Source organism: Micromonospora sp. NPDC048907 (genome assembly GCF_055586885.1).
On sequence record NZ_JBVJHI010000006.1, the window covers coordinates 111,902 to 225,376 of the forward strand.

The 113,475-nt window shown below is 74.2% G+C and carries 106 protein-coding genes, 3 tRNA genes and 1 pseudogene (2 of these 110 only partly in view); 78 read left to right on the top strand and 32 right to left on the bottom strand.

Annotated features, from left to right (window positions below):
* Positions 1–942: the end of a glycoside hydrolase family 2 protein gene (locus ACZ6PY_RS21995; RefSeq protein ID WP_466074785.1), read on the top strand. 1,515 nt of this gene lie to the left of the window's left edge; 942 of the gene's 2,457 nt are visible here — the last part of the coding sequence; its start codon lies beyond the left edge, outside the window; the stop codon is at positions 940–942.
* A 173-nt stretch (positions 943–1,115) separates the two neighbouring features.
* Here ACZ6PY_RS21995 and ilvD read toward each other — a convergent pair whose 3' ends face one another.
* Positions 1,116–2,963, bottom strand: coding sequence for a dihydroxy-acid dehydratase (ilvD, locus tag ACZ6PY_RS22000; RefSeq protein ID WP_466074786.1), 1,848 nt, complete (start codon positions 2,961–2,963; stop codon positions 1,116–1,118).
* Between the two features lie 111 nt (positions 2,964–3,074).
* On the opposite strand from ilvD, the gene ACZ6PY_RS22005 reads away from it, so the two are divergent.
* The 5 genes from ACZ6PY_RS22005 (at position 3,075) to serA (ending at position 11,304) form a co-directional block, all read left to right on the top strand.
* The gene (locus tag ACZ6PY_RS22005) at positions 3,075–5,525 is read left to right on the top strand and encodes a putative bifunctional diguanylate cyclase/phosphodiesterase (RefSeq protein ID WP_466074787.1); all 2,451 of its coding nucleotides are present in this window, start codon (positions 3,075–3,077) and stop codon (positions 5,523–5,525) included.
* Between the two features lie 179 nt (positions 5,526–5,704).
* Positions 5,705–7,633, top strand: coding sequence for an acetolactate synthase large subunit (locus ACZ6PY_RS22010; protein ID WP_466074788.1), 1,929 nt, complete (start codon positions 5,705–5,707; stop codon positions 7,631–7,633).
* Positions 7,634–7,754: 121 nt separating this feature from the next.
* Positions 7,755–8,270 carry an acetolactate synthase small subunit gene (gene ilvN, locus ACZ6PY_RS22015; protein WP_046563652.1) on the top strand — a complete coding sequence of 172 codons (516 nt, stop codon included), beginning with the start codon at positions 7,755–7,757 and terminating at the stop codon, positions 8,268–8,270.
* Positions 8,271–8,328: 58 nt separating this feature from the next.
* Positions 8,329–9,342 carry a ketol-acid reductoisomerase gene (gene ilvC, locus ACZ6PY_RS22020; protein WP_262281494.1) on the top strand — a complete coding sequence of 338 codons (1,014 nt, stop codon included), beginning with the start codon at positions 8,329–8,331 and terminating at the stop codon, positions 9,340–9,342.
* A 363-nt stretch (positions 9,343–9,705) separates the two neighbouring features.
* Positions 9,706–11,304, top strand: a complete 1,599-nt coding sequence (serA, locus tag ACZ6PY_RS22025; RefSeq protein ID WP_466074789.1) for a phosphoglycerate dehydrogenase — start codon at positions 9,706–9,708, stop codon at positions 11,302–11,304.
* 59 nt (positions 11,305–11,363) lie between these two features.
* Here serA and ACZ6PY_RS22030 read toward each other — a convergent pair whose 3' ends face one another.
* Positions 11,364–11,720 carry a hypothetical protein gene (locus ACZ6PY_RS22030; protein ID WP_466074790.1) on the bottom strand — a complete coding sequence of 119 codons (357 nt, stop codon included), beginning with the start codon at positions 11,718–11,720 and terminating at the stop codon, positions 11,364–11,366.
* Positions 11,721–12,051: 331 nt separating this feature from the next.
* Entirely contained in the window at positions 12,052–12,927 is an 876-nt protein-coding gene (locus ACZ6PY_RS22035; RefSeq protein ID WP_466074791.1) for an FAD:protein FMN transferase, read from the bottom strand.
* A gap of 224 nt (positions 12,928–13,151) precedes the next feature.
* On the opposite strand from ACZ6PY_RS22035, the gene ACZ6PY_RS22040 reads away from it, so the two are divergent.
* Together ACZ6PY_RS22040 and ACZ6PY_RS22045 are read left to right on the top strand one after the other, a co-directional pair.
* Positions 13,152–14,183, top strand: a complete 1,032-nt coding sequence (locus tag ACZ6PY_RS22040) for a 3-isopropylmalate dehydrogenase (protein WP_466074792.1) — start codon at positions 13,152–13,154, stop codon at positions 14,181–14,183.
* Between the two features lie 205 nt (positions 14,184–14,388).
* Positions 14,389–15,486, top strand: a complete 1,098-nt coding sequence (locus ACZ6PY_RS22045; RefSeq protein WP_262281488.1) for a branched-chain amino acid aminotransferase — start codon at positions 14,389–14,391, stop codon at positions 15,484–15,486.
* 81 nt (positions 15,487–15,567) lie between these two features.
* Here the strand turns inward: ACZ6PY_RS22045 and ACZ6PY_RS22050 are convergent, their stop codons facing one another.
* From ACZ6PY_RS22050 to ACZ6PY_RS22065, 4 genes are all read right to left on the bottom strand, one after another.
* Positions 15,568–16,296: a tyrosine-protein phosphatase gene (locus tag ACZ6PY_RS22050; RefSeq protein ID WP_466074793.1), complete on the bottom strand. Its 729-nt coding sequence runs from the start codon at positions 16,294–16,296 to the stop codon at positions 15,568–15,570.
* Between the two features lie 67 nt (positions 16,297–16,363).
* Complete coding sequence (locus ACZ6PY_RS22055; protein WP_313722641.1) at positions 16,364–16,822, bottom strand: PRC-barrel domain-containing protein; 459 nt, start codon at positions 16,820–16,822, stop codon at positions 16,364–16,366.
* Between the two features lie 89 nt (positions 16,823–16,911).
* On the bottom strand, positions 16,912–17,442 hold the full coding sequence (gene ahpD / locus ACZ6PY_RS22060; RefSeq protein ID WP_466074794.1) for an alkylhydroperoxidase, AhpD family: 531 nt from the start codon (positions 17,440–17,442) through the stop codon (positions 16,912–16,914).
* 2 nt (positions 17,443–17,444) lie between these two features.
* Positions 17,445–18,005 (bottom strand): peroxiredoxin, encoded by a 561-nt coding sequence (locus tag ACZ6PY_RS22065; protein WP_154225098.1) that lies wholly within the window; start codon positions 18,003–18,005, stop codon positions 17,445–17,447.
* Between the two features lie 309 nt (positions 18,006–18,314).
* Between ACZ6PY_RS22065 and cimA the strand changes: the two genes are divergently transcribed.
* The gene (cimA, locus tag ACZ6PY_RS22070; RefSeq protein WP_466074795.1) at positions 18,315–19,895 is read left to right on the top strand and encodes a citramalate synthase; all 1,581 of its coding nucleotides are present in this window, start codon (positions 18,315–18,317) and stop codon (positions 19,893–19,895) included.
* 3 nt (positions 19,896–19,898) lie between these two features.
* On the opposite strand, the gene ACZ6PY_RS22075 is transcribed toward cimA, so the two are convergent.
* Positions 19,899–20,891: an endonuclease/exonuclease/phosphatase family protein gene (locus ACZ6PY_RS22075; protein WP_466074796.1), complete on the bottom strand. Its 993-nt coding sequence runs from the start codon at positions 20,889–20,891 to the stop codon at positions 19,899–19,901.
* Between the two features lie 336 nt (positions 20,892–21,227).
* Between ACZ6PY_RS22075 and ACZ6PY_RS22080 the strand changes: the two genes are divergently transcribed.
* The 7 genes from ACZ6PY_RS22080 (at position 21,228) to arfB (ending at position 26,712) form a co-directional block, all read left to right on the top strand.
* On the top strand, positions 21,228–21,767 hold the full coding sequence (locus tag ACZ6PY_RS22080; RefSeq protein ID WP_466074797.1) for a hypothetical protein: 540 nt from the start codon (positions 21,228–21,230) through the stop codon (positions 21,765–21,767).
* A 194-nt stretch (positions 21,768–21,961) separates the two neighbouring features.
* Entirely contained in the window at positions 21,962–23,011 is a 1,050-nt protein-coding gene (locus ACZ6PY_RS22085) for an AAA family ATPase (RefSeq protein ID WP_466074798.1), read from the top strand.
* A complete protein-coding gene (locus tag ACZ6PY_RS22090) occupies positions 23,008–23,994 on the top strand; it encodes a DUF58 domain-containing protein (protein ID WP_466074799.1) in 987 nt (328 codons plus the stop codon). The genes ACZ6PY_RS22085 and ACZ6PY_RS22090 overlap by 4 nt, the downstream gene beginning before the upstream one ends.
* A complete protein-coding gene (locus ACZ6PY_RS22095) occupies positions 23,991–24,950 on the top strand; it encodes a VWA domain-containing protein (protein ID WP_262281478.1) in 960 nt (319 codons plus the stop codon). Before ACZ6PY_RS22090 ends, ACZ6PY_RS22095 begins: the two co-directional genes overlap by 4 nt.
* A 44-nt stretch (positions 24,951–24,994) precedes the next feature.
* Positions 24,995–25,855 (top strand): S1C family serine protease, encoded by an 861-nt coding sequence (locus tag ACZ6PY_RS22100; RefSeq protein WP_466074800.1) that lies wholly within the window; start codon positions 24,995–24,997, stop codon positions 25,853–25,855.
* A 113-nt stretch (positions 25,856–25,968) separates the two neighbouring features.
* Positions 25,969–26,277, top strand: a complete 309-nt coding sequence (locus ACZ6PY_RS22105) for a hypothetical protein (RefSeq protein WP_466074801.1) — start codon at positions 25,969–25,971, stop codon at positions 26,275–26,277.
* Positions 26,278–26,286: 9 nt separating this feature from the next.
* Positions 26,287–26,712, top strand: a complete 426-nt coding sequence (arfB, locus tag ACZ6PY_RS22110) for an alternative ribosome rescue aminoacyl-tRNA hydrolase ArfB (RefSeq protein ID WP_466074802.1) — start codon at positions 26,287–26,289, stop codon at positions 26,710–26,712.
* A gap of 12 nt (positions 26,713–26,724) precedes the next feature.
* On the opposite strand, the gene ACZ6PY_RS22115 is transcribed toward arfB, so the two are convergent.
* On the bottom strand, positions 26,725–29,154 hold the full coding sequence (locus ACZ6PY_RS22115; protein WP_466074803.1) for a low temperature requirement protein A: 2,430 nt from the start codon (positions 29,152–29,154) through the stop codon (positions 26,725–26,727).
* Between the two features lie 118 nt (positions 29,155–29,272).
* Here ACZ6PY_RS22115 and ACZ6PY_RS22120 point away from each other — a divergent pair, with 118 nt between their 5' ends.
* Positions 29,273–29,848, top strand: coding sequence for a GNAT family N-acetyltransferase (locus tag ACZ6PY_RS22120; protein WP_466074804.1), 576 nt, complete (start codon positions 29,273–29,275; stop codon positions 29,846–29,848).
* A gap of 61 nt (positions 29,849–29,909) precedes the next feature.
* Here the strand turns inward: ACZ6PY_RS22120 and ACZ6PY_RS22125 are convergent, their stop codons facing one another.
* Positions 29,910–30,284: a hypothetical protein gene (locus ACZ6PY_RS22125; protein WP_466074805.1), complete on the bottom strand. Its 375-nt coding sequence runs from the start codon at positions 30,282–30,284 to the stop codon at positions 29,910–29,912.
* Between the two features lie 99 nt (positions 30,285–30,383).
* Between ACZ6PY_RS22125 and sigJ the strand changes: the two genes are divergently transcribed.
* The gene (gene sigJ / locus ACZ6PY_RS22130; protein ID WP_466074806.1) at positions 30,384–31,304 is read left to right on the top strand and encodes an RNA polymerase sigma factor SigJ; all 921 of its coding nucleotides are present in this window, start codon (positions 30,384–30,386) and stop codon (positions 31,302–31,304) included.
* Here sigJ and ACZ6PY_RS22135 read toward each other — a convergent pair.
* Together ACZ6PY_RS22135 and ACZ6PY_RS22140 are read right to left on the bottom strand one after the other, a co-directional pair.
* Positions 31,301–32,200, bottom strand: coding sequence for a 3-methyladenine DNA glycosylase (locus ACZ6PY_RS22135; RefSeq protein WP_466074807.1), 900 nt, complete (start codon positions 32,198–32,200; stop codon positions 31,301–31,303). The two genes, sigJ and ACZ6PY_RS22135, sit on opposite strands and share 4 nt — an antisense overlap.
* Before the next feature lie 146 nt (positions 32,201–32,346).
* A complete protein-coding gene (locus ACZ6PY_RS22140; protein WP_466074808.1) occupies positions 32,347–33,699 on the bottom strand; it encodes a hypothetical protein in 1,353 nt (450 codons plus the stop codon).
* Between the two features lie 169 nt (positions 33,700–33,868).
* Here ACZ6PY_RS22140 and ACZ6PY_RS22145 point away from each other — a divergent pair, with 169 nt between their 5' ends.
* From ACZ6PY_RS22145 to ACZ6PY_RS22160, 4 genes are all read left to right on the top strand, one after another.
* Positions 33,869–34,672: a fumarylacetoacetate hydrolase family protein gene (locus tag ACZ6PY_RS22145; RefSeq protein ID WP_091268833.1), complete on the top strand. Its 804-nt coding sequence runs from the start codon at positions 33,869–33,871 to the stop codon at positions 34,670–34,672.
* Positions 34,673–34,778: 106 nt separating this feature from the next.
* A tRNA-Gln gene (locus ACZ6PY_RS22150) sits at positions 34,779–34,850 on the top strand.
* 135 nt (positions 34,851–34,985) lie between these two features.
* Positions 34,986–35,058 (top strand) — tRNA-Glu (locus tag ACZ6PY_RS22155).
* Between the two features lie 154 nt (positions 35,059–35,212).
* A tRNA-Glu gene (locus ACZ6PY_RS22160) sits at positions 35,213–35,285 on the top strand.
* A 141-nt stretch (positions 35,286–35,426) separates the two neighbouring features.
* Here ACZ6PY_RS22160 and ACZ6PY_RS22165 read toward each other — a convergent pair.
* Complete coding sequence (locus ACZ6PY_RS22165) at positions 35,427–36,113, bottom strand: IclR family transcriptional regulator (protein ID WP_013284529.1); 687 nt, start codon at positions 36,111–36,113, stop codon at positions 35,427–35,429.
* 49 nt (positions 36,114–36,162) lie between these two features.
* Between ACZ6PY_RS22165 and leuC the strand changes: the two genes are divergently transcribed.
* The 4 genes from leuC (at position 36,163) to ACZ6PY_RS22185 (ending at position 41,230) form a co-directional block, all read left to right on the top strand.
* Complete coding sequence (leuC, locus tag ACZ6PY_RS22170; protein WP_466074809.1) at positions 36,163–37,605, top strand: 3-isopropylmalate dehydratase large subunit; 1,443 nt, start codon at positions 36,163–36,165, stop codon at positions 37,603–37,605.
* A gap of 15 nt (positions 37,606–37,620) precedes the next feature.
* Positions 37,621–38,208: a 3-isopropylmalate dehydratase small subunit gene (gene leuD, locus ACZ6PY_RS22175; RefSeq protein ID WP_466074810.1), complete on the top strand. Its 588-nt coding sequence runs from the start codon at positions 37,621–37,623 to the stop codon at positions 38,206–38,208.
* A gap of 160 nt (positions 38,209–38,368) precedes the next feature.
* On the top strand, positions 38,369–38,998 hold the full coding sequence (locus ACZ6PY_RS22180) for an HU family DNA-binding protein (protein WP_466075207.1): 630 nt from the start codon (positions 38,369–38,371) through the stop codon (positions 38,996–38,998).
* 132 nt (positions 38,999–39,130) lie between these two features.
* Entirely contained in the window at positions 39,131–41,230 is a 2,100-nt protein-coding gene (locus ACZ6PY_RS22185; protein WP_466074811.1) for an endonuclease/exonuclease/phosphatase family protein, read from the top strand.
* A 56-nt stretch (positions 41,231–41,286) separates the two neighbouring features.
* On the opposite strand, the gene ACZ6PY_RS22190 is transcribed toward ACZ6PY_RS22185, so the two are convergent.
* The 3 genes and pseudogenes from ACZ6PY_RS22190 to cofC all read right to left on the bottom strand — a co-directional run.
* Positions 41,287–42,168, bottom strand: a complete 882-nt coding sequence (locus ACZ6PY_RS22190; RefSeq protein ID WP_466074812.1) for an NUDIX hydrolase — start codon at positions 42,166–42,168, stop codon at positions 41,287–41,289.
* Between the two features lie 40 nt (positions 42,169–42,208).
* The gene (locus ACZ6PY_RS22195) at positions 42,209–44,497 is read right to left on the bottom strand and encodes an RNA degradosome polyphosphate kinase (RefSeq protein WP_466074813.1); all 2,289 of its coding nucleotides are present in this window, start codon (positions 44,495–44,497) and stop codon (positions 42,209–42,211) included.
* A 255-nt stretch (positions 44,498–44,752) separates the two neighbouring features.
* Positions 44,753–45,394: pseudogene (gene cofC, locus ACZ6PY_RS22200) on the bottom strand (2-phospho-L-lactate guanylyltransferase); the annotation flags it as partial.
* A 109-nt stretch (positions 45,395–45,503) separates the two neighbouring features.
* Here cofC and ACZ6PY_RS22205 point away from each other — a divergent pair.
* From ACZ6PY_RS22205 to ACZ6PY_RS22225, 5 genes are all read left to right on the top strand, one after another.
* Positions 45,504–46,229 carry a lysophospholipid acyltransferase family protein gene (locus ACZ6PY_RS22205; protein ID WP_466074814.1) on the top strand — a complete coding sequence of 242 codons (726 nt, stop codon included), beginning with the start codon at positions 45,504–45,506 and terminating at the stop codon, positions 46,227–46,229.
* A complete protein-coding gene (locus ACZ6PY_RS22210; RefSeq protein ID WP_466074815.1) occupies positions 46,226–47,242 on the top strand; it encodes an NAD(P)H-dependent glycerol-3-phosphate dehydrogenase in 1,017 nt (338 codons plus the stop codon). The genes ACZ6PY_RS22205 and ACZ6PY_RS22210 overlap by 4 nt, the downstream gene beginning before the upstream one ends.
* A 7-nt stretch (positions 47,243–47,249) precedes the next feature.
* Positions 47,250–48,359, top strand: coding sequence for a cystathionine gamma-lyase (locus ACZ6PY_RS22215; RefSeq protein ID WP_466074816.1), 1,110 nt, complete (start codon positions 47,250–47,252; stop codon positions 48,357–48,359).
* Between the two features lie 172 nt (positions 48,360–48,531).
* Positions 48,532–49,323, top strand: a complete 792-nt coding sequence (locus tag ACZ6PY_RS22220) for a putative protein N(5)-glutamine methyltransferase (RefSeq protein WP_466074817.1) — start codon at positions 48,532–48,534, stop codon at positions 49,321–49,323.
* A 112-nt stretch (positions 49,324–49,435) separates the two neighbouring features.
* Complete coding sequence (locus ACZ6PY_RS22225) at positions 49,436–50,488, top strand: ROK family protein (RefSeq protein WP_466074818.1); 1,053 nt, start codon at positions 49,436–49,438, stop codon at positions 50,486–50,488.
* A 52-nt stretch (positions 50,489–50,540) separates the two neighbouring features.
* Here the strand turns inward: ACZ6PY_RS22225 and ACZ6PY_RS22230 are convergent, their stop codons facing one another.
* The gene (locus ACZ6PY_RS22230) at positions 50,541–50,741 is read right to left on the bottom strand and encodes a DUF397 domain-containing protein (RefSeq protein ID WP_262281458.1); all 201 of its coding nucleotides are present in this window, start codon (positions 50,739–50,741) and stop codon (positions 50,541–50,543) included.
* A 5-nt stretch (positions 50,742–50,746) separates the two neighbouring features.
* Positions 50,747–51,592 (bottom strand): helix-turn-helix domain-containing protein, encoded by an 846-nt coding sequence (locus ACZ6PY_RS22235; RefSeq protein ID WP_313722614.1) that lies wholly within the window; start codon positions 51,590–51,592, stop codon positions 50,747–50,749.
* A 273-nt stretch (positions 51,593–51,865) separates the two neighbouring features.
* On the opposite strand from ACZ6PY_RS22235, the gene ACZ6PY_RS22240 reads away from it, so the two are divergent.
* Positions 51,866–52,087: a hypothetical protein gene (locus ACZ6PY_RS22240; protein ID WP_466074819.1), complete on the top strand. Its 222-nt coding sequence runs from the start codon at positions 51,866–51,868 to the stop codon at positions 52,085–52,087.
* 263 nt (positions 52,088–52,350) lie between these two features.
* Complete coding sequence (locus tag ACZ6PY_RS22245; protein WP_466074820.1) at positions 52,351–53,445, top strand: D-alanine--D-alanine ligase family protein; 1,095 nt, start codon at positions 52,351–52,353, stop codon at positions 53,443–53,445.
* A 31-nt stretch (positions 53,446–53,476) separates the two neighbouring features.
* Here ACZ6PY_RS22245 and ACZ6PY_RS22250 read toward each other — a convergent pair whose 3' ends face one another.
* On the bottom strand, positions 53,477–54,091 hold the full coding sequence (locus tag ACZ6PY_RS22250; RefSeq protein WP_466074821.1) for a DUF3515 family protein: 615 nt from the start codon (positions 54,089–54,091) through the stop codon (positions 53,477–53,479).
* Positions 54,092–54,325 carry an Lrp/AsnC ligand binding domain-containing protein gene (locus tag ACZ6PY_RS22255; RefSeq protein WP_013284547.1) on the bottom strand — a complete coding sequence of 78 codons (234 nt, stop codon included), beginning with the start codon at positions 54,323–54,325 and terminating at the stop codon, positions 54,092–54,094.
* 162 nt (positions 54,326–54,487) lie between these two features.
* Here ACZ6PY_RS22255 and ACZ6PY_RS22260 point away from each other — a divergent pair, with 162 nt between their 5' ends.
* Together ACZ6PY_RS22260 and ACZ6PY_RS22265 are read left to right on the top strand one after the other, a co-directional pair.
* Complete coding sequence (locus tag ACZ6PY_RS22260; RefSeq protein WP_466074822.1) at positions 54,488–55,435, top strand: thiamine-phosphate kinase; 948 nt, start codon at positions 54,488–54,490, stop codon at positions 55,433–55,435.
* Between the two features lie 63 nt (positions 55,436–55,498).
* On the top strand, positions 55,499–55,966 hold the full coding sequence (locus ACZ6PY_RS22265; protein ID WP_466074823.1) for a GNAT family N-acetyltransferase: 468 nt from the start codon (positions 55,499–55,501) through the stop codon (positions 55,964–55,966).
* 3 nt (positions 55,967–55,969) lie between these two features.
* On the opposite strand, the gene ACZ6PY_RS22270 is transcribed toward ACZ6PY_RS22265, so the two are convergent.
* Both ACZ6PY_RS22270 and rpmB read right to left on the bottom strand, forming a co-directional pair.
* Positions 55,970–57,226 carry an ATP-grasp domain-containing protein gene (locus ACZ6PY_RS22270; protein WP_466074824.1) on the bottom strand — a complete coding sequence of 419 codons (1,257 nt, stop codon included), beginning with the start codon at positions 57,224–57,226 and terminating at the stop codon, positions 55,970–55,972.
* A gap of 186 nt (positions 57,227–57,412) precedes the next feature.
* Positions 57,413–57,604, bottom strand: coding sequence for a 50S ribosomal protein L28 (gene rpmB, locus ACZ6PY_RS22275; protein WP_013284551.1), 192 nt, complete (start codon positions 57,602–57,604; stop codon positions 57,413–57,415).
* A gap of 235 nt (positions 57,605–57,839) precedes the next feature.
* On the opposite strand from rpmB, the gene ACZ6PY_RS22280 reads away from it, so the two are divergent.
* From ACZ6PY_RS22280 to ACZ6PY_RS22290, 3 genes are read left to right on the top strand one after another with little or no spacing between them, the layout of a single operon-like run.
* On the top strand, positions 57,840–59,450 hold the full coding sequence (locus ACZ6PY_RS22280; protein WP_466074825.1) for a DAK2 domain-containing protein: 1,611 nt from the start codon (positions 57,840–57,842) through the stop codon (positions 59,448–59,450).
* Positions 59,447–61,648, top strand: a complete 2,202-nt coding sequence (recG, locus tag ACZ6PY_RS22285; RefSeq protein ID WP_466074826.1) for an ATP-dependent DNA helicase RecG — start codon at positions 59,447–59,449, stop codon at positions 61,646–61,648. Before ACZ6PY_RS22280 ends, recG begins: the two co-directional genes overlap by 4 nt.
* 35 nt (positions 61,649–61,683) lie before the next feature.
* On the top strand, positions 61,684–62,610 hold the full coding sequence (locus tag ACZ6PY_RS22290) for a serine hydrolase domain-containing protein (RefSeq protein WP_466074827.1): 927 nt from the start codon (positions 61,684–61,686) through the stop codon (positions 62,608–62,610).
* A 57-nt stretch (positions 62,611–62,667) separates the two neighbouring features.
* Here the strand turns inward: ACZ6PY_RS22290 and ACZ6PY_RS22295 are convergent, their stop codons facing one another.
* Positions 62,668–63,588 carry a cell wall anchor protein gene (locus ACZ6PY_RS22295; RefSeq protein WP_466074828.1) on the bottom strand — a complete coding sequence of 307 codons (921 nt, stop codon included), beginning with the start codon at positions 63,586–63,588 and terminating at the stop codon, positions 62,668–62,670.
* A gap of 248 nt (positions 63,589–63,836) precedes the next feature.
* Between ACZ6PY_RS22295 and rsmD the strand changes: the two genes are divergently transcribed.
* The 14 genes from rsmD (at position 63,837) to ACZ6PY_RS22365 (ending at position 76,925) form a co-directional block, all read left to right on the top strand.
* Positions 63,837–64,400 (top strand): 16S rRNA (guanine(966)-N(2))-methyltransferase RsmD, encoded by a 564-nt coding sequence (rsmD, locus tag ACZ6PY_RS22300; RefSeq protein WP_466074829.1) that lies wholly within the window; start codon positions 63,837–63,839, stop codon positions 64,398–64,400.
* The gene (gene coaD, locus ACZ6PY_RS22305) at positions 64,397–64,873 is read left to right on the top strand and encodes a pantetheine-phosphate adenylyltransferase (RefSeq protein ID WP_466074830.1); all 477 of its coding nucleotides are present in this window, start codon (positions 64,397–64,399) and stop codon (positions 64,871–64,873) included. The genes rsmD and coaD overlap by 4 nt, the downstream gene beginning before the upstream one ends.
* Positions 64,874–65,021: 148 nt before the next feature.
* The gene (locus ACZ6PY_RS22310) at positions 65,022–65,519 is read left to right on the top strand and encodes an SPFH domain-containing protein (protein ID WP_091269033.1); all 498 of its coding nucleotides are present in this window, start codon (positions 65,022–65,024) and stop codon (positions 65,517–65,519) included.
* Between the two features lie 127 nt (positions 65,520–65,646).
* Complete coding sequence (locus ACZ6PY_RS22315) at positions 65,647–66,210, top strand: YceD family protein (RefSeq protein WP_262281445.1); 564 nt, start codon at positions 65,647–65,649, stop codon at positions 66,208–66,210.
* Between the two features lie 5 nt (positions 66,211–66,215).
* On the top strand, positions 66,216–66,389 hold the full coding sequence (gene rpmF / locus ACZ6PY_RS22320) for a 50S ribosomal protein L32 (protein WP_091096818.1): 174 nt from the start codon (positions 66,216–66,218) through the stop codon (positions 66,387–66,389).
* Between the two features lie 127 nt (positions 66,390–66,516).
* Positions 66,517–67,476 (top strand): phosphate acyltransferase PlsX, encoded by a 960-nt coding sequence (locus ACZ6PY_RS22325; RefSeq protein ID WP_466075209.1) that lies wholly within the window; start codon positions 66,517–66,519, stop codon positions 67,474–67,476.
* Positions 67,473–68,261 carry a ribonuclease III gene (gene rnc, locus ACZ6PY_RS22330; RefSeq protein WP_313722600.1) on the top strand — a complete coding sequence of 263 codons (789 nt, stop codon included), beginning with the start codon at positions 67,473–67,475 and terminating at the stop codon, positions 68,259–68,261. Before ACZ6PY_RS22325 ends, rnc begins: the two co-directional genes overlap by 4 nt.
* Positions 68,254–69,111 (top strand): bifunctional DNA-formamidopyrimidine glycosylase/DNA-(apurinic or apyrimidinic site) lyase, encoded by an 858-nt coding sequence (mutM, locus tag ACZ6PY_RS22335; protein ID WP_466074831.1) that lies wholly within the window; start codon positions 68,254–68,256, stop codon positions 69,109–69,111. The genes rnc and mutM overlap by 8 nt, the downstream gene beginning before the upstream one ends.
* A gap of 235 nt (positions 69,112–69,346) precedes the next feature.
* On the top strand, positions 69,347–71,566 hold the full coding sequence (locus ACZ6PY_RS22340; RefSeq protein WP_466074832.1) for an MMPL family transporter: 2,220 nt from the start codon (positions 69,347–69,349) through the stop codon (positions 71,564–71,566).
* 174 nt (positions 71,567–71,740) lie between these two features.
* Positions 71,741–73,246 (top strand): MFS transporter, encoded by a 1,506-nt coding sequence (locus ACZ6PY_RS22345; RefSeq protein ID WP_466074833.1) that lies wholly within the window; start codon positions 71,741–71,743, stop codon positions 73,244–73,246.
* A gap of 184 nt (positions 73,247–73,430) precedes the next feature.
* Positions 73,431–74,156 carry an ABC transporter ATP-binding protein gene (locus tag ACZ6PY_RS22350; RefSeq protein WP_466074834.1) on the top strand — a complete coding sequence of 242 codons (726 nt, stop codon included), beginning with the start codon at positions 73,431–73,433 and terminating at the stop codon, positions 74,154–74,156.
* The gene (locus ACZ6PY_RS22355; protein WP_466074835.1) at positions 74,153–74,923 is read left to right on the top strand and encodes an ABC transporter permease subunit; all 771 of its coding nucleotides are present in this window, start codon (positions 74,153–74,155) and stop codon (positions 74,921–74,923) included. Before ACZ6PY_RS22350 ends, ACZ6PY_RS22355 begins: the two co-directional genes overlap by 4 nt.
* A gap of 17 nt (positions 74,924–74,940) precedes the next feature.
* Positions 74,941–76,266 carry a sensor histidine kinase gene (locus ACZ6PY_RS22360; RefSeq protein WP_466074836.1) on the top strand — a complete coding sequence of 442 codons (1,326 nt, stop codon included), beginning with the start codon at positions 74,941–74,943 and terminating at the stop codon, positions 76,264–76,266.
* A 14-nt stretch (positions 76,267–76,280) separates the two neighbouring features.
* On the top strand, positions 76,281–76,925 hold the full coding sequence (locus tag ACZ6PY_RS22365; RefSeq protein WP_466075211.1) for a response regulator: 645 nt from the start codon (positions 76,281–76,283) through the stop codon (positions 76,923–76,925).
* A 120-nt stretch (positions 76,926–77,045) separates the two neighbouring features.
* Here the strand turns inward: ACZ6PY_RS22365 and ACZ6PY_RS22370 are convergent, their stop codons facing one another.
* Both ACZ6PY_RS22370 and ACZ6PY_RS22375 read right to left on the bottom strand, forming a co-directional pair.
* Positions 77,046–77,939, bottom strand: coding sequence for an endo alpha-1,4 polygalactosaminidase (locus tag ACZ6PY_RS22370; RefSeq protein WP_466074837.1), 894 nt, complete (start codon positions 77,937–77,939; stop codon positions 77,046–77,048).
* 122 nt (positions 77,940–78,061) lie between these two features.
* On the bottom strand, positions 78,062–79,327 hold the full coding sequence (locus ACZ6PY_RS22375) for a CAP domain-containing protein (protein ID WP_466074838.1): 1,266 nt from the start codon (positions 79,325–79,327) through the stop codon (positions 78,062–78,064).
* A 373-nt stretch (positions 79,328–79,700) separates the two neighbouring features.
* Between ACZ6PY_RS22375 and ACZ6PY_RS22380 the strand changes: the two genes are divergently transcribed.
* The 3 genes from ACZ6PY_RS22380 to ACZ6PY_RS22390 all read left to right on the top strand — a co-directional run bounded on the left by ACZ6PY_RS22380 (position 79,701) and on the right by ACZ6PY_RS22390 (position 84,415).
* The gene (locus ACZ6PY_RS22380) at positions 79,701–79,895 is read left to right on the top strand and encodes a hypothetical protein (RefSeq protein ID WP_007456482.1); all 195 of its coding nucleotides are present in this window, start codon (positions 79,701–79,703) and stop codon (positions 79,893–79,895) included.
* Positions 79,896–80,198: 303 nt separating this feature from the next.
* A complete protein-coding gene (gene smc, locus ACZ6PY_RS22385; RefSeq protein WP_466074839.1) occupies positions 80,199–83,798 on the top strand; it encodes a chromosome segregation protein SMC in 3,600 nt (1,199 codons plus the stop codon).
* A complete protein-coding gene (locus ACZ6PY_RS22390) occupies positions 83,795–84,415 on the top strand; it encodes an HAD-IA family hydrolase (RefSeq protein ID WP_466074840.1) in 621 nt (206 codons plus the stop codon). Before smc ends, ACZ6PY_RS22390 begins: the two co-directional genes overlap by 4 nt.
* A gap of 63 nt (positions 84,416–84,478) precedes the next feature.
* Here the strand turns inward: ACZ6PY_RS22390 and ACZ6PY_RS22395 are convergent, their stop codons facing one another.
* The 5 genes from ACZ6PY_RS22395 to ACZ6PY_RS22415 form a co-directional block, all read right to left on the bottom strand.
* Positions 84,479–85,009: a DinB family protein gene (locus ACZ6PY_RS22395; RefSeq protein ID WP_466074841.1), complete on the bottom strand. Its 531-nt coding sequence runs from the start codon at positions 85,007–85,009 to the stop codon at positions 84,479–84,481.
* 42 nt (positions 85,010–85,051) lie between these two features.
* A complete protein-coding gene (locus tag ACZ6PY_RS22400) occupies positions 85,052–85,540 on the bottom strand; it encodes a universal stress protein (RefSeq protein ID WP_466074842.1) in 489 nt (162 codons plus the stop codon).
* A 4-nt stretch (positions 85,541–85,544) separates the two neighbouring features.
* Positions 85,545–87,170, bottom strand: a complete 1,626-nt coding sequence (locus tag ACZ6PY_RS22405; protein ID WP_466074843.1) for an MDR family MFS transporter — start codon at positions 87,168–87,170, stop codon at positions 85,545–85,547.
* A gap of 112 nt (positions 87,171–87,282) precedes the next feature.
* Positions 87,283–87,708, bottom strand: coding sequence for a MarR family winged helix-turn-helix transcriptional regulator (locus ACZ6PY_RS22410; protein ID WP_262281429.1), 426 nt, complete (start codon positions 87,706–87,708; stop codon positions 87,283–87,285).
* Between the two features lie 13 nt (positions 87,709–87,721).
* Complete coding sequence (locus tag ACZ6PY_RS22415) at positions 87,722–89,434, bottom strand: alkaline phosphatase D family protein (protein ID WP_466074844.1); 1,713 nt, start codon at positions 89,432–89,434, stop codon at positions 87,722–87,724.
* A 146-nt stretch (positions 89,435–89,580) separates the two neighbouring features.
* Between ACZ6PY_RS22415 and ftsY the strand changes: the two genes are divergently transcribed.
* From ftsY to ACZ6PY_RS22470, 11 genes are all read left to right on the top strand, one after another.
* Positions 89,581–90,774, top strand: coding sequence for a signal recognition particle-docking protein FtsY (gene ftsY / locus ACZ6PY_RS22420; RefSeq protein WP_466074845.1), 1,194 nt, complete (start codon positions 89,581–89,583; stop codon positions 90,772–90,774).
* Between the two features lie 7 nt (positions 90,775–90,781).
* Entirely contained in the window at positions 90,782–91,645 is an 864-nt protein-coding gene (locus ACZ6PY_RS22425) for a phosphotransferase (RefSeq protein WP_466074846.1), read from the top strand.
* Positions 91,646–91,845: 200 nt separating this feature from the next.
* Complete coding sequence (locus ACZ6PY_RS22430; RefSeq protein WP_466074847.1) at positions 91,846–93,258, top strand: ammonium transporter; 1,413 nt, start codon at positions 91,846–91,848, stop codon at positions 93,256–93,258.
* 25 nt (positions 93,259–93,283) lie between these two features.
* A complete protein-coding gene (locus tag ACZ6PY_RS22435) occupies positions 93,284–93,622 on the top strand; it encodes a P-II family nitrogen regulator (RefSeq protein ID WP_013284578.1) in 339 nt (112 codons plus the stop codon).
* A 17-nt stretch (positions 93,623–93,639) separates the two neighbouring features.
* Positions 93,640–95,949: a [protein-PII] uridylyltransferase gene (locus ACZ6PY_RS22440; RefSeq protein WP_466074848.1), complete on the top strand. Its 2,310-nt coding sequence runs from the start codon at positions 93,640–93,642 to the stop codon at positions 95,947–95,949.
* A 94-nt stretch (positions 95,950–96,043) separates the two neighbouring features.
* The gene (locus ACZ6PY_RS22445) at positions 96,044–96,946 is read left to right on the top strand and encodes an ABC transporter ATP-binding protein (RefSeq protein WP_466074849.1); all 903 of its coding nucleotides are present in this window, start codon (positions 96,044–96,046) and stop codon (positions 96,944–96,946) included.
* A complete protein-coding gene (locus ACZ6PY_RS22450; protein ID WP_466074850.1) occupies positions 96,936–97,757 on the top strand; it encodes an ABC transporter permease in 822 nt (273 codons plus the stop codon). Before ACZ6PY_RS22445 ends, ACZ6PY_RS22450 begins: the two co-directional genes overlap by 11 nt.
* Positions 97,758–97,777: 20 nt before the next feature.
* Positions 97,778–98,902 carry a sensor histidine kinase gene (locus tag ACZ6PY_RS22455; RefSeq protein ID WP_466074851.1) on the top strand — a complete coding sequence of 375 codons (1,125 nt, stop codon included), beginning with the start codon at positions 97,778–97,780 and terminating at the stop codon, positions 98,900–98,902.
* Positions 98,899–99,555 (top strand): response regulator transcription factor, encoded by a 657-nt coding sequence (locus ACZ6PY_RS22460; protein ID WP_466074852.1) that lies wholly within the window; start codon positions 98,899–98,901, stop codon positions 99,553–99,555. Before ACZ6PY_RS22455 ends, ACZ6PY_RS22460 begins: the two co-directional genes overlap by 4 nt.
* Before the next feature lie 957 nt (positions 99,556–100,512).
* Positions 100,513–102,066, top strand: coding sequence for a signal recognition particle protein (gene ffh, locus ACZ6PY_RS22465; RefSeq protein WP_466074853.1), 1,554 nt, complete (start codon positions 100,513–100,515; stop codon positions 102,064–102,066).
* A gap of 104 nt (positions 102,067–102,170) precedes the next feature.
* Positions 102,171–103,259 (top strand): amidohydrolase family protein, encoded by a 1,089-nt coding sequence (locus ACZ6PY_RS22470; RefSeq protein ID WP_466074854.1) that lies wholly within the window; start codon positions 102,171–102,173, stop codon positions 103,257–103,259.
* A 32-nt stretch (positions 103,260–103,291) separates the two neighbouring features.
* Here ACZ6PY_RS22470 and ACZ6PY_RS22475 read toward each other — a convergent pair whose 3' ends face one another.
* Positions 103,292–103,864, bottom strand: a complete 573-nt coding sequence (locus ACZ6PY_RS22475; RefSeq protein ID WP_466075213.1) for a TetR/AcrR family transcriptional regulator — start codon at positions 103,862–103,864, stop codon at positions 103,292–103,294.
* 218 nt (positions 103,865–104,082) lie between these two features.
* Here ACZ6PY_RS22475 and proS point away from each other — a divergent pair, with 218 nt between their 5' ends.
* From proS to ACZ6PY_RS22535, 12 genes are all read left to right on the top strand, one after another.
* A complete protein-coding gene (gene proS / locus ACZ6PY_RS22480) occupies positions 104,083–105,489 on the top strand; it encodes a proline--tRNA ligase (protein ID WP_466074855.1) in 1,407 nt (468 codons plus the stop codon).
* Between the two features lie 49 nt (positions 105,490–105,538).
* The gene (locus ACZ6PY_RS22485) at positions 105,539–106,159 is read left to right on the top strand and encodes a ribonuclease FAU-1 family protein (RefSeq protein ID WP_466075215.1); all 621 of its coding nucleotides are present in this window, start codon (positions 105,539–105,541) and stop codon (positions 106,157–106,159) included.
* 242 nt (positions 106,160–106,401) lie between these two features.
* Entirely contained in the window at positions 106,402–106,860 is a 459-nt protein-coding gene (rpsP, locus tag ACZ6PY_RS22490) for a 30S ribosomal protein S16 (protein ID WP_091268710.1), read from the top strand.
* A complete protein-coding gene (locus ACZ6PY_RS22495; protein WP_030500803.1) occupies positions 106,835–107,095 on the top strand; it encodes an RNA-binding protein in 261 nt (86 codons plus the stop codon). The genes rpsP and ACZ6PY_RS22495 overlap by 26 nt, the downstream gene beginning before the upstream one ends.
* Positions 107,095–107,637 carry a ribosome maturation factor RimM gene (gene rimM, locus ACZ6PY_RS22500; RefSeq protein WP_466074856.1) on the top strand — a complete coding sequence of 181 codons (543 nt, stop codon included), beginning with the start codon at positions 107,095–107,097 and terminating at the stop codon, positions 107,635–107,637. The genes ACZ6PY_RS22495 and rimM overlap by 1 nt, the downstream gene beginning before the upstream one ends.
* 16 nt (positions 107,638–107,653) lie before the next feature.
* Positions 107,654–108,442 carry a tRNA (guanosine(37)-N1)-methyltransferase TrmD gene (gene trmD / locus ACZ6PY_RS22505; RefSeq protein WP_466074857.1) on the top strand — a complete coding sequence of 263 codons (789 nt, stop codon included), beginning with the start codon at positions 107,654–107,656 and terminating at the stop codon, positions 108,440–108,442.
* A gap of 143 nt (positions 108,443–108,585) precedes the next feature.
* Positions 108,586–108,945, top strand: coding sequence for a 50S ribosomal protein L19 (gene rplS, locus ACZ6PY_RS22510; RefSeq protein ID WP_262281412.1), 360 nt, complete (start codon positions 108,586–108,588; stop codon positions 108,943–108,945).
* Positions 108,946–109,138: 193 nt separating this feature from the next.
* A complete protein-coding gene (gene lepB, locus ACZ6PY_RS22515; RefSeq protein WP_466074858.1) occupies positions 109,139–110,017 on the top strand; it encodes a signal peptidase I in 879 nt (292 codons plus the stop codon).
* Positions 110,014–110,646, top strand: a complete 633-nt coding sequence (gene lepB, locus ACZ6PY_RS22520) for a signal peptidase I (protein ID WP_466074859.1) — start codon at positions 110,014–110,016, stop codon at positions 110,644–110,646. The genes lepB (ACZ6PY_RS22515) and lepB (ACZ6PY_RS22520) overlap by 4 nt, the downstream gene beginning before the upstream one ends.
* Before the next feature lie 87 nt (positions 110,647–110,733).
* Complete coding sequence (locus ACZ6PY_RS22525; RefSeq protein WP_466074860.1) at positions 110,734–111,201, top strand: NUDIX hydrolase; 468 nt, start codon at positions 110,734–110,736, stop codon at positions 111,199–111,201.
* Positions 111,195–112,055 (top strand): ribonuclease HII, encoded by an 861-nt coding sequence (locus ACZ6PY_RS22530; protein WP_433286024.1) that lies wholly within the window; start codon positions 111,195–111,197, stop codon positions 112,053–112,055. The genes ACZ6PY_RS22525 and ACZ6PY_RS22530 overlap by 7 nt, the downstream gene beginning before the upstream one ends.
* The gene (locus ACZ6PY_RS22535; RefSeq protein WP_007075222.1) at positions 112,052–112,375 is read left to right on the top strand and encodes a DUF2469 domain-containing protein; all 324 of its coding nucleotides are present in this window, start codon (positions 112,052–112,054) and stop codon (positions 112,373–112,375) included. Before ACZ6PY_RS22530 ends, ACZ6PY_RS22535 begins: the two co-directional genes overlap by 4 nt.
* 57 nt (positions 112,376–112,432) lie before the next feature.
* Here the strand turns inward: ACZ6PY_RS22535 and ACZ6PY_RS22540 are convergent, their stop codons facing one another.
* Positions 112,433–113,475, bottom strand: partial view of a sulfite oxidase gene (locus tag ACZ6PY_RS22540; RefSeq protein WP_466074861.1) — the 3' portion only. 64 nt of this gene lie beyond the right edge of the window; the window shows 1,043 of its 1,107 coding nt (coding positions 65–1,107); its start codon lies off the right edge, out of view; its stop codon occupies positions 112,433–112,435.

Genomic DNA, 113,475 nt, shown 5'->3' on the forward strand with positions numbered 1-113,475 from the left:
CCCCGCTTCGTCGCCGAGTTCGGCTACCAGGCGCCCCCCGCGTACGCGACGCTGCGCCGGGCCCTCTCCGACGAGCCGCTCGCCCCCGACTCGCCCGGCATGGCGCACCACCAGAAGGCCGCCGACGGGGACCGGAAACTCCGGCGCGGCCTCGACGCCCACCTGCCCGCGCCCGCCGACTTCGACGACTGGCACTACCTCACCCAGCTCAACCAGGCCCGGGCCATCCAGCTCGGCGTCGAGCACTTCCGCTCGCACCGGCCCGTCTGCATGGGCGCCATCGTGTGGCAGCTCAACGACTGCTGGCCGGTGACCTCCTGGTCGGCCGTCGACGGCGACGGCCGGCGCAAACCCCTCTGGTACGCGCTCCGCCGCGCCTACGCCGACCGGCTGCTCACCGTGCAGCCGCGGGACGGCGGACTCGCGCTGGTGGCCGTGAACGAGACCGGCGAGGCGTGGCACGCCGCGGCCACCGTCACCCGGCTCACCCTCACCGGGGAGCCGAGGGCGAAGACCTCGGTCGACCTCGACGTCCCCGCGTACTCCTCGGTGGTGCTGCCGCTGCCCGCGGAGCTGGCACGGCCGGACGAGGCCCGGCGGGAGCTGCTGGTCGCGGAGGCGGGGGAGACTGCCGAGCGGGCGCTGTGGTTCTTCGCCACCGACCGGGAGGTCGAGTGGCCGGCGGCGGAGCTGTCCGCGACGGTTGAGCCGGCGGGCGACGCCCAGCGGGTCCGGGTCACCGCGCGGACGGTGCTGCGCGACCTGACGCTCTACCCGGACCGGCTGCACCCGTCGGGGCAGGTCGACCGGGCCCTGGTCACCCTGCTGCCGGGGGAGTCGACCACCTTCACCGTGCGCGCGGACGCCCCGCTCGACCCGGCGGCGCTGACGGCGCGCCCGGTCCTCCGCTGCGTCAACGACCTGATCCGGCCCGCGAGGTGAGGTGACGGCGTCACCTCACCTCGCGGATCCTGACGGGTTCCCGCTCGACTCGAACGGGCACCCGCCAGGATTCCCGGTGCGAGGGCGGCGGGCTAACCCGGCAGGCCCTGGGCCAGCTCCCGACCCATGTCGCCGTCGGTGTGGGCCAGCCCGTCGGCGAGTGCCTCGGGCGGTTACTCCGGGACCCGGCGGTACGCGCCGTCGCTGGCGGAGGTGGCCATCGAGGCGTACGCGCGCAGCGCCGCCGACACCGGCCGGACCCGGTCGGCCGGGGTGTACGGGCGGTCGCGCTTCTCCTCCGCCACCCGGCGGGCCTGGAGCACGTCGTCGGGCACGTCGAGCCGGATCGACCGGGCCGGGATGTCGATGACGATCTCGTCGCCCTCGCGGACCAGCGCGATGAGCCCGCCCGAGGCCGCCTCCGGGGAGACGTGCCCGATGGACAGGCCGGAGGTGCCGCCGGAGAACCGGCCGTCGGTGAGCAGCGCGCAGGAGCGGCCCAGGCCGCGGCCCTTGAGGAACGAGGTGGGGTAGAGCATCTCCTGCATGCCGGGGCCACCCTTCGGGCCCTCGTAGCGGATCACCACCACGTCCCCGGCCACGACCTCCTTGGCCAGGATCGCCGTGACCGCGTCGTCCTGCGACTCGTAGACCTTGGCCGGCCCGCGGAAGGTCAGGCACTCCTCGGGCACGCCGGCGGTCTTCACGACGCAGCCGTCCGGCGCCAGGTTGCCGTGCAGGATGGCCAGCCCGCCGTCGGCGCTGTACGCGTGCTCCCGGTCGCGGATGCAGCCGCCGGCCGCATCGGTGTCCAGGGTGGACCAGCGGTTGGTGGTGGAGAACGGCTCGGTCGTGCGCACCCCGCCCGGCGCGGCGTGGAACAGCTCCACCGCCTCCGGGACGGCCGAGCCGCCCCGGACGTCCCAGTCGGCGAGCCACGTCTCCAGCGAGGGGGAGTGCACGGCGTGCACGTCACGGTGGAGCAGGCCGGCGCGGTCCAGCTCGCCGAGGATGGCCGGGATGCCGCCGGCCCGGTGCACGTCCTCCATGTGGTACTGCGGCGAGTTCGGCGCGACCTTGGCCAGGCAGGGCACCCGCCGGGAGATGGCGTCGATGTCGGCCACCCCGAAGTCCAGCTCCGCCTCGCGGGCGGCGGCCAGCAGGTGCAGCACCGTGTTGGTCGAGCCGCCCATGGCCACGTCGAGCGCGACCGCGTTCTCGAAGGCGGCCCGGTTGGCGATCGACCGGGGCAGCACGGAGGCGTCGTCGCCGTCGTACCAGCGCTTGGCGATCTCCACGGCGGTGCGGCCGGCCTCGACGAAGAGCGACCGGCGGGCCGCGTGGGTGGCCAGCGTCGAGCCGTTGCCGGGCAGCGCCAGGCCGATGGCCTCGGTCAGGCAGTTCATCGAGTTGGCGGTGAACATGCCGGAGCAGGAGCCGCAGGTCGGGCAGGCGGAGCGCTCGATCTCGCCGAGCTGGTCGTCGGTGACGGCCTCGTTGGAGGAGGCGATCATGGCGTCGATCAGGTCGATCTTGGAGTGGACGACGCCCTCGATGGCCACCGTCTTGCCGGCCTCCATCGGGCCGCCGGACACGAAGACGGTCGGGATGTTGAGCCGCAGCGCGGCCAGCAGCATGCCCGGGGTGATCTTGTCGCAGTTGGAGATGCACACCAGGGCGTCGGCGCAGTGCGCGTTGACCATGTATTCCACCGCGTCGGCGATCAGCTCCCGGCTGGGCAGCGAGTAGAGCATGCCGCCGTGGCCCATGGCGATGCCGTCGTCCACCGCGATGGTGTTGAACTCCCGGCCCACGCCACCGGCCTCGGCCACCGCGTCGGCCACCAGGCCGCCGAGGTCCTTGAGGTGGACGTGGCCGGGGACGAACTGGGTGAAACTGTTGGCGATGGCGACGATCGGCTTGCCGAAGTCGTCGTCGGTCATCCCGGTGGCCCGCCAGAGGGCCCGGGCACCGGCCATCGTCCGACCGTGGGTGGAGGTCCTCGACCGCAGCTCAGGCATGCCTACCAGTCTGACACCGCCGCGGCGGCGGCCCCCGGGCACACGCGCCGTGTCCCAACAGTTGCACACCCGGTTCCCCACAAGGGGCGCGGATCCGGCACAGTTGAGGTCGTGCAGTCGTCCCCGGGCATGGTCATCGTCGCGGTGCTGAGCGGCCTCGCCGCGGCCGGCGCCGCCGCCCTGCTCGCCGTGTCGGCGCGCCGCCGGGGCGGCCCCCACCGCGGGGCCCACGTGCTGCTCGCGGCCGCCGCCGGGGTCGCCCTGCTCAGCCTGCTCCTCGGGCTGGCCGGCACCCTCGCGGCCGGCGACCACTGGGCGCACCGGCAGGGGCAGCGCACCGGCTGGGCCACCGTCGTCTCGCTCGGCACCACGCTCGCCGGGCTCGGCCTCGGCGTCGCCCTGCTCCGGCTGCCCGGCACGGCCGCGGCCCGGGCGGCCACCGCCCGGCTGCTGCTCGACGGCGTGATCATGGCGGGCGCGCTCTGGTTCGTCGGCTGGGCGCTGTTCAGCCCGCCGACCCGGCTGCTCGGGGACGCGACCCCCGTCGCCTGCCTGCCCATCCTGCTGGCCACGGTCAGCGCGGCCTTCACCGCCGGGCTGACCCTGATCATGGTCCTGCGGGCCGCCCCGCCGCGCGGCCGGCTGGTCCTGCTCGGCGCCGGCGCGACCGGGGTGACCTGCGGCGGCCTGGGCCTGTCGGCCGGGCTCTGCCAGGCCGGCCCGGCCCTGGCGTTCGCCGGTGCCGCGGTGATCGCCGCCGGCCTGCTGGCCACCGCCCTGGCCGCGCACCGGGTCGACCTGCCGCGGGTCGACGTCGACCTGATCCGCCGCGACGGCGAGTACGCCTTCGTGCCGATGTTCGCGATGGCCGCCTCCGCCATGTACCACCTGGTGCAGGGCGGCCGGTTCGACGTGTACGGCATCGCGGCGGGCAGCGTCGAGGGCTTCGCCCTGGTGGCCCGCCAGTACCTGGCCCTCAACGACGTCCGCGGCTACGCCGGCCGGCTGGCCGAGCGGGAGGCGCACTTCCGCGAGCTGGCGCACACCGACCCGCTCACCGGCCTGGCCAACCGGCGCGGCCTGCTGCGGGCGCTGCACCGCTGCGCCGAGGCCGGCGTCCCGTGCGTGCTGCTCGGGCTCGACCTGGACGGCTTCAAGAACGTCAACGACATGCGCGGCCACGACGTCGGCGACGCGGTGCTGGCCGAGGTGGGCCGGCGGCTGCGCGGCAACCTGCGCCCGGGCGACCTGGCGGCCCGGCTCGGCGGCGACGAGTTCGCGGTGCTCATGCACGGCACGACCGAGCCCGGGCCGGTCGCCGAGCGGCTGCTCGGGGTGCTCGGCCGCCCCTACGAGGAGGCGGACGGGCCGGTCTTCCTCTCGGTCAGCATCGGGGTGGCCGGCGCCAGCGGGGAGACCGACGTCGAGCTGCTGCTGCGCAACGCCGACCTGGCGCTGCGCTACGCCAAGCAGCGCGGCAAGAACCGGATCGAGCGCTACGACGCCACCTACGACCAGCTGCTGCGCCGGCGCACCATGCTGGAGCACGAGCTGCGCGGCGCCATCGAGCGCGACGAGCTGCGGCTGGCCTTCCAGCCGGTGGCCTCGCTGCCCTCGGTCCGCCCGGTCGGCGCCGAGGCGCTGCTCCGCTGGCACCACCCCGAGCTGGGCAACGTCCGGCCCGACGAGTTCATCCCGCTCGCCGAGGAGTGCGGGATGATCTCCAAGCTCGGCGCGTGGGTGCTGCACCAGGCCTGCTACCAGCTCTCCCGCTGGCTGGCCGACGGGCACGACGTCTGGGTGTCGGTGAACGTCTCGCCCCGGGAGCTGCACGCCCCGGAATACGTGGTCCAGGTCGCCGACGCGCTGCGCGCCCACCACGTGCCGCCGCAGCGGCTGGTGCTGGAGGTCACCGAGCATGCCGTCGCCACCGACCTGGACGAGTTGATCCGGCGGCTCACGGCGTTGCGCCTGACCGGGGTGCGGATCGCGCTGGACGACTTCGGCGCCGGCTACTCCTCGCTGGGGCAGCTGCGCCGGCTCCCGATCGACATCCTCAAGATCGATCACAGTCTGGTCGCCGAGCACGAGCCGGTCCGGCCGGTGGGCCGGGACGGCCCGGCGTTCGCCCCGATGGTCGACATCGTCATGCGCCTCGGCCACCAGCTCGGCCTGGAGGTGATCGCCGAGGGCGTCACCACCCCCGCCGAGCTGGCCGCCGTGGTCGCCGCCGGCTGCCGCTTCGGGCAGGGCGCGGCCTTCGGCTGGGGCGTGCCCGCCGAGCACCTGGAGGCGATGCTGGAGGCGGCCACCTCGCCCGGCAGCCGCCCCGCCTCGGCGCCGCCCGCCGCGCCGGCCCCGCCGCCCCGGATCGGGCCGTCCCCGCTGCTGCCGCGGCTCCGGTCGAATCCTCCCGCCCAGGTGCCCGCGCCGCGTACCTCGAATGAGGGATCTTCGCAGGTCGCCCCGGCCGTGGAGGGCGCTCCGGGGGCCGACACGCCCACGTCCGTGAACCAAAATGTGGGATCAGTTGACTCATCGCGTGAGATGCGTCAGGCTTGACCGCATGTCGTCGAACCGGTCGCTGCGAGTACTTACCTGAGCGCACTCTCCCGTTGAGAGTGCGCTGGCCCCGTGCATCTGCACGTGGGCCGTTTTTGTTGCCGTCGGAGCATCGCCGGGACGCCCGCGTCCCACCCTGAGAAGCGCATCACCCACTCCAGCCGAAGGCCTGAACCGCCATGACGAGACCCACGCCAGAGACCCTCGCCCACTCCGTCCGGCGCGCCCGCCCGGCCACCGAGCCGGCCGTCGACGCCGACCACGCCCCCGCCCCCCGCCCCGGTGCCACCCCGGCCACCCCGGCCGTAGCGGGACGGGGCGCCACGGCCGGCGCGGACGGACGCACCGTGGCCGACCGCCAGCCCGCGCAGCTCTCCGGCGCCGGCTCGCTGGTGCGGTCGCTCGAGGCGCTCGGCGTCGACGTCGTCTTCGGCATCCCGGGCGGCGCGATCCTGCCCGCGTACGACCCGCTCTACGACTCGACCGTCCGGCACATCCTGGTCCGGCACGAGCAGGGCGCCGGGCACGCCGCCACGGGCTACGCCCAGGCCACCGGCAAGGTCGGCGTCTGCATCGCTACCTCGGGCCCGGGCGCGACCAACCTGGTCACGCCGATCGCCGACGCGTACATGGACTCGGTGGCGATGGTGGCGATCACCGGCCAGGTCGCCCGCCCGTCGATCGGCACGGACGCCTTCCAGGAGGCGGACATCCAGGGCATCACGCTGCCGATCACCAAGCACAACTTCCTGGTGCAGACGGCCGACGAGATCCCGCAGGTGCTCGCCGAGGCGTTCCACCTGGCCTCGACCGGCCGGCCCGGCCCGGTCCTGGTCGACATCCCCAAGGACGTCCTCCAGGCGCCGACCACCTTCGCCTGGCCGCCCACCCTGGACCTGCCCGGCTACCGGCCCACGCTGCACCCGCACGGCAAGCAGATCCGTGAGGCGGCCCGGCTGATGACCAGCGCCCGCCGCCCGGTGCTCTACGTCGGCGGCGGCGTGCTCAAGGCCGGCGCCACCGAGGGGCTGCGCCGGCTGGCCGAGCTGACCGGCATCCCGGTGGTCACCACCCTCATGGCGCTGGGCGCGTTCCCCGACTCGCACCGGCAGCACCTGGGCATGCCCGGCATGCACGGCACGGTCGCCGCCGTCTACGGCCTCCAGAAGTCCGACCTCATCGTGGCGCTGGGCGCCCGCTTCGACGACCGGGTCACCGGCAGGCTGGACTCGTTCGCCCCGGACGCCACGGTGGTGCACGCCGACATCGACCCGGCCGAGATCGGCAAGAACCGGCACGCCGACGTCCCGATCGTGGGCGACGCCCGGCACGTCATCGACGAGCTGATCGCGGCCGTCACCGCCGAGCAGGCGGCCCGGCCGGCCGCCGACCTCGCCGACTGGTGGCACCAGCTGGACGACCTGCGCGGGCGCTACCCGCTGGGTTACGAGGAGCCGGCCGACGGCACGCTCTCCCCGCAGTACGTGATCAAGCGGCTGGGCGAGATCGCCGGCCCGGACGCCGTCTACGTGGCGGGCGTCGGCCAGCACCAGATGTGGGCCAGCCAGTTCATCTCGTACGAGAAGCCGTACACCTGGCTCAACTCCGGCGGCCTCGGCACCATGGGCTACGCCGTCCCGGCGGCGATGGGCGCCAAGGTCGGCAAGCCGGACACCACGGTGTGGGCGGTCGACGGCGACGGCTGCTTCCAGATGACCAACCAGGAGCTGGCCACCTGCGCCCTGGAGGGCATCCCGATCAAGGTCGCCGTCATCAACAACGGCAACCTGGGCATGGTCCGGCAGTGGCAGACCCTGTTCTACGGGGAGCGCTACTCCAACACCGAGCTGGGCACCCACAAGCACCGCATCCCGGACTTCGTGAAGCTCGCCGAGGCGCTCGGCTGCGTCGGCCTGCGCTGCGAGAACGCCGCCGACGTGGACAAGACCATCGAGGCGGCCATGGCGATCACCGACGCGCCGGTGGTCATCGACTTCGTGGTCGGCAAGGACGCCATGGTGTGGCCGATGGTCGCCGCCGGCACCAGCAACGACGAGATCATGTTCGCCCGGGGCGTCCGCCCCGCCTTCGACGAGGACGAGCTGTAGTCATGACCGAATGCACCGAGCGCAGCGAGGGCCGTGAGGGCATGACGAGGAAGGCGCCGGTCATGACCGAATGCACCGAGCGCAGCGAGGGCCGTGAGGGCATGACGAGGAAGGCGCCGTAATGACGATGCACACGCTGTCCGTGCTGGTGGAGAACAAGCCGGGTGTCCTGGCGCGGGTCTCCGGGCTGTTCTCGCGGCGCGGGTTCAACATCGACAGCCTCGCGGTGGGTGAGACCGAGAACCCCGACGTCTCCCGCATCACCATCGTGGTCAACGCCGAGTCCTCGCCGCTGGAGCAGGTCACCAAGCAGCTCAACAAGCTGGTCAACGTCCTCAAGATCGTGGAGTTGGACCCGCAGGTGTCGGTGGCCCGGGAACTGCTGCTGGTCAAGGTCCGCGCGGACCGCAACGCCCGCGGCCAGGTGCTGGAGACGGTCGCCCTGTTCCGCGCCCGGGTGGTCGACGTCGCGCCGGACACGCTGACCATCGAGGCCACCGGCACCCCCGACAAGCTCGACGCGCTCCTGCGTGACCTGGAGCCGTTCGGCATCAAGGAGATGGTCCAGTCCGGCACGGTGGCCATCGGCCGGGGCTCCCGCTCGATCACCGCCGGCCCGGCGCTGCGCGCCGCCTGATTCGCACCCACCAGATTTTCGACGGGCCGACGGGCACCGCCGTAGGAAAGGGAAGTCAATGAGCGTTGAGGTGTACTACGACGACGACGCCGACCTGGGCCTGATCCAGGGCCGCACGGTCGCCGTGATCGGCTACGGCAGCCAGGGCCACGCCCACGCGCTGTCGCTGCGCGACTCCGGCGTCGACGTGGTGATCGGCCTGCCCGCCGGGTCGAAGAGCCGGCCGAAGGCCGAGGAGCAGGGCCTGCGGGTGCTCACCCCGGCCGAGGCGGCGGCCGAGGCCGACGTGATCATGATCCTGGCGCCGGACACCGCCCAGCGCGGCCTGTACGCCGACTCGATCGCCCCCAACCTCGCCCCCGGCAAGGCGATCTTCTTCGGCCACGGCTTCAACATCCGGTACGGCCTCATCAAGCCCCCGGCCGACGTGGACGTGGCGATGGTCGCCCCGAAGGGCCCCGGCCACCTGGTCCGCCGCCAGTACGTGGACGGCAAGGGCGTGCCCTGCCTGGTCGCCGTCGAGCAGGACGCCAGCGGCAACGCCTTCGGCCTGGCCCTGGCCTACGCCAAGGCGATCGGCGGCACCCGGGCCGGCGCGATCCGCACCACCTTCACCGAGGAGACCGAGACCGACCTCTTCGGCGAGCAGGCGGTGCTGTGCGGCGGCGCGGCGGCGCTCGTGCAGACCGGCTTCGAGGTGCTCACCGAGGCCGGCTACGCCCCCGAGGTGGCCTACTTCGAGTGCCTGCACGAGCTGAAGCTCATCGTCGACCTCATGTACGAGGGCGGCATCGCCCGGATGCGCTACAGCATCTCGGACACCGCCGAGTACGGCGACCTCTCCCGCGGCCCGCGGGTCATCGACTCCCGGGTCAAGGAGGAGATGCGCAAGATCCTCGGCGAGATCCAGTCCGGCGAGTTCGCCCGCGAGTGGGTGGCCGAGGACGAGGCCGGCCGGCCGAACTTCGCCAAGTGGCGGGCCGAGGGCGCGGCGCACCCGATCGAGGAGACCGGGCAGAAGCTGCGCGCCATGATGAGCTGGGTCGACCGGCCCATCACCGAGACCGCCTGAGTCGCACCAGGCAGCTCCGACGCGGCCCGCGGCCCGACGCTCTCCCCGGCGTCGGGCGGCGGGCCGCCGTCATGGGCGCGCCACCCCGAGTGGTCCGTTCACCTGGTGGGACCGGGTGACCAACGCCTCGGCCGGCCACGCGCCGACCCGGCCGGCGGGTGAACGGGGGGTGACGGGCGTGCGACAGACCTGTGTGAGGGCGCTCACCCCGCGGTCCGGGACCCGGAGGGCGGGCCGCCCCCTACCATCCTTGGTGAGGTGCTCCAGCCGGCACCCGACGGCCATGGCACGGATCGGCGCAGGGCGCAGCGCGGCGTCCCGACGCCCCAGGCCGACCACAAAACCGAGCGTCTACGAGGACCGATGAATCCTGTCGTACTGATCGCCGAAGAACTCGCTCCCGCCGCCATCGAGGTGCTCGCGCACGACTTCGACGTGCGTCACGTGGACGGCACCGACCGCCCGGCCCTGCTCTCCGCGCTCGCCGAGGCCGACGCGGTGATCGTACGCAGCGCCACCCAGATCGACGCCGAGGCGATCGCGGCGGCCCCGCGGCTCAAGGTGGTCGCCCGGGCCGGCGTCGGGCTGGACAACGTCGAGGTCCCGGCCGCCACCGCGCGGGGCGTCATGGTCGTCAACGCGCCCACCTCCAACATCGTGTCCGCCGCCGAGCAGGCGGTGGCGCTGCTGCTCGCCGTGGCCCGCAACACCGCGAGCGCCAGCGCCGCGCTGAAGGCCGGGGAGTGGAAGCGGTCCAAGTACACGGGCGTGGAGCTGCAGGGCAAGACGGTCGGCGTGGTGGGCCTCGGTCGCATCGGCGTGCTGTTCGCGCAGCGCATCGCGGCCTTCGGCACCCGCCTGATCGCGTACGACCCGTACATCCAGCCGGCCCGTGCCGCGCAGCTCGGCGTCCGGCTGGTCGGCCTGGAGGAGCTGCTCCGGGAGAGCGACTTCATCTCGATCCACCTGCCGAAGACCCCGGAGACGGTGGGCCTCATCGGCGAGAAGGAACTGGCGATCGTCAAGCCGGGCGTCCGGATCGTCAACGCCGCTCGCGGTGGCCTGGTCGACGAGCAGGCGCTCGCGAACGCGATCGCCGAGGGCCGGGTCGCCGGCGCCGGCGTCGACGTCTACGCCAAGGAGCCGTGCACCTCGTCGCCGCTGTTCGCCTTCGACAACGTGGTGGCCACCCCGCACCTGGGCGCCTCCACCCACGAGGCGCAGGACAAGGCCGGCCTGGCCGTGGCGAAGAGCGTCAAGCTGGCCCTGCAGGGCGAGTTCGTGCCGGACGCCGTGAACGTGCAGGCCGGCGGCGTGGTCGCCGAGGACGTGCGGCCGCTGCTGCCGCTGGCCGAGAAGCTGGGCCGGGCCTTCACCGCCCTGGCCGGCGGGGTGGCCGCCAGCGTCACCGTCGACGTTCGCGGCGAGGTCGTCGCCAACGACGTGTCGGTGCTCAAGCTCGCCGCCACCAAGGGGCTGTTCAGCTCGGTGGTGGAGGAGCAGGTCACCTACGTCAACGCCCCGCACCTGGCCGCCGAGCGGGGCGTCGAGGTCACCCTCGCCACGCAGGCCGAGACCGTCGACCACCCCAACCTGGTCACGGTCCGCGGCGCGCTGCCGGACGGCCGGACGGTCAGCGTCTCCGGCACGGTCACCCACACCGGCGCGCGGGACGTCCTCAAACTGACCGAGGTGGACGGTTTCGACGTGGAGATCGGCGCGGAGGGCATCCTGGTCTTCCTGCGCTACGTCGACCGGCCCGGCGTGGTCGGCACCGTCGGCACGCTGCTCGGCGAGGCCGGCGTGAACATCGCCGCCATGCAGGTGGCCCGCCGGGAGGCCGGCGGCGAGACGCTCATGACGCTCACCGTCGACCAGGCCCTCGGCGCGGACCTGCTCACCTCGGCGGCCGACTCGATCGGCGCGGTCGCGGCCAGCGCGGCCGACCTGCGCGACGAGTAGTCCGGCCACGACGGATCGGGGGCCCGGCCGGACGGCCGGGCCCCTCGTCGTGCCGGGGGTCAGGTCTGGACGCGGGCCGGCGGCGGGTAGACCGAGCCGTCCTGGGCGTCGAAGAGCATCAGGTCGTGCTCGCCGGCCAGCCGCTCGATGTCCAGCAGCACCTCGTCCGCGCAGGTGGGGTAGAGGTTCATCTCCACGTGGTCGCCGGCCGCGTGTAGCGGGGCGACCTCCCACGGCGTGCCCGGGCCGGCCGGACGGTCGGGGTAGCTGGCCGTGATGGCCCGGTAGAAGGCGACCACCCGCGGATCGGGGTACTGCTCGCCGTGCCGCCCCTCGCGGCACCGCTGCACCGCCGCCCGCACCTCGTCAGGCGTGGCCCCGGCCGGCAGGGCCCACACGCTCAAGTCGAAACTCACGGCGGACAGCGTGCCATCCCGGGTGCGCGCCGTCACCCCTGCCCCGCCGCAGGTTGGCTCGCCGATTACCGACAGGACATCCGATGGTCCCCTGTGGAGACTCTTGCGTCGAGTTGCGTCGATTCGCTAGCGTACCCGTGCGGTCACTGGCTGAGTCGATACTCCGGCCCGTCTTCGGGTGGCGCGGTCGGCCGTCCGACCCACCGGCCCGCACCCCTCGATTGCGCGAGCCACGCGCACTCGTCGCTGACCGGCCCCCACAGTCGTTGCCGAGACCGTGGGGGCCGATCGCGGTCCGCGCCCCGGATGCGAAGGCGGGGCGGCGCCGCGGTCAGCGCCGGCGGTGGGCGAAGATCGCCCGGTAGTCCGAGCCGTTGCGGAACCAGGCCAGGCCGGCCGGGCCGGCGGCGTACAGGGCGGTGGCGTAGGCGTCGGCCACCGCGAGATCCGGACCCACCACTGTGGCGGCGACCAACTGGTCGGCCGGCTCGCCGGTGTGCGGGTCCACCACGTGCCCCCGCCGCCCGGTCACGCCGGAGGTGCCCACCGCTCCGGCGGTCATCTCCAGCACCAGCGGCGCCCGGTTCCCGTCGGTCGGGTGGTGCACGGCGACGCGCCACGGACCGCCGTGCGCGGCGTGGCCCCGGACGGTCAGGTCGGCGCCGGCGAGCACGGCGTAGTCGTGGACGCCCGCGGCGCGCAGCCGGGCGGCGGCGCGCTCCACCGCCCAGCCGCCGAGCAGGCCGCCCGGGTCGAAGCCGCCCGGCACCGCCCAGGCGTCGAACCACCCGTCGGTAGCCGCCCGCATCGCGGCGCAGCGGTCCACCAGGTCGGCCAGCGGCGGGTACGACTCGGGGCCGATCTCGCCCCGGCGCAGCTTCGACACCAGGCTGTCCGGCTGGTTCGGCCCGTAGGTGAGGTCGATGGCGCGCAGCTCGGCGACCGCGTCCCGGAGCGCCTCGCCGATGCCCCGGCGGCCCAGCCACTCGGGCGCGTTGAGCAGCAGCGAGTATTCGGCGGTGGAGGTGCGGACGGTGTGCCGGACGCTGATGCGGTCGTCGGCCGTGCCGCCGGCCCGCTCCAGCCGGTGGCTGCGGGCGCCGAGGCGCAGGTCGGGGCGGCGGTGGCGGAAGGCCGACTGGTCGATCCACCGGGTGCGGGGCTGCTCGTCCGTCCAGCGGCCCCGCCGCTGCTCCTCGATCCGCATGACACTGCTCCCTCGCTGACCACGCCGCAGCGCCGCGGCGCAAGCCGGTCCCGGGCCCCCGTCGACCCTGTCCCCACCGACCCTAGGCAGTGGAGATGACCGGACCATGAATGCCACCTGGGAGACTCCTGTGCATCCGGGTATCCCGAATACTGGAAGGCTCGTACCGGGAACCGGGACGGCGACGTACGGTTGCGCCAGAGCGACGAGGTGAGGAGCGCCAGGTGGCACGCATCGCGGTGGTGGCCGGGGACGGCATCGGACCCGAGGTGGTCGAGCAGGCCCGTAAGGTCATCGACGCGGTGCTTCCCGGGGTCGAGGCGACGGAGTACGACCTCGGCGCGGCCCGCTACCACCGCACCGGCGAGGTGCTGCCCGACTCGGTCCTCGACGAGCTGGCCGGGCACGACGCCATCCTGCTCGGCGCCGTCGGCGACCCGACCGTGCCGCCGGGCGTGTTGGAGCGGGGCCTGCTGCTCAAGCTCCGCTTCGCCTTCGACCAGTACGTCAACCTCCGCCCCTCCCGCCTCTGGCCCGGCGTCGCCGGCCCGCTGGCCGCGGTGAAGCCCGGCGAGGTCGACCTGGTGGTGGTCCGCGAGGGCACCGAGGGGCTCTACGCGGGGGCCGGCGGCTCGCTGCACCGGGACACTCCGGCCGAGGTGGCCACCGAGGAGAGCTTGAACACCCGGCACGGCGTCGAGCGGGTGATCCGCGACGCGTTCGCCCGGGCCGGCCGCCGGGAGCGGCGCAAGGTCACCCTCGTGCACAAGACCAACGTGCTCACCCACGCCGGCTCGCTGTGGGCCCGCGCCTTCGCGGCCGTCGCCGCCGAGCACCCCGACGTGACCACCGAGTACCAGCACGTCGACGCCGCCGCGATGTTCCTGGTGACCAACCCGTCGCGCTACGACGTGGTGGTCACCGACAACCTCTTCGGCGACATCCTCACCGACATCGCCGCCGCCGTGACCGGCGGCATCGGGCTGGCGGCCAGCGGCTGCATCAACCCCGAGGGGCGGTACCCGTCGATGTTCGAGCCCGTGCACGGCTCCGCGCCGGACATCGCCGGCCGGGGGGTCGCCGACCCGGTGGCCGCCGTGCTCTCGGCCGCGCTCCTGCTCGACCAGCTCGGCCACGCCGACGCCGCCGCGCGGGTCACCGCCGCGGTCGCCACCGAGCTGGCCGGTCGTACGCCCGGCGCGCCGCTGCGCACCGAGGAGGTCGGCGACCGCCTCGCCGGCTACGCCGTAGCCTGACCGGGCCGTCACCTCGGCCCGGATCCGGGCCGCCAGACCCGTACCCGGGCCCGCTCCCGTCCCGGCCCGGCGGGCCGCCCGTCCGGCGGTGCCGGATGTGCCGGGGCGGAGCTATCCGCTGAACGACCGTTCGGGGTAAGTTTCTGGCACCAGTGACGTCGGCGTGCGATCCCGCATGCCGTGGACCCGCAGGGAGGTCAGCGCGATGAGCGGTGGTGACAAGCTCGATTTCGAGATCCGTCCGAATCCCGCGCCGGTATCCGCCGCCGACCGGGCCGCCCTGCTGGCGAACCCGGGCTTCGGCCGGGTGTTCACCGACCACATGGTGACCATCCGGTACGCCGAGGGCAAGGGCTGGTACGACGCCCGGGTGGAGGCGCGCGCGCCGATCCCCATGGACCCCGCCGCGGCGGTCCTGCACTACGCGCAGGAGATCTTCGAGGGGCTGAAGGCGTACCGGACCGGGGACGGGTCGGTCACCATGTTCCGCCCGGAGGCCAACGCGGCCCGCTTCATCGACTCGGCGCACCGGCTGGCCATGCCCGAGCTGCCGGCGGAGACGTTCGTCGAGTCGCTGCGCCGGCTGGTCGAGATCGACCAGGACTGGATCCCGGAGCACGAGGACGCCAGCCTCTACCTGCGCCCGTTCATGTTCGCCAGCGAGGTCTTCCTCGGCGTCCGCCCGGCCAACGAATACCTCTACTGCGTGATCGCCTCGCCCGCCGGGGCGTACTTCGCCGGCGGGGTCAAGCCGGTCACGGTCTGGGTCTCGCCGGACTACACCCGGGCGGCGCCCGGCGGCACCGGCGCGGCGAAGTGCGGCGGCAACTACGCCGCCTCGCTCGCCGCGCAGGCCGAGGCCATCGAGGCCGGCTGCGACCAGGTGGTCTTCCTGGACGCGGTGGAGCGGCGTTTCGTCGACGAGCTGGGCGGCATGAACGTCTTCTTCGTCTACGACGACGACACCCTGGTCACCCCGCCGCTGACCGGCACCATCCTGCCGGGCATCACCCGCGACGCGATCCTCACACTGGCCGCCGAGTCGGGGCACCGGGTCCAGGAGCGGCCGGTCAGCTTCGCCGACTGGCAGGCCGACGCGGCCAGCGGGCGGCTGCGCGAGGTGTTCGCCTGCGGCACCGCCGCCGTGATCACCCCGATCGGCGGAGTGCGCTTCCCGGACGGCGAGTTCCTGATCGGCGGCGGCGAGCCGGGCCGCTCCACCATGGCGCTGCGCCAGAAGCTGGTGGACATCCAGCGCGGTCGCGCCGAGGACCGGCACGGCTGGGTCTCCCGCGTCCTCTGACCCTCCATTGGCGCGTCCCGCACGGCCGGCCCGTCCTCGACGGCGCCGGCCGTGCGCGCTTTCCCCCCCCCCCCCCCCGGGTCAGTCCAGGAGGTGGGCGCGGAGGGCCTTGACCTGCTCGTCGGTCACGCCGGCGTGGCGGAGGTAGCCCTCGACGGAGCCGTAGCCCTCGCGCAGCTCGGTGAGGAAGAGCATCATCGCCTCGGCGGGGGAGGCCAGGAACGGCGGCGGTGGCTCCACGGCGTCCGGCAGGGTGGCCCGGACCCAGGCGCTGAACCGCTCGGACGCGGCGGTGCTGAGCGCGTAGTCGGCGGCGACGTCGTCGTCGGGGACGCCGAGCACGGCCAGGGTGAGCCCGCAGACGATGCCGGTGCGGTCCTTGCCGGCGACGCAGTGCACCACCACCGGCGCGTTGGCGCTGTCGGCGATCAGGCCGACCGCCTCGGCCAGCCCCGCGGTGCCGGTGCGGGCCAGGTCGGCGTACCGGTCGGCGAGGTAACGGGCCAGGTCGCTGCCCGGCTCGTACTCCCGCTCGGCCCAGTCCTGGTGCTCGGGGTGGATGTGCCGGTAGGCCAGCCCGTCGTAGGCGGGCACCCGGCCGTCGCGGGCCACCTCGGTGGGGCGGCGCAGGTCGATGACGGTGCGGATGCCGAGCGCGGTGAACGCCGCCCGGTCGGTCTCGTCGATGCGGTGCAGGGAGTCGGAGCGGTAGAGCCGGCGGTGCCGGACGGTGCGCCCGTCGGAAGTGCGGTAGCCGCCGACGTCGCGGAAGTTGAAGAGCGCGGGGAAGGGGGTCTCCAGGGCGTCCACCCCTGACACGGTAGCGGCCGGCGGGGCCACGATGTGCCCCACCGGCCGCTGGTTGCAGGTGTCTCCGTTACCGGGCGGTGCCCGGCGGGATCGACGAGTAGGTGTCGTCGTAGTAACCGCCGAGCTTGTCCCGGTAGGCCGGGTCCGTGTCGGTGGCCTCGTCGTACTCGGGCGCGGCCTTGATCTGGTCCTTGCTCCGGTCGACGTAGACCTTCCGCTCGTCGTGGTCGACGTGGTTGACGGTGCCGGCCGGCAGCATGACCTTCTTGCCGAAGATCCACGGGCCGGTGTCCACCACGAGGAAACTGGAGTTCACCTCGTGGCTGGCCCGGTCCACCTTGCCGATGCCGCCGTCACTCGCCTCCACCTTGTAGCCGACCAGGTCGACTCCGGTCACCCCGGCGTCGTCCCGGTAGCTCCACGGATCGAACCGCCCGGCGGGCGCGCCGCCCGCGAAGGCGCCCTGACCACCCTGGGTCAGCGGATCCGGCGTCCCGTGGGTCGTTCGAGGGTCGAGCCGCTCCATGGCGTCAACACTCCCTTTCTCGACTTCTGGGGGATGTGCCTGTCGGATCCCGTCCTACCCGGTTGCGGAGATCGATACACCGGACCGGCTCAGGCCAGTGCGGCCTCCGCGTCCAGGGCCACCGCGGCGGCGTGCACCACGGACGCGATGCGCAGCCCCTCGTGGACCTGGTCGCGGCTGAACCCGGCGGCCCGCAGGGTCTTCTCGTGCGACTCCAGGCAGACGCCGCAGCCGGTGATCGCCGAGACGGCGAGGCACCAGAGCTCGAAGTCGGCCTTCTCCACCCCGGGCCGGGCGATGATCTGCATCCGCAGCCGGGCCGGCAGCGAGGCGTACTGCTCGTCGCCGATGAGGTGCTTGGCCCGGTAGTAGACGTTGTTCATCGCCATGATGGTGGCCGCGCCCTTGGCCGCCTCGACCGCCTCCGGGGTGAGGTGCCCGGCCGCCTCGGCGGCGATCTCCCGCAGCACCACCGGGTTACGGGCCGCCACCGCGCAGGCCAGGGCGGTGCCCCAGGCCTGCTCCGGCTTCAGCGTCGAGGTGGCGATGGTGGAGCCGAGGTTGAGCTTGATGTCCCTGGCGTACTCGGGCAGGGCCGCCTTGACCGCGTCCAGACCCATGCTCAGGCCCCGGCCCCGGCGAGCAGCGCGTTGGCGTCCAGGGTGGCGCCGCCCTTGTTCCAGTTGCACGGGCAGAGCTCGTCGGTCTGCAGGGCGTCGAGCACCCGCAGCACCTCGGAGACGTTCCGGCCGACCGAGCCGGCGGTCACCATGGCGAACTGGATCTCGTTGTCCGGGTCGACGATGAAGGTGGCCCGCTGGGCGACGCCGTCCTCGCCGAGCACGCCGCAGTCGGCGGTCAGCTCGCGCTTGATGTCGCTGAGCATCGGGAAGGGCAGGTCCCGCAGGTCCGGGTGGTCCTTGCGCCAGGCGTAGTGCACGAACTCGTTGTCCACGGAGACGCCGAGAACCTGGGCGTCCCGGTCGGCGAACTCGCCGTTGAGGCGGCCGAACTCGGCGATCTCCGTCGGGCAGATGAAGGTGAAGTCCTTCGGCCAGAAGAAGACGACGCGCCACTTGCCCTCGTAGGTCTTGTGGTTGATCGTCTCGAACGCCTTGTCGGCGTCGAGCGAGACGCACGCGGTGAGTTCGTACTCGGGGAAGTGGTCACCGACAGTGAGCACGGGTCCTCCTTGACGGCGGCCTGGCGACGACGCCAGGCCGGTAACTGGATCTGTTCCAGATACTTCCGCAGGCCCGTCGCGGCCGGATCCTGGGCAGGGCGGCGTGTTAAGTCGATCGCGGGCCCGTCCCGCGATGTGGGTTTCTCCTCCCACAAACCGGATCGGAGTGGCAGAGTACGGACCGTGACCAGCTCCGTCCTGATTATTGGCAGCTAGCGCGCCGGCCTTCCCCCTCGCCGAGCGCGCAGACCTCCCGCATCCGCGGGGGGTCTTTTTGTTGCTCCCCGCCGGTTCGAGAAGAGGACTCCCATGACCTTCCAGGTGTACGACACGACGCTGCGCGACGGCGCCCAGCGCGAGGGGCTCACCTACTCGGTGGTCGACAAGCTGGCGGTGGCACGCCTGCTCGACGACCTCGGGGTCGGCTTCATCGAGGGTGGCTGGCCGGGCGCCGTGCCCAAGGACACCGAGTTCTTCCGCCGCGCCCGCACCGAGCTGGAGCTGCGGCACGCGATCCTGGTCGCGTTCGGGGCCACCCGGAAGGCGGGCGTCGCGGTCGAGGACGACCCGCAGGTACGCGGGCTGCTCGACGCGGCGACCCCGGCCGTGGCGCTGGTGGCCAAGGCGGACCTGCGGCACGTCGTGCGGGCCCTGCGTACCACCGCCGAGGAGAACCTCGCCATGATCCGTGACACGGTCGCGTACCTGGTGGCGCAGGGCCGGCGGGTCTTCGTCGACGGGGAGCACTTCTACGACGGCTACCGCTACGACCCGGCGTACACGGCCGCGGTGGCGGAGACCGCGCTCGCCGCCGGCGCCGAGCGGTTCGTCCTCTGCGACACCAACGGCGGGATGCTGCCCTCCCAGGTCACCGCCGCGATCACCGACCTGACCGCACGGACCGGGATCGCCCCTGCACGGCTCGGCATGCACGCCCAGAACGACACCGCCTGCGCCGTGGCCAACACGATCGCGGCGGTCGAGGCCGGCGTCCGCCACGTCCAGGGCACCGCGAACGGGTACGGCGAGCGTCCCGGCAACGCCGACCTGTTCGCGATCGTGGCCAACCTCCAACTCAAGCTCGGCATGCCCGTCCTACCGGAGGGCTGCCTGGAACAGATGGTGCGGGTCTCGCACGCCATCGCCGAGATCGCCAACATCGCTCCCGACACCCACCAGGCCTACGTCGGGGCCGCCGCCTTCGCCCACAAGGCGGGGCTGCACGCGAGCGCGATCAAGGTCGACCCGTTGCTCTACAACCACGTGGATCCCTCGGTGGTGGGCAACGACATGCGGATCCTGGTGACCGAGATGGCCGGCCGGGCCAGCGTCGAGCTCAAGAGCCGTGAGCTGGGCCTGGACCTGGCCGGCCATCCGGACACGCTGTCCAAGGTGACCAGCCGGATCAAGGAGCTGGAGGCCGGCGGGTGGTCGTTCGAGGCCGCCGACGCCTCGTTCGAGCTGCTCGTCCGCTCCGAGCTGCCCGACGCCGCGCCGGCCCGGCCCTTCGCTCTGGAGTCCTACCGGGTGCTGGTCGAGCACCGCGAGGACGGCGCGGTGGTCTCCGAGGCCACCGTGAAGATCCGGGTCCGCGGCGAGCGCGTGATCGCCACCGCCGAGGGGAACGGCCCGGTCAACGCCCTGGACGAGGCGCTGCGGGTGGCGCTCGCCCGGCACTACCCGGAGCTGCGCGAGTTCGAGCTGGCCGACTACAAGGTCCGCATCCTGGAGGGCAGCCACGGCACCGGCGCGGTGACCCGGGTGCTCGTGGAGACCGCCGGGGCCGGCCGCGACTGGACCACGGTCGGCGTCCACCCCAACGTGGTCGAGGCGAGCTGGCACGCCCTGGTCGACGCCCTCACCTACGGCCTGGACCGGGCCCGGGTCTGACGCTCACCCGGCGGGCAGCCGCAGCTCGGCCAGCACGGCCCGGTGGTCGCTGCCGGGCACGCCGTGCACGCCTACCGCGCGGACCTCGATGCGCCTGTCGACCAGCACGTGGTCGATGGTGACCGGCGGGATCGGGTCACCGTCGTAGGGGCCCCAGGTGCCGGAGAGTCCGGCGCCGGCCGCGGCGGCGGCGTCCACGTAGCCGGTGTCGATGAGGTCGCGCAGCGGCGCGTGGTCGAGGGTGGCGTTGAAGTCGCCGGCCAGGATGCTCAACCCGCCGCGCGGGGTGGCCGGCGGTTGGGCCCGCAGGTCGGTCCACCAGTTCGGCACCCACCCGACCACGGACGGGGCGGCCGGGTGGGCCGACTCGACCCGCAGCGGGGGCGCGCCCGGCACCGCCACCGTCCCGTACGCCTGGCTGAAGAGGGAGCCCTGGTTGCGCCGGTAGCCGGTCCCGCTGAGCGGGTGGCGTGCGTACAGCCCGGATCCGGTGGTGCCGACCTCCGGGTTCAGCACCCGGTGGGGCAACAGGGTGGCCAGGCCGAGCCGGTCCAGCTCGGCGGCGGCCGCCGGGGTGAACTCCTGCACGGCCAGCACGTCCACCCGGTGCGTGCGGACCAGCTCGACCAGCCGGGCCGGGTCGGCGCCGCCCTTGCGCAGGTTGGCGGTGAGGAGCCGGAGCACCGGACCGTCCGCCGTGGGCCGGTCGTCGCGGACGGCCCGCGGCGCCACGGCGGCGACCAGCGCCAGCGCGGCGAGGGCCGCCACCACCGCGGGTGCGCGGCGCCGCAGGGCGAGCGCCAGCACCACCGGGGCGAGCGCGGCGGCGGCGACGTACGGCGTGAAGGCGACGGCCTGCACCAGGGGCCCCCGTTCCAGCCCGGCCAGCCGGAGCGCCGCCCAGGCAACCACGGGCGCGACCGCCAGCCAGCAGGCGATCGTGGCGAACCGCGCCGCCCGGCTGCCGGCCCGTCCGGGCCCACTCGTCGTGATCATGGCCGTCACGCTACCCGCCGCCGCGACCGAGCATTGTCGTGAATGGTCCGGCGTTCACCTCTCACAATTATCGGAAGCATTTTTCAGGTGCTGCGGAGTAAATGTGAGCTATTGACCGCCCGCATTTTCCGGTGCTAGGTTCCACCTGGTCGAGACGTCGCGACTCTCCGTAGTAAACGCAGCTCAGCGCCAGGTGTAGCTCCACACTGACGGTGCGATCCGACGTGGACCCCCGATGGTCCGCAATTGCTCTGCGCCTGGCTCCCGTGCCGCATTCATCCGTCCCGCAGAACGCGGGCCGGCCGTATCACCACGGTCACAAAAGGGAGATCTGTCATGGCCACATTCCTCAAGCGCAAGGCGTCGGTGGTCGCCCTCGCCGCGCTGTCCCTCACCCTGGCCGGCGGCGGTATCGCGGCCGCCGCCCACCCGGCGGCGAAGGCACCGGCCGAGGTCGGGCAGCCCGGCGCGCGCCAGGCCGGCCAGCAGCCGCCGGTGACCGCCGCCGAGAGCCGGTCCGCGAAGGCCGCGATGCGGAACACCCTCGCCGCGCCCACACCCGGCCTGGTCGCCTGGGCGGTCGTCAGCAGCAACGGAACCCTGCTCCAGCACTCGCCCAACGTCGTGAGCGCCAGCAGGTTCTCCCCGTCGCTGCCCGGACAGTTCGCCGGCCAGTACCAGGTGACGCTCGACTACGCCGTCAACCTCAAGGGGCTGCACGCCACGATCGGCAGCAACGACGCGGCGAACGTCCCGCCCGCGGGCGAGGTCTCGGTGGCGCCCCGCTACCTGATCCCGAACGCGGTCTTCGTCCAGACGCGCAGCTCCAGCGGCGGGTACGCGGATCGGCCGTTCCACCTGCTCATCGCCAACTGACCCCCGCCGGCAGCCGGCCCCCGCCCCCGGGCGGGGGCCGCTGTCGTGGCCGCCCGACCGCGTCTGCCCCCTTCCCGTCCCGCTCGCACCGTTGCCGACCGGCCGGGGGAGTCGTCCCGGTCCGGCCCCGGAAGGGCCGCCCAGGTGCCGATAATCCGACGTTTGTCCGTACGCCGGCACGGGAAGCAAGCACCGTGACGGACATCTCGGACACCCTGGCCAGCGTGCCCAGCCCGGTCGATGCCGACGCGAGCGGCGTCGAGCTGGAACAGACCCTCTTCGAGGTCAAACGCGTGATCGTCGGGCAGGATCGGCTCGTCGACCGCCTGCTCACCGCCCTGATCGCCGACGGCCACTGCCTGCTGGAGGGGGTGCCGGGGGTGGCGAAGACCCTCGCGGCACAGACCCTCGCCACCGTGGTCGGCGGCACCTTCTCCCGGATCCAGTTCACCCCCGACCTGGTCCCCTCCGACATCGTGGGCACCCGCATCTACCGGGCCTCCACCGAGTCGTTCGACGTGGAGCTGGGGCCGATCATGGCGAACCTGGTGCTCGCCGACGAGATCAACCGCGCCCCGGCGAAGGTGCAGTCGGCGCTGCTCGAGGCGATGGCCGAGCGGCAGGTCTCCATCGGCGGCCGGAGCTGGCCGGTCCCCGACCCGTTCCTGGTGCTGGCGACCCAGAACCCGATCGAGTCGGAGGGCGTCTACCAGCTCCCCGAGGCGCAGCGCGACCGATTCCTCATGAAGGTCGTCGTCGACTACCCGAGCGACGCCGACGAGCTGGCCATCCTCTACCGGATGAGCACCGAGCGGCCGACCGCCCGCCCGGTCCTCGACCCCGTCCGGCTGCGCGCGCTCCAGCGCCGGGCCGCCGACATCTTCGTCCACCACGCCCTCGCCGAGTACGTGGTCCGGCTCATCCTCGCCACCCGCGACCCGGGGCGGTTCGGGCTGCCCGAGATCGCGCCGCTGCTGGCGTACGGTGCGAGCCCACGGGCCACCCTCGGCCTGGTCGCCGCGGCGAGGGCCCAGGCGCTGATCCACGGCCGCGACCACGTGCTCCCGGAGGACGTCCGGGACCTCGCGGTGGACGTGCTGGCCCACCGGCTGGTGCTCTCCTTCGACGCGGTGGCCGACGGGGTCTCCGCCGAGTCACTGGTCCGCCGGCTGGTCGAGGCGGTGCCCCCACCCCGGGTGGTCACCGGGCACCCGGAGGCGGCGGCCGACCTGGCGGCGGCATGAGACGCCGGGACGCGCCCACCATGCCCGACCCCGGACTGGCCGACCTGGCTCCCGACCAGCGGCTGCGCCGGCTGGAACTGACCGTCACCCGGCGGCTCGACGGGCTGCTGCACGGCCAGTACCGCGGCCTGCTGCCCGGGCCGGGCAGCGAGGCGGCCGGCAGCCGGGAGTACCGCCCCGGCGAGGACGAGGTCCGCCGGATGGACTGGGCGGTGACCGCGCGGACCACCGTCCCCCACGTACGCGTGGTCGACGCCGACCGTGAGCTGACCACCTGGCTGCTGGTCGACGCGAGCCCCAGCATGGAGTACGGCACGGCCACACTGGACAAGCGGGAGCTGGCGGTGGCCGCCGTGGCGGCGGTCGGCTTCCTCACCGCCGGCGTCGGCAACCGCCTCGGCGGCCAGGTGCTCACCCCGGACGGCATCCGCCGGTTCCCGGCCCGCGGCGGGCGTACCCATCTGCTCGGGCTGCTCCGCGCCCTGCTCGGGGCGCCGCGCACGGACGGGCACCCGGAGACGCCGGCCCTGCACGACGGGCTCGACGGGCTCCAGCGGATGGCCACCCGGCGCGGCCTCGTGGTGGTCGTCTCCGACTTCCTCGACGGGCTGCCCGACGACCCGGACGCCGCCCCGGCCTGGGAGACCGTGCTGCGCCGGCTGGCCGTCCGGCACCAGGTGCTGGCGGTCGAGGTGACCGACCCGCGGGAGCTGGAACTGCCCGACGTCGGGCTGGTCACCCTGGTCGACCCGGAGACCGGCCGCCGCCGCGAGGTGTGGACCGGTGACCCGGGCCTGCGCGAGCGGTACGCCCGGGCCGCCGCCGCCCAGCGCGATCAGGTGCGGGACGCGTTGCGCCGGTCCGGCGCGACGCACCTGGCGCTGCGCACCGACCGGGACTGGAGCGCGGACATCGTCCGGCACGTGCAGGCCCAGCGCCGGCTCGCGGCCGCGCCCGCCGCGCCCCGGGGAGGTGTGGCGTGACCTGGCAGTCGCCCGCCCGCCTCTGGCTCCTGCTGGGCGTCGCCGCGCTGGTCGTCGGCTACCTGGCCATGCAGCGCCGGCAGAGCCGGTACGCGGTGCGTTTCACCAACCTGCGGCTGCTGGACCGGGTGGCCCCGCAGCGGCCGGCCTGGCGCCGGCACGTCCCGGCCGGGCTCTTCCTCGCCATGCTCGCGCTGCTGGTGGTCGGCTTCGCCCGGCCCAACGCCGAGGTGCGGGTGCCCCGGGAACGGGCCACCGTGATGGTGGCGGTGGACGTCTCCACCTCGATGCTGGCCGGCGACGTCGATCCGGACCGGCTGACCGCCGCCAAGGAGGCCGCCCGCCGGTTCGTCGACGGGCTGCCGGACGAGTTCAACGTGGGACTCGTCGCGTTCGCCGGCAGCGCGGCGGTGGTGGTGCCGCCGAGCACCGACCGGGACGCCCTGGACGAGGGGGTCGAGCGGCTCGCCGAGGGGATCACCGGGGTGCAGGGCACCGCCATCGGGGAGGCCATCAGCACCTCGCTGGGCGCGGTCAAGAGCCTGGACGCCAAGGCAGCCAAGGACCCGCCACCGGCGCGGATCATCATCCTCTCCGACGGGGCGAACACGTCCGGCATGGATCCGCTGGAGGCGGCCGGCCAGGCCGTGGCGGCCAAGGTGCCGGTGCACACCATCTCGTTCGGCACGCCGACCGGCTCCGTCGACCGGGGTGGGCGGGCGATCCAGGTGCCGGTCGACGGGCAGACCCTCAAGGCGGTCGCCGAGGAGACCGGGGGCGGCTTCCACGAGGCGTCCACCAGCGCCGAGCTGCGCGCCGTCTACGAGGACATCGGCACGTCGGTGGGTTACCGCAACGAACGGCAGGACATCTCGGCCCGCTTCATCGGCCTCGGGCTGGTCTTCGCCATGGGGGCCGCCGCCGGATCGCTGCGGTGGTTCTCCCGACTGCCCTGACCGCGCAAGGACCGGACGACGCACGACACGTGAGGAGCCCAGGTATGGCAGTGCAGACCGGACTCGGCGAACCGCGGGGCCCGTGGTTCGTCTCGCCGGAGCTGGACCCGGACGGCCGCGAGCGCTGGGACGTACCCGGTTCCGAGCGGGAGGCCGCGCGGCGCGGCTGGCGTCGCCGGCTGCTGAGCGCGGCGGCCGTGGTGGCCCTCTCCACCGTCTCCGGGGCGGCGGCCGGCACCTGGGCCGCCGACCGGGACGCGCCCGGCCCGTCGGCGGCCTCGGCCGCGCCGGTGCCGGCGGAGCTGGTCACCGCCGCCGAGAAGACGGTCCCCGGGGTGGTCTCGGTGATGGTCGGCGGGTCGTCCGGCGCGTCGGCCAGCGGCTCCGGCTTCGCCATCGACAACGAGCAGCACATCGTGACCAACGACCACATCCTGTCCCGGGGCGGGTCCGGGCCGGTGACGGTGGAGACCTCCGACGGGCGCCGCTTCACCGCGGAGGTGGTGGGACGGGAGCCGGGCAGCGACCTGGCGGTGCTGCGGGTCCCGGCGTCGGCCCGGCTGGCGGCGCTGCCGCTGGCCAAGCCGAACTCGACGCGGGTGGGGGAGCCGGTGCTCGCCGTGGGCTCCCCGCTGGGCCTGGCCGGCACCGTCACCGCCGGTATCGTCAGCGCGCTCAACCGGCAGGTCCGCATCGGCAACGGCCGGCACACCGCCGTGCAGACCGACGCCTCCATCAACCCGGGCAACTCCGGTGGGCCGCTGGTCAACGCCCGCGGCGAGGTGGTCGGGGTGAACACGGCGATCGCCACCATCGACGGCAACGGCTCGATCGGCATCGGGTTCGCCATCCCGATCGACCAGGTCCAGCAGACCGCCGACACCATCATCGGCCGCGGCGGCTGACCGGCCCGGCGGCCCCTGACCTGCGCCGTCGTGCCGGACCGGGAAGTGTCGGATATCCGGCCTGGGACCATCGGGCCATGGAAATATTACGCTGAGTATGGATACTGGCGTGGGTGGAGCAAGCTGTCATCGCGGCCCTCCTCCTGGTGGGCCTGGTCATCGGCGCCGGTGTCGGCGCGTCGTACGCCCGAGCGCAGCGGGGTTGGAAGGACTATCAGACGATCCGGACCAGCGTCCCGGGCGCCCGGCGCACCGCCTGGACGGCGATCCGGGGGGTGGTCACCAAGGTCGGGGTGATCGCCCTGCTGCTGGTCGGGGCGGCGGCGTACGCGGCGGCCGGTTCGGACCACGAGCGGGCCGGCCCGGCCCCCACCCCGACCCCGACCGTGACCGCCACCCCGAGCCACCGCGCCGGGCGCTAGCCTCGGGGCGTGGACGACGGACTGCGGGTGACCGACCGGCTCGTGGTGCCCGACGCCGAGCTGCGGGAACGCTTCTCCCGCTCGTCCGGCCCGGGTGGTCAGGGCGTCAACACGACCGACTCGCGGGTGGAGCTGAGCTTCGACCTGGCCGGCTCGCCGAGCGTGCCCGAGTCGCTGCGCGCCCGCGCCCTGGACCGGCTCGCCGGCCGGCTGGTCGACGGGGTGCTCACCGTGGCGGCCAGCGAGCACCGGGCGCAACTGGCCAACCGGGAGGCGGCCCGCGAACGGATGGCCGCCCTGCTGCGCGAGGCGGTGGCGCCGCCGCCGAAGCCGCGCCGTCCCACCCGCCCCTCCCGGGCGGCCAAGGAGCGCCGGCTCGCCGACAAGAAGCGGCAGTCCCAGCGCAAGCGCGACCGCCGCGTGGACGGCGACTGACGGACCCGCGGGTCAGCGTGACGGCACCGGCCCGGTGGCGGCCCGCTCGTGGTCGCGGAGCACCTCGAACGCGGTGAGGGCCAGGCAGACCGCGGCCAGCAGGGCCAGCGCGAGCAGCGCCGACAGCCCGGCCGTCAGCGGCAGCAGCGCCGCCACCACCAGGGCCTGCACCAGCCGCGCCGGACGCCAGCGCCCGGTCGTCCGCCACCGGAACGCCTGGACGCCCGACAGGTAGAGCAGCACCCCGCCGAAGAGCGCGGCGTGCGCCAGCGGATACGGCGGCGGACCGAGCTCGAAGAAGCCCCGGCTGCCCAGCACCGACATGGTCTTGCGCAGGCCCAGCGAGACCAGCACGATCCCCGCCACCATCGGCAGGTGCAGCCACGTGTACGCGTCGCGGGCCAGCCGGGTCCGGGTGCACAGGTCGGCGCCGGCCAGCGCCCGTTCCCCCTCGGCGCTGTCCCAGCCGAAGTAGCCCCACCACAGCGCGGCGAGCAGGGCGGTGCCGAGGAACACCGCCACGACGATCCGGGCCGAGACCGGCGTGTACACCACGGCGCTGCCCATCGAGATCACCGCCTCCCCGAGCCCGATGATGATGATGAGGCTGTGCCGGTCGGCCCAGTGCTCCGCCGAGCGCACGCTGAGGTGGCGCAGGCCCACCCGGGCGTTCCCGGCCAGGTCCACCGCGATGGCGAGCACCCACAGCCCGACCCGCGGCGGGGAGAACTGGCGGACGTCGCCGACCGGCAGCGGCAGCAGCGCGGCGACCAGCATGAGCCCCAGCGAGACGAGGGTCGGTGCGGCGGCCCGCAGCGGCGGCGTCCGCCACGCCGGGTCCTGCCGCGCCACCAGCCCGAACGAGCCGAGGTGCAGCAGCCGGATGGCCGCGTAGCAGGCGACGAAGAGCAGCGGCCCGGGCAGGCCGCCCCGCGAGTCGTCGATCGCCTGCGGGCTGGCCAGCGTGATCAGCGCGGTGAGCGCCACCACGAGCACCATGACGAGGCGGACCACCGGACTCTCCGCGCGGACCTCGGCCGACAGCCAGGCGTACGCGCACCAGGCCTGCCAGAGCACGGTCAGCACCAGCAGCCCGCGCGCCAGGCCGGACCACGTCGGGTCGTCGGCCATCAGCGCGGCCAGCTGGAGGAAGGCGTAGACGAAGACCAGGTCGAAGAAGAGCTCCTTCGGGGTGACCCCGGCGTGCTGCTGGGCCGGGCCGATCATCGCGTGCAGCCGGCGGTGCCGGCGCCGGAACACGGTCACGTCGGCCAGCGCGGTCGCGCCCACCGCCGCGGCCAGCAGGGCCAGCTCGGCCAGCGCCGGCAGGTGCGGGGCGACGGGCGCCAGCCCGGCCACCAGCAGGATGCCGAGCACCGGGGACCGGCCGAGGATGCGCAGTGTCCGCACCTCGAACAGCACCAGTCCCAGCAGGTAGAGCACCACCCCGCCGTGGAGCACCAGCAGCGTGAGGATCGGGGTCGCCTCGTGGTGGTCTGCGCGCAGCTCGCCAAGCACCTTCTTCAGGCCGAGCGCCACCAGGATCAGCCCGGTCATCATCGGCAGGTGCAGGAAGCTGTACGCGTCCCGGCCGAGCAGTGCGCGCCGCGCGCCGGCGGCCCGCTCCATCGCCTGCTCGGCCGCGAACCGGGCCACGTCGAAGTACGTCCACCACAGCGCGCCGGCCAGCGCGACGCCGAGCAGCGTCCCGACCAGCACCTCCAGGGTCAGCGGCTGGGTGGCCGCCACCCCCTGGCTCAGCCCCACCGAGATGATCGTCTCCCCGAACCCGATCAGGATGATCAGCGCGTGCCGCTCCGCCCAGTACGGGATCGAGCTGATCCGCCACAGGTTCGCCCCGAGCAGTATCGCCCCGCCGTACTCCGCGACGATCGCGCAGCCCACCAACCCGAAGCGGAGCCACTCCCGGCCCACCTCGCCGGGCACGTGACCCGGGACCAGCGCGGCGGCGAGCAGGAACAGCCCGCCGGCCAACGGCGGCGGCCACGCCCGCAGCGGCAGCCGGCGGGGCGCCGCCTCCCCGCCGGCGGCCAGTGCGGCGGCGGCGAGCGTGGCGGCGCGCACGACCAGGTAGCCGAGGGCGAACACCACCGGACCGGAGAGCCCGCCGGGCCGGTCGTGGAACGCCTCGCGCACCGTCAGGCTCATCACGAACAGGGTGGCGCTGAGCCCGAACATCAGCACCGGCATGAGCCCGCGGTCCAGCCGGACGGCGCTGCCCAGCCAGGCGAACGGCGCCCAGCACCACCACAGCAGCACGAGCAGCAGCAGGCCGCGCGGCAGCCCGGCCGGGTTGAGCTGCTCGGCGGTCACCCCGGTGACGTTGAGGAACGCGAAGACGAAGATCAGGTCGAGGAAGAGTTCCAGCCGGCTGACGCCGCCCGCGTCGCCGGCCAGCTGGATCCGACCGGCGCCGCCCACCACCTCACTGTGCCAACCGGGCCGGGGCCGGAGGGGGGATCCGTCCAATCAGCCACCGGCCGGCCGCGATCCGAAAACGGTTTGAGGACCGGCCGTGCCGTCGCCCAGAATCCGCCGGGTGCCGAACGATTTCTCCGTCAAGCCCACCCTCACCGGCGACCGCGCCCTGCTGCGCCCCTTCGTCGACGACGACCTCGCGGCCTTCGAGGCGATCCTGGCCGACCCCGAGGTGGCCCGGCTCACCGGCAGCCCGCCCGGTGAGGGGATGGAACCGGCCCGGCTGCGGGCCTGGTACGGCACCCGCAACAGCCAGCCGGACCGGCTGGACCTGGCCGTGGTGGACCGGGCGACCGGGGCCTGCGTGGGCGAGGTCGTCCTGAACGAGTGGGACCGGGACAACCGCAGCTGCAACTTCCGCACCCTGATCGGTCCCGCCGGACGGGACCGGGGGTTGGGCACCGAGGCGGTCCGGCTCATCGTCGGCTACGGCTTCGAGCAGCTCGGCCTGCACCGGATCGGCCTGGAGGTGTTCGCCTTCAACCCCCGCGCCCGCCGGGTCTACGAGAAGGTCGGGTTCGTGGCCGAGGGCACGCTGCGGCAGGTCCTCCGCGACGGCGACGGCTGGGTGGACGCCACCGTGATGTCGATCCTCGCCCCGGAGTGGGCCGCGCACCGGGGTCACCCGGCGGGCTGAGTCCGCGTGTGCCGGCGGGCTCCGGCCCGGCCTGCCGTACCCCGCCGGGCGGGGTCGGGCCTCAGCGCCGGGCCAGCGCCAGCACGCTCAGGCCGAACATCAGGACACCCAGGGGGAGGTGGACCGACGGTACGTGGGCGATGCCGAGCACGACCTGCACCGAGGCGAGGACGAGGAATCCCGAGGCGTGCCAGATCGGCCGGGGGGAGCCGCCGCCCGGCTTCCACGCCAGCACCGCCGCGAGCACGTACAGCATGGACGCCGCGTACATCACCCGGGCTCCGACACTGTGCAGGGTCTCGCCGTAGGACGAGGTGAGCAGCAGCCCGGCGGAGACCGCCTGGAGGAAGATGGTCAGGGTCTGCAGGGCGATCGCGGTCTGCAGGAACGAGGAGCTGCGCCCGGCGTTCGCCGTCGCCGTCACCTGGGTGGCCATGTCACGGTCCCCTTTTCCGCCCTCGGGCAGTAGATCGTTAGGGTTTCACCAGCCCGACGACGCGGGCCGGCGAAAGGTAAGGCGGGGGCGGCCGGAACCATGGGAAGTGTGGGGACCCGCACCGAGGAGATAGCCGGCGAGCGACGCCAACTGATCAATGTCGCCTACCGGTTGCTCGGTTCGGTGACCGAGGCCGAGGACGCCGTACAGGACGCCTACGCCCGCTGGTACGGGCTGCCACCGAGCCGGCAGGAGGAGATCCGGTCTCCCGGCGCCTGGCTGATGACGGTGACCAGCCGCATCTGCCTGGACCTGCTCGGCTCGGCGCGGGCCCGCCGTGAGCGCTATGTCGGCGCGTGGCTGCCCGAGCCGCTGCCCGACCGCGCCGAGTGGAACCACCCCGGCGGCGCCGACCCCAGCAGCCCGGCCGACCCCGCCGACCAGATCGTCCAGGACGAGTCGGTGGCCATGGCGTTCCTCGTCGTCCTGGAGTCGACGACGCCCGCCGAGCGGGTGGCGTTCGTCCTGCACGACGTCTTCCGGTACCCGTTCGCCGAGATCGCCGACGTGCTGGGCCGGACCCCCGCGGCCTGCAAGCAGCTGGCGGCGTCCGCCCGGAAGCGGGTGGGCGTGGCGCGCGCTCCGGTGCCGGCGAGCGGCCAGGCCGACGTGGTGCGGCACGTCCGGAAGGCCTGGGAGGCCAGGGACATCGCGGCCCTCGTCGGTCTGCTCAACCCGGCGGCCGTGATGACCGCCGACGGTGGCGGCCTGGCCGGCACCGCCCCGCACCCGGTCGAGGGCGGCGCGCACATCGCCCGGTACATGGCCGCCATCGCCGACCTGGCGCCGGGACTCGAACTCCTGGAGCGGTCGGTCAACGGGGTCCCGGGCCTGGTGGCCCGGCGCGGCGGCGTCGTCGTGACCGTGGCCTCGTTCGACGTCTCCGAGGACGGGCGCGTCACCCGGATCTGGGTGGTCCGCAACCCGGAGAAGCTGCGGCCGTGGGCGCGGGAGGGCTAGGCGCCCGCTTCCACCCGCGCCGGTGGCTCCGCCCGGGCGAGCAGGGTCTCGCAGACACCGATCAGGCGGGCCCGCAGGTGGCCGGCGCGCTGGGCGAACTCGCGTTGCCGGGCGACGTACTCCGCCTTGCCCTCCGGCGTCTCGATGGCCACGGGCGGCTCCCCGTAGGAGGAGAAGTCGTACGGGGACGCCTGCATGTCGAGCAGCCGGATGTCCCGCGCCAACGCGAAGCAGTCGAGCGCCAGATCGCCCGGAACCGCCGGGCCCAGCTTGGTGGCCCACTTGTGGCAGTCCATCGAGGCGTGCAGGCAGCCCGGCTGGTCCAGCTCCACCTGGCTCTCCCTCGTGGGTTGGAGCCGGTTGAGGCCGACCGCCTCCGGGGTGAAGAACCGGAACGCGTCGAAGTGGGTGCAGCGGATCTGGTGCGACTCGACCACCGCGTCGGTGCCGGCCTGGCCGAGCCGCAGGGGCAGCGGGTGCCGATGCTCGCGTTGGCGGTACACCATCGCCCACTCGTGCAGGCCGAAGCAGCCGGTGAAGGCCGGCCGCGACGCGATCGAGGACAACAGGCGGTGGATGAAGCGCACCGACTCCGCCCGGTCGGCCAGGAACGCCGCGACGTCGACGCGCACGCCGCCGTCCGCGTCCGCGGCGTACCAACGCCACGCCCGGTGCGGGGCGGGCCCGTCCGGACCGGGTTCCAGGGTGATCCCGACGCCGGGGTGCCACCGTCGCAGCACGGACGGCCTGGTGCCGTAGTAGTCGTAGAGGAAGTCGTCGATCGCGTGACGTTCCCTCGCTGCCCTGCGGGCGCGGTGGCCCGCGGTCAGGGAGTCGGCGCGTTCCTCGTGCGCCTGCGCGAGGGCGCGCCAGGTCGGTCCGGCCAGGCGGGTCACCGGTTCCGGCCCCCGGTGTCCGCGCAGCGCCGCCCGCGTGTCCCCTGCGTGCCGGGGTGCCGGCGGCGCGGCTGGGCCGGGAGCACGGTGGCGGGGGCGAGGGCGGCGGTCACGGACCCCAGGGTACGACCGCCGCCCGCCCCCGGTCACCGCACGTCGACCCGCACCCCCGCGGAGAACACGCCGCTGCGCAGCTCCAACTGCTTCGGCGGGTCGTCGCCGTGCACCGTGAACACCAGCGGCAGCAGCACCCGGGAGCCCGCCGCGACCGGCTGGGCGAAGACGTCCCGGCCGAGGTTCGCCACCCGGGTGGCGTTCTCGTCGGTGGCCACCCAGTTGCCCCCGGGCAGGTACGCCCGCTGCAACTGCCCGTGCCAGGTCTGCTCGCCGGGCGTGAGATTGCGCACCCCTACCGTGGCCAGGCACTGCCGGCCGCCCGCCGGCGCCGCCGGAAGCGTCCCGGCGCCGCAGGTCATCCGGTAGACGGTGAACTCGAACGCGGTCTCCCGCAGCGGCACGCCGAGCACCCCCGTGGCGCTGGTGCCCACCCACGCGCCGCTGGTCGGCTGCTTGGTGGTGTCCATGGCGGCGACCCGCTGGGTGGCCGTCCACGCCGCCGCTCCGACCACGCCGGCCAGCACGGCGGCCGCGACCCCGACCACCATCCAGATCGGCGGCCGGCGGCGCCGCCCCGCGGGCGCGGGCATGGCCGGGCGCGGGTAGACCGTGCCCCGGTCCGCCGGTCCGCCCACCGGCGGGGCGCCGGTGGCCGCCGGGGCCGGGCCGGGCCCCCCGCGCCGCCGCCACGCCCACCAGAGCACGCCCCCGGCCAGGACCAGGAGCGCGGCCAGCGCGGCCAGCAGCACCGGCGGGCGGCGCCAGGCCGGCGCCGCGGTCACCTGCGCCGCCGGCACCGTGGCGGCGCCCGTCCAGGTCGCCGTGGCGCAGTCGTACGGCCGGGTGCCGTCGGTGCCGTAGGCGCAGGTCGGCGCGGTGACCGACCGGCCCTGCCCGGCCATGCTCAGCGCGGTGTTCAGCGTGGTGGTGCTCCGCGCCGGCAGCCGCAGCCGCCAGGTCACCTCGTTGGCGGTGGCCGAACCGACCGGCCGGTTGGCCCGGCCCCCGCCGGTGACCGCGGTCGCCCGGGACCCGGCCGGCAGCTCCTGCCGGACGGTCGTCTCGACGGGCGTGGGGCCGCCGTTGCGGACCTGGATCCGGTAGCCCGGCGCCGGGGTGCCGGCCGCCGCCACCGCCACGGTGACCGGCGGCGTGCTCAGCTGGATCGGCGCCGCCTTGGTGGTCGGCATCGCCGGTGGCGCCGCCGGCATCCCGGTCGGGATGGGCGTGGCCCGTGCCGCCGCGGCGGGCGGTGCCGCCGGTTGCGGCGGCGCGGCCTCCGCCCGGGGTGCCGCCCCGGGCAGCGCCGGCACGGCGGCGATGACGCCGAGGCAGTTCACGAGCACCGCCAGGGTCCTGTGGTGTCGTCTCGATGCAGGCATACGAACGCACCTCCGGCCCCGAAGCTATGGGCCCGGGCCCGCCGGGCGGGTACGAAGTGCGCAATCCCGCCCCGGCCGGCGCGGGCGGGCGTACCCTGGCGCGCCCCGCGACGGAGGCCGTGGCCGCGTCCGGCGTGGCCCGGCCGGTCGCCGGGGATAGATTGGCCGGGTGCGTATCGCTCGTTTCGCTCATGCCAAGGGAATGTCGTTCGGGGTCGTCGAGGGCGAGTCGGAGGCCGGGCCGCAGGGCCTGACCATCGCCGAGATCGAGGGCCACCCGTTCGGGCAGATCCAGTTCTCCGGCGCCCGCTGGGCGCTCTCCGACGTCCGGCTGCTCTCACCGATCCTGCCCAGCAAGGTGGTCTGTGTCGGCCGCAACTACGCCGAACACGCCGCCGAGCACGGCAGCGAGGTGCCCAAGGAGCCGCTGCTGTTCCTCAAGCCGTCCACCTCGGTGATCGGCCCCCGGGACGCCATCCGGCTGCCGATCTTCTCGAAGCAGGTCGAGCACGAGGCCGAACTGGCCGTCGTGATCGGCGCCCCGGGCGCGCGCCGGGCCGACCGGGCCGCCGCCGAGCGGGCCATCTTCGGCTACACCTGCGCCAACGACGTCACGGCGCGGGACCTGCAGCGCTCCGACGGGCAGTGGACGCGGGCCAAGGGCTTCGACTCGTTCTGCCCCATCGGGCCGTGGATCACCACCGGGCTGGACGTCACCGACCTGGAGGTCCGCTGCGAGGTGGGCCGCAACCCGGAGGAGATGGAGGTACGCCAGCTCGGCCGCACGAAGGACATGGTCTTCGACGTGCCGGCTCTCGTGTCGTACATCTCCCACGTCATGACGTTGCTCCCCGGTGACGTGGTGCTGACCGGCACGCCGGCCGGGGTTAGCCCGCTCACCGACGGGGATACGGTCACCGTGCGGATCGAGGGGATCGGCGAACTCACCAACCCGGTGGTACCGGTCGCCTGATGCGTCCGACGCCTCGTTTCCGCTGCTCAGTGGCGGTTCGGGGGGTTGGATTTGGCCTGCCGGCACCGGGAGGGTAAAGTTCATTCCCGGCGCCGCAAGGGGCCAATGGGGTATGGGGTAATTGGCAGCCCGACTGATTCTGGTTCAGTTAGTCTAGGTTCGAGTCCTGGTACCCCAGCGCAGCCGCGGATTCGTGAGAATCCCGGACGCTGGATTCTGGCGGAGTTCCGCTCCGCTCCTCGCGAGAGGGGCGGCAGATGATCTCTGATAGAGTCAGCTTCCCGCCCGCGAGGGCGCGGAAGCATGAAGTTCTGGCCCCGTCGTCTAGCGGCCCAGGACGCCGCCCTCTCAAGGCGGTAGCGCCGGTTCGAATCCGGTCGGGGCTACAAGCGCTTGACAGCCCGTTCCACCTCGTGGGGCGGGCTGTTTCGTGTCTCCTGGTGTGGCGGCCGGCCCCAGACCCCCTCGACGGGGGTGGACGTGGTGCCGCTAGACTACTGCCGCACCGCTCGCCAGGGCGGTGAAGCAGGAAAAGTGCCTGGCCCCGTCGTCTAGCGGCCCAGGACGCCGCCCTCTCAAGGCGGTAGCGCCGGTTCGAATCCGGTCGGGGCTACGACAGGAACGGCCCGTCTCGCTCCCGCGAGACGGGCCGTTCCCGTTCCACCCGCCCTTGACCTCGTTGATCATGAGGTTGGCGGCGTTCTCGATCTCCGTAACTGCCGCCAACCTCATGATCAACGAGGCGGGGTGGGGGTTAGAGGCCGGAGAGGCGTTGGCCGGCGCGGACCACGGCCATGGCGTGGCGTTCGCCGGGGCGGCGGCCCAGGCGTTCGATCGGGCCGGAGATGCTGATCGCGGCGATGACCCGGCCGGTGCGGTCGCGGATCGGCGCCGAGACGCTCGCCACACCGGCCTCCCGCTCGGCGACGCTCTGCGCCCAGCCGCGACGGCGCACCTCGGCGAGGGTGCGGCCGGTGAACTTCGACCGGGGCAGCAGCGGCATGACCGCCTCGGGCGGCTCCCAGGCGAGCAGGATCTGCGCCGCCGAGCCGGCCGTCATGGGCAGCACCGAGCCGACCGGCACGGTGTCCCGCAGGCCGCTGGCCCGCTCGGCCGCGGCCACGCAGATCCGCTCGTCGGCGCGGCGCAGGTAGAGCTGGGCGCTCTCCCCGGTGGCGTCGCGCAGCGCGGCGAGCAGCGGCTCGGCCGCGGTCAGCAGCACGTCCGGCGCGGCGTTGGCCAGCTCGCCGAGCCGGGGGCCGGGGCGCCAGCGGCCCTGGGTGTCCCGGACCAGCATCCGGTGGATCTCCAGCGCCTGTGCCAGCCGGTGCGCGGTGGCCCGGGGCAGCTTGGTGCGTTCAACGAGTTCGGCCAGGCTGGCGCCGTCGACACAGGCGGCCAGGATGACCACCGCCTTGTCGAGAACGCCGACACCGCTCATACTGTGTCCCACAAGCCGAAATTTACCTCCCAGAATTTAGGATGTCCAGATGGTGGGAGTCACTCAACCGAGGACCCTGGCCGAGAAGGTCTGGGACGCGCACGTGGTCCGCTCCGCCGCCGGCGAGCCGGACCTGCTCTTCATCGACCTGCACCTGCTCCACGAGGTCACCAGCCCGCAGGCGTTCGACGGGCTGCGGCTGGCCGGCCGCCGGGTCCGCCGCACGGACCTGACGATCGCGACCGAGGACCACAACACCCCGACCGGGTACGACGACCCGGCGTTCCGCTCCCGGCGCGGCGACCTGCTCACGATCGCGGACCCCACCTCCCGCACCCAGATCGAGACGCTGCGCCGCAACTGCGCCGAGTTCGGCGTGCGGCTGCACCCGCTGGGCGACGAGAACCAGGGCATCGTGCACGTCATCGGCCCCCAGCTCGGCCTCACGCAGCCGGGCACGACGATCGTCTGCGGCGACTCGCACACCGCCACCCACGGCGCGTTCGGCGCGCTCGCCTTCGGCATCGGCACCAGCGAGGTCGAGCACGTGCTGGCCACCCAGACGCTGCCCCAGGCCCGACCGAGGACCATGGCCGTGAACGTCACCGGCCAGCTCGCCCCCGGGGTCACCGCCAAGGACCTGGTGCTCGCCCTGATCGCCCAGGTGGGCACCGGCGGCGGGCGCGGGCACATCGTGGAGTACCGGGGCGAGGCCATCCGGAACCTCTCGATGGAGGGCCGGATGACCATCGCCAACATGTCCATCGAGTGGGGCGCCAAGGCCGGCATGATCGCGCCGGACGAGACCACCTTCGCGTACCTCAAGGGGCGGCCCCACGCGCCGCAGGGTGCCGACTGGGACGCGGCGGTGGCCCACTGGCGGACGCTGCCCACCGACGAGGGCGCGACCTTCGACACCGAGGTCACCCTGGACGCCGGCCGGATCACGCCGTTCGTCACCTGGGGCACGAACCCCGGCCAGGGCGTACCGCTCGGCGCGGCCGTGCCGGCCCCGGAGGACTTCGTCACCGAGGCCGAGCGGGTCGCGGCCCGCCGGGCCCTGGAGTACATGGACCTCACGCCCGGCACCGCGCTGCGCGACCTGGCCGTGGACGTGGTCTTCGTCGGCTCCTGCACCAACGGCCGGCTGGAGGACCTGCGCGCCGCCGCCGACGTGCTGCGGGGACACAAGGTCGCCGACGGCGTACGCATGCTGGTGGTGCCCGGTTCGGCCGCGGTGCGCGAGGCGGCCGAGGCGGAGGGCCTGGACAAGGTCTTCGCCGACGCCGGTGCCGAGTGGCGCTTCGCCGGCTGCTCCATGTGCCTGGGCATGAACCCGGACACGCTCAAGCCGGGCGAGCGCTCCGCCTCGACCTCCAACCGCAACTTCGAGGGCCGCCAGGGCCGGGGCGGGCGTACGCACCTGGTGTCCCCGCCGGTCGCCGCCGCCACCGCCGTGGTCGGCCGGCTGGCCGCCCCCGCCGACCTGTAGAAGGGCAGCCGAGAGATGGACAAGTTCACCACCCACACCGGCACCGCCGTGCCGCTGCGGCGGTCCAACGTGGACACCGATCAGATCATCCCCGCCGTGTACCTCAAGCGGGTGACCCGGACCGGGTTCGCGGACGGTCTGTTCAACGCGTGGCGGGAGGATCCGTCATTCGTCCTCAACGATCCCGCCCATTCGGGTGCGTCGATTCTGATCGCCGGCCCGGAGTTCGGCACCGGATCTTCCCGGGAGCACGCCGTCTGGGCGCTGCGGGACTGGGGCTTCCGGGCCGTGATCGCGCCTCGCTTCGGCGACATCTTCCGCGGCAACGCGCTCAAGGAAGGACTCCTTCCGGTCGAGTTGGAATTGAAAGCCGTGGAAGAACTGTGGGATCTCGTGGAATCCGAGCCGACCACCCCGATCACGGTCGACCTCGCCGCCCGCCAGGTCCACGCCGGCAACGCCACCTGGGCGTTCCCGCTGGACGACCACAGCCGTTGGCGGCTCATGGAGGGCTTGGACGACATTGGACTCACCCTCCGGCACGAGGCCGAGATCAGCGCCTACGAGGCGTCCCGGCCGTCGTTCCTGCCCTCGGTCGCCTGACCACAGATAGCTTTTCGCCCCCACCGGCCCGGCCGGTGGGGGCGAATCCGTTACGACACAAGGGCTTTTTTCCACCGAATGTTTGTGTCCAGGCAGCACAGGGCATACCGTGCGCGCAGAATGGCTCGCGACGAGTCAGTTGCACAATCGGGAGGAAGTCGTGAACAAGGCCGAGCTCATCGAGGCGCTCGCCGTTCGCCTGGGGGACCGGAAGACGGCGACGGCCGCGCTCGAGGCGGTCCTCACTGAGGTTCAGGCGGCGGTCACCAAGGGCGAGAAAGTGGCGATCACCGGTTTCGGAGCGTTCGAAAAGCGTGTCCGGGGAGCCCGAACAGCGCGCAACCCGCGGACCGGCGAGGCGGTGAAGGTCAAGAAGACCTCCGTCCCGACCTTCCGGGCGGGCGCGGGCTTCAAGGAGATGGTGGCCAGCGGCAAGGTGCCGAAGTCCACCGCCGCCGCCAAGAAGACCACCTCGGCCGCCGCCGCGAAGACCACCGGCGCGAAGGCGACCGGGGCCAAGGCGACCGCCGCGAAGAAGACCACGGCGGCCGGTGCCGCCAAGAAGACCACGGCGGCGAAGGCGACCAAGACCACCGCCGCGACCAAGAAGACCGCGCCCGCGAAGAAGGCCGCGACCAAGACGACCACAGCGAAGAAGACCACCGCGGCGAAGTCGACCGCGACCAAGAAGACCACCGCCGCCAAGAAGACGACGGCCGCCAAGAGCACCGCTGCCAAGAAGGCGCCGGCGAAGAAGGCTCCGGCCAAGAAGGCCGCCAGCCGGCGCTGACCGCACGACCCGGAAGGGCGCCCACCGTTCCCGGTGGGCGCCCTTTCTCGTGGGTACGCGTTGACCGGCTGTCGCGCCAGCCCGGAGAATCCTCGTGCCGAAACCCCCGTCGGTCACGAGAAGAGGGCGCCCGTGCGCCACCGTCACCGTCCCACCGCCGCGCTCGCCCTGGGCGTCGTCGTCCTGCTCGACGTGCTGCGGGTGTGGCTGCCGTCGATCATCACCGTCTTCGGCCGGGCGGCCGAGACGCCGGCCGAACTCCTCGGCGCCTTCGCCCTCGGCTGGTTCGTGCTCGCCCTCGCCGCGCCAGTCCTGCTCCGCCGGTCCGGTGCGCGCCCGGTGGGCCTGGTCGCGGCCGGGGTGCTGGCCGCCGCCCGGCTCGCCCTGACCGCCGCGCCCGGCGGCCGGGTCCAGCTCTGGCTGGCCTGCGCCGGCCTGCTCGCCGGCCTGGTGTGGCTCGCCGCGACCGCCGCCACGGCCGCCCGCCCGGTGCCGGGGCTGGCGTTCGGCCTGGCCGGGGCCGCCGTCGGGCACGCCCTGCTCGGCACCGAGGACCTGGTCTGGCGGGGCGGCCCGCTCGGCTGGATCCTGTCCGTCCTGCTGGTCGGCGCCTTCCTCGCCGCGCAGGCGGCCCCGTCGTCGCCGGCCGGGATCCGGACCCCGGCCGGTCCCGCCGCCTCGTCCGGTGACGCCGTGCCGGGGCCGGGCGGGGCAGCCGGCCGTGCCGCCTGGCTGCTGGTGGGGCCGGTGCTGTTGCTGGCCGGCCAGGTGGCGCTCACGCCGGCCGTGTGGGACGCGGCCGCCTCGTACTGGCACGGGTCGGCGGACCTGCCGGGCCTGGCGCTTCCCCCGGCGCGCCTCGCGGCGGTGCCCGAGGTGGCGATCGGCCTCTTCCTGGCCGCGGTGCTGCTCCGGCCGCCCCGGCCGGTGGCGCGGCTGCTCTGGCCCGCCGCGCTGGTCGCCGGAGCCGGACTGTTCGCCACCGACCGGGCGGGCTGGCTGGCGCCGGCGGTCCTGCTCGGCGCCGCCGGGCTCGGTGGCTGCCTCGCCCTCGTCGACACCGTCGACGAGCGCACGACCGTGCCGGCTGGGCGGGTGCCCGCTGAGCCCGTTCCCGCCACGGCAGGCCCGGGCGGGGACACCGGTTCGGCAGCGGTCCGTGGCCGCGGCGCGGGTGCGGGTGCCGCGCCGGCCAGGCCGCGCGGGGCTTCCGCTGCCGGTCCGTCTGCCGCGCCGCACCCGAGCGCCGCGGGCGGCGGCCGGCGTGACCTCGCCGTCGTCGGCGGGATGCTGGGCTTCGCGGTGGGGTCGGTTGCCTACTACGCGGCCTACGATCTCGGGTACCCGAACGGCTGGGTGCCGCTGCTGGCGGCGCTCGTCGTCGCCGTCGCGGCCGTGCTCGCCCCGCCGCCGGCCGCAGCCCCGGTCCGCCGGCCCGTGCCGGTGTGGACGGTCCTCGGGGCGATGCTGCTGACCGCCGTCGGCGGCGGGATCCACCGTCCGGCTCCGGCGCCGAAGCCGCAGGCGACGCCACCGGCGGCGGTACGTGTAGTGGCGTACAACATCCGGATGGGGTTCGGGCTGGACGGGCGGCTCGACCTGGACGCGCTGACCCGGGCGGTGGCGGGCGGCCGGCCGGACGTGGTGCTGCTCAGCGAGGTGGACCGGGGTTGGCTGCTCAACGGCGGCCACGACACCCTCGCCCTGCTCGCCGGGCGGCTGCGGATGCCGTACGTCTTCGCGCCCGCCGCCGACCCCGTGTGGGGTGACGCGGTGCTGAGCCGCTTCCCGGTGCGGTCCGGCCGGACCCGGCCCCTCGCGGCGCACGGGGCGCCGACCGGGGCGCAGGCGCTCGGCGTCACGCTCGATCTCGGCGGCCGGGAGCTCGCCGTGGTCGCCACGCACCTGCAACCGCCGCCGGGAAGGGGTCCGGTGGCCCAGGCCGGCGAGGTGGCCGCCTTCGCCACCCGGTACGCGGCCGGCCGCCCGCTGGTGCTCGGCGGCGACCTGAACACCGAGCCCGGCGACGCCGCGTTCGCGGAGTTCACCCGCGCCGGGCTGGTCGACGCGCTGGCCGCGGCCCGCCCGCTGCGGACCAGCCCGGCCGACGACCCGCGCACCCAGATCGACCACGTCCTCGTCTCACCCGGTCTCACCGCGTCGGGTGCGACGGCGCCGCGCAGCACCGCCAGCGACCACCTCCCCGTCGCCGTGACGATCGCCCTGCCCTGAGCACGGTGTGCGGACGGGACGCCTGGTCTCGCGGCGGCGGTGACCGAGGCCCGTCGTCAGAGCTGGTCGGCGGCGACGAGGCGGTCGCCGCGGAAGGCGAGCAGCCAGCCGCCGCCCTTCGGGGTGGTGTAGTCGCCGGGGCGGCCGGTCAGCCGTTCCAGCGCGCCCGGGATCACCTTGCCCTGGCTGCACACCGCGACCGGTTCCCCGTCCTGCGCCAGCGCGGTGAGCCGGGCCGCGGCGGCCAGGGCGCACTCGTCCGGCTGCTGGCCGGGGCGCGGCTCGTCCAGGTCGCCGACCACTTCGACGGGCAGGTCCAGCAGGGCGGCCGCCGGGTCGAGGGTCTGCACGCACCGCCGGGCCGAGGCGGAGACCAGGCGGACCGGGCGGACCAGGGCGACCAGGGGCGCGAGCGCCCGGGCCTCGGCCCAGCCCTCGTCGTCCAGCGGCCGCCCCGTGTCCGGGCCGGTCCAGGTGCCCCGCTTGCCGGCGTGCGCGTGCCGGACCAGCAGCACCGTGGCGGTGACCGGCGGCAGCGCCGCGAACGCGGCGATCACCTCCGCGTCGTGCGGGTAGCTGACCCGGCGTGCCGCCTCGTCAACGGGGAACCAGGCCACCTCGTCCACCTCGGTGTCCGGCTGGAACCCGCCCTGCGCGGCGGCCCGCATCGACCAGTAGTCGACGGCCTTCGGCCGGCCCTCGCTGCGGTAGCGGACGGTCGGCAGGCGTACCTGCGGCACGGCCCGGACGTCGGTCTCCTCGGCGACCTCGCGGACGGCGGCCCGCAGCGGGTGCTCACCGGCGTCCAGCTTGCCCTTGGGCAGCGACCAGTCGCCGTACCGGGGGCGGTGCACCAGGCAGATCTCGACGCCGCCGGTGGCCGGGCGCCAGACCACCCCGCCCGCCGCCCGGATCCGCACCGGCCCGTCGTCCGTCATCCGCTCACCGTATGCCCGGTCCGGGCGGGCCGTGGTCCGGTCAGCCCGCCCTCCCGCCGACCCGGTGCAGGAGCAGGTCCTGCAGGTGGGTCAGCGGCGTGTCGCCGGTGCCGGTACGCCGGTGCCAGGCGCCGTCCGGGGCCAGCTCGAAGGCGTCCACCTCCGGGCTGAACGCCGCCGTCAGCACGTGGTCCAGCTCGGCCCGGGCCACCGGGTCGCTCACCTGCACCAGCGCCTCGACCCGGCGGTCCAGGTTGCGGTGCATGAGGTCGGCCGAGCCCATCCAGAACTCCGCGTCGCCGTTGTTGCCGAACCGGAAGATGCGGGAGTGCTCCAGGAACCGGCCGAGGATCGAGCGGACCCGGATGTTCTCCGACAGCCCGGGCACGCCCGGCCGCAGCGTGCACATGCCCCGGATCAGCAGGTCCACGTGCACCCCGGCCCGGGAGGCCCGGTAGAGCGCGTCGGTGATCTCCTCGTCGACCAGCGCGTTCACCTTGAACTGCACCAGCCCCGGCATGCCCAGCCGGACGTGCTCGATCTCCCGCTCGATCCGCTCGACGAGGCCGCTGCGGATGCCCTGCGGGGCCACCAGCAGCCGCCGGTACGCGGTCTGCCGGCTGTAGCCGGTGAGCACGTTGAACAGGTCGGTGAGGTCGGCGCCGATCTCCGGGTCGGCGGTGAGCATGCCGAAGTCCTCGTAGAGCCGGGCGGTCTTCGGGTGGTAGTTGCCGGTGCCGATGTGGCAGTAGCGGCGGATCTGGTTGCCCTCCTGGCGGACGACCAGCGCGGTCTTGCAGTGGGTCTTCAGGCCGACCAGCCCGTAGACCACGTGGCAGCCGGCCCGCTCCAGGGTGCGCGCCCAGCCGATGTTGGCCACCTCGTCGAAGCGTGCCTTCAGCTCGACGAGCACCACCACCTGCTTGCCGGCGGCGGCCGCGTCGACAAGCGCGTCGACGATGGGGGAGTCGCCGCTGGTGCGGTACAGGGTCTGCTTGATGGCCAGCACGTTCGGGTCGGCGGCGGCCTGCTCGACGAAGCGCTGCACGCTTGTCGCAAACGAGTGGTACGGGTGGTGCACCAGCACGTCCCCGTCCCGCAGGGTGGCGAAGACGCTGCGCGGCACCTCGCCCTCGGCGAGCCGGGGGTGGGTGGCCGGCACGAACGGCGGGTCCTTGAGGTCCGGGCGGTCGGCCTCGCCGTAGACCTGCCAGAGCGCCGACAGGTCGAGCAGGCCGCGGACCCGGAGCACGTCCTGGCTGTCCATGTCCAGCTCGCGGACGAGCAGCTCCAGCATGTGGTCGGAGATGGAGGCGGCCACCTCCAGCCGCACCGGCGGGCCGAACCGGCGCCGCGCCAGCTCCCGCTCCAGGGCCTGGAGCAGGTCCTCGTCGCGGTCCTCGTCCACCTCCACCTCGGCGTTGCGGGTCACCCGGAACAGGTGGCACTCGACCACCTGCATGCCGGAGAACAGCTGCCCGAGGTGCACCGAGATGAGGTCCTCGACCGGCAGGAAACGCACCCCCGGCTGGTCGCGCGCCACCCGGACGAACCGGGGCACGTTGTTGGGCACCTTCACCCGGGCGAACAGCTCGGAGCCGCCGTCCGGGTCGCGCACCGAGACGGCCAGGTTCAGGGACCGGCCGGAGATGTACGGGAACGGGTGCGCCGGGTCCACCGCGAGCGGGGTGAGCACCGGGAAGATGTGCTCCCGGAACCAGGTGCGCAGCCGCTCCCGCTCGCCGTCGTCGAGGTCGCTCCAGCGCAGGATCCGGATGTCCTCGGCGGCCAGCTTCGGCAGCACGTCGTCGACGAAGCAGGCGGCGTGCCGGGAGACCAGGTCGGCGGCCTTCTCGGCGATCAGCTCCAGCTGGGTCCGCAGCGGCATCCGGTCGCCGCCGCGCACCGGCAGGCCGGCGGAGAGCCGCCGCTTCAGCCCGGCCACCCGCACCATGTAGAACTCGTCCAGGTTGCTGCCGAAGATGGCCAGGAACTTGGCCCGCTCCAGCAGCGGCGTGCGGGGGTCCTCGGCGAGCGCCAGCACCCGGGCGTTGAAGTCGAGCCAGGAGAGCTCCCGGTTGAAGAAGCGGTCCTCCGGCAGCGGCCGGGCCGCCGGCGGCTCGTCCAGCGGGCCCGGTCCCTCGACCGGGTCGAGGGACTCCTCCAGCCCGGCGGAGGCCGCCGCCGCGGGCTCGGGGCTGACGCTCTCCTCGGGCGGGCGGACGCGGCGGAACCGGCCGTCGGCGCCGCGGGTCGACGCGCCGTTGCGGGGCGTGTCGGGGTCGACGAGGTTACGGGGACCGTCGGGGTGCTCGCGAGGGGTGCTCACCACCTCATGATTCCCCGACAAGGGTGAACGGAAAATGAACTCGGGGCAGGTTGGTCACGCCATCGTCGGCAACGTCACCCGGACGACCTCGCCGGCGGCGTCCCGCTCGATGCGGACGCGCTGCCCGAGCCGGAGCAGCCGCAGCCCGGAGGCGTCGAACGCACGGGCCGGGAAGGCCAGCTCGGTGCCGTCGTCGAGGAGCAGCACGCCGCTGCGGGTCGACGCGTCGTAGGTGGCCACCGTGCCCTGCATGCCAGCACCGTACCCGACGTCCGCGCCGGCCCGGGCCAGCAGCGCGGCCGTGCGCGGGCCGGCGCCGAGCCGGGCGGCGGCCGCCAGGTCGGCCGGGGTGTCCACGTCCCGCCGGAGGGTGGGCCAGCCGCCGGGCAGCGGCAGCGCCCCGCTCGCCGCGTGCGCCGCCGCCGAGCCGAGCCCGAAGCGGGGCGCCAGGGGCACCCCGGCCGGCGCGGCGAGCAGCACGGTGCCGCTGCCCGGGGCGTCGGCCACGAACCCGCGTACCCCGCCGGTGGGGGCGGCCCGCAGCGCCCCGGCCAGGTCGGCCGGGCGCAGCGCCGGCAGGTCGGCGGTGAGGCCGGCCACCGCGGCGCCCGGGCCGGCCACCGCCGCCCCGTGCCGGAAGGCCGCGTTCAGCCCGGCCGCCGGGTCCGGCACGACCGCCGCGCCGGCCGCCGTCGCCTCCGCCGCCACCCGCGGGTCGTCGGTCACCACCAGCACCCCGGCGACCGCCGGGCAGGCCACCACCGCGCGGACCGTGTCGGCCGCCAGGGCCAGCGCCAGCTCCTCGTGGGGTACGCCGGGCAGCGCGCCCCGCAGGCGGCTCTTCGCCACTGCGAGGCGCTTCACCGGCACCACCACGGTCCAGGTCGGCTCAGGCACGTGACAATCCTGCCAGCCGGGCAGCGGTACCCTCACTGGCCGGACCCGGAGCGAGCAGGCATGATTTCGTCCCGGGGCGTGCGCGCGTGGGGCGGAACGAGGAGGCAGGGTGGCACGGCGGAGGCTGGGATTCTGGCCACGGTTCGCCGTGGTGCTGGTGAAGCCGGTGTTGACCGTGTGGACGCGCCGCACCTGGCGGGGCATGGAGCACCTGGGCGGCGACGGCGGCATCATCATCGTGCCCAACCACATCTCGCACGCGGACCCGCTGGTGTCCGCGCACTTCATCCACGACGCCGGGCGCTGGCCGCAGTTCCTCGGCAAGGCGAGTGTGTTCCGGGTGCCGGTGATCGGCTGGATCCTGCACCGGTGCCGGCAGATCCCGGTCGAGCGGGGCAGCATCGAGGCGGCCCGGTCGCTCGACAAGCTGGTCGCCGCGGTGAACGCGGGCGGCGCCGTGGTGATCTACCCGGAGGGGACCACGACCCGCGAGCCGGACCTGTGGCCGATGAAGGGCAAGACCGGCGCGGCCCGGCTGGCGCTGGCCACCGGAGCCCCGGTGATCCCGCTCGCCATGGTCGGCCCGGAGAAGATGTTCGACCCGCGGACCGCCCGCGTCGGGCTTCGGCCGCGTACCCCGGTGACGGTGGTCGCCGGGCCGCCGATCGACCTGAGCCGGTGGGCGGGCGCCACGCCGACCCGGGCGATCCTGGAGGAGATGACGGACACGATCATGCTGCGGATCCGGGACCTGGTCGCCGAGATCCGCGGCGGCACACCACCACCGCTGTGGGAGCGGCCGGCCCGGACCCGCACCCCCGAGGTGACCGAGTGAGCGGGCGCGGCGGGCACGTCGCGGTGCTGGGGGCGGGCTCGTGGGGCACCGCGTTCGCCAAGATCCTCGCCGACGCCGGCCGGGACGTGACCATCCTGGCCCGGCGAGCCTCGGTGGCCGAGGCGATCCGGACCGGGCGCCACAACCCGGAGTACCTGCCGGACGTGCGGCTGCCCGACCGGGTCACCGCGACCGGGGACGCCGAGGAGGCGATCGCCGGCGCCGAGGTGGTGGTGCTCTCCGTGCCGTCGCAGACGCTGCGCGGCAACCTCGCCGACTGGACCCCGTACCTGGACGCGGACGCCACGCTGGTCTCCCTCATGAAGGGCATCGAGCTGGGCACCACCAAGCGGATGAGCCAGGTGATCATGGAGACCGCCGGGGTGCCGGCCGACCGGGTGGTGGTCGTCTCCGGGCCGAACCTGGCCCCGGAGATCGCCGCCGAGCAGCCGGCCGCGACCGTGGTCGCCGGCACCGACAGCCGCCGGACCGCCCTGGTGCAGTCGTCGATCCGGACGCCGTACTTCCGGCCGTACACCAACGACGACGTGATCGGCTGCGAGCTGGGCGGGGCCGTGAAGAACGTGATCGCCCTGTCGTACGGCATCGCCACCGCCATGGGCTTCGGCGACAACACCCGGGCCATGCTGATGACCCGCGGCCTGGCCGAGACCGCCCGGCTGGGCGTGGCGCTCGGCGCCGACCCGATCACGTTCGCCGGGCTGGCCGGCATGGGCGACCTGGTCGCCTCCTGCTCGTCGCCGCTGGCCCGCAACCGCACCTTCGGCGAGCACCTGGGCCGGGGGGAGACCCTGGAGCAGGCCCAGGCGGCCACCCGGCAGACCGCCGAGGGCGTGAAGAGCTGCCTGGCCATCCGCGACCTGGCCCGGGCGCACGGGGTGGAGATGCCGATCACCGAGCAGATCGAGCGGATCTGTCACGAGGGGATGGACCCGCGGCTCGCCGTGGACGCCCTCATGAGCCGGACCGCGAAGCCCGAGTCGTACGAGTGAGGCGGCGATGACCGAGTGGGGTGACGGCACGCGCAGCGTGCACGCGGGCCTGCCCGCGCCGGAACCAGGCCAGCCGTTCCTGCCGGGGCCGGTGTTCGCCGCGCCGTACCACCTGGACCCGTGGCGGGGGCCAGAGGCGACCCCCAACGGGTACGGGCGGCCGGACAACCCCACCCGGCGGCTGCTGGAGGCGGCCGTCGGCGAGCTGGAGGGCGGCGACTGCCGGGTCTTCGCCAGCGGCCAGGCGGCCATCACCGGGCTGCTGCTGGCCGTGCTGCGCCCCGGGGACACCGTGCTGCTCCCCGCCGACGGCTACTTCCCGGTGCGCGCCTTCGCCACCGCCACCCTGGAGGGCATCGGGGTACGCGTCGTCTTCGTGCCCACCGCCGGGCCGTACCCGTCGTTCGAGGGTGTCCGGCTGGTGCTGCTGGAAACCCCGGCGAACCCCGGCCTCGACGTGGCGGACGTGCCGGCGCTGGCCGCCGCGGCGCACGCCGCCGGGGCCCTGGTCGCGGTCGACAACACCACCGCCACCCCGCTCGGGCAGCGCCCGCTGGAGCTCGGCGCCGACGTGGTGGTCGCCTCCGGCACCAAGGCCCTCACCGGCCACTCCGACCTGCTGCTCGGCTACGTGGCGACCCGTTCCGCCGAGCTGCTCGACGCGGTGACCGCCTGGCGGACCACCACGGGCGGGGTGCCCGGGGCGTTCGACTGCTGGCTGGCGCACCGCTCGCTGGCGACCGTGGACCTGCGGCTGGCCCGGCAGACCGCCAACGCCGGTGCGCTGGCCCGGCTGCTCGCCGGCCGTGGCGACGTGACCGGCCTGCGCTGGCCCGGGCTGCCGACCGACCCGGCGTACCCGGTGGCCTCGGTCCAGATGCGACGGATACCCGGCGTGCTCTCCTTCGACCTGGGCGACGCCGACCGGGTGGCCCGCTTCCTCGACGCGTCCCGCCTGGTGTCCGCCGCCACGTCGTTCGGCGGGCTGCACACCACGGCCGACCGCCGGGCCCAGTGGGGGGACGACACGGCGCCCGGCTTCGTCCGGCTCTCCTGCGGCATCGAGGACGGCGCCGACCTGGTGGCCGATGTCGCGGCCGCGCTCGACGCGACCTGACGCGCGCCGGCCGGCTCCGCTAAGGTGACGGACAGCAGCGGCCCGCGCGGGCCCCGACCGGAGGAGGTGAGACCGATCCACCAGCAGAGGACCGGCGCTCCCTCCGAGTCCGCGTCGCCCCGGGGTTAGGGCGACGCCGGGAGCGCCGACGAGCGTTCCCGAGAGGCCTGCCATGCCACCCATCCTGTTCTCTCCCGACCGTCCCGCCCTCGTCCGGCGGCTGCGCGCCGCCGGCTGTGTCTTCGCCGAGGACGAGGCGGACCTGCTGATCGCCGCCGCCGGGTCGGCCGAGGCGCTGACCGACCTGGCCGACCGCCGGGTCGCCGGACTGCCGCTGGAGCACCTGCTCGGCTGGGCCGAGTTCTGCGGCCTGCGGGTCGCCGTCGACCCCGGGGTGTTCGTGCCCCGTGGGCGGACCGCCCTGCTGGTCGCCGCCGCCGCCGCGGTGGCCGGACCGGCGCCCGCCGTGCTCGACCTCTGCTGCGGCTCCGGGGCTGCCGCGCTGGTGCTGCACGGCCGGCTGGCGCCCCGCTGGCTGGCCGCCGCCGACGTCGACCCGGCCGCGGTGGCCTGCGCCCGTCGCAACCTGGCCCCGCTGGGCGTGCCGGTCTACCAGGGCGACCTGTTCGCGCCGGTGCCGGTGGGGTGGCGGGGGCGGCTGGACCTGGTGGTCGCGAACGCCCCGTACGTGCCGAGCGGCGCCGTGGCCATGCTGCCGGCGGAGGCGCGGCTGCACGAGGCCCCGGTGGCGCTGGACGGCGGCGCGGACGGGCTGGCCGTGCTGCGCCGGGTGGCCACCGGCGCGGCCGAGTGGCTCGCCCCCGGCGGGCACCTGGCGGTGGAGGTGAGCGCCGGCCAGGCCGGCACGCTCTGCGGGATCATGTCCGACGCCGGCCTCGACCCGTCCGTGGTGCACGACGACGAGCTGGAGGCCACCGCCGTCACCGCCCGCCGTCCCGGGTGAGACGCCGCCCGACCCCGCCCGCGCGGCGACCGGGCGGGCGGGGTCGCGCGACCGTGGCGGGACGCCCCGGCGCGAACTAGCCTCGGGTCAGACTTGGCGGGAGGCGGTGGCGGTGGGCAGCGCGGGTGTGCCGGTGGTGGTGGGGCTGGACAACGGCGGCACGAGCAACAACGCCACCGTGCTGACGGTCGACGGCCGGTTCCTGGTGGACGGGCTGGTGGAGATCCCGAGCGAGGTCGGGGCCGGCCCGGACGCCGCGATCGAGGCCCTCGCCCGGGCGCTCGACGGCGTGCTGGCGCTGACCGGCGTGCCCCGCGAGCTGGTCCGCGCGGTGGGGCTGGACACCCCCGGCCCGGCCAGCGCCACCGGGGTGATCTCCTCGCGCGGCTCGACCAACTTCTCCCAGCCGGCGTGGCGCGGCTACGACGTGCGCGGCGCGCTGGAGCACCGGCTGGGCCTGCCGGTGGTCTACGCCAACGACGGCAACGCGGCCGCCCTCTACGCGCACCACGTGCACTTCGGCGCCGACGCGATGGCCCGGTCCTCGGTCGCCGCGATCGTCGGCACCGGGCTCGGCGGCGGCGTGGTGGAGGGCGGCCGGGTGGTCGGCGGGGCGGCCGGCATGGCCGGCGAGTTCGGGCACGTGCACATCCCGCTCGACGGGCTGCTCGGGCCGGGCCAGCCGGTGCCGGTCTGCGCCTGCGGCTTCGCCGGGGACGCGGAGAGCGTCGCCTCGCTCACCGCCATCGCGAACCACCTGCTGCCCTACTGGCTGGGCCGGTTCCCGGCGCACCCGCTGGCGGGGGAGGAGCCGGGCCGGGCGGCGAAGCTGGTCCGCGGCTACGGCGAGCGGGGCGACGCGCTGGCCCGCGAGGTCTTCACCCAGCAGGCCATGGCGCTGGGCCGGCTGTTCACGATCGCGGCCAACTTCACCGACCCGCACGCGTACTTCGTGGGTGGCGGGGTGGTGGAGGCGGCGCCGGAGTTCCGCGACTGGTTCCTGGCCACCGTGCGGGAGCACACCGTGCTCCGCGCCGAGCAGCGCGCGGTGGCCACCTTCGCGCTGGTGCCGGACCGGGACATGGCCGGTGCGCGGGGGGTGGCCATCGCGGCGCTGGAGGCGGTCCGCGGCGGGGCCGCCGCCGGTCCGCTGGTCGCCGGCTGAGCCGCCGCGTCGCCGGCCCGCGGCCCGTGCCGCGGCGCCGCCGACCGGCGGATCAGGGGCGCGGTGGTGCGCCGGTGAAGGCCGCCCACGCGGCCGGCGGGAAGACCAGCACCGGGCCGGCCGGGTCCTTGGAGTCGCGGACCGCGACCGCCTCCGGCAGCGGCGCCATCTCGACGCACGCGCCCTCGTCGCCACTGTGGCTGCTCTTGCGCCAGCCGGTCGCCGGCGGGCGCGGGCTGTTCGTGCCGTTCATGGTCCCTACCTCTCGTTCAGCAGGCGGAGCAGCTCGTCCCGGCTGGCCGCCGGGCTCAGCGCCACGGTCCGCAGGTGCTCCATGATCTTGGTGCAGGTGCGCAGGTCGCCCGGCCGGTCCAGCACCATCTGCCCGGCGACGGTCTCCACCGAGGCGATGATCGGGTCCTCCGGGTCGGCGAACTCCAGAATGTGCAGCGACCCCCGCGTCCCCCGGTGGTATCCGGCGGAGAGGGGGATCACCTGCACGGTGATGTTGGGCAGCTCGGCCATCTTCAACAGGTGCTGCAGCTGGCCTCCCATCACGGTCCGGTCCCCGACCGGCCGCAGCAGCGCCCCCTCGTCGATGATGGCGTCGAGGATCGGCGGATCGTCACCCAGGAGCCGTTGCTGGCGGTCGAGCCGCAGCTTGACCCGCTGCTCCACCTGCTCGTCGCTGAGGGTGTGCGGGCCGCCGCGCATCACCCCGCGGATGTAGTCGGCGGTCTGGAGCAGGCCCGGCACCACCGACGGCTCGAAGTTGGCGATCCCGGTGGCCTCCGCCTCCAGGGCGATGAAGTCGATGGTCCGCCGGTCGAGCAGGTACGAGTAGGAGACCCACCACCCGGGCTTGCGGGCGTCCTTGGCGAGCTGCACGGCCCCGGCGATCTCGTCGGGACCCACCCCGTAGAGGGTGAGCAGCGCCCGCACCGTGGCCGGGTTGACAAGCGTCTGCGCGTTCTCGTAGCGGGACAGGGTGCTGCGGGTGCTGTTGATCTCGTCGGCAGCGGCCTCCAGGGTGAGGCCGGCGGCCTCCCGGTGGGTCCGCAGGGCGATGCCGAGCCGTCGGGCCCGGGCGGTCTTCGGCGCCATGCATCGATGGTCGCACATCAACGGGAACTTGGGCATGAGAGAAATCCGATGAGAGTTGCATTCACGCGTGTCCACCTGTCAATCTGTGACGGCGTCCTCACCACCGGTTGTCGTGGCGACGGTGGTGGTGAGCGACCGGAGGGGATGGGGCGCGCGGTGATCGGGTTTTACTCCCCCACGACCCGATCGCCGCGTGCCCGTACCGCACGCCAGACGGGGAGGGATCGCGATGACGGTGACGGCCTGCCACCCCGCCGACGGGGGTGGGCGGCGATGACCCGCTTCCTCGTGGTCCTCACCGACGTGCGCCCCCTCGACGGCATCTGGCGCGACGAGCGGACCAGCCCCGAGCGGCGCCGGCAGGTGGTCGGCGCGAGCACCCGCGAGGCGGCGGACCGGATCGCCGGCGCCTTCATGGCGCTGGGCATGGTCCGCGCCGGCCGGCAACGGGTGAAGGTCATCGCGGTCGGCCGCCGGCGGACCGCCGACCAGTGAGCTGAACCGGGCCCGCCCCCGGGACGCGGTGACGGGGGCGGGGAGCCGGGCGGCCGGTGGCAGGTCCCGCCACCGGCCGCCCGGGCTTGCCGTCCGCATCGCATCCGGTTACTCCCTGTATATGGCCTGCTGACCGGTTGCCGTCCACTGCGCCGTGTCCCCGGGTATCCACCACCGACGCTCGCCACGCACAGTAAGGTCAAGCGGGTGAGCGCCCCCGGCGAGCACGGCAGCCGCAGTCGTGGACGAAGAGGTGACCCGGAGTGACCACCCCAGGCAAGACCCGCGTGGCGATCGTCTTCGGCGGCCGCAGCCCGGAGCACGGCATCTCCTGCGTGAGCGCCGGCAGCGTGCTGGCCGCCCTCGACCCGGACGAGTTCGAGGTCGTGCCGGTCGGCATCACCCGGCAGGGCCAGTGGGTGCTGGCCAGCGGCGACCCCGCCCAGCTCGCGATCGCCGACCGCAAGCTCCCCGAGATCACCGCCGGCTCCGGCGCCGAGCTGGTGCTGCGCGCCGACCCGGCCGTGGGCGGCCTCCTGGTGCTCGACCCGGCCCAGGGCCCCGTGGCGCTGGCCGACGTGGACGTGGTCTTCCCGGTGCTGCACGGCGCCTACGGCGAGGACGGCACCATCCAGGGCATGCTGGAGATGGCCGACATCCCGTACGTCGGCGCGAACGTGTTCGCCTCGGCGGCGGCCATGGACAAGGAGTTCACCAAGAAGCTCTGCGCCGCCGAGGGCATCCCGGTCGGCCCGTACGTGGTGCTGCGCGCCGGGATGACGCTTGCCGAGGAGGACAAGGAGCGCCTCGGCCTGCCGGTCTTCGTGAAGCCGTCCCGCGCCGGCTCCTCGTTCGGCATCACCAAGGTCGACGACTGGGCGCAGCTCGACGCGGCGGTCGCCACCGCCCGCGAGATCGACACCAAGGTGCTGGTCGAGGGCGCGATCGTGGGCCGGGAGATCGAGTGCGGCGTGCTGGAGGGCGAGGCCGGCGGCGCCCCCGAGGCGTCGGTGCTGGCCGAGGTGCGGGTGGTCTCCGGCCACGACTGGTACGACTTCGAGGCCAAGTACATCGACGACGCCTGCGAGTACGACATCCCGGCGAACCTGCCCGAGCAGGTGACCCGGCAGGTGCGCGAGTACGCCACCCGCGCCTTCACCGCGCTGGACTGCTCCGGGCTGGCCCGGGCCGACTTCTTCGTCACCCCGGAGCTGGACGTCTACCTCAACGAGATCAACACGATGCCGGGCTTCACCCCGACCTCGATGTTCCCCCGGATGTGGGCGGCCAGCGGCCTGGAGTATCCGAAGCTGGTCAACCGGCTCATCCGCACGGCCCTGCGCCGCGCCGGCCGCTGACGCCCCCGGCGTCGCGACCGGCCGGCGACGGTCAGGCGGAGCAGCCGGACGGGGCCGTCTTCGCGGCGGGCACCGAGGCGACCACCGCGTCGGCGATCGGGGTGACCCACTGGAGCGGCTGCTCGTACTGCTTGGGCACCCGCACCCGCACCGGGGTCTCCCGGTCGACGGTGGTCAGCACCGTGGCGTCCGCCTCCTCCACGGCGTGCCAGCAGACCTTGTTCACCGACCACACCTCGTCGGTGGGCTGCACGATCGGCGGCGTGCCGCCACAGGCCACGGTGAGCGCCGGGTCGCCGTACGCGGCGTTCTGCTCGGCGCCGGCCGTGACCGGTCGCTGCGCCAGGTCGCGGACGGTCGCCGGGAGCTGCGACACCAGGGCCCGGCACACCGTGGCCGGGCGCTCGGCCAGGGCGGGGGCCGGCAGCTCGACCGGCGCGGTCGACTGGGGCCGCGGGGCGCTCGCCGACGGGCTCGGCGCGGCGGCCGGGGAGTCGGGCGCCAGCTTGGCGAAGGTGAACCCGGCCACCGCCAGGGTGACCGGCACCGCGACGAGCGTCGCCCAGAGCGCGGCGCTCCGGGTCGACCGGTCGCGACGCGCCGGGCGGGACTCGTCGACGGCGGGGGAGGGCGTGATCTCTTCCACTTACAGTCGCACCACCGAGCACGTGAGGGTGCGGGTGATGCCGGGCACCATCTGCACCTTGCTGACGATGAGTTTGCCGAGCTCGTCGACGGTGTTCGCCTCGGTGAGGACGACCACGTCGTAGGGCCCGGTGACGGCGTCGACGCGTACCACGCCGGCAAGGTCCGCGATCAGACCGGCCACGTCACGCGCCCGACCGACCTCCGTCTGGATGAGGATGTACGCCTGTACCACGACTCGACCTCCGTCCGTCGCCGCTTCGGCGGCCCGAAGGGTGAAACTACCCTACGGAGCGGCCCTGATCTGTCTCGGTCGCCGGGGGGACCGCGGTGAGCGGGCACACGTGGGCAGTGGTGGCGGGACTGCGGAACTTGAAGAGCGCGACGAGGGGACGGCATGACGGTCGCGGGTGTCGGTGAGTTCGGGCTGATCGACCGGGTGACCGCCCGGTTGGCCCAGGGGGAGAGCTGCCTGCTCGGCCCGGGCGACGACGCGGCGGTGGTGGCGGCGCCGGACCGGCGGGTGGTCGCCTCCACCGACGTGCTGGTCGAGGGGCGGCACTTCCGCCGGGACTGGTCGGGGGCCCGTGACGTGGGCCACCGGGCGGCGGCGGCCAACCTGGCCGACATCGCGGCCATGGGGGCCACCCCGACCGCGCTGCTGGTCGCCCTCTGCATGCCGGCCGACCTCGACCCGGGCTGGGCCGAGGAGTTGGCCGACGGGCTGGGCGCCGAGGCGGGCCTGGTGGGCGCCAGCGTGGTCGGCGGGGACATGTCCGCCAGCCCGACGTTGACCGTCGCGGTGACCGCCCTCGGTGACCTGGGCGGCCGGCCGCCGGTGGTGCGCTCCGGCGCCCGCCCGGGTGACGTGGTGGCGCTCGCGGGGCGCACCGGCTGGGCGGCGGCCGGCTACACGGTGCTGTCCCGGGGCTTCCGCACGCCGCGGCTGCTGGTCGAGGCGTACCGCCGGCCCGAGGTCCCGTACGCGGCCGGCCCCGAGGCCGCCCGGCACGGCGCCACCGCCATGATCGACGTGTCGGACGGCCTGCTGGCCGACCTGGGGCACGTGGCGAAGGCCAGCGGGGTGGCCGTCGACCTGACCCGGGAGGCGTTCGAGGTGCCCCGGCAGATGCGCGACGCGGCGCAGGCGCTCGGCGTCGACCCGTACTCCTGGATCCTCGGCGGGGGTGACGACCACGCCCTGGCCGCGACCTTCCCGGCGACGGCGACGCTGCCGGAGGGCTGGCGGCCGGTCGGGCGGGTGACCGAGGGCGCCGGGGTGACCGTGGACGGCGCGCCGTACGCGGGCCCCGCCGGCTGGGACCACTTCCGCCGCACGGAGTGATCTGCGTCCGATGCGGGTGATCGGGCTCCGGGCGGGGCCGATCCCGGTCGTACCCTGCATCTCGTGAGCGAGATCGAGATCCGGGTGCGGCCCTTCGACGCGCCCGAGTCGCAGGCGTTGATCCGGGCGGCCCTGGCCGACCTCGGCCGGCGGTACGGCGGCAGCGGCGACGACACGCCTGTCGACGCGGCCGAGTTCGAGCCGCCGGCCGGCACCTTCCTGGTCGCCTACCTCGACGGTGAGCCGGTGGGCTGCGGCGGCTGGCGCAGCCACGGCGACGACGGCGGCACGGCCGAGTTGAAGCGGATGTACACGGCGCCGGCCGCCCGGGGCCGGGGTGTGGCCCGCGCGGTGCTCGCGGCCGTCGAGCGGTCCGCCCGGGACCACGGCCGTAAGCGGATGATCCTGGAGTGCGGCGACCGGCAGCCCGAGGCGATCGGCATGTACACCTCGGCCGGCTACGAACGGATCCCGAACTTCGGCTTCTACCGGGACGCCCCGGGCTGCCTCTCCTACGGCCGCACCCTCTGACCGTCAGCCGACGGTGATCCGGATCTCGCCGGCGGCCGTGCGGGCGGCGGCCTCCGCCTCGGCGGGGGTGGCGCCCCAGGCCAGCAGGTGCCCGCTGCGGTGCGCCGAGGAGAGCAGCTCGGGCACGTGGTCCCCGACCTTCGCCTCGATCTGCAGGTCGAGCACCCCCGGCACCCGCAGGGCCGCCCGCCGGCCGTCCACGGCGGTGACCCGGCCGGGCGGGGCGACCAGGAACTCGACGGCCGCCGCGCCGGTCGGCCGGTCCGGCAGCGCGGGCCGCTCGCCGCGCAGCACCCGCAGGTACGCCTCGATGAAGTCGACCTCGTAGGCGATCGAGACCAGCGCGGTGATCATGTCGCCCGGCATCCGGGCGGCGCACTCGACGAGCGCCGGCACCCCGTCCACCATGATCCACTCGCTGTGCAGCATCCCGCTGCGGAAGCCCGCGGCCCCGGCGAGCCGGACCGCCGCGTCCCGCAGCGCCTCCTGCGCCTGGCCGGGCAACGCGGACGGCACGGTGTGCCCGGTCTCCACCGGGTACCGGCCGCCGGCGATCCGCTTGTCCGTGATGTTCGCGAAGATCGTCTCGCCCTCGGCGACCAGCAGCTCGACGCTGTGCTCCGAGCCGACCAGCAGCTCCTCCACCAGCACCCCGGTGGGCAGGCCGCGCTCGACCGTCTCGGCCGGCTCCGGCGGGGCGGCGCTGGCCGCCCAGCGCCCGGCGATCTCCGCCGGGTCGGTGACCAGCTGCACGCCCAGGCTGCCGGAACGGCGGGTGGGCTTGAGCACGCACCGGCCGCCGTGCGCGCGGGCGAACTCCGCCGCCCGCGCCGGGTCCTCGACCAGCTCGTACGCCGGGTTGGCCAGGCCGGTCTCGTCGGCGAGCAGCCGCATCCGGTGCTTGTCGGAGAAGACGTCGGCGGCGGCCACCCCGGCGCCGGGCAGACCGAGCCGGTCGGCCAGCCGGGCGGCGGCGCCGACCGCGTACTCCAGGCCGGGCAGGACCAGCCGGGCGCCGGCGAGGCCGGGCTCCCGGGCGAGCAGGGCGTCGGCGTCGAACCCGGTCTGGTACTCGGCCGGGACCAGCCGGGCGACCATCGACAGCCCGGCGACGAAACGGTCCAGGCCGCGGCGGCGGATCACATCCGGCTCCTCGACCAGGACCACGCTGCCGGGCGGCAGCTCCTGGTCGAACCAGCGCAGCGAGCCGAACGACCCGCCGATCACCACCAGCTGCTCCCGCCCCAGGTCCAGCTCCACGGGTCGTACCTCCCCACGCCTGACGCCGGAACGGACGGCCGGCGCAGCAGCACCCTAACCGGGCCGGCGCGGCCGGCCGCCGGGCGGTCGGCGACGCGTCAGTGGAGGTCTGCGGACACGACAGAAGCCGGCGGACCCGAGGGGTCCGCCGGCTTCCGGCGAAGCGATGGAGGCGGTGCTACCGCGTCAGGCGCGGGTGACCTTGCCGGCCTTGATGCACGAGGTGCAGACCTGCAACTTCTTGGTGGTGCCGCCACCGGCCGGGGTACGCACCGACTGGATGTTCGGGTTCCAGCGGCGGTTGGTCCGCCGGTGCGAGTGGGACACGTTGTGGCCGAAGCCCGGTCCCTTGCCACAGACGTCGCACACGCTAGCCACGGGATACTCCTGGGATTGAAACGTTCATGAGGTCGCCGCCAGGCGCAGCCCGGGCAACCTGGCCAGGTTACCCGATGACCGGCCCGTACGCCCAACCGGCCCGGTCGGGACCGGCCCAGCGTACCGGCGGCGACGGCCGGCGGGCGGCGGGCCGGTCCGCGGGCCGTCCCCGGACACGCCGGGCGGGAGCGGCCGGCCCCGGCGGGTGTCGGTGCGCGCCAGTAGGCTTCCCGACGTGCTGGACACCCTCGACGCCGCCGCGGTGCGCCGCTGGTGTGCGAGCGGGCTGGCCGCCCTCCAGCGCCACCAGGGCGAGATCGACGAGCTCAACGTCTACCCGGTCCCCGACGGCGACACCGGCACCAACCTGGTGCTCACCCTCACCTCGGCCCAGCAGGCCCTCGCCATGGACCTGGAGACCCTCCCCGACGACGGGCACACCCCGCACGGCCACGCCCTGCGGCTGATGGCCCGGGGCGCGCTGCTCGGGGCGCGGGGCAACTCCGGGGTGATCGTCTCGCAGATCCTGCGCGGCTTCGCCGACGCGCTCTCCGCCGCGCCGGCGGTCCGCGGCCGGCAGCTCGCCGCCGCGCTGGCCGACGCCACCACCGCCGCCTACGCGGCGGTCGCCCACCCGGTCGAGGGCACCCTGCTCAGCGTGGTCGCCGCCGCCGCCCGCGCGGCCGAGCGGGCGGACACCGACGACCTGTGCGCGGTGGCCCGGGCGGCGGCCGGCGAGGCGGCCCACGCGCTGGCGCGTACCCCCGAGCAGTTGCCCGCGCTCGCCCGCGCCGGCGTGGTCGACGCCGGCGGGCGCGGCCTCTGCCTGCTGCTCGACGCGCTGGTCGAGGTGGTCACCGGGGAGAGCCCGCGGCAGCCGGCGCCCGCGCCCCCCGCGGCCCGCACCCCCGCCACCGCCGTCCGGGAGACCGGCTCCCCGGCGTACGCCTACGAGGTGCAGTACCTGCTCGACGCCACCGACGAGGCGGTGGCCCGGCTGCGCGGCGAGCTGGACGCGCTCGGCGACTCCCTGGTGATCGTCGGCGACCGCGGCACGTGGAACGTGCACGTGCACGTCAACGACGTCGGGGCGGCCGTCGAGGCCGGCGTGGTGGCCGGCCGGCCGCACCGGATCACGGTGACCCGGTTCGCCGACCAGGCGGCCCCGGCGCCGTCGCCCCCGGCGACGCGGCCCGACGGCCGGGCCGCCGTGGTGGTCGCCACCGGCGCCGGCATCGCCGAGCTGTTCGGCGCCGAGGGCGCCACGGTGGTGCCGGCCAACCCGTCCACCGGCGAGCTGCTCGACGCCATCCGGGCCACGCGCGCCGCCCGGGTGGTGGTGCTGCCCAACGATCCCAACACCCAGTCGGTGGCGAGCGCCGCCGCCCGGGAGGCGCACGGGCTCGGGGTGAAGGTGAGCGTGGTGCCCACCCGGTCCCCGGTGCAGGCCCTCGCCGCCCTCGCCGTGCGGGACCCGAAGCGGCGCTTCGAGGACGACGTCATCGCCATGGCCGAGGCCGCGGGCGCCTGCCGCTACGCCGAGGTCTGCCACGCGAGCCGGGAGGCGCTCACCGTGGCCGGGCCGTGCCGGCCGGGCGACGTGCTGGCGCTGGTCGAGGGGGAGGTGCACCTCATCGGCACCGACCTCCTCGGCACCTGCACCGACGTGGTCGACCGGATGCTCGGCGGTGGTGGCGAGCTGGTCACCCTGCTCTGCGGGGCGGACGCCCCGGCCGGGCTGGCCGACCGCGTACGCGAGCACGTCGAGCGGTCCTGGCCGTTCGTCGAGGTGCAGGCGTACGAGGGCGGGCAGCCGCACTATCCGCTCCTGCTGGGGGTCGAATGACGAGCGAACCGGCCACCGTGGACACGCCGCTCAAGAAGCTGGTCGGGGAGCGCACCGCCAAGGCCCTGGCGAGCCACCTCGACCTGCACACCGCCGGCGACCTGATCTACCACTTCCCCCGCCGCTACGACGAGCGCGGCGAGCACACCGACATCCGCTCGCTGGACGTGGGGGAGCAGGTCACCGTGCTGGCGCAGGTGCAGCGCACCGCGGTCCGGCCGATGCGGCAGCGCCGGGGCAACCTGCTGGAGGTCACCGTCGGCGACGGCTCCGGCGGGGTGCTCACCTGCACCTTCTTCGGCAACCAGGCGTGGCGGGAGCGGGAGCTGCGCCCCGGCCGCTGGGGGCTGTTCGCCGGCAAGGTGACCGAGTTCCGGGGCAAGCGGCAGCTCAACGGCCCGGAATACGTGCTGCTCGGCGAGGGCGGCGACGGCGAGGCGGCGGCCAACGAGGAGGTCGAGGAGTTCGCCGGGGCGCTCATCCCGGTCTACCCGGCCGCGGCGGCCGTGCCGACCTGGGTGATCGCCCGCTGCGTTCGGGTGGTGCTGGACACCTTCACCCCTCCGGACGACCCGCTGCCCGCCACCGTGCGGGCCAGCCGCAACCTGGTCGGCATCGGCGCCGCGCTGCGGGAGATCCACCGGCCCACCAGCAAGGAGGAGCTCTACAAAGCGCGCCGCCGGCTCAAGTGGGACGAGGCGTTCGCCGTGCAGCTCACCCTGGTGCAGCGCAAGCACCGGGCCGCGGCGTGGCCGGCGAAGGCCCGGCCGGCCAAGCCGGGCGGGCTGCTGGACGCGTTCGACGCCCGGCTGCCGTACGAGCTGACGTCCGGTCAGCAGGCCGTCGGCCGGGAGATCGCCGCCGACCTGGCCACCGCGCACCCGATGCACCGGCTGCTCCAGGGTGAGGTGGGTTCCGGCAAGACGGTCGTCGCGCTGCGGGCCATGCTCCAGGTGGTCGACGCCGGTGGGCAGGCCGCGCTGCTCGCCCCGACCGAGGTGCTGGCCGCGCAGCACCATCGCGGCATGCTCGACCTGCTCGGCCCGCTCGCCCGGGCCGGGGAGCTGGGCGCCGCCGACGACGCCACCCGGGTGGAGCTGGTCACCGGCTCGCTGGGCGCGGCCGCCCGCCGGCGGGCGCTCACCGAGGTGGCCGAGGGGCGCGCCGGCATCGTGCTCGGCACCCACGCCCTGCTCTACGAGGGGGTCGACTTCTCCGACCTGGGGCTCGTGGTGGTCGACGAGCAGCACCGGTTCGGCGTGGAGCAGCGGGACGCGCTGCGGGCCAAGGCCGACCAGCCGCCGCACGTGCTCGTCATGACGGCCACCCCGATCCCGCGCACGGTCGCCATGACCGTCTACGGCGACCTGGAGATCTCCACGCTGTCGCAGCTGCCGCAGGGCCGCTCGCCGATCGCCTCGCACGTGGTGCCGGCCGCCGAGAAGCCCGCCTTCCTCGACCGGGCCTGGCGCCGGCTGCGCGAGGAGGTCGCCAAGGGACACCAGGCGTACGTGGTGTGCCCGCGGATCGGTGAGGGTCCGGTTTCGGACGAGGATGCGCCGAGGGAGGACGACTCCGGCCGCCGGCCCCCGCTCGCCGTGACCGAGGTGGCCCCGCTGCTCGCCGAAGGACCCCTGCACGGGTTGCGGATCGGGGTGCTGCACGGGCGGCTGCCGGCCGACGAGAAGGACTCGGTGATGCGCTCCTTCGCAGCCGGCGACCTGGACGTGCTGGTGGCGACCACGGTGGTCGAGGTGGGCGTCAACGTGCCCAACGCCACCGTGATGATCGTGCTGGACGCCGACCGGTTCGGCGTCTCCCAGCTGCACCAGCTGCGCGGCCGGGTGGGCCGGGGCTCGGCGGCCGGCCTCTGCCTGCTGGTCACCGAGGCGATGGAGGGCTCCTCCGCCCGGGAACGGCTCGACGCGGTCGCCTCCACCACCGACGGGTTCAAGCTCGCCGAGCTGGATCTGGAGCAGCGCCGGGAGGGCGACGTGCTGGGCGCCACCCAGTCCGGCCGCCGGTCCCACCTGCGCCTGCTGTCGCTGCTGCGCGACACCGACCTGATCCGTGACGCGCGGGCCGAGGCGATCACCCTGGTCGAGGAGGACCCGGAGCTGGCCCGCCATCCGGCGCTGGCCGCCTCGGTGGCCGCCCTGGTCGACGAGGAACGCGCCGAATACCTGGAGAAGGGCTGACCCCACCGGGCGGCCTCCCGGCCTAGGCTCGTCGGATGCCGAAACCCTCTCTCGATCGCGGCGTACTCCTGCTGGCGCAGGGCGACGACATCCAGACGTCCCGGGTCACCGGCGCGGCCGACGCGGCCAGCGCGTCGCCCTGCACGCCCGCGACCCGGTTCCAGATCGCGTCCATCAGCAAGCAGATGGCGGCCGCCGCCGTGCTGCTCCTCGCCGGGCGGGGCGCGCTGCGCCTGACCGACCCGGTCAACCGCTGGCTGCCGCACCCGCCGCGGGCCTGGTCCGGGATCACCCTGCACCACCTGCTCACCCACACCTCCGGCCTGGGTCACTGGGAGGACTACCCGATGATCGACCTGGCGGCGCCCGCCGAGCCGGACGAGTTGCTGGGCGTCTTCGCCAGCCTGCCGCCGCTGTCCGCCCCGGGCGCCACCTGGCACTACAGCAGCCCCGGCTACGTCCTGCTGGCCCGGGCCGTCGAGCGCGCGGCCGACCGGCCGTACGCCGCGTTCCTGGCCGACGAGGTCTTCGCGCCGCTCGGCATGACGGGCAGCTTCGCCGGTGCCGCCGCCGGGCGGGACGACGTGGCGACCGGGCACGAGGGCGGCCGGCCGGTGCCGTCCTGGGACCTGGACACGGTGAGCATGGGCGCCGGGGACGTGTGGTGCACCGGGGCGGACCTGCTCACCTGGCTGGACGTGCCCCGCCGGGGCCGGCTGCTCGGCCCCGCCGCGGTGGCCGCGATGACCGCCCCGCACGCGCCCACCGGCCGCCCCGGCGAGTCGTACGGCTACGGCTGGTTCGTCGGCGAACTGGCCGGGGAACGGGCGGTGCACCACTCCGGGGACAACGGCGGCTACAAGGCGTTCGCGGGCTGGTTCCCCGACTCCGACCGACGACTGGTGGTGCTGACCAACCAGGCGGAGATCGATCCCGCGTTGCTGCGGGCGGAGTGGGAATAGCGCGAAGGGCGCGCCGACCACCGGGTGGTCGGCGCGCCCTCGGGCGATCGCGGTGAATCAGGCGGTGAAGCGGATCCGGCGACGGCGGGCCATCACGAACAGCACCGCACCGGCGGCGAGCAGCACGGCGGCGCCACCGGCGATGGCGCCCGCGGCCGGACCGGTGACGGGCAGGCCGCCGCCCTGACCGGAGCAGTCCTCCGGCTGGGCGTACGGGATGGTCTCGGAGTCCTCGACCACGTCGTACTTCACGGTGACCTTGAGGCCCCGGTAGGCGTCGAACTCGGCGGAGGCGGTCCCGCCCGGCTCGGAGGTGAGCTTCTTGGTGACGCCCTTCTCCGTGGTCAGCGTGGCGGTGAAGGGAATGCCCTTCGCCGGGTTCTCCACGATGAAGGTCATCGTGTCGCAGTCCTGGTCCAGCTTGAAGATCGGCTCGGCGGGAGCGGACGGGCTCGGCGGGTTGGCGACGGACGGCGACGGGGTGGGCTCCGGCGAACCGCTCGGCTCGGGCGTGGCGCTCGGCGACGGCGAGCTGGGCGACGGCGGCGGCTGCTCCGCCTCGCAGTTGTGGCTGGGCTGGGCCACGACGGTGCGCTCCCCGTCGTGGGACTGCCGGCCCCGCTCCCAGTGCGCGCCGACGGTCAGTTCCAGCTTGGGGATGGCGCCCTGGAAGGTGTAGGTCTGGGTCCCGGTGAGCGGCCCGTCGCCCTGCTTCTTCAGTTCCGCGCCGACGGCCAGGGCGCCGGTGACGGGGCCGGGCACGGTGGACTCCAGCTTGGTGATGCGCCCGGAGATGTCGGTCTCGCTGCTGATCACCGACCAGTTGACGGTGACCTTGCCGTCCCGGGTGGCGCAGTAGCTGCCCGAGGGCTCGGGGTGGTGGGCCGCGGCGGGGCCGGCGACGGTGGCCACGCCCGCGAGGCCGATCAGCGCGCCGGCGGTGAGGACGGCGGCACGCCGGAGGTGGAGACGATTCACGCCTACTCCTGGTGAGGGGAGGATGGGGGGAATGCGGCGGACGGACCGGAGCCACGCGTCCGCACGACAATCGGGCAGACCCTAGCGAGATCGACAGCACGGGCGTTACCGCAACCGACGGGTCGTAAAGGGTCCGTTATTAATTTGAGATCATTGATGTACGAGCCGTGACGGGTCGTGGCCGCGGGGTGGTTCGCGCGTCCCGATCCGGACATCGCGTAGCGTCGGGGCATGCGGAGGGAGCGACGGTGACCCGGATCGTGGGCGGGACGCTCGGCGGCCGGCGGCTCGCCGCCCCGCCCGGCGCCGGCACCCGGCCGACCTCCGACCGGGTCCGGGAGGCGCTGTTCAGCGCCGTGCAGGCCGACCTCGATCTCGACGGGGCGCGCGTCGCCGACCTCTACGCCGGCTCCGGCGCGGTCGGGCTGGAGGCGCTGTCCCGGGGCGCCGCCCACGTGCTGCTCGTCGAGTCCGACGCCCGGGCCGCCCGGGTGATCCGGGAGAACATCGCCGCGCTCCGGGCCGCCCCGGCGGCCCGCCTGGTCACCGGCAGGGTGGCGACCGTGCTCGCCGCCGGCCCGGACGGCGGGCCGTACGACCTGGTCTTCGCCGACCCGCCCTACGCCGTGCCCGACAGCGAGATCACCGCGATGCTGTCCGCGCTTGTCGGCGGTGGCTGGCTCGCCCCGGACGCCCTGGTGGTCGTCGAGCGGTCCAGCCGCACCGGACCGGTCGGGTGGGTGGAGGGCGTCACTGGCGAGCGCAGCCGCCGCTACGGCGAGACGACCCTTTGGTACGGTCGCCGATCATGAGACGTGCGGTCTGTCCCGGCTCGTTCGACCCGGTCACCAACGGACACCTCGACATCATCGGCCGGGCGAGCCGGCTCTTCGACGAGGTGATCGTCGGTGTGCTGGTCAACCAGTCGAAGCAGGGGCTGTTCACGGTCGAGGAGCGGATCGACATGCTCCGCGAGGTGACCTCCTCGTACGAGAACGTGCGGGTCGAGTCGTTCCGCGGGCTGCTTGTCGACTTCTGCCGCGCCCAGCACGCGAGCGTGCTCATCAAGGGCCTGCGCGCGGTCAGCGATTTCGACTACGAGCTCCAGATGGCCCAGATGAACATCGGTCTGGCCGGCGTGGAGACGCTGTTCATGCCGACCAACCCGCTCTACTCGTTCCTCTCCTCCAGCCTGGTCAAGGACGTCGCCAAGTGGGGCGGGGACATCTCCGCGCACGTCCCGGACGTGGTCCGCGAGGAGTTGGTGGCCCGGCTGCGCCGCTGACCGGCGGCGCCGGGCCCCGCGGGCGACGCGCCGGGCGGGGGCGGGTGGCGCGGCGGTGGCCGACGCGCGACATGATGTGTGCAGCGCCGAACCCGGGCGCAGGCCGCATCATGTAGGTCGGCCGACGAACGACAGGAGTGAGGTACCGGTGGACCCGCTCGATCGCATCGACGAACTGATCGCCATGGTGGAGCAGGCCCGCTCCGTGCCGATGTCGCGCAACAACTGCATGGTCGACCGGGGCGAGATGATCGCCGCCCTGGACGAACTGCGCGTGGAGCTGCCCGCCGACCTCCGCCGGGCCGCCGCGCTGCTGGAGGAGCGGGACAAGATCATGGAGGCCGGCAAGCGCGAGGCCGACCGGATCATCAGCGAGGGTGAGGCGGAACACGCCCGCCTGGTCTCGGTGAACGAGATCACCGTCTCCGCCGAGCACGAGGGCGCCCGCATCATCGCCGAGGCGCGGGCCGAGGCGCAGCGCCTGCGCGACGAGGTCGACGACTACGTCGACACCGCGCTGGCCAACTTCGAGCAGTTCCTGACCCGGGCGCTCGCCTCGATAGAGCGCGGCCGGGACAAGATGCACGCGCTGCGGGAGATCGGCACCTTCGCTGGGGACGAGGCGGATCGCCCGCTACCCTTCTGAGCGGCACGCGGGCCGGCGGCCGACAGCCGGCAGCCGCCAGGGCCGGGCCGCCACGCCCCCGGTTAGGCGGTTCGCGGGTCGCCCAGGTAACCTTTTTTGTCGGCCTCTCACCGGCCGGAGTCTAACTATGCCCAAACACTCGCCAAGCCATCTCGACCCCAGGTCGCCGCTGGTCCTCGACACGAGGGAACTGCCGCGACGGCCTGGCGCGTTGCGTACGCATCGGCAAGTCGTGCCGGCACCGGCGGACCTCGGCGTGGAGTTGATCACCGTTCCGGAGGGCGCGGACCTCGACCTCGACCTGAGGTTGGAGTCGGTGTCCGAGGGAGTGCTCGTCTCCGGGACCGTCACCGGTCCCGTCAAGGGCGAGTGCGGGCGCTGCCTGCGCGAGATCGACGACACGGTGGCCGTGACGATCCAGGAGCTGTACGCGTACGAGAACAGCACCACGGACGACACGACCGACGAGGACGAGGTGGGCCGGATGCAGGGCGATCTGATCGACCTGGAGCCGGCGCTGCGGGATGCGGTGGTGCTCGCGCTGCCGACCAACCCGCTCTGCCGGGAGGACTGCCCAGGGTTGTGCCCCGAGTGCGGGGTGCACTGGGACGAGCTGCCGGCCGACCACAGTCACCAGCAGGTCGACCCGCGTTGGGCGGGCCTGTCGCAACTGACCCGTACAGAGGAGTAAGAACCGTGGCCGTCCCCAAGCGCAAGATGTCGCGCAGCAACACCCGCGCCCGCCGGGCGAACTGGAAGGCCGCGGTTGTGGCGACCGTCGCCTGCCCGCAGTGCAAGTCGGCCAAGCTGCCGCACGCCGCCTGCTCCGTCTGCGGCACCTACAACGGCCGTCAGGTCCTCGAGGTCTGACCGCCGAGTGACGTCCCCGACCACCGGTCGGGTGGCGCACGCACCAAGGCTCTCGCCCGGTGCCCCGGCTCCCACCGCCGCCGGCCGTTCCCCGGCCGGCGCGCCCGCGGAGCCGGGCACCGCGCGGATCGCCGTCGACCTCCTCGGCGGGGACGATGCTCCCGCCGTCGTGGTTGACGGCGCTCTGCGGGCCGTGCGTACCGACCCGGACCTGCACCTGCTGCTCGTCGGACCGACCGAGGTCGCCGACGGGCTGATCGGTGCGCTCGACCCGGAGCAGCGCGCCCGGGTCACCGTCCGCCCGGTGCGGACGGTCGTCGGCATGGCCGACCACCCCACCGCCGCGCGCGGGGAGAGCACCGTCCGCGCGGCCGTGCACGCCGTCCGCGACGGGTTCGCCGACGCGCTCGTCTCCGCCGGCTCGACCGGCGCCACCGTCACCGCCGCCGCCCTCGGCCTCGGTCGCTGGCCCGGCGTACGCCGGCCCGCCCTGGTGGCCACCCTGCCGGCCGTCGACGGGCCGGTGGTGCTGCTGGACGTCGGCGGCACCCTGGAACCCGGACCCGCCACCCTGGCCCGGCACGCCGTGCTCGGCGCCGCCTACGCGGCCGTGGCGCACGGCGTCACCGCGCCCCGGGTCGGACTGCTCTCCGTCGGCACCGAGGCGGGCAAGGGCGACCGGCTGCGCCGCTCCGCCGCCCCCGCCCTCGCCGCCGTGCCGCTGCCCTGCGGCGCCCGCTACGTCGGCCTGGTCGAGGGGTACGACGTCTCCCTGGGCGCCCGCGCCGACGTCGTGGTGACCGACGGTTTCACCGGCAACGTGCTGCTCAAGGCCATCGAGGGCGCGTACGCGATGGCCGGCGGCCCTCCGGCGAGCGGCGGCGCTCCCCGCGCCGCGGCCCTGCTCGGGGTGGCCGGCACCGTGGTGGTCTGCCACGGCGCGGCCCGGCCCGACGACGTCGCCTCCGGCATCGCCCTCGCCGCCCACCTGTGGCGCCGCGGCGCCACCGACATCGTCTCGACCCTGCTCGACGCTGTCCCGCACGATCCCGCACCTGACCGCAACGACACCGAGGTAGCACCATGACCAACGACAAGCGGCGGCGTGCTCCCGTCGGCCACCTGGAGGCGGCCTTCGGGGTGTCGCTCGACCCGGAACTGCTGGAGCGCGCGCTGACCCACCGGTCGTACGCGTACGAGAACGGCGGCCTGCCCACCAACGAGCGGCTGGAGTTCCTCGGCGACTCGGTCCTCGGCGTGGTGATCACCACGGCGCTGTTCCACAACCACCCGGACCTGCCCGAGGGGCAGCTCGCCAAGCTGCGGGCCAGCGTGGTCAACATGCGCGCCCTCGCCGACGTGGCGCGCGGCCTCGGCCCCGACGGGCTGGGCGCGTACCTGCTGCTCGGCAAGGGCGAGGAGGCCACCGGCGGCCGGGACAAGGCCAGCATCCTGGCCGACACCCTGGAGGCGCTGCTCGGCGCGATCTACCTCCAGTACGGCCTGGACACCGCGGCCCTCGTGATCCACCGCCTGTTCGACCCGCTGATGGCCGAGTCGGCCGGCCGGGGCGCGGCGCTGGACTGGAAGACCAGCCTCCAGGAGCTGACCGCGGCGCTGGGGCTGGGCGTTCCGGAGTACCGGATCGAGGGCACCGGCCCGGACCACCTCAAGACCTTCACGGCCTGGGTGGTGGTGGCCGGCAACCGCTACGGCGGCGCGGAGGGGCGCAGCAAGAAGGAGGCCGAGCAGCGGGCCGCCGAGTCGGCCTGGCGGATGCTGACCGAGCAGGCCGAGGCGGAGGCCGCCGCGAAGTCCGCCGCCGAGGCGGAGGTGGGCGACCCCGCCGAGTCGGGTGCCGGCCGTGCCTGAGCTGCCCGAGGTCGAGACCGTCCGGCAGGGGCTGGCCCAGTGGGTCGTCGGCCGGCGGATCAGCGCCGTCGAGGTGCGCCACCCCCGGGCGGTCCGCCGGCACGAGCCGGGCGGCGAGCACTTCGCCGACGTGCTGACCGGCCGGACGATCACCGACGTGCGGCGCCGGGGCAAGTACCTGTGGCTGCCGCTGGACAGCGGGGACGCCATCATCGGGCACCTCGGCATGTCCGGCCAGCTGCTGCTCCAGCCGGTCGGTGCGGCCGACGAACTGCACCTGCGGGTCCGGTTCCGGTTCGCCGACGACGGCCCGGAGCTGCGCTTCGTCGACCAGCGCACGTTCGGCGGGCTGTCGGTCTCGGAGGGTGGGGCGGAGCTGCCGGCGGAGATCGCGCACATCGCCCGGGACCCGATGGACCCGGAGTTCTCCGACGCCGGCTTCGTGGCCGCGCTGCGGAAGCGGCGCACCGAGGTGAAGCGGGCGCTGCTCGACCAGACGCTGATCTCCGGTGTCGGCAACATCTACGCCGACGAGGCGCTCTGGCGGGCCAGGCTGCACGGGGCCCGGCCGACCGACGCGCTGACCGCCCCGGCGGCCACCCGGCTGCTCGGCCACGTCCGGGACGTGCTCGGCGAGGCGATCAAGCAGGGCGGGACCAGCTTCGACGAGCTGTACGTGAACGTCAACGGCGAGAGCGGCTACTTCGACCGGTCGCTCAACGCGTACGGCCGGGAGGGGGAGCCCTGCCCGCGGTGCGGGGCGCCGATCCGGCGCGAGGCGTTCATGAACCGGTCGTCCTACAGTTGCCCGCGCTGCCAGCCCCGCCCCCGGGGGACCCTCCGGGGATGACCCCGAGCCGGCTCGGGGTTGCGCCCGTGTGCCTCGCCGGCCACGGCCCGGCGGGTCCCCGGGTCGTACCCTGAAAAGCCCTTTCTGTCCGGTTGGCCGACCCGGCTCCGGCCGCCCGGCCGGAGCCTGCCGGATGGGGGACGAGCGGGGGCCGTTCCCCGATGTCCGGTCCCGCGCCGCTCCCTAGCGTCAGCAGGGGTCGGCACGGGGCCGACGTCTGGAGGGGGTCCCAGGTATGGGCAGGCGACCGGTGACCGTGCGGCTGGCGCGGTGGAGTGCGGAGCACCCGTGGCGAGCCATCGCGCTCTGGGTGGTGTTCGTGGCGGTGTGCTTCGTCGGCGGCAACGCCGCCGGCCTGAACGAGGCGACCGACGACGACCAGGCGATCGGCGAGTTCGGGCGGGCCCAGTTGATCGTCGACAGTGGCGGCTTCCACGAGCCGGCCACCGAGAACGTGCTGATCACGCCCCGCTCGGGCACGCTCGACCAGGCGGCCGCGAAGGCCGCCGCCGACGACGCGGCGGCCCGGCTCCGGCAGGTCGACGGGGTGGCCTCGGTGGGCGCGCCCATGCCGTCCCGGGACGGCAACGCCGTGCTGGTGCCGATCACCATGTCGGGCGACCCGGAGACCGCCTCCGACCGGGTGCAGCCGCTGCGCGACACCACCGCGAAGGTCCAGGAGTCGCATCCGGCGCTGCGGGTGGAGCAGGTCGGCGGCCCGTCGATCGGCCAGGCGCTCGACGACACCCTCGGCAAGGACTTCAAGCGCGCCGAGCTGCTCAGCCTGCCGGTCACCCTGGCCATCCTGATCATCGCGTTCGGCGCGCTCATCGCGGCCGGCGTGCCGGTGCTGCTCGCGCTCTCCTCGGTGGCCGCGGCCATGGGCCTCTCCACCCTCGCCTCGCACCTGGTGCCGGCCACCGACACGACAGCCAGTGTCATCCTGCTGATCGGCATGGCGGTCGGCGTGGACTACTCGCTGTTCTACGTACGCCGGGAACGGGAGGAACGGGCCAAGGGGCGCTGCGGGCTCGACGCGGTGGAGATCGCGGCGGAGACCTCCGGGCACGCCGTGGTGGTCTCCGGCACCGCCGTGATCATCTCGATGGCCGGGCTGCTGCTCGCCCAGGACGCCATCTTCTCGTCGCTGGCCGTCGGCTCGATCCTGGTGGTCGCGGTCGCGGTGATCGGCTCGCTGACCGTGCTGCCGGCGCTCCTGGCCCGGCTGGGCCGCTGGGTCGACCGGCCCCGGGTGCCGCTGCTGTGGCGCCTCACCGCCCCGCGCGTCGGGCGGCACGGCCAGCCGGCCCGGCCCCGGTTCTGGCCGGCCGTGCTGAAGCCGGCGCTCCGCGCCCCGGTGGCCACCCTGGTGGTCGCGGTCGGGCTGCTGCTCGCCCTGGCCGCCCCGGCGCTCGGCATGAAGCTGAAGTTCCCCGGCATGGAGGACGTGCCCCGCACCACCGCGGCCATGCAGGCGTACGACCGGCTCACCGCGGCCTTCCCGAGCAACGGCACCAGCCACACCGTGGCGGTGAAGGCCCCGGCCGAGCAGGCCGACCGGGTGAAGGCCGCGCTGACCGGGCTGGCCGGCCGGGCCGCCGCCGACCCGCTCTTCGCGCCGGCCGAGGGGGACGGCCCGAAGATCAAGGTGTCGGCGGACCGGCGGGTGTCGGTGCTGGAGGTGGCCACGCCGTACGCCAGCCGCACCGACGAGGCGTCCCGGTCCCTGCACGAGCTGCGCCAGGACCTCGTCCCGGCCGCCCTGGGCGGCATCCCCGGCGTCGAGTACGCGGTCGGCGGCGGCGTGGCGGCCAGCGAGGACTACGCGGACCACATCTGGGCGAAGCTGCCCCTGGTGGCGGCCTTCGTGCTGGCGCTGACCTTCCTCGTGATGGCGTGGACGTTCCGCTCGGTGGTGGTGGCGCTCACCTCGATCCTGCTGAACCTGCTCTCCGCCGGGGCCGCGTACGGCCTGCTCGTGCTGGTCTTCCAGGGCGACTGGGCGGAGGGGCTGCTCGGCTTCACCTCGATGGACGCGATCGTCACCTGGCTGCCGATGTTCCTGTTCGTGGTGCTGTTCGGGCTCTCCATGGACTACCACGTCTTCGTGGTCAGCCGGATCCGGGAGGGCATCCGCCAGGGGATGTCGAACAAGGACGCGGTGGCGTACGGGATCACCTCCTCGGCCGGCGTGGTGACCAGCGCGGCGATCGTCATGGTCGGGGTGTTCTCGATCTTCGCGACGCTGAGCACCATCGACTTCAAGCAGCTCGGCATCGGGCTGGCCGCGGCCATCCTGCTGGACGCCACGATCATCCGGGCGGTGGTGCTGCCCGCGCTGATGACCCTGCTGGGCGACGCGAACTGGTGGGCGCCGCGGTTCCTGCGCGGCCGGGCGGCGACCCCACCGGCCGAGCCGCCCGCGCCCGCACCGGAGCTGGTCGGCGCGCGCTGAGTCCGGGGGGACGGGGGAGGGCGGGCCGGTCCGGTCCGCCCTTCGCCCTGTGACGGAGGTGTCACGGCAGGATTAACGGCCGCGGCGGCGGGGCATCTGGGCCGCCATGGACGAACAGCTCACGCCGGCGGCCCGTCGTCGCGCCCCGGCCACCGCAGCCCCCGGGAGCGCGTCATGAGCACCGACGTGCGGACCGGCACCGTACGGACCAACGTCCCGGCCCGCCTGGACCGGCTGCCGTGGTCCCGCTGGCACTGGATGATCGTGATCGGCCTCGGCACGGTGTGGATCCTCGACGGCCTCGAGGTGACCATCGTCGGCAACCTGTCCGGCAAGCTGGCCGAGCCGGGCAGCGGCCTGAGCATCACCCAGAGCCAGGTCACCGGCCTGGCCGCCGCCCTCTACGTGGCGGGCGCCTGCACCGGCGCGCTCTTCTTCGGCTGGCTCACCGACCGGTTCGGGCGCAAGAAGCTGTTCCTGCTGACCCTCGGGCTCTACCTGGTCGCCACCGCGATGACCGCGCTCTCCTTCGACACGTGGTGGTTCTTCCTGTTCCGGTTCCTCACCGGCATGGGCATCGGCGGCGAGTACGCGGCGATCAACTCGGCGATCGACGAGCTGATCCCGGCGCGGCACCGCGGCCGGATCGACATCATCATCAACGGCACCTTCTGGCTGGGCGCGGCGCTCGGCGCGCTGCTGACCGTGCCGCTGCTCAACGGCCTGCCGACCAACCTCGGCTGGCGGGTGGCGTTCGGGCTGGGCGCCGTGCTCGGCGTGGTGATCCTGCTGGTCCGCCGGCACGTCCCGGAGAGCCCACGGTGGTTGTTCATCCACGGCCGGGCCGACGAGGCGAACCATCTCGTCGACTCGGTCGAGGCGGAGGTGAAGCGGGAGACCGGCAGGGACCTCACCGAGGCGGACAACTGGATCGAGATCAAGCAGCGGAAGAGCACCAACTTCCTGGAGATCGCCAGGACGCTGTTCGCCCGTTACCCGAAGCGCGCCACGCTGGGCTTCGCGCTCTTCATCGGGCAGGCGTTCCTCTACAACGCGATCACCTTCGGCTTCGCGCAGATCCTGCAGACGTTCTTCGACGTCCCGCCGGGCAACAGCGGCTACTACTTCGCGGTGATCGCGGTCGGCAACCTGCTCGGCCCGCTGCTGCTGGGCAGGCTCTTCGACACCGTCGGCCGGGTGCCGATGATCGCCGGCTCGTACATCGGCTCGGGCGTGCTGCTGCTCGGCACCGCCTGGCTGTTCCACTCGGGTGTGCTGAACGCGGTCACCATGACCGCCTGCTGGTGCGTGGTGCTGTTCTTCGCCTCGGCCGGCGCCAGCGCCGCGTACCTGACGGTCAGCGAGATCTTCCCCATGGAGACCCGGGCCATGGCCATCGCGTTCTTCTACGCGATCGGCACCGCCGCCGGCGGCATCACCGGCCCGCTGCTCTTCGCCAAGCTGGTCGGCACCGGCAAGGTCGGCGACACGGTGGTCGCCTTCGTGGTCGGCGCCGCCGTCATGATCATCGGTGGCCTCGTGGAGCTGACCCTCGGCGTCAAGGCCGAGGGGAAGTCCCTGGAGGAACTGGCCACCCCGCTCAGCGCCGAGCACGCCGGCGTCCCGGCGCAGCGCGGCGCCGGCGCTCCCGCCCCGGTCACCGGCGGCGCCCCCGGCTGACGACCGCCGCTCCCCCCGGCACCGCCCCCGCCCGTCCGGGCCGGGGCGGTGCCGCTGTTCCAGGGGTACGCGGCGCCCCCGCGCCCGACCTCCGCGGGGATCCGACGGGGGGCGGAAAACCCCCGGGCGGAGTGGGGTGGTTGCCGGCTTCCGACCGCCCACGGGGTTGCCTAGCGTCGATCATGTGATCGAACTACGTGAACTGACCAAACGCTACGGCGACCGGGTCGCCGTCGACGGGCTGAGCGTCCGGGTCCGGCCGGGGGTGGTGACCGGGTTCCTCGGCCCGAACGGATCCGGCAAGTCGACGACCATGCGGATGATCCTCGGCCTGGACGCCCCGGACCGTGGCGAGGCACTGATCGGTGGCGTCCGGTACCGGGACCTGAGCTGGCCGTTGAGGACGGTCGGCGCGCTCCTCGACGCCGGGGCGTTCCATCCCGGCCGCAGCGCCCGTGCGCACCTGACCGCCCTGGCCGCGAGCAACGACATCCCCGGTTCCCGGGTGGAGCAGGTGCTGCGGGTCGTCGGTCTCTCCGACGCGGCGACGCGGCGCGCCGGCACGTACTCGCTGGGCATGCGCCAGCGGCTCGGCGTCGCGGTGGCGCTGCTCGGCGACCCGGACGTCCTCCTGCTCGACGAGCCGGTCAACGGACTGGATCCGGAGGGCATCCGCTGGATCCGGGACCTGCTGCGCGGGCTCGCCGCCGAGGGCCGGACCGTGTTCGTGTCCAGCCACCTGATCGCCGAGATGGCGCTGACCGCGGACCGGCTGGTGGTGATCGGCCGCGGGCGGCTGCTGGCCGAGACGACCGTCGCCGACCTCGCGGCCGGCGGCGACAGCCTGGAGGACGCCTTCTTCCGGCTCACCTCGCAGGTCACCGACTACCGAGGAGTGGGAGCGTCATGAACGGTTACGGATTCCGGCACGCGGCCCGGATGGAACGGATCAAGCTGCGGAGCGTCCGGTCGACGTGGTGGCTGGCGAGCGCGTCGGTGGTCGCGATGGCCGCGGCCGGGGTCGGGGTGGGGCTCGGGTACCGGTCGCACACCCCGGTCGCCACCGCCGCCCAGATCCTGAACAACAGCCTCGGCGGCGCCATCCTTGCCCAGCTGCTCCTCGGCGCGCTCGGTGTGCTGATGGTGACCGGCGAGTACGGCACCGGGATGATCCGCTCGACGTTCGCCGCCGTCCCGCGGCGGCGGACCGTCCTGGCCGCGAAGGTCGCCGTGTGCGGTGGCGCGGCCGTCACCGTCGGTCTGGCCGCGAGCTTCGCCGGCTATCTGGGCGGGCAGCTCGCGATCCGCGGCACCGCCATCCCCGCCGCCTCCCTCGGCGACCCGGCGATCCTGCGCGCGGTCGTGCTGACCGGCGGGTACCTGGGCGCCGCCGCGCTGATCGGGGTCGGCATCGGGGCGATCGTGCGGCACTCGGGCGCCGCGATCGGCACGCTGTTCGGTCTGATGTTCGTCCCGATGATCGTGGCCGGCCTGTTCGGCGAGAGCGGAATCGCGGTCGGCCGCTTCGTCCCGCTGCTGATGCTGCTCAACTCGATCGCGGTGACCTCGCCCATACCCGGGCTGTTCGCCGGCTGGATCAGCGTGCTGCTGATGTGCGGGTACGCGGCGCTAACGGTCCTGTGCGGGGGCGTGCTGCTCCGCTGGCGGGACGCGTGACCGGTGACAATGGGCCGATGACCGCGTTGCGCGCCCCGTTCACCACGCTGGCCCTGCGCCGGGCGGTGTTCTGCGTCGCCGGCGTGGTCAGTGCGGCCGCGATCCTGGCCGTACCGGCGATCGTGCCGGCCCTGGGCGTCCTCGTCCTCTGGGCGACCGGCGCCCTGTCCGACCGGCCCGCACCGGCCGTCGCGCCGGTGTTCCTGGTCCTGTTCCCGCTCACCATCGCGCTCCTGGTCGTGCTGGCCGCCCCGACCGGGCGCGCCATGGGAGCCGTGCACCGCCAACTGGCGGACCGGCTGCTCGGCGTGCGCGTGGACGCCCCGCCGCCCCGCGCCTCGACGCGGATCGGCGCGGTGGTCTCCGACGGGCCGGGTTGGCGCGCGGTCGGGTACGGCCTGCTCAAGGTGCCGCTGGCCGTTCCCGAGGGCTACGGCGCGTTCTGCTACGTGTTCGGCCTGGTCAACCTCAGCTACCCGGTGTGGTGGCCGCTGTTCCGCAACCATCCGCCCGGGACCCGCCTCGGACCGGTGTGGGCGCTCACGCCGTTCGGCGCCCTCGGCGCGCGGACGTTCGCCGGGACGTTCCTCATCGCCGCGGCCGGCCTCGCCATGCTCCTGGTCGCACCGTGGTTGATGCGGGCCGGCACGACGGCGGACCTCGCCGCGCTGCGCCGGCTGCTCGGTCCGCGCCGGCTCGCCGACCGGGTACGCGAACTGCAGGTCACCCGGGCCCGCGCGATCGACGACGCGGCCACGATGATGCGCAGGCTGGAACGGGACCTGCACGACGGCGCGCAGATCCGGCTGGCCACGCTGGCGATGAACCTCGGCATGGCGACCGAGAAGCTCGGTGCCGACGGCCCGCCACCCGACCTCGCCCAGGCCCGCGAACTGGTCGCGCTCGCCCACCGGGGAGCGAAGGACGCCCTCGCCGACCTGCGCGACCTGGTGCGCGGGATCCACCCGCCGGTCCTCGACAACGGTCTCGGCGACGCGCTGGCGACGCTGGCGACGAGCAGCGCCATCCCGGTCGCGGTGACGGTCGACCTGCCCGACCGCCCGGCGCCCGCCGTCGAGACCATCGCCTACTTCTGCGCCGCCGAGCTGCTCGCGAACGCGGCCAAGCACAGCCGGGCGACACGTGTCGGGCTCCGCGTCGCCCGGTCCGGCGAGCACCTGACGCTGACCGTCGAGGACGACGGCGTCGGCGGGGCGGACCCGGACGGCCGGGGCCTGTCCGGCCTGGCCCGCCGCATCGCCGTGGTGGACGGCCGGATGCGCGTGCACAGTCCGCCCGGAGGTCCGACCCGGGTCGCGATCGAGCTGCCCACCCACGCGTGAACGGAGGCGACGAGATGCGGGTGGTGATCGCGGAGGATGCCGCGATGATGCGCGAAGGCCTGGTCCGGCTGCTCACCGACCGCGGTTTCGAGGTGTGCGCGGCGGTGGCCGACGCGGAGGCGTTGCGGTCCGCGGTCGCCGCCGCCGTACCGGACGTGGCCATCGTCGACATCCGGATGCCACCGACGCACACCGACGAGGGACTGCGCGCCGCGATCGACATCCGGCGCGACCATCCCGGCGTCGGTGTGCTGGTGTTCTCGCAGTACGTGGAGACCCGCTACGCGACCCGCCTGCTCGCCGACCGGCCGAGCGGCGTCGGATACCTGCTCAAGGACCGCGTGGCCGACGTCGCCGACTTCGTGGACGCGTTGACCCGGGTGGCATCCGGTGGCACCGCGCTGGACCCGGAGGTGGTCGGCCACCTCATGCGGGCCGGGCAGGACACGGCCGGGGTGGCGTCGCTGACCCCGCGGGAGCGTGAGGTGCTCGCGCTGATGGCCGAGGGACGGTCCAACGCCGGGATCGCGGCGGCTCTCGTCATCACGTCCGGGGTCGTGGAGAAGCACGTGGCGAACATCTTCGCGAAACTCGGCCTGCCGGCCTCGGACAGCGACAACCGCCGGGTCCTGGCCGTCCTCCGCCACGTCAGCGGCTGAGCGGCGACGAGGACGAACCTCCACGACGACGTGGTCAACGCCTCCCGTCCGAAGACGGGCCGTGGCGGCCGATGCCGCCCCCGGGGCGTGTCCCGCGCTCCGTGACCGTGCGACGTCGGCTCAGGGCAGCGTGCAGGGCTCGCGCCACGCGTCCAGGGTGCGGTCCTTGAGAATCGAGGCGAAGCCGTAGCCGACCGTGGTGACGCAGAACTCGGCCGGGTCGCCGGTGTACTCCACGTGGAAGACCGGCTTGTCCGCGTCGACGAACGGGAGCAGCTTGTCGCACCCGCCGCGGCGGACGCACTCCTGGTTGACCGCGAAGTCGAAGTCGGGGGCGAGCGCCGCCACCTGCGGCAGGTCGTCGACCAGCCCGGGGGAGAGGTCCAGCCGCCGGGCCAGCGCGGCGACCCGGCGGTTGAACACCAGCTGGTCGTCGAAGGTGAGCGGGAAGCCGGGGCGGTGCAGGTAGCCGTCGGCGTCGGTGAGCGCCACCGCGCCGAAGCCCTTGCCCCGGCAGAGCCGGAACCGGTCGGCCAGCACCGGTGCCAGCGAGTCCCACCGGCGGACGTCCAGCCAGCGGCTGCCCGGCCGGCCCGGGACCGCCGCCCCGCGGACCGCCGCCGGGAAGCGGCTGGCGTCCGGGTCACCGGTCACGTACGTGCCGACCGGGACCTGGCACACCAGGCGGCGGTGGCGGGCGCGCAGCGCGCCGGTCTCGGCGGCGGTGGCCCGCACCGGGTCGAGCAGGAAGACGTCGGCCTCGACGGTGACGTCCACCGGGCCGGTGAGCTGCCACTGCCACTGCCACTGCCGGGCCTGCGCGGCCGGCCACGGGGTGGGCGCGCCGGGCGGGACGAGCGGCTCCCGGCAGGCCGCCGCCGGGGCGAGCAGCAGCACCGCCAGCACCACCGCGAAGCCCCGGCGCGGCCCGCGTCGGCGGACGCGGACCGGCCGGGGCGACACGGCCCACGCCGGCCGGATCCGCATCGACAGCTCCCGGGTCGCGGGCGGCACCCCGCCCCCTGCCGGTACGTCTCCGGCGGCCCCGGTGCGCCGGCCGTGGGGCCGGCACGGCTCAGGCGTCCCCGGCGTACCTCACCCGGTCAACGAGCGCGGGCCCGGTCACGACGCGCCGGTCAGCGCGGGGTGCCGAAGTCCTGCGTCCAGTACGGCCCGTTGCTCCGCGCCACGCCCACGCCGATCTCGGTGAACGAGCAGTTCAGGATGTTGGCCCGGTGCCCCGGGGAGTTCATCCAGGCGTCCATCACCGCGGCCGGGCTCTGCTGGTTCCACGCGACGTTCTCGCCGTACGACCGCCAGGCGTAGCCGACCCGGTCGAGCCGGTCGCCCACGTCGCTGCCGTCGCTCCCGTCGTGCGACATGGTCTTGTGGTCGGCCTGGTCCTGGCTGTGCCGCTGGGCGGCGAGCGTCAGCTTGTCATCGACGGTCAGCGCCTTGCAGCCGGCCTTGGCCCGTTCCTGGTTGACCAGGTCGACGACCTCCCGCAGCTCGGCGCTGAGCCCCTTGGCCGAGGCCGTCGTGGCGCCGGTGGTGCGCGGTGCGGCGCTGCGCGGCAGCTGCCGGGACGGGGCGGTGGTCCGGGTCGGCTTCGGGGTCGCCTTCTTCGTCGGGGTCGGCCGGGCGCTGGTCGGCGCGGCACTCGGGCTGGTCGACTCCGGCGCGAGCGCGTCGCCCGGGGCCGGCTCGGTGCCGTAGGAGGCGAGCGGGGCGGCGGCCACCGGGGCGTCGGCGGAGGTCCGCTCGCTCGGCTGGTCGCCACCGGGCAGCACCAGGGCGCCCACGCCGAGGCTCACCACGAGGGTCGCCGCGGCGGCGGCCCCACCGATCAGGAGGGGGCGTGGCAGGCGGCGGCGCTGCCGGTGCCGGCCGGTGTCCTCGTCCGCGGCGTCGGTGGCCGGCTGCCAGGCGGCGGCGGGCTGCCACGCCGCGGTGGGCTGTTCGTCCGCGGCCGGCTGCCACGCGGCGGCGGGCTGCTGTTCCGGCTGCCAGCCGGGGGCCGGCTCGTAGCGGGACATCGGGGCGCCCGGGTGGGCCGCCGGGCCGTACGCCGGGGGCTCGGCGGCCGGGGGGTACCCGGTCCGGTCGGCGTCGGCGTACCGCCCGGCGTCGGCCCACCCGTGCGCCCCGGCGCCGGCCGTGGGGAGGTGGCCGGTGCGCTCGGGGGTGGGGTCGTCCCGCCACGGCGTGGCCGGGGCGTCGGCCGGCCAGGCGCCGGTCGGCGCCTCGGGCCGGGCCGGGCCGGGCTGCCCCGGCTCGTCCCCGAAGAGGTAGGACGACCGCGGCTCGGGCCGGTCGGTGAGCCAGGCCGGCCCTTCGTCGGTCGGTGGCTCGGGGCGTCGGGAGACGCCGTCCGGGTCGATCGGGTCGGTCCAGCGGTACACGCCTGTCCCCTCCACGGGTCGGTTGCGGGCCGCAGTGACGCTACGGGCGCGGCGCGAGCTGCGGCAACGTGGCTAAGAAAGAGTTAAGGGGAACCAGACGGCAAGGGTGAGGCGTTCACACATTCCCGGGCGTACAGTAAAGGCGTCCGGACAGAGCGTGTCCGCGCCTTGTGGCAACCCCCCGACAAGTGGACCGGTGGACGTGGAGATGATCTACGGCCTGCGGGAACTTGACGAAGGAGGGGGGTTCGGCTCAATATATAGGTGTCGCCAGTCGCGCCCAGCCATGCCCGGATTTCGCGGGGATGGCAGCCGCGAACATCATGGGCGCGCGTTGGCCGGCCTTTCCGGCAGCGCATATCAAGGAGTCAGCATGGCGAAGGCCCTCTACGGCCACGTAGGTGCAGCGCCCGACCGGCGTCTGCTCGACGAGGTCACCCGACTGCGTGCCAGGGTTCAGGCACTGGAGTTCGAGATCACGCGTCTGCGCGCCGACAACGATCGGCTTGCGGCGGCTGCGGCGGAGGCAGACGACCTCCTCCGACTGGCCGAGCCCGCGCTGACCTGATCTCCGGTCGTCGGAAAACTGAATCGCACCACCCAGAAAACGCGCGCCGACACCCAGTGCCGGCGCGCAGCTTTTTGTTTCCGGGGACCCCATTCCGCGATCTTGCGGACCGCCACCGGAATTGCGCCCCGCAATTCTGATCTTGCACTTTTCCGTGGCGTACGCCACACCGCCGGAAAGCGGACACCTCCGGCACCGGGTGGGTCGCGTACCAGGCTCTCCCCGGCCGCGGGTTAGTCTGCGGGTTCGCCAGGTCCGCGCAGCCGGCGACGGTACGGCGGCCACCGGACGAGGATCGAGAAGGTGCATCTCAAGAGCCTGACGGTGAAGGGCTTCAAGTCCTTCGCCTCCGCGACGACGCTGAAGCTGGAGCCCGGGATCACCTGCGTGGTCGGCCCGAACGGCTCCGGCAAGTCCAACGTCGTCGACGCCATCGCCTGGGTCCTCGGCGAGCAGGGCGCCAAGGCGCTGCGCGGCGGCAAGATGGAGGACGTCATCTTCGCCGGCACGGCCGGGCGCGCGCCGCTGGGCCGCGCCGAGGTCACCCTCACCATCGACAACACCGACGGCGCGCTGCCGATCGAGTACACCGAGGTCTCCATCACCCGCCGGATGTTCCGCTCCGGCGAGAGCGAGTACGAGATCAACGGCGACTCCTGCCGGCTGCTGGACATCCAGGAGCTGCTCTCCGACTCCGGCATCGGCCGGGAGATGCACATCATCGTCGGGCAGGGCCGGCTCGACGGCATGCTGCACGCCAAGCCGGAGGACCGGCGGGCGTTCATCGAGGAGGCGGCCGGCGTCCTCAAGCACCGCAAGCGCAAGGAGAAGGCGCTGCGGAAGCTCGACGCGATGCAGACAAACCTCAACCGGCTCACCGACCTCACCGCCGAGCTGCGCCGCCAGCTCAAGCCGCTGGGCCGGCAGGCCGAGGTGGCCCGCCGGGCCGCCGCCATCCAGGCCAACCTCCGCGACGCCCGGCTGCGGCTGCTCGCCGACGACCTGCACACCCTGCGCACCACATTGGACCGGGAGATCGCCGACGAGACCGCGCTGCGCGAGCGGCACGAGCAGATCGAGGCCGAGCACGGTGAGGTGCAGGGCCGCCTCGGCGAGCTGGAGGCGGCGCTGGCCGAGGACGCCCCGCTGCTCGCCGCGGCACAGGACACCTGGTACAAGCTCTCCGCGCTTCAGGAGCGGTTCCGCTCGATCGAGCAGCTCGCCCGCGAACGGCTGCGGCACCTCAGCGCCACCGGGGACGACGAGCGCCCCGGCCGCGACCCGGACCAGCTGGAGGCCGAGTCCCGGCGGGTCCGCGAGCAGGAGGAGGAGCTGCGGGCCGCGCTCACCGACGACCAGATCCGGCTCGCCGAGGCGGTCGAGCACCGGCAGGAGCTGGAGCGGCAGCTCGCCGCCGCCGAGCGGGAACTGGTGGCCGCCGCCAAGGCCATCGCCGACCGGCGCGAGGGGCTGGCCCGGCTGACCGGCCAGGTCAACTCCGCCCGGGCGCGGACCACCAGCGCCGGCGAGGAGATCGAACGGCTCGCCGCCGCGCACACCGACGCCCTGGCCCGCGCCGAGAAGGCCCAGGGCGAGCTCGACGCGGTCGCCGAACAGTCCACCGAGGCCGACCGCGACAACGCCGACCTGGACACCCGGCACGCCGAGGCGGTCGCCGTGCACGAGCAGGCCCAGGCCGCCGTGCGCAGCCTCGCCGACGCCGAGCGGGCCGCCGAGAAGGACGCGGCGACCTGGAAGGCCCGTGAGGAGGCGCTCGCCCTCGGCCTGCGCCGCAAGGACGGCGCCGGCGCCCTGCTGGCCCGCGCCGATCAGGTGCCCGGCCTGCTCGGCAGCCTCTCCGGGCTGCTCACCGTGGCCCCGGGCAACGAGGCGGCGCTCGCCGCCGCGCTCGGCGGGCTCGCCGACGCGGTCGCGGTCAGCGGCGTGGACGAGGCCGTCGAGGCGATGCGGCTGCTCAAGATCTCCGACGCCGGCCGGGCCGGCCTGCTGGTCGGCAGCCCCGCCGGCCCCGGCATGGCGGGCTCCGCCGACGCGCTGCGCCCGAAGCTGCCCGACGGCGCCCGCTGGGCCCCCGACCTGGTGGAGTGCTCCGCCGAGATCCGCCCCGCGGTGCACCGGGCGCTGCGCGACGTGGTGCTTGTCGACGACCTGGCCGCCGCCGCGGAGCTGGTCGCCGGCAACCCGGAGCTGCGCGCGGTCACCCCCGACGGCGACGTGGTCGGGGCGTACGCGGCGGCCGGCGGGTCGGCCAAGGCGCCCAGCTACATCGAGGTGCAGGCGGCCGTCGAGGAGGCCCGGGCCAATCGGGCCACCGCCGAGCGGACCAGCGCGGAGCTGCGCGACCAGCTGGTCGAGGCGCGCGCCGAGGTGGCCGCCGCCAAGGAGGCCGTGCAGCACGCGGCCGCCGCCAAGCGGGAGGCGGAGAGCCACCGCAACGCCGCCGCCCGCCGCCTCGCCGAGCTGGGCGCCGCCGCCCGGTCCGCCAAGGCGGAGACCGACCGGCTCGGCGAGTCCCGGGCCCGCGCCGAGGCGGCCCGGGAGCGTGATCTGCAGGCCCTCGCCGAGCTGGAGGAACGGCTCCGGCTGGCCGAGGCCACCCCGCTCGACGCCGAACCGTCCACCGAGGAACGCGACCAGCTCGCCGCCATGGTGCCGCAGGCCCGGCAGAACGAGATGGAGGTCCGGCTCGCCGTGCGTACCGCCGAGGAGCGGGTCTCCTCGATCGCCGGCCGGGCCGACTCCCTCGCGCGGCAGGCGACCGCCGAGCGGGCCGCGCGGGAGCGTGCGGCCGCCCGGCGCGCGGCCCGCACCCGCGGCGCGGAGATCGCCCGGGCCGTGGTCGGCGGCGCCCGCGAGGCGCTCACCCGGCTCACCGTCTCGATCGCCCGGGCCGAGGAGCACCGCGACGAGGTGGCCCGCGAGCGCGCCGCCCGCGAGGCCGAGCTGTCCGAGGTACGCGGCGCGGCCAAGCGGCTCGGCGCCGAGCTGGAGCGGCTCACCAGCCAGGTGCACCGGGACGAGGTGGCCCGCGCCGAGCAGCGGCTGCGCATCGAGCAGTTGGAGGCGAAGGCGGCCGAGGACTTCGGGCTCGACGTGGCCACCCTCATCGTCGAGTACGGCCCCGACCAGCTCGTCCCGCCCACCGACGCGGACGTCGCGGCGGCGGAGAAGGACGGCACGCCGGTGCCCGAGCCGGTCCGCTACGAGCGGCCGGTGCAGGAGAAGCGGGCCGCGAAGGCGGAGCGGGAGCTGGCCCTGCTCGGCAAGGTCAACCCGTTGGCGCTGGAGGAGTTCGCCGCGCTGGAGGAGCGCTTCAAGTTCCTCTCCGAGCAGCTGGAGGACCTCAAGGCGACCCGCCGGGACCTGCTCACCGTGGTCAAGGACGTCGACGACCGGATCCTGGAGGTCTTCGCCAGCGCGTTCGAGGACACCGCGCGGGAGTTCGAGCAGGTGTTCACCGTGCTCTTCCCAGGCGGCGAGGGGCGGCTGGTGCTCACCGACCCGGAGGACCTGCTCACCACCGGCGTCGAGGTCGAGGCCCGGCCGCCCGGCAAGAAGATCAAGCGGCTCTCGCTGCTGTCCGGCGGCGAGCGCTCGCTGACCGCGGTGGCCATGCTTGTGGCGATCTTCCGCGCGCGGCCCAGCCCCTTCTACATCATGGACGAGGTGGAGGCGGCCCTCGACGACGTCAACCTGGGCCGCCTGATCACGCTGCTGGCCCAGCTCCGCGAGAAGAGCCAGCTCATCGTGATCACCCACCAGAAGCGCACCATGGAGATCGCCGACGCGCTCTACGGCGTGACCATGCGCAGCGGCGTCACCCAGGTGATCAGCCAGCGGCTCAACCGGGCCGACGACGAGGGGCAGGGGAACAGCGAGTGAGTCGGGAACGCGCCACGGCGCTCCTGGTCGATTTCGACGGCGTGCTGCGCCGCTGGGACCCGGCGGTCGCCGCCCGGGTCGAGCGGGAGTACGGGCTGACCGAGGGGGTCCTCGGCGAGATCGCCATGTCCTGGGGGCTGCTCCGGCCGGTGCTCACCGGCAAGGTCAGCCACGCCGAGTGGATGACCAGCGTGGCCGACGCCCTGACCCCCTCGGTCGGCGACCCGGGGCGGGCCCGGGCCGCCGTGGACGCGTGGCAGAGCTACCGCGGCGAGGTCGACCCCGAGGTGCTCGCGTTCATCCGGGAGGTCCGGGCGGCCGGCGTGCGGGTCGGGCTGGGCACCAACGCCACCGACGTGCTCGACGCCGACCTGGCCGCGCTGGACCTCACCGACGAGCTGGACGTCGTGGTCAACTCCTCGGTCATCGGGGTGCACAAGCCGGCGAAGGAATACTTCCAGGCGGCCTGCCAGGCGCTGGCGACGCCGCCGGCCCGGGTGCTGTTCGTCGACGACGAGGACCGGGCGGTGGCCGGCGCCCGGGTGGCCGGGCTGTCCGCGCACCGCTGGAGCGGCCCGGCCGACCTGCGCTACATCCGGGCGGCGCTGGCGTTCTGAGCCGGTTCGCCGGGGCGGCGGGTTCCGGTCGGCCGGGACACCGCCGCCGCCCAGGCGGGACGGTCAGTCGCCGGTGACGCCGTCGATGCGCTCGCGGATCAGGTCGGCGTGGCCGTTGTGCCGGGCGTACTCCTCGATCATGTGCACGTAGACCCAGCGGACGTTCATCTCGTCGGCGGAACCGTCGCGGCGGGGGCGCCGGAACGTGTGGTCGAGTGACAGGCCCGCGGCGGCCTTCCGGGCCGCCTCGACCTCGGCGCGGAAGACGGCGAAGGTCTCCTCCGGGTCCGCGTCGGCCACGGCGTTCAAATCCGCGTCCGGGTCCTCGTCGCCGTCGTAGAGGCCGGGGATGTCCTCGCCGGCGGCGCGGATCCGGAACCACCAGCGCTCCACGTCGGCAAGGTGCCGGACCAGCCCGAGCAGGGTCAGGGTGGACGGCTCGACGCTCGCCGTCCGGAGCTGCTCGGCGGTCAGGCCGGCGCACTTGTGCAGCAGGGTGTCGCGGTGCCAGTCGAGCCAGCCGTCCAGCATGGTGCGCTCGTCACCGACGTAGGGCTCGTGGCGGCGGTCGATCTCAGGTGCTCTCCAGGTCATCCGGCCATCCTCCGGCCCGGGTGCGACCGCCGCGACCCGATTTCAGGGCACCACGACGACCGGCCAGCGGCCGGTGCGGACCAGGCGGGTGGCCACCGAGCCGACCAGCTTGTGGCCGGCCTGCTCGGACGACCCGACGACCACCAGGTCGGCGCGGTGCTCGTCGGCGGCCTTGGCCAGTTCGGCGTACGCGTCGCCGCGCCGGCACAGGAAGGTCACCGGCAGGCCCAGCTCCTCGGCGCCGCGCCGGCACTCCTCGCGCAGCTCGGCGGCCAGCTCGTCCTGGGTCTGCTGGACGGCCCCGGCCACCACACCGGACATGATCGCGGTGTAGGGCGACGGCGAGCTGACGAAGACCACCACGAGCCCGGCGCCCTGCCGGCGGGCCAGCCCGGCCGCGTACGAGGCGGCGCGCAGCGAGGTGCGGGTGCCATCGACGCCGACCAGCACCACCCGGGGCCCGTCCGTGCCGCGTTCGAACGGCAGCGGCCGGGCCTCCGGGCCGTACCTCTCACGCTCGGGGGCGTCCATCGGGTCAGTCCCGTCCGCCCGTGCGCACCACCGCGGCGCCACCGCCGGCCGCGATTGTCGACTCCCGCTCGACCTCGGTGGAGATCGCGTCTCGGTCGCTGTTGGTGCGGCGCAGCGGCACCTCCTTGATGAACACCACCGCGATCAGGGCGATCAGCCCGAACGGGGCCGCGGCCAGGAAGATGTCCCCGGCGCCGTGCCCGTACGCGGCCTCGACGACCGCGCGGATCGGGGCGGGCAGGGTGTGCACATTCGGCAGGGTACCGCCGCTCCCGGAGCTGGACGCCGGGATGCCGAGTCCGGCGAGCCCGTCGGCGAGGTAGTCCTTGACCTTGTGGCCGAGGATCGCGCCGAGCGCGCTCACCCCGATGGCGCCGCCGAGGCTGCGGAAGAAGGCGACCACGGAGCTGGCCGCGCCGAGCTCGTGCGGGCCGACGGTGTTCTGCACGGCGAGGACCAGGTTCTGCATGGTCATGCCCAGGCCGAGGCCGATCAGCGCCATGAAGACGGCGAGCCGCCAGTACGGGGTGTCCGCCCGCATGGTGCCCATCAGCGCGAAGCCGGCGGTGAGCAGCGCCGAGCCGAGGACCAGGTAGCGCTTCCAGCGGCCGGTGTTGGTGATGATGCGGCCGACCACGGTGGAGGCGATCAGCAGGCCGAGGATCATCGGCAGCGTCATGAGGCCGGACATGGTCGGGCTCTCGCCGCGGCTGATCTGGAAGTACTGGCCGAGGAAGACGGAGGCGCCGAACATGCCCACGCCGACCGCGATGCTGGCGACCACCGCAAGGGTGATGGTGCGGTTGCGGAACAGGCGCGGCGGGATCATCGGCTCGGCGGCCCGGTTCTCCACCCGGAGGGCGAGCGCGCCGAGGAGCAGGGCGCCGGCCACCATGACGGCGGTCTGCCAGGACAGCCAGTCGTACTTGTCGCCGGCCAGGGTGACCCAGATCAGCAGCAGCGACACGGCCGCGGTGATCAGGGTGGCGCCCCACCAGTCGATCTTCACTTCGCGCTTGACCACCGGCAGGTGCAGGGTCTTCTGGAGCACGATCAGGGCGAGGACGGCGAACGGCACGCCCACGTAGAAGCACCAGCGCCAGCCGAGCCAGTCGGTGTCGACGATGACGCCGCCGATCAGCGGGCCGCCGATGGTGCCCACGGCCATCACGGCGCCGAGGTAGCCGCTGTACCGGCCGCGCTCGCGCGGGGCGATCATCGTCGCCATGATCACCTGGGCCAGGGCGGTGAGTCCGCCCGCGCCGACGCCCTGGAGCACCCGGCAGGCGATGAGCTGACCGGTGGACTGGGAGAGGCCGGCCAGCACCGAGCCCAGCACGAAGGTCGTGAGGGCGAGCTGGACCAGGAGCTTCTTGCTGGCCAGGTCGGAGAGCTTGCCCCAGATCGGGGTGGTCGCCGTGGTCGCCAGCAGCGTCGAGGTCACCACCCAGGTGTACGCGGACTGGCCGCCGTGCAGCTCGGTGATGATCCGCGGCAGCGCGTTCGAGACGACCGTGGAGGAGAGGATCGCGACGAACATGCCCAGCAGCAGGCCGGAGAGAGCCTCCAGGATCTGCCGGTGGGACATGTCGACGGCGGTCGCCCGGGTGGGCGCTGTCGCCTGGGTCATCGTGGAATGCCTCCGGAGAAGACGGGGGAAGAGTTGCTTCGGGCAACCGTATGGCTTGGTTGCCTCAAGCAACAACCGCACGTGGCGTACGTCTTATTCCGGGCGGACCCGGTCAGAAGGTCTCGTTGAACCGGTGCATGAGCCGGGCGAAGTCCTCGACGTCCTGAATCGGCCAGGATTCGAGCGACCGCCGGATCTGTCCGAGTCGCGCCGCCCGCGCCGCGTCGAACCGGCGGGTGCCCTCCTCGGTGAGGCTGAGCTGGGCGGCCCGCCGGTCGGTCGGGTCCGGGTCGCGGCGGACCAGCCCCAGCGCCTCCAGGCCGCCGATCTGCCGGCTCAGGGTGCCCTTGCCGATGCCCAGCTTGACGGCCAGGTCGGTGAGCCGGATCGAGCCGGAACGGCGCAGCCAGAGCAGCAGCCCGTAGGCGTTCGGCTCCAGGTTGGGATGGACCTCGCGGGCGATCTCCCAGGACAGCGCGCGCCCACGCCGCAGCAGTGCGGTCAGTTCGTGCTCCACGGCGCGCAGGCTCTCGTCCACGCTGAGAGGGTACTCACACCTCGTCGCTGAGCCGCTGCCGTGCCACCGTGCGGAGATGACCGTCGCTGGTGGTGCCCTCGATCACGACCTCGGCCGCCCGGCCCCGGTGGGTGAGCGTCGCCACCGCGTTGCCGAAGTAGGGCCCGGCCAGTTTCTTCCAGCGCACCGGCGGGCGGCGCACCCCGGCCGAGCGGGCCAGCGCGCGGGCCGCGCCGGCCGGCCCCGGGTTCCAGCCGAGGCGCATGAGCGGGCGCATCCCGGCCGGCACCTGGTTGTGGATCGGCGAGCAGGTGAGCTGGTGCACCGGCGTGCGCACGCTCCGGTCGGCGAACCGGGCCCGGGCCACGTACGAGTGGTGCACGTCCCCGGAGAGCACGCTGATCGAGGCCGGCCGCGAGTATGCCGGGCCGGCGCCGATCCGGGCCCCCTCGCGCGGCGCGGTGCCGCTGCCCAGCCGGGCGAACAACTCGCCGAGCGCCTCGAAGGAGCGCCGGAACGAGGCCCAGTGCTCCAGGTCCCAGGCCCGGCGCATCCGCTCGGCGACCTTCGCCACCCAGGGCCGGCGGGAGTCGGCGAGCCGCTCGTTCCAGGACTCGACGTGGTGGATGCCCGGGGGCAGCAGCCAGGGCAGCGAGGCGCCGACCACCAGGTGGTCGTAGACGCCGTGCGCCCGGTCCAGGAACCAGGACCATTCGCCCGGCGGCAGCATGGCCCGGTTGCCGGCGTCCAGCACCCGGCTGGACCGGTTGTCCAGCATGACCAGGCGGGTCCGCCCCAGGTCCAGCGCGTAGCTCCACTGGTACTGCACGGCCCGCCAGCGCTCGGTGTCGTGCGCCACGTCGGCCTCCTGGTCGACCCGCTCGCCGAACTCGTGCAGCACGCTCGTGGCGTCCTCGGCGGCGGCCACCTTGGCGAAGACCGGGTCGGCGGCGATCTCGTCCGGCGACAGGTTGCCCAGGTGCTGGTAGACCCAGTAGGAGGCCAGGCCGCTGCGGATGCGCTCCGGCCACCAGGGCTGGACCCGCATGTCCGCCCGCCAGGACGCCGAGGTGTTCCAGTCGTCGATGATCTCGTGGTCGTCGAAGATCATCACGCTCGGCACGGTCGACAGCAGCCAGCGGATCTCCGGGTCGCGCCAGGACTCCAGGTAGAGCTTGGTGTACTCGTCGAAGCTCACCACCTGGGTGGCCGGGGCGCCCTTCGGCCGGCGCCGCCGCCGCTTCAGCAGCCGGCGCACGGTCGGCGAGGTGACGTCGGCGTAGACCTGGTCGCCGAGGAGCACCAGCAGGTCGGGCAGGGCGTCCGGGTCGGGAGCGGCGATGAGCCGCCGGGCGTACGCGTCCAGCGCGTCCGGGGGCAGCCGGCGGGCGGTGGCGTGCTGGGTGGTCTCCCGGCAGGAGCCGAAGAGCAGGTTCACCGGCTGGTCCCGGTCGTCCTCCGCCCGGGTCCGGATCACGCTGGCCGGGAAGCCGCTGTCCGGCACCGGCCAGGCCACCTCGTCGTCGACCAGCACCTCGTAGGTGGTGCTGCTGTCCGCCGTCAGCCCCGAGACGACCACGATCGCGTAGTGGTGGTCGTACGCCGAGAAGGTGGGTGCGCTGCCGGTGGCGCCGTCGGCCGTGCGGACGGTGACCACGGCGGGGCCACTGGTCTCCACCCAGACCGTGGCCCGGGTGCCGACGACCCGACGCAGCAGCGGGCCGATGAGCAGACGGGAACCGGTCACGGCGCACCTCCGAGGAAGATCATCATTCCTTTCCTACCCGGCCGGCGGTTGCGGCACGCCTTCCAGCCGCGAGCGTACCCGCAGCTCGTTCACGTGCCGAGGCGGTGAGTGGGACGCCGTCGCCGCCATCTGACAGGATTTCGGGCATGACGGAATACCTTCTCGTCGCACTCGCCCTGCTCGGCGTGCTGATCCTCGGCGGCCTCAGCCTCGTGGTGCCCCGGTTGCGCCGGCGCCCCGAGCCGCCGCTGCCGGAGACGGAGGTCGACACCCGGGCCGAGGAGGACCTGGCCGGGCCGCCGGTCGAGGCGGCCGAGTCGGACCTGCGCACCGGCGTGCTGGTCGAGCCGCCGCCGGTGGTCGAGGCGCCGCCGCTGCCCACCATCGAGGTCCCCGAGCCCACCGCCGGCCGGCTGGTGCGGCTGCGCTCCCGGCTGTCCCGCTCGCAGAACGTCTTCGGCAAGGGCCTGCTCGGCCTGCTCAGCCGGGACCGCCTCGACGAGGACACCTGGGAGGAGATCGAGGACAGCCTGATCACCGCCGACGTCGGCGTCGACTCCACCCGCGAGATCGTCGACCGGCTGCGCGAGCGGACCCGGGTGCTCGGCACCCGCTCGGTCGGCGAGCTGCGCACCCTGCTCGCCACCGAGCTGGTCAACGCGCTCGACCCGACGCTCGACCGGTCGCTGAAGACCGCCCCCAAGGAGGGCGTGCCGGCGGTGCTGCTGGTGGTCGGGGTCAACGGCGCCGGCAAGACCACCACCTGCGGCAAGATCGCCCGGGTGCTCATCGCGGACGGCCGGACCGTGCTTCTCGGCGCGGCCGACACCTTCCGGGCCGCCGCCGCCGACCAGCTGGAGACCTGGGGCGGCCGGGTGGGCGCGGAGACCGTCCGCGGCCCCGAGGCCGCCGACCCGGCCAGCGTCGCCTTCGACGCGGTCAAGCGCGGCATCGACACCAAGGTCGACACGGTGCTGGTGGACACCGCCGGCCGGCTGCAGAACAAGGTCGGCCTGATGGACGAGCTGGGCAAGGTCAAGCGGGTGGTCGAGAAGCACGGCCCGATCGACGAGACCCTGCTGGTGCTCGACGCCACCACCGGCCAGAACGGCCTGGAACAGGCCCGGGTCTTCACCGAGGTGGTCAACGTGACGGGCGTGGTGCTGACCAAGCTCGACGGCACCGCCAAGGGGGGCATCGTGATCGCCGTGCAGCGCAAGCTGGGCATCCCGGTCAAGCTGGTCGGCCTCGGCGAGGGCCCGGACGATCTGGCCCCGTTCGACCCGGCGCAGTTCGTCGACGCGCTGCTCGGCACCGAGCCGCTCGCCCGGGACGCGTAGCCTCGACGTGACGACTGACGATCGCGCCTACGCGGGGTGGCGCGACCCCAGCCACCCGTCGCCACGCCTCGGGAGACCGTACGTGACTTCGCAGGAGATCCCGCTCCACGGCGGGAACGTGAGCACCGTGGTCCGGGTGGGCGACACCGTCCGGCGCAACGCCGGCCCGTGGACCCCCTCGGTCCACGCGCTGCTGCGCCATCTGGAGTACGTCGGCTTCACCGGCGCGCCCCGCGCCCTCGGCATGGACGAGCGCAACCGGGAGGTCCTGTCGTACCTGGAGGGGGAGTGCGGGGAGTACCCGCTGGCCCCGCACTGGGTCACCGACGAGGCCCTGGTCACCGTGGCGACCATGCTGCGGATGTTCCACGACGCCCAGTACGGCTTCACCCCGCCGCAGGGGGCGGTCTGGCGCTCGTTCGGCCCGCCCCCGCCGGACACCGAGGTGATCTGCCACCACGACGCCGCCCCGCACAACGTGATCTGGCGGCCCGACGGCACCCTCGGGCTGATCGACTTCGACCTGGCCTCGCCCGGTGCCCGGATCTACGACGTGGCGTACGCGGCCTGGACCTGGGTGCCGATCTTCTCCGACCGGGACTCGATCACCCTCGGCTGGAAGCACCCGGACCGGCCGCGCCGGCTGCGCCTCTTCGCCGACGCGTACGGGCTGATCCCCCGGGACCGGCACCGGCTGATCCGGACCATCCGCAAGCGGATCGTCGACCACGTCGAGGGCATCCGGCGGATGGCCGCGGCCGGCGAGCCGGCGTTCGTCCGGATCGTGCACAAGGGCCACCTGCGCCGGCCGATGCGCGACCTGCGGCTGCTCGACTACGAGCGGCACGCCCTGGAGCACGCGCTGCGCTGACCCGCGCACACGCCGGCGCCCCGGGGCCGGCGCCAATCATGATCGTCTTTCTTCACACGCCGGAAACAACCCGTCACGCGTCGGAAATCGAGCGGTGTCGGTGAAGAAACAGCCGCCGAGCAAGCTTCCGCGCAACCGGCGTACGGGCGACGCTGCCCCGGAAGCCGCGAAGGAGGAGACTTCACCTTTAGGAGGCCAGCGTGCCTGAAGCACCGACGATCGACGGCGGCAACACCGTTTGGCTGCTGGTTTCGACCGCTCTCGTGCTGCTCATGACCCCGGGCCTGGCGCTGTTCTACGGCGGCCTGAACCGGGCCAAGGGCGTGCTCAACATGATGATGATGAGCTTCTCGGCCATCGGGCTCATCTCCGTGCTGTGGTGGTTCTACGGTTTCAGCGTCGCCTTCGGGGCCGACGTCAACGGTTTCTGGGGCGACCCCGCCGCGTACCTGGGCACCAAGACTTTCCTGGCGGAGACCGACCTCTGGGGCGCCACGGCGGAGAACCCCAGCGGCATCGGCGTCCCGCTGTACGTGTTCATGGCGTTCCAGATGGTCTTCGCGGTGATCACCGTCGCGCTGATCAGCGGCGCCATCGCCGACCGGGCGAAGTTCGCCGGCTGGCTGCTCTTCGCCTTCGGCTGGGCCACCCTGGTCTACTTCCCGGTGGCGCACTGGGTGTGGGGCGGCGGCATCATCGGCGCCAAGCTCCACGCGCTCGACTTCGCCGGCGGCACGGCCGTGCACATCAACGCCGGCGCGGCGGCGCTCGGCGTGGCCCTGGTGCTCGGCAGACGGGTCGGCTGGCCCCGCGAGGGCATGAAGCCGCACAACATTCCGCTGGTCGCGCTCGGCGCCGGCCTGCTCTGGTTCGGCTGGTTCGGCTTCAACGCCGGCTCGGAGCTGACCGTCGACTCGGTGGCCGGCCTGGCCTTCCTCAACACCCAGCTCGCCACCGCGGCCGCGGTGCTCGGCTGGCTGGCGATCGAGTGGATCAAGGACGGCAGGCCGACCATGGTCGGCGCGTCCTCCGGCGCCGTGGCCGGTCTGGTCGCCATCACCCCGGCCTGCGGCTTCATCGCCCCGTGGGCGGCCGTCCTGCTCGGCATCGTCGCCGGTGCGGTCTGCGCGCTTGCCATCAGCCTGAAGTACCGGCTCGGCTACGACGACTCCCTCGACGTGGTGGGCGTGCACTTCGTCGGCGGCTGGATCGGGTCGCTGTGGCTCGGCCTCTTCGCCACCAACTCGGTCAACGGCGCGATCAGCGACGTGGTGGGCGCCTCCGACGGCCTGCTCTACGGCGGCGGCCTGACCCAGCTCGGCCGGCAGGCCCTGGCCGGCGTCATCGTCACCGTGTGGTCGGCCGGCATCGCCTGGCTGCTCGCCTTCGCCATCGAGAAGACGATCGGCTTCCGGGTGGCGGCCGAGGCCGAGGTCGACGGCATCGACGTCGCGGAGCACGCGGAGAGCGCGTACGACCTGTCGCCCACCACGGGTGGCAGCGCCGGGGGCGCGTTCGCCATGGCCGGGATCGGCGCGAGCAGGCCGGCCCCGGAACCCACCGACCCGGCGGAGGAGCCCGCCGAGCCGGTCAGCGAGAAGGTCGCCGGTTAACGTTCCTGGGATGGAGGGGTTGGACATGAAGCTGGTGACCGCGGTCATCAAGCCGTACCAGCTGGACGCGGTGAAGGAGGCCCTGCACGCCCTCGGCGTGGCCGGCCTGACCGTCAGCGAGGTCCAGGGCTACGGCCGGCAGAAGGGGCACACCGAGGTCTACCGGGGTGCCGAGTACACGGTCGAGTTCCTGCCCAAGATCCGGGTCGAGGTGCTCACCGACGAGATGGACGTCGACAAGATCGTCGACGCCATCGTGGGCGCCGCCCGCACCGGCAAGATCGGCGACGGCAAGGTCTGGGTGACCGGCGTCGAGGAGGTCGTCCGGGTGCGTACCGGCGAGCGCGGGCTCGACGCCCTCTGACGCCGGACCCGACCGACGTGACCTCGTTGACCACGCAGACCGGCCCCACCGGGGTCGGCCCGGCCGTGGTCAACGAGGTCGCCGGCGTACCCGGGGGGATCGGCGCCGCGGCGCGCGCGGCCCGGGCCGACGCTCTGGACGCCTGGCTGCGCGGCATCTTCCCCCACCGGGAGGGCATCGCGCTGGTCGCGGTCGGCGGGCTGGGCCGCCGCCAGTGCGCGCCGCACGGCGACCTCGACCTGGTGCTGCTGCACGCCGGGGTGCCCGGCACCGACGAGCTGGCCGCCTCGCTCTGGTATCCGATCTGGGACGCCGGGCTGCGGCTGGACCACTCGGTGCGCACGGTCGCCGAGGCGCTGTCGGTGGCCCAGGACGACGTCAAGGTCGCCCTCGGCCTGCTCGACGCCCGGCACGTGGCCGGCGACCCGGTGCTGGCCGACCAGCTCGTCCGCACCGCCGCCGACCACTGGCGGCGCACCGCCGTCCGCCAGCTCCCGAAGCTGCGGGAGATCACCACCGCCCGCTGGGAGGCCCACGGCGAGCTGGCCTTCCTGCTCGAAGGCGACCTCAAGGAGGCCGCCGGCGGGCTGCGCGACGTCGGCCTCCTGCGGGCCATCGCCACCGCCGGCGTCACCGACGCCCTCCGCCCCGCCGTGCACGCCGCGCACCGGCGGCTGCTGGACACCCGCGACGCCCTGCACCAGCAGGTCGGCCGCCGGGTCGACCGGCTGGTCGCCCAGGAACGCGACGGCGTCGCTGCCCTGCTCGGGCTGCGACAGCCGCCGGGCGGCCACGCGGACGCCGAGGCGGCGACGGCCCGCGACGGAGACGCGCTGTTGCGCCGGGTGGCCGGGGACGCCCGGACCGTCAGCCACGCCCTCGACGACGCCTGGCGGGCCGCCGACCGGCTCCGCGCCGGCCGGCACCGGAACGCCGCCGGCCGGCCGCTGCGCCGCCCGGTCGCCCGGGACGTGGTCGAGCAGGACGGCGAGCTGGTCCTCGCCCGCACGGCGATCGGCGCCCGCCCCGACCCGAGCCTGTCGCTGCGGGTCGCCGCCGCCGCGGCCACCACCCGGCTGCCCATCGCCCGGGCCACCTGCGAGTGGCTGGCCGCGTACTGCCCGCCGCTGCCGGCGCCCTGGCCGCCGGCCGCCCGGGCCGCGCTGATCACCCTGCTCGGGGCCGGTCCCGGCCTGGTGCCCGCCTGGGAGACCTGCGACCGGTACGGGCTGATCGACGGCTGGCTGCCCGAGTGGACCCGGCTGCGCAGCCTGCCCCAGCACAACCCCGTGCACCGGTTCACCCTCGACCGGCACCTGGTGCAGGCCGCGTACGAGGCGAGCCGGCACACCCGGGACGTGGACCGGCCCGACCTGCTGCTGCTCGGCGCCTTCCTGCACGACATCGGCAAGGGTCTGCCGGGCGACCACAGCACCGTGGGCGCACCTCTCGCCGAGGCGGTGGCCGCCCGGATCGGGCTGCCCGCGGACGAGGCGGCGCTGATCGCCAAGCTGGTCCGGCTGCACCTGCTGCTGCCCGACGTGGCCACCCGGCGGGACCTCTCCGACCCGAAGACCGTCGCCGGTGTCGCCGAGCGGGTCGGCGACACCACCACCCTGGACCTCCTGCACGGCCTGGTCCGGGCCGACGCCGCGGCCACCGGGCCGGCCGCCTGGTCGGGCTGGAAGGGTCGGCTGGTCGCCGAACTGGTCGCCCGGGTGCGGACCGCCCTGGACACCGGCGTGGTGCCCGCCCCGCCGGCCCCCGACCCGGCGCTGGTCGCCGGGCCGCTGCCGGTCGTACACGTGGGGGAGGACCGGGTGTCGGTGGCCGCGGCCGACCGTCGGGGCCTGCTCGCCACGGTGGCCGGCTGCCTGGCCCTGCACCGGCTGGAGGTGATCTCCGCGGACGCCGCCACGGTCGACGGCCGGGCCCTGGTGCAGTGCCGGGTGCAGCCGCGCTACGGCCTGGCCCCCGACCCGATCGCGCTCACCGCCGACCTGCGCCGCGCGGTCACCGGCGACGTCTCGGTCACCCAGCGGCTGCGCGGCCGGGCGCTCGCCGCGCGGGCCCGGGGGGCCGCGCCCCGGGTGGTCTGGCACCGCGAGGCCGCCACCGACGCGGTGCTGCTGGAGCTGCGCGCCGCCGACGCGGCCGGGCTGCTCTACCGGGTCACGTGCGCCCTCGACGAGGCCGGCGCCCAGGTGCGGGCCGCCCGGATCTCCACCCTCGGCGGCGACGTGGTGGACGCGTTCTACCTGGTCGGCGGCTGGCCGCCGGAGGCGGACCGGTGCCGCGTCGAGGCCGCCGTGTTGGCCGCCGTGTAGGCGAGGGCCCTGCGGACACTACGTCCGGCGGCGTAGGCGCGGAGCCGCTCGCAGGGCGACGTGCCGGGGCCCGTCCGGCGGGACGCTCGGTGGCATGAACCTGCCAGTGCAGACCGAAGGGCTCACCAAACGGTACGGCGGCCTGACCGCCGTGCACGAACTCCAGCTGACCGTCCGGGCCGGCGAGGTGTACGGCTTCCTCGGCCCCAACGGCGCCGGCAAGACCACCACCCTGCGCATGCTGCTCGGGCTGGTCCGGCCCACCGCCGGCACGGTCCGGCTGCTCGGCCGGCCACCCGCCGCCGGCCGGCTCACCGGGGTCGGGGCGCTGATCGAGGGACCGGCCTTCTACCCGTACCTCTCCGGCCGGGAGAACCTGCGGGTGCTGGCCCGCTACGCCGGGGTCGGCGCCGACCGGGTCGCCCTCGTGCTCGACCTGGTCGACCTCACCGACCGGGCCGGCGACCGCTACGCCGGCTACTCGTTGGGCATGAAGCAGCGGCTCGGTGTGGCCGCCGCGCTGCTGAAGGATCCCCGCCTGCTGATCCTGGACGAGCCGACCAACGGCCTCGACCCGGCCGGCATGGCGGACATGCGCACGCTGATCCGCCGGCTCGGCGCGGCCGGCTGCACGGTGCTGGTCTCCAGCCACCTGCTCGGCGAGGTCGAGCAGGTGTGCGACCGGGTCGGCGTGATCGCCCGGGGCCGGCTGGTGGCCGAGGGCAGCGTCGCCGAGCTGCGCGGCGCGGCCGGGCTGCGGCTGCTCGCCGACCCGCTGGACGCGGCGGCCGCCCGGGCGCGGGAACTGGTCGGCGCCGAGCGGGTCCGGGTGGTCGACGGCGGGCTGGAGCTGGCCGTCGAGCCGGAGCGCGCCGCCTGGCTCAACACCGAGCTGGTCGGGGCCGGGCTCGCCGTGCGCGAGCTGCGCCCCCGGGAACGGGACCTGGAGCAGGTCTTCTTCGACCTCGTGGAGAGGGGAACGGCCGATGTCGCGTAGCTTCCGCGCCGAGACGGTCAAGCTCGTCCGGCGACCGGCGAGCTGGCTGCTGCTGGCCATCACGCTGGTGCTCGCACTGATCTTCACCTACGTCTTCCCGTACGCGGGCGTGGCGGGCGGCACCGACGGGCCGAACACCGGCCGCGCCCTGCCCGCGCTGCTCCCCGACCAGCTGGTCGGCAACTCGCTCGGCGGCCTGCCGGTCTTCCTCGGCTCGATCCTGCTGATCCTCGGCGTGCTCACGGTCGGCGGCGAGTACGGCTGGGGCACCTGGAAGACCGTGCTCACCCAGGGCCCGACCCGGCTGGAGGTGTACGCGGGCAAGCTGCTCGCCCTCGCCGCCGCCGCGCTGGCCGTGGTGCTGGCCGTCTTCGCGGTCGGTGCGGTCGCCAGCCTGCTCATCGCGTCCGCCGAGGCGCAGCCGGTGACCTGGCCGTCGGCCGGCGACCTGCTCACCGGTATCGGCGCGGGGTGGCTCATCGCGACGATGTGGGCCATGCTCGGTGCCGTGCTGGCCGTCGCGCTGCGCGCCGTGGCCCTGCCGGTCGGGTTGGGCCTGGTGTGGATGCTCGCCGTGCAGAACCTGCTCGCCGCGATCGCCGCGCCGCTTGTCGACTGGGTGGCGACGGCGCAGGAGGGGCTGCCGGGGCCCAACGCCGGGTCGCTGGCGGCCGCGCTCGGCGCGCCGGGCGACACCCCGGGGGTGGCGGCCACGGTCGGCGGCGGGCAGGCGGCCGTGGTGGTGGCCGCGTACCTGGTCGGGTTCGCGGCGGTCGGCGCGGTGCTGCTGCGCCGCCGGGACATCGGCTGAGGCGGGGCGGGGGAGGGGACGTGGACCGCGAGCGTGGCGACTGGGGGCCTCGCATCCTGGACGGCCTCGTCGCGCTGGCCCTGCTGGTGATCGGGCTGGCCGGCACCGCGCCGGCCGGCCACAACCAGGGCGTGGGCACCGGCCCGGTCACCTACCCGCTGGTCGTGGTTGCCGCGCTCGCGGTGGCCGTCCGCCGGCGCTGGCCGCTGGCCACCCTCGCGGTGGTCACCGCGGCGAGCACCGCCTACCTGACCCTCGGCTACCCGTACGGGCCGATCCTGCTGTCGCTGTTCGTGGGGGTCTACACGGTCGCGGCGTACCGACCGATCGGGGTCGCGGCGGTGGCCAACGGGGTGGCGCTGCTCACGCTGCTCACGCACGTCTTCGTCGGGGTGCGTCCACCCGGCGTGGTCGGGCTGATGCCGGCCGCCGCCTGGATCGTGGTGCCGTTCGCGGTGGGCGTCACCGTGCGGCTCGGCCGGGAGAACGCGGCGCGCAGCCGCACCGACGAGGCGCGCCGGCTCGCCGACGCCGAGCGGCTGCGGGTGGCCCGGGAGGTGCACGACGTGGTCGGCCACGGGCTCGCCGCGATCCACCTCCAGGCCGAGATCGCCCTGCACCTCCTGGCCCGCAAGCCCGAGCAGGCCGAGGCGGCGCTCACCGCGATCAGCCGCACCAGCAAGGAGGCGCTCGACGAGCTGCGGGTCACGCTGACCGTGGTGCGCCGCGACGAGGCCGCCGACGAGCGTGCCCCCACTCCCGGGCTGGCCCAGCTCCCGCAGTTGCGCGAGCGGCTGGCCGGCGCGGGGCTCCCGGTCACCGTCGAGGTGGACGGTGCGCCGCGCCCGCTCCCGGTCGCGGTGGACCTGGCCGCCTACCGGGTGGTGCAGGAGGCGCTGACCAACGTGCTGCGGCACGCCGGACCGGCCACCGCCACCGTCCGGATCCGGTACGCGCCGACCGAGGTCGCCGTGGAGGTCACCGACACGGGCCGCGGCGCGGCCACCCCGGCGAACGGGTCCGGCTACGGGCTGGCCGGCATGCGGGAGCGGGTCACCGCCCTGGGCGGCGTGTTCACGGCCGGCCCCGCCTCCGCCGGTGGGTTCCGGGTGTCCGCCACACTGCCCGTGGAGGAGGTCACATGATCCGCGTGCTGCTCGCCGACGACCAGGACCTGGTCCGGATCGGCCTGCGTGCCCTGGTGGAGAGCGAGGACGACCTCACCGTGGTCGGGGAGGCCGCCGACGGGCTCGCCGCCGTCGAGGCGGCCCGCCGGGAACGCCCCGACGTGGTGCTGATGGACGTCCGGATGCCCGGCGTCGACGGCATCGAGGCGACCCGCCGGATCGTCGCCGACCCCGCGCTGGCCGGCACCCGGGTGGTCGTGCTGACCACCTTCGAGCTGGACGAGTACGTCTTCGACGCGCTCCGGCACGGCGCCAGCGGCTTCCTCACCAAGGACACCCGCCCGGCCGAGCTGCTGCGGGCCATCCGGCTGGTCGCCGAGGGGGAGGCGCTGCTCTCCCCGTCGGTGACCCGGCGGGTGGTCCGCGAGTTCGCCACCCGGCCGGCCCGGGTGCCCCGCCCCCACCCCCGGCTCGACGCGCTCACCGACCGGGAACGCGAGGTGGTGGGCCTGGTCGGCGAGGGGCTGAGCAACGTCGAGATCGCCGAGCGGCTGGTGGTCAGCCCGGCCACCGCGCGGACCCACGTCAGCCGCTCGATGGTCAAGCTGGGCGCCCGGGACCGGGCCCAGCTGGTGGTCTTCGCGTACCAGTCGGGCCTGGTGCCCTCCTGACCCACCGGCGCTCCTGATTCTCTGGCGCCTCCTGACCGACCAGATGCCTCGGGCGCCTCCCGCGTCTCCGGCGTCTCCGGCGTCTCCGGCGTCTCCGGCGTCTCCGGCGTCTCCGGCGTCTCCGGCGTCTCCGGCGTCTCCCGCGTCTCCGGCGTCTCCCGCCTCTCCGGCGTCTCCGACGCCTCCAGCGTCTCCAGCGCGTGCAGCGCGTTCGGCGCATGCAGCGCGTTCGGCGCCGCCAGGACTACGGCGGCCCGGAACACTTCCTTCCGTCGCTACAACCTTGATGGCGTGAATGATTCAACCGGGGGGGGATCTCGGCGGGGTGAATTCGGCGGGGTTGGCCCTGCCATCGAGGGCCGATCGGCACAGGCGGCGCGGGTGGTGACTCATCCGCGTCATCAAGTTCCTAGCCGGCCAGGGTCGACCGCTGCACCCGAGCGTGGCCCGGTGCCGGCTCGACCGTCGCCCCTCCCCCCACTCGAGACAACGCATCCAGAAAGTGGGAAACGAAAAGATCTTGGTATGAAACGGCCCCCCTGGGGACCATTTCCGTCCAAGATCTTCAGCGGCCAGCGGCCAGCGGCCAGCGGCCAGCGGCCAGCGGCCAGCGGCCAGAAGCGCGGCGGCCGGTGGGTGGGCGGCGGCCGGCCGGCGGCGGGTGCGGCGGTTGGTGGGTGGATGTGACGGCCCTGCGGGCGGTGCGACGGTGAGTGGGGCGGCGCCGGGCCGCCGGGCCGCGGTGGCTCGCGGTGCGGTGGAGGGCGATGGTCGGCGGGTGCGGTGGGGCAGCGCTGGCCGGGCTCCTGCCCGAGGACTCCGGCGGTGGGTGGTGGCTGGCGGTGCGGTGGTGGGTCGGGTCAGAGCGTGGGTGCGGGTGGCGGGCTACCCTAGCGGTGGGCTGGACACCTGCCCGGCCGCCCTGTGCCTGCCGAAAACGACAAACGGGATGTTCGCGTGTTTGACACCTTGAGTGACCGCCTGTCCGGGATCTTCACCAAGCTCCGCGGCAAGGGTCGGCTCACCGACGCCGACATCGACGCCACCGCGCGCGAGATCCGCATGGCGCTGCTGGAGGCCGACGTCGCCCTGCCGGTGGTCAAGGGCTTCATCGCGAACGTCAAGGAGCGGGCGCGCAGCGCCGAGGTCTCCCAGGCGCTCAACCCGGCCCAGCGGATCATCAAGATCGTCAACGAGGAGCTGATCAACGTCCTCGGCGGCGAGGGGCGGCGGCTCCAGTTCGCCAAGCACCCGCCGACCGTGATCATGCTGGCCGGTCTCCAGGGTTCCGGTAAGACCACCCTCGCCGGCAAGCTGGCCCGCTGGCTCAAGGCCCAGGGCCACCAGCCGCTGCTGGTCGCCGCCGACCTCCAGCGCCCCAACGCCGTCGGGCAGCTCCAGGTGCTCGGTGGCCGCGCCGGCGTCGAGGTGTACGCCCCGGAGCCCGGCAACGGCGTCGGCAACCCGGTGCAGGTCGCGCGCGACTCGATCGAGCACGCCCGGCGGGCCGCCCGGGACATCGTCATCGTCGACACGGCCGGCCGCCTCGGCATCGACGCCGAGATGATGCAGCAGGCGGCCGACATCCGCGACGCGGTCCAGCCCGACGAGGTCATCTTCGTCATCGACGCCATGGTCGGTCAGGACGCGGTCCGCACGGCCGAGGCGTTCCGCGACGGCGTCGGCATCACCGGTGTGGTCCTCTCCAAGCTCGACGGTGACGCCCGCGGTGGCGCCGCCCTGTCGGTCCGGGAGGTCACCGGGCAGCCGATCCTGTTCGCCTCCACCGGCGAGAAGCTGGAGGACTTCGACGTCTTCCACCCCGACCGGATGGCCAGCCGGATCCTCGGCATGGGCGACGTCCTCACTCTGATCGAGCAGGCCGAGGCGGCCTTCGACGCCGATCAGAAGGAGAAGATGACCGCCAAGCTGATGGGCGGCGAGCAGTTCACCCTGGAGGACTTCCTCGATCAGCTCATCGCGGTCCGGCGGATGGGCCCGATCGCCAACGTGCTGGCCATGATGCCCGGCATGGGGCAGATGAAGGACCAGCTCGCCGAGCTGGACGACAAGCACTTCGACCGGGTCACCGCGATCATCCGGTCGATGACCCCGGCCGAGCGCACCACCCCGAAGATCATCAACGGCTCCCGCCGGGCCCGCATCGCCAGCGGCTCCGGCGTCACCGTGATGGACGTCAACCAGCTGCTCAACCGCTTCGCCGAAGCGCAGAAGATGATGAAGCAGATGGGCGGCATGATGGGCCTGCCCGGCGGTGGCCGGCGCAAGGCGACCAAGTCGCCGAAGAACAAGCGCAAGGGCACCAAGGGCGGCGGGCGGCCGCGCACCGGCGCCGGGGTGCCGGGCGGCTTCCCGGGCGGCATGCCGCAGCTCCCGCCGGGCCTCGACCCGGGCGACCTGGCCGGCGGCCAGGGCCTGCCGCCGGGCTTCAAGCTTCCGAAGATCGACTTCAACAAGCTCGGCAAGGGCGGTGACAAGGGCCCGCGCTGACGCGTGTCGGAGACGGCCCCGTCCCCTCCCGGGGGGCGGGGCCGTCGGCGTACCGCGGCGGGCTCGTGACGCGCTCGCGGGGGTGATCGGGTAGGACTGTGCACATGGCTCTGCATGTGCGCGGTGTGCTCCTGCCGGACGACGAGGTCCGGGACGTCTGGCTGGTCGGCGACCGGGTCACCTTCGAACCGGTGCCCGGCGCCGAGACGGTCGTCGACGGCGGCTTCGTGCTGCCCGGCCTGACCGACGCCCACTGCCACATCGGCATCGCCCGTGGCGGCGCCCCGATCACCTCCCTGGACCAGGCCCGCGAGCTGGCCCGCACCGACCGGGACGCCGGCGTGCTGGCCATCCGCGACGCCGGCTCGCCGTACCCGTACCCGGAACTCGACGACGAGCCGGACCTGCCGCGACTGGCCCGCGCCGGCCGGCACGTCGCGCCGCCGAAGCGCTACCTGCGCGACATCGGGGTGGAGGTCGGCGCGGCCGAGGTGGCCGCGACGGTCACCGCGCAGGCCGCCGCCGGCAACGGCTGGGTCAAGCTGGTCGGCGACTGGATCGACCGCGGGGTCGGTGACCTGGCGCCGGCCTGGGACGCCGACACGATGACCGCCGCGGTCGCCGCGGCGCACGCCGCCGGTGCGCGCGCGGCCGTGCACACCTTCTCCGAGTCGGCCGTGGAGATCATGGTGCGGGCCGGGGTGGACTCGGTGGAGCACGGCACCGGGCTGAGCCTCGACCTCGTCGACCTGATGGCCCGGCAGGGCACCGCGCTGGTGCCCACGATGATCAACATCCGCACGTTCGGTCACATCGCCGAGCAGGCCAGGGCGAAGTTCCCCGGGTACGCCGACCACATGCTCGCCCTGCGCGACCGGTTCCCCGAGGTGGTCCGCGCCGCGCACGAGGCCGGGGTGCCGATCTACGTGGGCACCGACGCGGGCGGCGGCATCGACCACGGGCTGGCCGCCGAGGAGATGCTGCTCCTGCACGAGCAGGCCGGGATGTCCGCCGAGGACGTGCTCGCCGCCGCCTCCTGGCGGGCCCGAGAGTGGCTCGGCTTCCCCGGCCTGGTCGAGGGCGGCCTGGCCGACCTGACCGTCTACCCCGAGGACCCCCGCCGCGACCTGCGGGTGGTCCGCGCCCCGTCGCGCGTCATCCTCCGCGGCCGCGTCCTTCCCGTCCCTCGCTGATCACGAGGTCCGGACCGTCCCGAACCTCCTGATCAACCGGGTGGCCGGGTGGCGGCCGTGTGGAAGAGGTGGAGGGCCAGGGTCGCCAGCTGGTCGGCGGTCTCGTCGACCGGCGACCGGGGCAGCACGATGTGGCTGACCACCAGGCGGACGATCGTGTCGGCGGCGAAGGCCCGGGCCGCGGGGTCGCCCGCCGGCAGGTGCCGGTCGGCCCACTCCAGCAGGGCCGCGGACGACTCGGCGAGCACCAGCTCGGACCGGGTGGTCAGGTAGGGCAGCAGCTCGTCGGAGCCGCCCCGGGCGCTGGTGAGGATCGCCTTGACCAGCGGGTTGTCCGCGGCGGCGGCGAGGGTGTGCCGGATGGCCGCGTACGCCGCGGCCCGCACGTCGGCGCCGTGCGCGTCGAGGGCGGCGCGGACCTCCCCGACGAAGCGGTCCACCTCGCGCCGCGCGAGCGCCTCGGCCAGGCCGGCCTTGCTGCCGAACTCGTTGTAGACGGTCTGCCGGCTCACCCCGGCGGCCCGCGCCACCCCGCCCATGCGGACGCCGTCCCAGCCCGCGGCGACCGTCTGCGCGCGGGCGGCGTCCACGATCGCGTCCCGCAGCCGCGGCGTCGGCACCTCCGGCTCGGTGCGTCCCGCGCCGCGCCGTGACCCGTCGCGCGGCACCTCCGGCTCGGCGCGTTTCGCGTGGCGCGGCGGCCGGGCGCCGGCGTCTGGAAGCTCACCCATCGCCGTCGAAGTCTACGGTCGGGCGGCGCGACACGGCGTGCGCCGACTCCCGGGCGCAGCGGCGGCCCGCCCGGCGCATAGGATGTGCGGTCATGGCACGCGTGCTCACTCCCCGTGCGGAGGACTTTCCCCGCTGGTACCAGGACCTGATCGCCAAGGCGAAGCTGGCCGACAACGGCCCGGTGCGGGGCACCATGGTCATCCGACCGGCGGGCTACGCCATCTGGGAGCGGATGCAGGCCGAGATGGACGCCCGGATCAAGGCGGCCGGCGCGGAGAACGCGTACTTCCCGCTCTTCATCCCGGAGAGCTACCTCAAGCGCGAGGCCGAGCACGTCGAGGGCTTCTCGCCCGAGCTGGCCGTCGTCACCCACGGTGGTGGCAAGCAGCTCGCCGAGCCGGTGGTGGTCCGCCCCACCAGCGAGACGGTGATCGGCGAGTTCATGGCCAAGTGGATCGACTCCTACCGGGACCTGCCGCTGCTGCTCAACCAGTGGGCGAACGTGGTCCGCTGGGAGCTGCGCCCCCGGATCTTCCTCCGTACCAGCGAGTTCCTCTGGCAGGAGGGCCACACCGCGCACGCCACCCGGGAGGACGCCCGGGCCTACGCCCGCCGGATCCTGCACGAGGCGTACGAGGACCTGATGGTCAACGTGCTCGGCATCCCCGTGGTGGTCGGCCTGAAGACCGCCCGCGAGCGCTTCGCCGGCGCCACCGCCACGTACACGTGCGAAGGCATGATGGGCGACGGCAAGGCGCTCCAGCTGGGCACGAGCCACGAGCTGGGCCAGAACTTCGCCAAGGCGTTCGACATCAGCTACTCCTCGGCCGAGGGCGGCCGGGAGCACGCCTGGACCACGTCGTGGGGCACCTCGACCCGGATGCTCGGCGGCCTGATCATGTGCCACGGCGACGACAACGGCCTCCGGGTGCCGCCGAAGCTGGCGCCGGTCCAGGCGTACGTGATGGTCGTCAAGGACGGCGAGGGCGTCGGCGAGGCGGCGGCCAAGCTGTGCGACGCGCTGCGCGACGCCGGCGTCCGGGTCGCGCTGGACGACCGGACCGACACGGCGTTCGGCCGCCGCGCGGTCGACGCCGAGCTGCGCGGCTACCCGGTGCGCGTCGAGGTCGGCCCCCGCGACCTGGCCGCCGGCAACGCGGTGGTGGTGCGGCGTACGGACGGCTCGAAGGCCCCGGTCCCGGTCGCCGACGTGGTGGGCGCGGTGCTCGCCGCGCTTGAGGCGGACCAGCAGGCGCTGCACGACCAGGCGCTGGCGTTCCGGCAGTCCCGGACCGTCGAGGTCGGCACGCTGGCCGAGGCGCTCGAGGCGGCCGCCACCGGCTGGGCCAAGGTGCCGTGGTCGGAGGTCGGCGTCCAGGGCGAGGCCGAGGCGAACGGCCAGGGCGTCACCGTCCGGTGCCTGCTCCGCGCCGACGGCTCGGTGCCCGACACCGAGGACGAGCCGGACCTGGTCGCCATCCTGGCCCGCGCCTACTGAGGTGCGTCCGGGCGATCCCACCGGCCGGTTCGCGCCCGGCCGACTGATCATGCACCGCAACGTGCGGCACGGCCGGATCGGCTGGGTCCGGTCGGCCCGCGTGGTCCTCGACGACGACCGGGGGCTGCTGCTCTGGGTGGCCCGGAACACCCCGGTGGCGCACGAGGTGACCGAGGCGGGGCTGGGGATGCGTGCCATGCCGTTCGCCGAGTGGATCACCTCGTCCTACCGGCTCGCCCAGGGGCGCTGGAACGGGCCGCCGGTGTTGAAGTTCCTGCCCGCCGGCGCCGCCCATTCGGTCTGGTGGTTCCGGGACGACCGGGGCCGGTTCAAGAACTGGTATGTCAACCTGGAGGAGCCCGGCATCCGCTGGGACGACGGCACGGTGGCCGGCGTCGACATGGTCGACCAGGACCTCGACGTGGTGGTCCACCCGGACCTGAGCTGGGAGTGGAAGGACGAGGACGAGTTCGTCGAGCGCCTGGCCTTTCCGCAGCACTACTGGGTGCCGGACGAGAAGGCGGTCCGGGCCGAGGGGGAGCGGGTGATCCGGATCGCCGAGGCCGGCGAGTTCCCCTTCGACGGCACCTGGTGCGACTTCACCCCGCCCGCCGAGTGGGACGTACCGGACGAACTGCCGCCCGGCTGGGACCGGCCGCCGGTCCGGTGAACCTGTGTCGTTCGTCACCGGCGGGGGCGACCCGAGTGAGCTGTCCGGGTCCGGTGTGAGAGATCCGGGTGGGATCTGGCAGAATGGGTCGCTGGTATCCGGCGCGCGTCCGGCGCCCTCTAACCCGGGCGCGTCGCCAGTTAACCGAGCAGTCTCCGGCCCAACCCCACTGTGCCGGGCGGCGCTCACCCGCCACACCGCCCGTACCGGGCCGGTGAAATCGCAACAGGAGCGAAACAACTGTGGCCGTAAAGATCCGGCTCCTGCGGATGGGCAAGATCCGCAACCCGCAGTACCGCATCGTCGTCGCCGACTCGCGCACCAAGCGTGACGGTCGCGCCATCGAGTTCGTCGGTGTGTACCAGCCGAAGGAGGACCCTTCGGTGATCGAGGTCAAGTCGGAGCGGGTCCAGTACTGGCTGTCGGTCGGCGCGCAGCCGAGCGAGGCCGTGCAGCGCCTGCTGGAGCTGACCGGTGACTGGCAGAAGTTCAAGGGCCTGCCGGCCCCGCCGCCGCTGAAGGTCGCCGCGGAGCGGGCCGACCGCAAGGCGGCGTACGAGGCCGAGGCGAAGGCCGCCGCCGGCGTGGCGGACACCCCGGCCCCGGCCAAGAAGGCCGCCAAGGCCCAGGCCCCGGCCGCCGAGGCCGAGGCGCCGAAGGCCGAGGAGCAGACCGGTGCCGAGTCCGGCGAGCAGGCCTGACATGGCGCTGCGTCCGGCCCTGGAGCACCTGGTCAAGGGGATCGTCGACCACCCGGACGACGTCCGGGTGCGCATGGTCGACTCCCGCCGGGGCAAGCGGCTCGAGGTCCGCGTGCACCCGGAGGACCTCGGCACGGTGATCGGGCGGTCCGGCCGGACCGCCAAGGCGCTGCGCCAGGTGATCGGCTCCATCGGTGGGCGCGGGGTGCGCGTCGACATCGTCGACTCGTACTGATGCTTCTCATCGTCGGCCGGATCGGCAAGCCGCACGGCATCCGCGGTGAGGTCACCGTGGAGGTGCGGACCGATGAGCCCGAAGCACGTTTCGCCCCCGGCGCGGTGCTGCGCACCGAGCCGGGGGCGGTCGCGCCTCCGGAGCCCGGCGCCTACCGGGTGCCGGCCACGTTGACCATCGAGTCCGCCCGGTGGCACCAGGGGCGGCTGCTGGTCAACTTCGAGGGCGTGCTGGACCGCGACGTCGCCGAGGCGCTGCGCGGCACCCTGCTCGGCGTGGACAGCGCCGACGTGGCTCCGCCGGAGGACCCGGAGGAGTTCCTGGACCACCAGTTGGTCGGGCTGGCCGTGGTGACCCCGGCCGGCGAGCGGCTGGGCGAGGTGGCCCGGATCGACCACGCCCCCGCCTCCGACCTGCTGGTGCTGCGACGCCCCGAGGGCCGCACCGCGCTCATCCCGTTCGTCAAGGCGATCGTCCCCGAGGTCGACGTCGCGGGCGGACGCGTCGTGGTGGAGCTGCCCGCCGGGCTGCTCGACCTCTGACTGGAGCCACCCCCTCATGCGCGTCGACATCGTGTCGATCTTCCCCGAGTACTTCGCCCCGCTGGACCTGTCGCTGATCGGCAAGGCCCGGGCGGGCGGCACGCTGCGGCTGGCCGTACACGATCTGCGGACCTGGACCCACGACGTGCACCGCACGGTCGACGACACCCCCTACGGCGGCGGCCCCGGCATGGTGATGCGGCCGGAGCCGTGGGGCGAGGCCCTCGACGCCCTGGCCCCCGACGAGCTGAGCCCGGACGGGCACACCCTGCCCCGGCTGCTCGTCCCGTCGCCGGCCGGCGTCCCGTTCACCCAGGCCATGGCCCACGAGCTGGCCGCCGAGTCGCACCTGCTGTTCGCCTGCGGCCGCTACGAGGGCATCGACCAGCGGGTGCTCGACCACGCGGCGACCCGGATGCGGGTGACCGAGGTCTCGCTGGGCGACTACGTGCTCTTCGGCGGCGAGGTGGCCGTGCTGGTCATCCTGGAGGCGGTCACCCGGCTGCTGCCCGGGGTGCTCGGCAACGCCGGCTCGCTGGACGAGGAGTCGCACGCCCACGGGCTGCTGGAAGCGCCCATGTACACGAAGCCGGCGGAGTGGCGCGGGCACGAGGTGCCCGAGGTGCTCCGCTCCGGCGACCACGGGAAGATCGCCCGCTGGCGGCGTGACGAGGCGCTGCTGCGGACGGCGGCCCGCCGCCCCGACATGATCGCCGCGCTGCCGCCGGAGAGCCTGGACAAGCGGGACCGGGTGGCCCTGGACCGGGGTGGATTTCAGCCCCGGCCGGGTGATGTGGCAAAGTAGAGGGGTTGCCGCTTCCGTCCACGCCGTGGACGGATGCGAGGACCCTCGACCGGGGTCGGCGTCGCCGGCCACCACCCGGGGGTCAGAATCACCCATCCGCGCATCGACTGACGATGCGCCGTGAGCCTCACGAGGACGCAGCGATGAACATCCTGGACGCCCTTGACGCCCAGTCGAAGCGCGTTGACCTGCCCGACTTCCGCGCCGGTGACACCGTGAAGGTGCACGCGCGGGTCGTCGAGGGCAACCGGTCCCGGGTCCAGATCTTCCAGGGCGTCGTCATCCGCCGCCAGGGTGACGGCCTGCGCGAGACCTTCTCGGTCCGCAAGATCAGCTTCGGTGTGGGGGTGGAGCGCACCTACCCGCTGAACAGCCCGGCCCTCGACCGGATCGAGGTCGTGACCCGCGGTGACGTGCGGCGCGCCAAGCTCTACTACCTGCGCGAGCTGCGGGGCAAGAAGGCCAAGATCAAGGAGCTGCGCGAGAAGCAGCCGGCGAGCTGAATTTTCCCTCGCCACGCCGCCTGACCTGTGCGGATGTCGTATCGACCGGAGCGCATTACCCTGGTCGTACGGGCGCCGGGGGACGGCGCGCCGCGCCCACTCGACGCGGTGTCACAGCGGTCCACTACCGCCCGTGGGGTCTCTGCCGGAGACTCCCGGGCGGTAGTGTCGTTTCCGCGGACCGGAGAGTGGCATGGTGCAGATGCTTGACGAGGACGGCACCGTCGACCCGTGGCGCCGACGGCGGCGCACCCGCCGGCAGATGCCGCTGTGGCAGGAACTGCCCCTGCTCCTCGTCGTCGCCTTCTGCCTCGCGGTGCTGATCCGCACCTTTCTGCTCCAGGCGTTCTTCATCCCGTCCGGGTCGATGGAGAACACCCTGCTCGTCGGCGACCGGGTGCTGGTCAACAAGGTCGTCTACGACGTCCGCGACCCGGTCCGCGGCGAGGTGGTCGTGTTCCGCGGCACCGACCGGTGGGTCGCCCAGGAGGCCCCCGCCCCGCCGACCAACTTCGCCGGCAAGGTCGGCCGCACCCTGGGTGACCTGGTCGGCGTCAGCCGCCCCGGCGAGAAGGACTTCATCAAGCGGGTCATCGGGGTGCCCGGTGACCGGGTCTGGTGCTGCGACAAGGGGCGGGTCGTGGTCAACGGCGTGCCGCTGGAGGAGCAGGGCTACGTCTCCGAGGACTCCCCGGTCGACCTACCGCCGAACCCGAAGGAGTGCCGCTCCCGGCAGTTCACCGAGATCGTCGTGCCGCCGGGGCAGATCTTCGTGATGGGCGACCACCGGCTGGTCTCCCAGGACGCCCGGTGCCAGGGCCCGGTGCCGATCGACAACGTGGTCGGCCGGGCCTTTATGATCGTCTGGCCGTCGCAGCGCTGGACCACCTTGCCGGTCCCGGACACCTTCGACGACCTGCCGCAGCCGAACGCCGCGCCGGCCGGGCCGGCCCCGGTGGATCCCGACCCGGTGGGCGGCGTCGTGCTGATCCTCCCGGTCACGGCCGCGCTCTCCGTTCTCGCGCGTTCGGGGCGACTGCGCCACGGCCGGGGACGTAGGCTCCACCCGTGATTGACGAGCAGACCGAGAAGCCGCGCAGTTCCTTCTGGAAAGAGCTGCCCATCCTCCTGGGCGTGGCGATCCTGGTCGCAGTGCTGGTTCGTGCCTTCGTGCTGCAGACCTTCTTCATCCCCTCGCCGTCCATGGAGAACACCCTCAAGATCGACGATCGGGTGCTGGTCAACAAGCTGGTGTACGACTTCCGCTCGCCGCACCGCGGCGAGGTGATCGTGTTCAAGGCGCCCACCGAGTGGAGCGGCAACCCGCAGGGCGAGGACTTCATCAAGCGCGTGATCGGGGTCGGCGGGGACCACGTGGTCTGCTGCGACCGCACCGGCCCGCAGGAACGGTTGATCATCAACGGCAAGCCGATCGACGAGCCGTTCATCTTCCCCGGCAACAAGCCTGCCGACCAGGATTTCGACATCACCGTGCCGAAGGGCCGGCTCTGGGTGATGGGCGACCACCGGGAGGCCTCGGGGGACTCGCTGGAGCACTGGCAGCAGTCCGGCGAGGACATCACCGAGGCGACCATCCCGGAGGACCAGGTGATCGGGCGGGCCTTCACGATCTTCTGGCCGGTCGGCCGGGCGACCTGGCTCAGCGTGCCGGACCAGTTCGACGGCATCCCCAACCCCTGACTTGGCGGCCCGCCCCGGTGACCACGCCCGCCCCCGCAGAGCCGGAGGGCGTGGGCGTTCGTCGGAGGCGTCTGGCAGGCTTGTGCGGTGACCGTCTACACCCCTCGTCGCGCGGCCCGGGTGCTGCTCGTCGACGCGTCCGACCGGGTGCTGCTGTTCGAGGGCAGTGACCCGGCCCGGCCGGATCACCGCTACTGGTTCACCCCCGGCGGCGGCCTCGACCCGGGGGAGAGCCCGGCCGAGGGCGCGGCACGGGAGCTGGCCGAGGAGACCGGGCTGCGGCTCGCCCCGGCCGAGCTGGGCGCCCCGGTCTGGGCGGAGACGGTCGAGTTCCCGTTCGACGGTGTCTGGTACCGGCAGGAGCAGGAGTTCTTCCTGTTCCGCGTGCCGACCTGGGAGGTCGACACGACCGGCTTCGACGAGGTCGAGCAGGCCAGCGTGCACGGCCACCGCTGGTGGTCGGCCGGCGAGCTGGCCGCCACGACCGAGCGCTACTACCCGCCGGACCTGGCGGACCGGCTCGCCCGGGCGCTCGCCGGGGGTGTCCCGTGCTGACCCCGCCGCGCACCGTGGTGCGCCGCGACGGCGGCCTGTACGCGCTGGAGCGGGCGCTGCAACGGCGCGGCTTCCGGCACGTGGCCGGCGCCGACGAGGCCGGCCGGGGGGCCTGCGCCGGGCCGCTGGTGGCCGCCGCCGCGGTGCTGCCTGAGGGGCGGCGCGGCGAGATCGACGAGCTGGCCGACTCCAAGCTGCTCACCCCGGCGGCCCGGGAACGCGTCTACGAGGAGGTCGTGGCGCGGGCCCTGGCGTACGCGGTGGTGATCATCCCCGCCGAGGAGGTCGACGCGCGCGGGCTGCACGTGTGCAACCTGGCCGCCATGCGCCGGGCGCTCGCCTCGCTGACCACCCGCCCGGAATACGTGCTGACCGACGGCTTCGGCGTGGACGGGCTGGACGTGCCGGGCCTGGCGGTCTGGAAGGGGGACCGAGTGGCCGCCTGCGTGGCGGCGGCGAGCGTGCTCGCCAAGGTCACCCGGGACCGGATCATGGTGGAACTGGACGAGCGGCACCCCGGCTACGGCTTCGCCGAGCACAAGGGCTACATCACTCCCGAGCACAGCGCCGCGCTGCGCGAGCGGGGGCCCTGCCGGGAACACCGCTTCTCGTACGTGAACGTGGCCACCGTCTCGGGGCGGGACGGCCGGCCGCCCCGGTCCCGCCGGCCGGCTGCCGGCAGCCCCGACGAGGTGCTCTTCGGCGCCCCGGACGGGGCGTTCGACGACGGTCCGGACGAGCCGATGGAGCGCTCCGACGCGGCAGGGGGTACCGTCGGCGTGGCGTTGGGCGAGCAGCCGCGACCTCCGGCGTCGGTGGGGGAAGATGTGGTCATGGAAGGCGGAGTGCGATGAGCGCGGAAGATCTCGAGAAGTACGAAACCGAGATGGAGCTGCAGCTCTACCGGGAGTACCGCGACATTGTCCGCCAATTCTCCTACGTGGTGGAGACCGAGCGCCGCTTCTACCTGGCCAACCAGGTCGACCTGCACGTGCGTAACTCGGACGGCGAGGTCTACTTCGAGGTCGAGATGCACGACGCCTGGGTGTGGGACATGTACCGCCCCGCCCGTTTCGTCAAGAATGTCCGCGTGATGACGTTCAAGGACGTCAATGTGGAAGAGCTCGAAAAGCCCGACATCTCGCTTCCCGCAGATTCCGGATTCGGCGGCTGACGCCAGCCGTCCCCGCGGCCGGCGGGCCCGGAGGCCCGGCCGACCACCCGAGGCGGATCACTCCGCCAGCACGACCGCCTCGACCCGCTGCACCAGGTTGTTCGCGAACCCGCCCCGGTTCCACGGCTGCTCCACCGGCTGGGTCCGCCCGGAGGCGTCGACCGCCCGGGCGCCCAGCACGTGCCGCCCCGGCGTCGCCCGCCACGACACCTGCCACCGCCGCCACGCCCACTCGCCCCCGGTGGGCTCGTCCAGGGTCGCCGGCACCCACGTCGTGCCGCCGTCGAAGGTCACCTCGACGGCCGTCACCGGCGCGTGCCCCGACCAGGCCCGACCGTCCACCGTGCACGGCCCCGGCCGCAGCACCCGGGCGCGCGACATGAAATCCGGGAAGCCCGGCGGGCGGACCAGCGCGCGAGGCTCGATCCGGGTCACCGGCACGCCAGGGTCGTCGGCGTCCTGCCGCAGCCGGTACGCCACCGCGTTCTGGTAGCCGTCGAACGGCTCGGTCAGCACCCGGATGTCGCGCAGCCACTTGACGTGCGCCATGCCGTACCAGCCCGGCACGATCAGCCGCAGCGGCGCACCGTGCTGCGGCAGCAGGGGAGCGCCGTTCATCTCGTACGCGAGCAGCACCTCCTCGCGCAGCGCGTCCGCGACCGGCAGCGCCCGCTGGTAGTCCTGCTCGACGCCGCGCTCCACCCCGTGGTCCGCGCCGGTGAAGACCACGTCCACGGCGTCGGCCGGCAACCCGGCCTCGCGGAGCAGCGGGGCCAGCGGGGTGCCGGTCCACTCGGCGTTGCCCACCGCCTCCACCAGCCACGGCTGGCTGACCGGGCGGGGGTGCAGCAGCGCCCGGCCGTTCCCCGCGCACTCCAGCGTCACCCGGTGGGTGACCCGGGGCCGCTCCCGCAGCGCCGCCAGGTCGAGGCGGAGCGGACGCGCGACCGCGCCGCCCACGGTCAGCGCGTGCGCCGCCGGGTCGACGTCCGGGATGTCGTAGTGGATGAGCAGGTAGTGCAGGCCGGCCGGGGTCACGTCGTAGCGCAGCGCCTCCAGCGGGATGCCGTGGTTGCGCGCGGCCAACTGGAGTTCCTCGG

Bases quoted from the DNA above. Each gene is read 5' to 3' on its own strand.
- ilvD (WP_466074786.1), bottom strand. From the start codon at position 2,963: ATGCCTGAGCTGCGGTCGAGGACCTCCACCCACGGTCGGACGATGGCC.
- ACZ6PY_RS22010 (WP_466074788.1), top strand. From the start codon at position 5,705: ATGACGAGACCCACGCCAGAGACCCTCGCCCACTCCGTCCGGCGCGCC.
- ilvN (WP_046563652.1), top strand. From the start codon at position 7,755: ATGACGATGCACACGCTGTCCGTGCTGGTGGAGAACAAGCCGGGTGTC.
- ilvC (WP_262281494.1), top strand. From the start codon at position 8,329: ATGAGCGTTGAGGTGTACTACGACGACGACGCCGACCTGGGCCTGATC.
- serA (WP_466074789.1), top strand. From the start codon at position 9,706: ATGAATCCTGTCGTACTGATCGCCGAAGAACTCGCTCCCGCCGCCATC.
- ACZ6PY_RS22035 (WP_466074791.1), bottom strand. From the start codon at position 12,927: ATGCGGATCGAGGAGCAGCGGCGGGGCCGCTGGACGGACGAGCAGCCC.
- ACZ6PY_RS22045 (WP_262281488.1), top strand. From the start codon at position 14,389: ATGAGCGGTGGTGACAAGCTCGATTTCGAGATCCGTCCGAATCCCGCG.
- ACZ6PY_RS22055 (WP_313722641.1), bottom strand. From the start codon at position 16,822: ATGGAGCGGCTCGACCCTCGAACGACCCACGGGACGCCGGATCCGCTG.
- ahpD (WP_466074794.1), bottom strand. From the start codon at position 17,442: ATGGGTCTGGACGCGGTCAAGGCGGCCCTGCCCGAGTACGCCAGGGAC.
- cimA (WP_466074795.1), top strand. From the start codon at position 18,315: ATGACCTTCCAGGTGTACGACACGACGCTGCGCGACGGCGCCCAGCGC.
- ACZ6PY_RS22075 (WP_466074796.1), bottom strand. From the start codon at position 20,891: ATGATCACGACGAGTGGGCCCGGACGGGCCGGCAGCCGGGCGGCGCGG.
- ACZ6PY_RS22080 (WP_466074797.1), top strand. From the start codon at position 21,228: ATGGCCACATTCCTCAAGCGCAAGGCGTCGGTGGTCGCCCTCGCCGCG.
- ACZ6PY_RS22090 (WP_466074799.1), top strand. From the start codon at position 23,008: ATGAGACGCCGGGACGCGCCCACCATGCCCGACCCCGGACTGGCCGAC.
- ACZ6PY_RS22100 (WP_466074800.1), top strand. From the start codon at position 24,995: ATGGCAGTGCAGACCGGACTCGGCGAACCGCGGGGCCCGTGGTTCGTC.
- ACZ6PY_RS22125 (WP_466074805.1), bottom strand. From the start codon at position 30,284: ATGGCCACCCAGGTGACGGCGACGGCGAACGCCGGGCGCAGCTCCTCG.
- sigJ (WP_466074806.1), top strand. From the start codon at position 30,384: ATGGGAAGTGTGGGGACCCGCACCGAGGAGATAGCCGGCGAGCGACGC.
- ACZ6PY_RS22140 (WP_466074808.1), bottom strand. From the start codon at position 33,699: ATGCCTGCATCGAGACGACACCACAGGACCCTGGCGGTGCTCGTGAAC.
- ACZ6PY_RS22165 (WP_013284529.1), bottom strand. From the start codon at position 36,113: ATGAGCGGTGTCGGCGTTCTCGACAAGGCGGTGGTCATCCTGGCCGCC.
- leuC (WP_466074809.1), top strand. From the start codon at position 36,163: ATGGTGGGAGTCACTCAACCGAGGACCCTGGCCGAGAAGGTCTGGGAC.
- leuD (WP_466074810.1), top strand. From the start codon at position 37,621: ATGGACAAGTTCACCACCCACACCGGCACCGCCGTGCCGCTGCGGCGG.
- ACZ6PY_RS22190 (WP_466074812.1), bottom strand. From the start codon at position 42,168: ATGACGGACGACGGGCCGGTGCGGATCCGGGCGGCGGGCGGGGTGGTC.
- ACZ6PY_RS22215 (WP_466074816.1), top strand. From the start codon at position 47,250: ATGACCGAGTGGGGTGACGGCACGCGCAGCGTGCACGCGGGCCTGCCC.
- ACZ6PY_RS22220 (WP_466074817.1), top strand. From the start codon at position 48,532: ATGCCACCCATCCTGTTCTCTCCCGACCGTCCCGCCCTCGTCCGGCGG.
- ACZ6PY_RS22230 (WP_262281458.1), bottom strand. From the start codon at position 50,741: ATGAACGGCACGAACAGCCCGCGCCCGCCGGCGACCGGCTGGCGCAAG.
- ACZ6PY_RS22235 (WP_313722614.1), bottom strand. From the start codon at position 51,592: ATGGCGCCGAAGACCGCCCGGGCCCGACGGCTCGGCATCGCCCTGCGG.
- ACZ6PY_RS22240 (WP_466074819.1), top strand. From the start codon at position 51,866: ATGACCCGCTTCCTCGTGGTCCTCACCGACGTGCGCCCCCTCGACGGC.
- ACZ6PY_RS22260 (WP_466074822.1), top strand. From the start codon at position 54,488: ATGACGGTCGCGGGTGTCGGTGAGTTCGGGCTGATCGACCGGGTGACC.
- recG (WP_466074826.1), top strand. From the start codon at position 59,447: ATGACGAGCGAACCGGCCACCGTGGACACGCCGCTCAAGAAGCTGGTC.
- ACZ6PY_RS22290 (WP_466074827.1), top strand. From the start codon at position 61,684: ATGCCGAAACCCTCTCTCGATCGCGGCGTACTCCTGCTGGCGCAGGGC.
- coaD (WP_466074830.1), top strand. From the start codon at position 64,397: ATGAGACGTGCGGTCTGTCCCGGCTCGTTCGACCCGGTCACCAACGGA.
- ACZ6PY_RS22315 (WP_262281445.1), top strand. From the start codon at position 65,647: ATGCCCAAACACTCGCCAAGCCATCTCGACCCCAGGTCGCCGCTGGTC.
- rnc (WP_313722600.1), top strand. From the start codon at position 67,473: ATGACCAACGACAAGCGGCGGCGTGCTCCCGTCGGCCACCTGGAGGCG.
- ACZ6PY_RS22340 (WP_466074832.1), top strand. From the start codon at position 69,347: ATGGGCAGGCGACCGGTGACCGTGCGGCTGGCGCGGTGGAGTGCGGAG.
- ACZ6PY_RS22345 (WP_466074833.1), top strand. From the start codon at position 71,741: ATGAGCACCGACGTGCGGACCGGCACCGTACGGACCAACGTCCCGGCC.
- ACZ6PY_RS22355 (WP_466074835.1), top strand. From the start codon at position 74,153: ATGAACGGTTACGGATTCCGGCACGCGGCCCGGATGGAACGGATCAAG.
- ACZ6PY_RS22360 (WP_466074836.1), top strand. From the start codon at position 74,941: ATGACCGCGTTGCGCGCCCCGTTCACCACGCTGGCCCTGCGCCGGGCG.
- ACZ6PY_RS22365 (WP_466075211.1), top strand. From the start codon at position 76,281: ATGCGGGTGGTGATCGCGGAGGATGCCGCGATGATGCGCGAAGGCCTG.
- ACZ6PY_RS22380 (WP_007456482.1), top strand. From the start codon at position 79,701: ATGGCGAAGGCCCTCTACGGCCACGTAGGTGCAGCGCCCGACCGGCGT.
- ACZ6PY_RS22395 (WP_466074841.1), bottom strand. From the start codon at position 85,009: ATGACCTGGAGAGCACCTGAGATCGACCGCCGCCACGAGCCCTACGTC.
- ACZ6PY_RS22400 (WP_466074842.1), bottom strand. From the start codon at position 85,540: ATGGACGCCCCCGAGCGTGAGAGGTACGGCCCGGAGGCCCGGCCGCTG.
- ACZ6PY_RS22405 (WP_466074843.1), bottom strand. From the start codon at position 87,170: ATGACCCAGGCGACAGCGCCCACCCGGGCGACCGCCGTCGACATGTCC.
- ftsY (WP_466074845.1), top strand. From the start codon at position 89,581: ATGACGGAATACCTTCTCGTCGCACTCGCCCTGCTCGGCGTGCTGATC.
- ACZ6PY_RS22435 (WP_013284578.1), top strand. From the start codon at position 93,284: ATGAAGCTGGTGACCGCGGTCATCAAGCCGTACCAGCTGGACGCGGTG.
- ACZ6PY_RS22445 (WP_466074849.1), top strand. From the start codon at position 96,044: ATGAACCTGCCAGTGCAGACCGAAGGGCTCACCAAACGGTACGGCGGC.
- ACZ6PY_RS22450 (WP_466074850.1), top strand. From the start codon at position 96,936: ATGTCGCGTAGCTTCCGCGCCGAGACGGTCAAGCTCGTCCGGCGACCG.
- ACZ6PY_RS22460 (WP_466074852.1), top strand. From the start codon at position 98,899: ATGATCCGCGTGCTGCTCGCCGACGACCAGGACCTGGTCCGGATCGGC.
- ACZ6PY_RS22470 (WP_466074854.1), top strand. From the start codon at position 102,171: ATGGCTCTGCATGTGCGCGGTGTGCTCCTGCCGGACGACGAGGTCCGG.
- proS (WP_466074855.1), top strand. From the start codon at position 104,083: ATGGCACGCGTGCTCACTCCCCGTGCGGAGGACTTTCCCCGCTGGTAC.
- ACZ6PY_RS22485 (WP_466075215.1), top strand. From the start codon at position 105,539: ATGCACCGCAACGTGCGGCACGGCCGGATCGGCTGGGTCCGGTCGGCC.
- rimM (WP_466074856.1), top strand. From the start codon at position 107,095: ATGCTTCTCATCGTCGGCCGGATCGGCAAGCCGCACGGCATCCGCGGT.
- trmD (WP_466074857.1), top strand. From the start codon at position 107,654: ATGCGCGTCGACATCGTGTCGATCTTCCCCGAGTACTTCGCCCCGCTG.
- rplS (WP_262281412.1), top strand. From the start codon at position 108,586: ATGAACATCCTGGACGCCCTTGACGCCCAGTCGAAGCGCGTTGACCTG.
- lepB (WP_466074858.1), top strand. From the start codon at position 109,139: ATGGTGCAGATGCTTGACGAGGACGGCACCGTCGACCCGTGGCGCCGA.
- ACZ6PY_RS22535 (WP_007075222.1), top strand. From the start codon at position 112,052: ATGAGCGCGGAAGATCTCGAGAAGTACGAAACCGAGATGGAGCTGCAG.